The following is a 115,343-nucleotide window of genomic DNA, read 5'->3' on the forward strand; positions in this document are numbered from 1 at the left end:
GACATCTATAATTTGTTCTTCATAGGTGATGTTACCGCAATTGTCTTTTATGGTCCAATTTCTGGTAATTTTTTTAGAACAGGCATCAATTACTTGTTTGGTTTCTAAAAAAGTTACTATCGGATTGGGATCACAATTATCACTTACAGAAAGGGTCGGTGCTTTAGGGACCTCTTTATCACATTCCACTTCCAAATCATCTTGAGGATTATTAACAACGGGATCTTCCTGATCACCCGGGCATTCAAAAATATGGATGTCGTCTATCAAGGTCCCTTGATACGGGATCGGCCCCGTACTGCTAAATTCCATGGTAGCGGTAGCAGCCATTGCCATAAAGGAATAGGTTTCTTTTCGCCAGGAAATTGCTCCTGATACCGACACGATCCAACTAACATCCAGCCAGGCGCCACCAGCAATTTTCAAATTTCCAAGAGAGGAAAAACCATCTCCATTTTGTGCGGTCCAAAATTCAATTCGGTATTGATTTCCCGGGGTCAGACCATATAAATCATAAGAAATTGCTCCTAAACCCGGAGAACCGTGAAGGTCCACAAAATAGCTGGCGCCATTTGGATTACCCGCTCCTAAATTACCGACTCCGGCATCACAATGGTCAATGGTAGCTCGGGTAACCGTCCAACCGCCAAAATTCTGACCGGCACTGTATACAAAAAATGTTCCAGGAGATGGAAGGGGGCCTGTTTCAAAATCCAGGTTTGGAAAAAAAATCTCTGAAAATTGTCCACAGCAACAGCCACCGCCTCCTAAAAGACTTTTTAGTGGAATCGGCACATCCCTTGGGGATTGGCCAATTCCCATGAATTGACAAAAGAAAGCAAGAATTACGAATAGGATAAATCGCATGGAGCTCAATTGGAACGTTAAAATTGGTGAATTTTTAGAATATTCCTTGCATCATATACCTTTGCATGCTCATGAAAGGAAATTATCTTTATAAGGTTTCGGCCTTTACCATTTTGTTAATCCTTTGTCTGGACCAAATTTTGAAAATTTGGATTAAGACACATATGGAGCAAGGACAGGAATTTTTGATTTTAGGCCAATCCTGGGCTCGAATTCATTTTGTTGAGAATGAAGGCATGGCATTTGGCTTAAGTTTGGGGGCTCCAAAGGCAAACTTGCTTTAAGCTTGTTCCGAATCGTTGCCGTCAGTTTTCTGTTTTACCTATTGGCTCGGATGATTAAAGCAAAAGAATTTATTGGATTAATTATTGCTTTTTCGATGATCCTGGCCGGAGCATTGGGCAATATCGTTGATTCGATTTTCTATGGACTTATTTTTTCTGCTTCTCCTTACCACGGCGGACAAGCGGTGATGTTTCCGGAGGATGGAGGCTATGCCGATATTTTGATGGGGCGCGTGGTAGATATGTTTTATTTCCCCATGTTTAAAGGGACATTTCCAGATTGGTTTCCCTTTTGGGCCGGTGAAGACTTTGAGTTTTTCCGTCCGGTCTTTAATGTGGCTGATTCATCCATTTTTTGTGGCATCTGTCTGTTTTTTATATTTTATAAAAAACTCAAGCCGCATGATAAAGAAGAAGCACTATCGACATAATGAGTATTACTCATTGAACACCAAAAGCATGATCCGGAGAAGAAATGCTCAATATTCAATGCACAATGTTCAATGACTAATGGAATCCTCCATTGAAAATTGCTAATTGAACATTGCTAATTGAACATTAAAAAAGCGTGCCTTGAAGATTAGAAGCTTAATACTCAATGGATCTTGACTAATTAATTTCACGCAGAGCCGCAGAGAAATATAAAAGTTCTTCCTATCAACTAACAACGATCACCTAACAACTAAATAAATTCACTCAGAGACGCAGAGTCGCAAAGAAATGGAAGAGAAGAAATACTCAATATTCAATGCTCAATGTACAATGACGAATGAGTTCCTTTATTGAAAATTGTTCATTCCTCATTGTGACTTGCTCCATGGCAAATTGGATTCGCCATAAAAACAGCAAAGAATTCCAAGCAAAATAAAAACGTTCGGCTTTTTTAGCCTTTTGTTTTAATTACTTGTTGCGAGTACTGCCGTTCTCCCCAAGAAATTATTTACAGCTTTCTCAGCTTTTTCCACAGTGGGATAATTAATCGAACAATGCACGAATTTTCCAACTTTTTCTGTAGCGATAACGCCTGTAAGTCGAAGAATGCTGAGATGTTGCGAAGTGACTGATTGTTCGATATTTAAGCTCGAGTAAATTTTATTGACATTTACCGAACCATTCCTATCAATAAACTCAAGGATTTTTAGCCTCAAAGGATGGGCTAATGCTCTCATGAGCTCACAGGAATAATCGAGTTGGACAGGATTAAATGTTACCTTAATCTTCTTCATCGAAGTTTCTTATTTTGATTTTCGTAGTTGACCTTAACGGAACAAAGATGAGAAGAATTTTCGGAATTGCAAATAAATATTAAATATTTTTTTTATTTATTAATGCAGTGTAAATCAGCGAGTAACGTTGCAGTGTGTACTATTGCCTGATCAAGATACATGGAAAGTGGGATGGTTAACCCGCTAAATCTTCCACTAATTTGGAGATTTGATTTAACCTGTCTCGGTCGAGAGAGTAATAAATAAATTTACCCTGTCTCTCGGTTGCGACTACCCCGGCTCTTCTCAAAATAGCCAAATGCTGAGAGGCTACCGATTGTTCCAAACGAAGTTTAATGTAGATGTCTGTGACGGTCATCGTATCATTTTCCTCCAGTAAGTCAATCACGCGCTGGCGAAGCTTGTGGTTGACCGCACGAAGAACTAATACAGCCCTTCTTAGATCTGAATAGTCTAATTGAACTTCCTTTGGTCCTTTTTTGAGAGTAATCGTTTCGTTCTTTTTATTCCTCATGTCACAGTTTTTTAAAAATGCATTAACAGCTAAGAATTAAGCTAAAACTGTGCCGATTTTGAAAGTTGCCTTAAATATTTTCCAAATCTCATATATATTAGGTGTTCTTATATATATAAATGGATCAAATCGGACTAAAGTTCAACGACTTATGAGTTTTTCTTTTGGAACAGTTATATTTGGTTCCTTGAGATAAAAGGGTTTGGCTTCTGAAACAGAATCAAAATCTTGTTGACCCCATCGGTCAAATGCTATTTTTAGTAAATTGGACGCCGAAAGGGGTACTTCTGCTACTGAAACAGGCCAATTGCTTATAAATTGTTCCCATTTAGAGGCTCCTGTTCCAACTATAACGCATTTCCCCGCTCCAATATTGAGTCGTGTTTGTAATTCATTATTCAAAATTTGAGCTACGGGACTAACCAAGGCTCCTTCTAAATTTGAATTATAAACCGCCAGATACACTTCATCTCGTCGGGCATCAATAAGGGGCAGGTAATACAAAGCATCCGGAATTTGATCTTTTGCTGTGGTGGCCAGGGCTTTTAATCCAGGAATCAATAATAATGGTTTTTCCAAAGCATAAGCCATGCCTTTCGCAGCTACTACACCAATCCGTAAGGATGTAAAAGATCCCGGTCCTTCATTTACTGCAATTGCATCCAGCTCCTTTAAAGTAACATCAGATTGCTTTAGGACATTTCGAATCAAATCATTCAGAACACGGGTATGTTCGCCCTGATGGTCTTCTGAAAGGCTTAAAAGCTTGTTCCCTCGTGCAATTCCGACGCTACAAATTGGTCCGGAAGTTTCAATCATTAAAATCAGGGGCTCTTTCAAGGCTTGCCGAGTATCTTATTGTAACGAAGGGGATCAGATAGAATGCTTAAGGCTTCTTTTATTATAGGATCATGAACCATTTTCTTTTGAATACTGCCTTCTTCATAAAAGCTTCTTCTGACAATTTCTTCTTCTATTATATTGGAAATCAGGATTTTATGCTTTGTTAATTCAGACCATTGTTTTTGATTAAGGTGGTTTTTCATTTTTGAGACAGTCTCAGTAATCGTTTGATCGCCTTCCTTTGCAGACAGGTTTTGAATTTCATTTAATTTCACCTCCAGGGTATCCAGATCATCAAATTGTTTGGATTTTAAATAGCTTATAAAATCTTCAAAACCACCAAATTCGAAAGATTTTGGATCTGTTGGTGCCGGATTTTTAAGGCAAAATTCTGTGCAATAATTAAAGATCAAATCTTGATCAATTAATTTTTTAATAATTCTAGGATAGTCTGCATCCGGTAATTCGATATCTGGTTTTACGCCACCTCCATCATAAACGGTCCGTCCATTCCGGGTTTTGAATGCAACCCGCAAGGAATCTGGCAAATGGACTGGTTCGCCATTTTCATACTTTACACTTTGAATGCATCTACCGGAGGGAATGTAGTATTTCGCAATGGTCAATTTAACCTTCGCATTGTAACCAACGTCTTTCGTATTTTGAACGAGGCCTTTCCCATAAGATATTTGGCCAAGGATGACTCCGCGATCCAAATCCTGGATGGTTCCGCTGACAATTTCAGATGCGGACGCCGAGTGATTGTTAATTAAAACAACAAGCGGGATGGTTGGATCTGTAGGTGGATTAGCGGTCTTATAAAGTTGTTCGCGTTCTTTTAATTTACTTCTAGTACTTGCAACCAATTGACCCTGAGGGATAAACACATTTGAAACCTCTACTGCTTCACTCAGAAGTCCACCCCCATTTTCTCGAAGATCCAGAATGGCTCCCTTCATATTCGGATTTTCTGTTTTAGGTTTATTTAAGGCTTCCCGCACATTTTTACCTGCATTTTCTGTAAAAGTGCTTAGATAGATGAATCCAACATCCGCATTTACCATTCCTGAATAAGGTACATTCGGGATATTGACCTCATCCCGGATCAGCTTTAGATTTAGTTTTTCTTTAATACCGGGCCGCTTAATAGTAAATTCAACCTCGCTTTTTGGCATACCGCGGACAATCTGAAAAAGATCCTCACTTTCTTTTCCCTTGCCATCCTGACCATTTACTGCTAAAACCTGGTCACCTACTTTGATGCCAGCTTTAAAGGCCGGATAATTTTGGTATACCTCTGTTACAGTGACATAATCCCCAATTCGCTTGGCTCGAACGCCAATTCCATTGTATTTTCCTTCAAAAGCCAGGCGGTAGTTTTCAATTTGAACCTCTGAAATGTAATTTGTGAAAGGATCCAGCTGATGAAGCATGGCATCGATGCCGGTTTTCATCAGACTTGAGGGATTGGTTTCATCTACATAATTGGAATTGATTTCTTTATAGACATTTGCAAATATTTCAATGTTTTTGGCGATTTCGAACTCCTTATTATAGGTAAAAGCGGCCAGGCAAAGAATAAATGCTGTAGAGAGGATCGCAAGAATGTTTCTTTTTTTCATAGGTTTGATCGAAGCAATTTAATGCAAAGGTATCAACGTCAAACATATAATTATTGTATCCGGTTTCTGATAATTCTTTCAGGCCTATCTTTGGTTTTCAATAATTCAGATGTCTTTTCAACTTTCTATTATCCGAAAACTTAAAGCCTTGTTTATCCGTTTGAGGCTCCATGTTGTTTTTGAACCTTTTTCGAAACTCTTGTTAAACCTGGTTCATTTATCAGGGATTTCCAAATGGGTTCACAATCATCCTAAAATAGACTTTAATGATTTTTATTCGTCAGATTGGAATTACCTGAAGCGTTACGATTTATATCAAAATTTAATGGCAAACCAAGGTATGGACAAACCCTTGTTGTATTTAGAATTTGGAGTAGCGGCAGGTCACTCTTTTTCCTGGTGGGTAAAACACAACCAACATCCTGAATCCAGATTTCATGGTTTTGATACCTTTGAAGGCTTGCCGGAGGAATGGGGAATATTTAAAGCAGGGGATATGAGCACTGGTTCCAAACTTCCCGATATAAAAGACGAGCGGGTTCGGTTTTATAAAGGGCTCTTTCAAAAAACAGTTCCCTTGTTTCTTAAAGATGCAGATTGGCACCTGCCAAAATTGATTCACATGGATGCGGATCTCTATTCATCCAGCTTGTATGTACTTACCATGATTGCACCTTATCTTAAAGCAGGTGACATCGTGATGTTTGATGAATTTACAGTTCCACGACACGAATACTTGGCATTTAAAAATTTTAAAGAAAGTTATTATTTAGATTTTGAATTAATTGCAGCTGCTAATAATTACTTTTTTGTTGCTTTTAGATTGAAATAGTAAGAGGTCTGTTGGTCTGTTGGTCTGATCGTCTGAAAGACAATAGCTTGAAAATTGCCAGGAAATGCAAGTGGCTACAATGCTGCAATGCTACAATATTGCAATACTACAATGTTTAAATACGAATCTTTTCCAAACACAGGGTTTAAACCCTGTGTTTGGAAAAGGAATCGTATTTTTCCTGATAATTAATAGTCTATAGGTCTAAAGAAATCTAATCCATCTCAGCGGGAAAACTTTAATAACTGATTTTTAAATTATTTTTTTATTTATAATTATTCGACACAGTCGGATAGGAATTATAAAATTTTACCATAATAGAATTGCACCATTGCACCATTTCAACATTGTAAGATTGCACCATTGCAACATTGTAGCATTTCCTAAAGACTACCATTTCTAAAGACTTCCTCACTAAAGACTACCCTCCTAAAGACGTTCCTCCTATTCTCTTACAATCACTTTAACCAATGCCTTATTACCCGATTGCAATTTGATATAAAAAATACCTTTATGTGGAAATAAATTACCCGGTATTTCAAAAATTTGATTTGGATTTGTATTTATTTTAGTTGAATAAATTTGCCTTCCAAAAACATCCACAATCTGTAAGTTAAACATATTAGGATATTGTAGAAAACGAAGCTGCAGTTTATCTGAAAATGGATTGGGAAACAGTTCGATGTCGGAAGTTTGTATATTGGTTGCGCCATTTAAGATAGAATTCGTACAAATCGATAGTGCTTCTTTGTCTTCTTGATAAGCCACTGTTTTGCATGTCAAATCATTTGGAGCTAGGTAATCAGCAAATAGTCCGTCTTTCTTGGCAGTTATCAACAACTCAAACAATATTTCATTTGGTTCAATATTGTATAAATCTTGAGTAATAGTAACAAATGCGATATTAAAATGTGCAGAATCTAATTCAAGAGCAGACTTTTGCATGCTAAATGGTAACTTGAGTTTACCATCCAGTATTGAGTCTAATATTAAGCCAGCTTCAGTTAATTGAAATCCGGATTGAAACCCGATGATTGAATTATAATTTGAGCAAGTGATTGGGACTCTATATTGTTTTCCTTTTTCTGCTTGAAGTACTGGGTAAATTAAGTTAAGGCATCTACTTGGTTTATCATTTTTTTCACTACAAATAGTTAAGGCATCTCCGGAAAGATCTCCTAATTTAACCCCAATACATGTGAGATTGGTATCTTTCAATAAATTGGCATCAGAGATTTGTGTTGAATCTTTTGCATTGTAAAATACCCAGCAATTTTCAGGATTGATTGAATTCCCAATTATACCTAAAATGATTCGAAGCACTTGAAGAACATCCGCAGAAGTAATCACTTTATTTTTATGGAGATCTGCTGCTAAGTAATTGAATGGATTTGATAGTGTCAAATGCCCTAAATAATGTTGATAAATTAAATAGGCATCCAAGACATCAACCCCATTGGCGACGGCATCAACTTTTTGTAAACTAAGATAAAACGCAGGGTTTGCACCAAAAGTAGAAAATTCAAAGTTCGATGTGCATACTTTTTGATCAAGAATCAGGTTTTGTAAATCGGAATGGACCATAATGCTGGCCTGTTCGATTGGCTTTAAATTTTGGGTCATTAGCTGACCTATATGAACGATCTTATTTTGAGGATCACAGGCATTTAATCGAATAAAATTCACTTGAGCCGTGCAAATTTTTATATTCCCAATAGCATCTTCCACATATATTTTATATTCACGAATCAGGGTATCTGGATTTCCGGCATCTAAAAAATCATCGCATGTAATCAGGTCATGAATTTTTTCTCGTTGACCGTCCAGATAGATTTTTAATTTTGAATAGATTGTACAATTATCAACTACACTGGAAAGCAAGGTTTTAATATCCAAAACAATGGATTGTGGAAGATGCACAGGAATGTTAAATACAGCTGAAGGGCAAATTACTTCAGGAGCTTCTTGTCTTTCAACTTCAAAATAGGCGGTATCTTTTGATTCATTGTTAAGTCCATCTACAGTGACATACACAATCTTGTGTTTTCCGATAGGATACCTACCATTTGCAATTTGAGAATTGTTTGGATTTGTTGCAAATGGATTGTCATGAAACAATGGGATCTTTGCTGTTGCAATGTCTTTCAGCGTCAATGGACCTACCTTCAAATCATATCCATCATAAACACCTGTGCCATCATTATTCAAATCTATCAAGTACTGATACCTTATAAAATCAGCAGTAGTACAATTGTCTGTAGCAGCTGCAAGAATGTTGACCTGGGCAAATTTTGTTGAATCTGCCTCTGAACATTCAGTCAACTCAATTTCAGTAATTGGAGCTTGGTCATCCACTACAAAAGTGGTATCAGTAAATGTAAATTGTACTTTGGAATCCGGATCATTCGGATCAAACTGACACCAGTCCGAAATTGTCCATTGACGTAACACATAAAAATAATGTTCGGGCAATTCAACAGCGATGGAATCATAGTATGTTATTCCAATAGAATTGCATGAATCTTTCAAGCTTTTAGGAAACGAATGGGTATCTCTTGTTGGCACATTACAGCCATAAATTACCTGTTTCAAATCGCAATCTGGAATTACAACATCATCATTTGGATCGCAAAGGTCTAGGGTATTAATATAAAACGGATGACAGTTAACAACCCAAATGGTTTGAGTATCTCTTAAAAGAGTCTGATTAGGTCCTTGAGTAGAAAATATTCGAAGAATTTTACCCTGATTGCAAAATCTCAAATCTAAAACTTCCAAAGTGTAATTTAAATCCAATGGATTTGCAAGGTATCCATCAAAGCCCCATACCATTTCATACAAATTATTTTTATGAAGTGAATCAAATAAAGCTCCAAAATAGGCGCAGGCTTTCGCCGAAGCCGGAGGTTTAGATGGAGCAGGTGGTATGGGTCCCGGATAGCCGGTTTTCTTATTCGTTTCACAAAACTGCTTGCAAACTACATCCAGACTGATTAATTTTTTTCGTTGACTGGAATCCAGTTGGAGCTTGCCAAATAAGGTGTTGCTGGTATCAGACAAATCCTTAGTAGTAAATTGAAATCCGCAACTCACCACCAGGTCATCCGGTGCAACGATTCGGTTTTGTTGCCCAGTGCCAATAATTGGAAACAAAAGAACATAACTTAAAATTACTAATAAGTAAATTTTAGGATTTAATATGCAATAAGGTATAGGGCTCATAATTTTAATTTTAACAAGATCCCTTTTAGAGGCAAAAGTACCTCTAAGAATAATTTTTAAACATTCTTGGATTATAAAGATACTAATTTGAGTTTGATTTGTAAAACTTAATCCCAAAAAAATATCTGTTCCTATCTTAGCTGTGTAATTTGAATTTATGCAAAATTTGGATCCACGCATCGATGCTTACATCTCTAATTCTGCTCCGTTTGCACAAGAGATTTTGAATTTTTTAAGAAATACAGTGCATACCTATTGTCCGGAATGTGTCGAAACCATGAAATGGAATTTTCCGCATTTTCTGTATAAAGGGGATATCCTTTGCAGCATGGCTGCTTTCAAACAGCATTGTGCTTTTGGTTTTTGGAAAGAAAAGTTGATGATTAAATCCAGTAGTTTACTCACGGATAAAGGAAAAACAGCGATGGGAGATTTTGGAAAAATCAGCTGCATTCAGGACCTGCCTTCAAAAAAAGTTTTGAAAGCCTGCATCCAGGAGGCCATGGACCTTAATGAAAAAGCAATTAAGCTTCCGAAACCAGTCAAGAAGATACCGGATTCAGCTATTGTAATTCCGGATGATTTTCAACGCGCATTGAATAAGCAAGCCCGTGCAAAGAAGAATTTTAACGCGTTTTCCAATTCACATAAACGGGAATATATTAATTATATATTGGAAGCCAAACGCGATGCAACCCGATTGGCACGCATTCAAAAAAGTATTGAAATGCTTTCAGATGGAAAATCACACAATTCCAAGTACCACTGATGAATTTTAATCAGTGTCCAAACAAAAAATGCATAGCGACCCAGGGATAAAATTGGATGCGCCAGAGACTAAAACTGACAAAAGCCATAGCAACAAAAAGAATCCCTCGAATCCATTTGTTTTTTTGTGAACTGTGTTTTAAAAATGAATAACTAAACCAGATCAGGTACAATACTTTTTGAGGATCTGAATAAATCAACGGCACGGAAGACTTACTTAGACTATAATAACAAAGTGCTATAAAAATAAATCCTGTTTGAAGCATAAGAATAGTTCCAATTACATAAAGTACACTGGTTAAACTTTCAAAATAATTGTAAAAAGGTCTGGCGTATAAAAGCCAAAAATAAATGCTGAAGACTGGGAATAAAAAAGCAAGCACAAAACTTAAATGCCGGACCGCAAAATCGGTTGTTTGCCCATCCCCGAAATAATTGTTGTATCGAATCACTTGATCCTTTCCAAAGAATAATTCCAAACCGTATAAGCACAAAATTGTAATCGCTGCCCATATTAAAAAATAGGATACTGGACTTTGATAAGCTTTCCGTTTTCCATTCACAAAACTGAGAAACAAGGGACCGGGACTGGTTAACATAAGCCAACTGGTCTGAAGAAATTGTTTTTCAATGTGGGTAAAAAAATGAAAAGCTCATGGATCAGATAAGAGCTATTGATCCGATCAACCCGAGCAGATTGACTGCATTCCGGCAAAAATTTCCTATAAACTGAGTTTTACAATTTTTACACTGCATACTTTAATCATCCAAATACAAATAGAATGCTGCTAATAAAAAATTAATAGCTCAATTAATCATCCTGATTGAATTTGTTAGCGTGTTACCTGTAAATGTCTGATATTTGCAATGCATGATTTCCTTTATTTTCAAAAGAATTGGATTTGGTATTTTTAGCCTGATCCTGGTATTGTATCTGTCCTGTTGGCTGATCCGCTTAATTCCCGGATCCTACAATGAAATCATGCTTTCAGAAAATGCTGGACAACATGAAAGTCAAGCCATTGACCCGGTGCAAATTCCATTGTTTTATTTTAGCTGGATTCCTTCAAAAATGGATTCCCTGCAAACTGCATCTATTCTGCCGCAGTTTTATTGGAATGGAGTTAACAATACCTTTCACAATAAATTAACTGAGTATTTATCAGGTAATTTCGGAAGGTCCATTGTAGATCAACAAACAGTCTCTAAAAAATTTAAAGATGCGCTTCCATGGTCATTGAGTTTTCAACTGCCAGCCATTGTATTAATCCTGTGCATCAGCATTTGGTTGGGACGCAGTTCGGTAATGTATCCAAAGTCTATTGGGTTAAAAATTATTAATTCGTGTTTAATTTGGATTCATGCCATTCCAGTATTTTGGTTGGCGAGTTTATTGCTCTTGTTTTTTGCAAACCCTGATTTTTTAAGAATATTTCCTAGTGGAATGCAAAGTCTTTCCATTACAAATCCCTGGTTGATTTGGATCCAACAACCGGAATTTATGATTTTACCATTGGTTTGTTTTGTTATTCCCTCATTGGCCTATCTCAGTAGATTAATAAAAAATGGGATGGAGGAAGTAACTCATAAGTTTTATTGGGTTCGTGCATTAAGTAGCGGCATGAGTTATCGTCAAGCATTAAAGTACGAAGCATTTCCAGTAGTAATGGTTCCGCTTATTGCCTGGATTGGAAGTTTATTTCCGGCATTAATATCGGGCTCTTTAATCATCGAGCAAATATTTAGTATTCCAGGATTAGGGCGATTGATGTATCATTCTATTTCTGTTCGGGATTGGCCTCAGGTTCAATTTCTACTCTTACTTGGTTCGGCACTTACCATTTTTGGTTTTTTAGTCAGCGACATTCTTTACCGGATTTATAATCCTCAATTGGATTCCAAAGCATGAATTTGAAAAGAAACTATATACAGCTTTGGAAGAATCATTTGTGCTTGAGCCTATCCATTCACTGCATCGTATTTATTTTTTTATTTTCTGATTTTATTATTGGCAGTAAGCCTGTTTTTTGCAGTTACAAAAATGAATGGTACAGCTTTTTGTGGAATGGAAAGCCAAAAGGAAATGGTACTTTATTCTACGATTTAAATGAAATAGCAGCAGGTGACTTTCAAAAGTTGCATTATGATTTTGTCTGGTGGCCCTTACTTATCCGGAATGCCCAAAAGCTCGAACCGGAGTCGGCCTGGTTAAACCCAGGTTTGCATTCCAAAGATGGAACGCTATTTATATTAGGCTCCTATGATCTGGGAAAAGACTTACTGGTAGCCTGTATTATAGGCTTTAAAAAAAGTTTGAGCTTGGCACTTTTGACGCTATTATTTTCATTATTACCTGCTCTGAGCTTAGGATCCCTGGTTATGTTTCACAGTGTTCGTTACCAGCAAATTTCATTGGGTTCTGTTATATTATTTTCGATTTCAGGAATACTGTTGGTTTATGCTATAGCAATTTGCTTTGAATGGATGTTGATTCCAAATCAGATCTATCCCTTGCTTTTTATTGTGGTTGTTTTATTTTCTCTTGCAATAGGCATTCGAAATTCGAAGCCAATGGTTCGATATGTACTTGATGCCTGGAGTTTGAGATATTTGGAAATCATGAAATCGATTCCAGTATTGTTGATTCTATTGATTCTCCTTCAAATCCTTACTCAACCCAATCGCATTCAGTTTGCCGGTATGCTCGCATTTATATTTATTCCTTACTTGTTAAAGTATGCACGAGCATTTACATTAAAGGCAGCGAGTGAAAATTTTATTACGGCATCCATTGCAATGGGACAATCTGGGTGGCAAGTATATACAAAGCATGTGTTACCAAAAATTATGCAAGCCTTGATTCCGGTGATGGCATTTGGACTGGCCAATATCATCTTATTAGAAGCCAGTTTAAGTTTTATTGGGATTGGCTTGGGCGTGGATGAAATTAGTTTAGGAGGTTTATTGTACAGTGCCCGCAGCAACCCATCCGCATGGTGGGTTATCGTATTTCCAGGTTTATTGATATTCTGGTTAGTGATTCTATTTAATCAAATTGGAACCTTGTTTTCAAAAGAATTGATAGAACCAACAAATTGAAATTGATTTACAATCGTGGTTATTGATTAATTATAAATAAATACAATTCAAAAGATAATATAAAATGAGAAATCAGTAATTCTTTGAATAAACGAGTTTTTAGAATTTCCCTAATAGTTTTGTAAGGGCAGCAAGTACCGCTAACAAGATTAAACGTCCTGGATCAGTAATTTTTATTTCATTTTCATCATCCGGTGCAATAGAAAGATCTATAAAATCCATTACATCCTCTTCTGGGATTGCAGCAAAAAATAAATCCATGGCTGTATTGTAATCATTATTGTCGTTGATAATTTGCCAACTAAATTCTTCTGCTTTAGCAATTTCTTGTTCGGTAAATATCGGAACTTCTGCTTGTTTTTGAAAGGTGCCATAGATTCCCAAAAATAAAAACAAGAGGTAATCCATTTCTTCTTCAGTAAGCAGTTCGGCATGGGTACCTATTAAAATATCAATAAGTAAACTTTGCTTTTCCTGGACATGGTCCAGCAGTTTATCCAATTCTTTGGCATTATTTTCAAAATTGAGAATTGTTTCGTCCAATTGGTGTGCTGCAATCATTCTATTATATTTATTTTGTGTCTTTCCAGGCCCAAAGATACATACAAGCATGCGAACGGTAGGGCCTCCATTTTTCAGCTATTTGAATCATTTTTTTTTGAAGGTCTTTCCCTTCCAATTTCAAATTGTACAATTTCTTCATGGCCATTTGAATTCCATAATCTCCGGCAGAAAATACATCCGGGCGACTTAATCCAAACATGAGCACCATTTCAGTGGTCCATTGACCAACTCCTTTTATTTGAATCAGCAGTTTAATAATTTCTTCATCAGAGAGTTCACTCCAATTAATTCCATTTAATTTATTTTCTTCAAAATATGTAGCGATGTTTTTAATATAAGAAAGTTTTTGATAGGATAATCCAATGGCCCTTAATTTTTCATCATCCGTTTTCAGAATGGCCTTGTTTGTGGGAAATTTATTTTTGAATAAGGTTAAAAAGCGATCCTGAATGACTTTCGCCACTTTCGTTGAAAGTTGTTGACTGATAATTGATCCAACTAAGTATTCTCTTAAATCGGATTTCATACCTGTTTGATGCAACTGATCCGTTGGAATCGATGTAATCAGTTTATTTAGTTTTGTGTCTTTACTAAGTACCTGAAGATGAAGCATTTTTAATTAAGAATTAAAAATTAAGAATTGGGAACGCGTCTATTAATAATTTAGGATGGAAAATTACGATTTATAATTGGCTAATCATGAATTCGGTGTTTGAAAATGGAATATTTTGCAACAAATCAGTCCATTAATTTTGAACCTTTTGTGATTTGTTTTGTTTATTGCACACATAATTATTTTAGCCATGAGTTTTACCGACAAAATCAATAACGACCTGAAAGAAGCCATGAAGGCGCAAGACCAAAAAGCGTTGCGTGCAATTCGGGCTATTAAAGCAGCTATTTTATTAGCAAATACAGATGGCACAGGTAAACCGGTAGACGATGATAAATCAATCCAGATTTTGCAAAAACTGGTTAAGCAACGTCGGGAGTCCTTAGACATTTATGAAAAACAGGGTCGCGCTGATTTAGCTTCTGTTGAACGGGAAGAAATTGAAGTCATTGAACGTTACTTACCTGCACAAATGAGTCCTGAGGAGCTGCGTACAATTTTACAAGAGATCATTGCAGAAACAGGCGCAAAAGACGCCAAGGATATGGGAAAAGTAATGGGAATGGCATCTAAAAAGCTTGCCGGTGCCGCAGACGGAAAAGCAATTTCTGCAATCGTAAAGGAATTACTTGGCTAATGTCAACCGCCGGGCTAAGTTCTTCCTTACTGCCATTATCAATTTTTTTTACATCGTTATTTTTCTCAAGCGATCTGCATTAATATGGAATTGAGATCATGCGGGTTCAATATGGACCAATACATCAGAGATCTGTGGCAACTCTTCCAATAAATGTGATTTTAATCTGTGTGAAATGCTATGCCCTTCATGCACCGTAATGTCTCCATTTACAATTAAGTGGAGGTCGATTAAATAATGCATTCCAGATTTTCGAACATAACATTTTTCTGTTCCAAGTACTCCTGGTACTTGCAATGAAAGTAACCTGATTTCTTTAATTAAATCATCGTAAACATGCTCGTCCATAATTTCACCCAATGCAGGTCTAAAAATGAGGTAGGCATTGAATAATATAAACCCGATGCAACTAATGCAGCCCAATCATCAGCCGATTCAAATCCAGGTCCCAGATACAATGCAATGCTGATCCCTATAAATGCTGCAGCGGATGTGATCGCATCACTTCGATGGTGCCACGCATCTGCTGCCAGCGAACTGCTTTTAACATCTTGGTTTTTAAACTGGATCTGCCGATAAATAAATTCTTTTACCAATATAATTCCCGCTAAAAAGTAAAGCGTATACGATTCCGGAATTTGATGTGGCGTTTGAATGTTGCGAATGGAAGTGATTGCAATTAAAACGGCTGAACAAACTAAAAATGCAACGACAATAAATGTAATGAGTGGCTCAAGTCTGCCATGTCCGTAGGGATGATTTTTATCAGGAGGACGGTGTGCATACTGAATTCCAAATAATACCAGAATCGATGAAAGGATGTCCGTTGTCGATTCAATAGCATCTGCGATCAATGCGTATGAATTTCCAAAATAACCTACCAACCATTTAACGATAGCTAATATAAAGTTGGATAGGATACTAAGCCAACTCACCTGAACGGCGATAGCTTTTTTTGAACTCATCTGTAAATTGTTTAAGCTTAATCCCTAAGGCAATGCATTAAGGTATCAGCTTATTTTTGTTGAACAGGCGGTATATTTTGAAGGATCTGTTCTGTTTTTTCTTTGGTTGAATGCTTTTGTTCAGCTCCATAAATTTCACCTAAAATTGGGGCCAAAACCAAACCGACCAAGCAAGTCAATTTAATTAAAATATTCATAGATGGACCCGAAGTATCTTTAAATGGATCTCCAACCGTATCACCAATAACAGCTGCTTTATGTGGTTCTGAACCTTTGTGATAAACTACACCATCTATCGTTACTCCGGATTCAAAAGATTTTTTTGCATTATCCCAGGATCCGCCAGCGTTGTTTTGGAAGATAGCCCAAACAACTCCGCTAACACATACACCTGCCATGTAAGCACCTAAAGCTTCTGGCCCCATTCCAAAGCCAATAATAATTGGGCTTATTAAGGTAATTGCCCCTGGCAAAATCATTTGTTGTAATGCTGCTTTTGTTGAAATTTCCACACAGCGTCCATAATCTGGTTTGCCGGTTCCTTCCATGATTCCAGGAATTTCTCTGAATTGACGACGTACTTCATTTACCATGTCCATTGCTGCGGTTCCAACAGAACTCATGGCCAATGCAGAAAATACTACCGGAATCATACCCCCTACAAAAAGTGCAGCCAATACATCTGCTTTAAAAATATTGATACCGTCGATTCCAGTAAATGTAACATAAGCAGCAAACAAACCTAAAGCAGTTAATGCGGCGGAAGCAATCGCAAAACCTTTTCCTATGGCTGCAGTCGTATTTCCTACTGAATCCAGGATATCCGTTTTTTGGCGAACTTCTTTTGGCAATTCTGACATTTCAGCGATTCCACCTGCGTTGTCGGCAATCGGCCCAAAGGCATCAATCGCTAATTGCATTGCAGTAGTCGCCATCATAGCAGAAGCTGCAATGGAAACCCCATAAAAACCAGCCAATGAATAACTAATCCAAATCGCTGCAGCAAATATCAATACCGGACCAGCAGTACTTAACATCCCATTGCTCAATCCGCCAATAATATTCGTGGCGGCTCCGGTACCTGATTTATTTACAATGGCATTTACCGGTCCTTTACCCAGTGCGGTATAATATTCCGTTAAATATGAAATGGATGCCCCAACAAATAAACCGATCAGAACGACGTAAAATACATTCATCGAACTTACTTCATGGATACCCTGTCCAAAAAACATCATTTGCATTTTTTCAGGCAATAACATATCAATACAGAAGTAAGCTGCAATCGCTGTTAAAGCAAGCGAAACCCAGTTACCCATATTTAAAGCATATTGGACATCATTGGCACCTGCTTGCTCCCCTTTAATTTTTACAAAGAAGCTACCAAAAATGGAAAATATCAAGCCGATACATGCCAAAAACAAAGGCAGCAAAATCGGACCCAAACCTTTAAAAGAGTCCATGGCAGTGATATCACCTCCCATGTCACGGATTACGTAATTTCCAAGAACCATTGCTGCAAGAACGGTGGCTACATACGAACCAAACAAATCGGCTCCCATACCTGCTACGTCTCCTACATTATCACCCACGTTATCGGCAATGGTGGCAGGATTTCGAGGATCATCTTCTGGAATTCCTTTTTCAACTTTACCCACCAAATCTGCTCCTACGTCGGCTGCTTTTGTGTAAATTCCACCACCAACACGAGCAAATAAAGCGATGGATTCAGCACCTAATGAAAATCCAGCCAGGATCTCAAGGATGATGGTCATAGAATGAACCGCATCGTATTGAATTCCTTTAACCGTGGATCCGCCCCAAATTCCACCCATAAACGAATAGAAAAACAAGGCAAATAAGATGCTTAAACCTAAAACAGCCAAACTGGCGACTCCCAATCCCATCACTGTACCGCCTCTAAAGGAAACGTGTAAGGCATTAACCAAAGAGGTTCTGGCTGCCTGGGTGGTCCGAACATTGGCTTTGGTAGCGACTCGCATCCCTATAAATCCAGCAATTATTGAAAAGAGCGCCCCTAAAATAAAGGCAATGACGATCGTCCAATGAGTTGTATCTACTTTAAAGCTCAGGAAAGCCAATAAACACGCAGCAACTGCTACGTAAATGGCTAAAACACGGTACTCAGCTTTTAAAAATGCCATGGCACCTTCAGCAATATGACCTGCGATCCCTTGCATTTTTGCATCTCCTGGATCTTGTTTAGAAACCCACTTATATAAGTAAATCATATAAAGCAATCCAACAATCCCAAAAGCGGGTAAGAAGTACACTAAATTTTCCATTCTATCTGAATTTTTTAAAAAACGGCTCAAAAGTAATGCGATAAACTGATTCGTTTATGAATTTTAGTGAATTTAGACGGTACTCTACAATGAAAACTGCATAAAATGCATGTAAAGCCAAAGCTTCCAATGGTATCATGCGCTCTATGATCAAGTAAGTCGCATTCAAACCAATATGGATTGTAGATAAAAATAGGGCTTCACTGATATCGAAAATTGTCCAATGGATTGCCTATTTAAAACAACTAATTATAATAAATTTTGTAAAAAATGCTTAAATCCAAAGGAATCCAATAAACATTAAAACAAATCGAAATAAACATAAAATTAATTACTTGTTTGATTGAACTATATTTAAAAGTTTGGAGTTTATATCTGTAACATTTTAAATCCAAGAATAATTTTATGGAATGGCTGTTTAACCCGGATGTATGGATCGCCTTTTTAACCTTGTGTGCATTAGAAATTGTTTTAGGTATTGATAACCTGATTTTTATATCCATACTTGCTAATAAACTTCCAAAACACCAACAAAAGAGAGCTCGTCAAATAGGTCTAAGTTTGGCATTAGTCATTCGTATTATGCTGTTATTCTCCATATCCTGGATTATGGGTTTGAAAAATGATTTCTTTACAATAGGTTCACTTGGATTTTCTGGAAGGGACATCATTTTAATTTTAGGTGGTTTGTTTTTATTGATAAAAAGTGTACGGGAAATACATGAGAAAATTGAAAATTCAGATTCAACACTGGAAGCAAACATAAAAAATATAACATTTCACGGGGTTGTAATTCAGATTTTGCTAATAGACATTGTTTTTTCCTTGGACTCTGTAATAACTGCAGTGGGTATGGTTGACCAAATAGCCATTATGATTGCTGCTGTAATAGTTTCAATGATCATTATGATGATGGTTGCCGGAACCCTAAACAATTTTATTAATAATCATCCTGCAATTAAAATATTGGCTTTGGCATTTTTACTGATGATTGGAACGGCCTTGATTGCTGAAGGATTGGATTTTCATATTCCTAAAGGCTACATTTATTATTCAATGGCTTTTGCAGTTTTTGTTGAAATTATTAATGTAAAAATTGGAAGTAGGTCAAGTTCTAAAGCAAAATAATGAAGGGGTTGACCAGATAGTAAGATTAAGAACAATAGCCAATTCGTTATTCTATCATTTTATAACTGATCACTTCAAGATCATCAAAATAGACAACTTGATTGTCTGGATTGTATGCATAAATTTTAAGCTCCTGACCAGCCAAAGACGGACTGATTTCAAATTCCATTTTAAGTTTTACCCACCCATTGGGTTCGCGTTCAATGATTATACAATCGCCGGAATAAAACGGATTGGGTTCGCTGGAAGCGATTAAGGTTGATTTGGAATTTTCAGACGCTTTTCGCCAAACAGTAATTTCAAAAATAAAACCGCTTTTAATTTGTGGAATCTTTAAGGTCATACCATAAGGATTTAGTTCATCCAGTTTACACGCATTCATTCCGGAATGAGCCTGTTCTCTGGTTTGTGTTTGTCCAAATTCAAACAAGACACTGTCTCTAGTTGATTGATAGAAATTACCATCTGGTGTGAGTTGTTCAGCATCACAATTATATTTTTTTAATACTTCACGCGCTTCTGGATTAAAATTGTTATCTGTTGCTATCAAATCAAAAATGAAAGCATTTTGGTAGCGTCCTTTTAAATTTTTACAAAACGATTTGAGATAAGGCTTTTTGTGAATTTCAGAAATTCCATTTATAATCAAATACTTTGCACCTCTACTGATTGATAATTGGATTCCGGCACTATCCTGATTGTAGGGAATTTTTGAGCCGCTGTTAAATCGTGCATCGGTATATTCTGTCCATCCTTTTTGATTCATTAAATACAATGAAGCATGACTAAAATCAGGTATAGAAATAACCCGATCCTCAGCTTGGATTCCTAATTGTCTCAGGTAAGGAGTTATGCTGTAAATCGCAGCATTGGATTCAAAATCGTTTATGGGTTCAGAATACCTGGTATTAATTTCCTGTCTTGCGTATACCACATTGAATAGGATGAAAATGTAAATCCTATTTTAAGAACTTTGATTGAAAAATATGAGGAAATTGCGTGTGAAGCGTGTATGTAGTAAATAGTAGGATCAGCATTGGAAAGATATAGAGATCGATAACATAATAGTCATGATCAGCAAAGGTCCAAAATTGCAGCAGTATAAATACTATAATTTGAATTCCAATGATTGCCAGTAACAAATTGAATAGGCTTAGATTTTTCTTTCCATTCCAAATTAAAAAGACCAGGCAACAAAATACTAACAAGATGACTGAAGGATGAAAATACTGATCCAACCAAAGGGTTTGAATATTTTCCAATACGCCTTTGATTTCTATCGATGACAAACTCCAAATTGGGAAGGTGGTGGTTGAAAAGTAGCTGCTATCGTGTGCTGTATTGTAGGTACGTGCATAAAAAATCCAAATAGCCAAAAGTGTTAGTAGGAATGCATTAAACAATACAAACGGTTTAAATGACTTGATAAATTTCTCCGTGCGATCCAGCTGGATCAGATTGAATTGATTCGTCAGGACGACTGCAAGAATGCTTAACAAGCTCATTAAGGAAGTCAATTTAAAACAGGCTGCTATAAAAAACCATGTGCATGCTTTATAAAGTAATTTGGAATTTCGTTCAAAATAATATTTTATAAAAAAATACCAACCGATGATAGCAAATGAAAGTGCGCCGGTATTGCTGAGATAGTTATTGCCATAATAGACTAAAACAGGAGCGGTAAAAAACAACATAGAAAGCAAGAGAGACCAGAGGGTATCGTTTAATAAATACTGAAAGATTTTAAAAAGATAGCATAGTCCCAAAAAAAACAAGAGGGTATTAAAAATCCGGAATATGAAATCGTGATATCCAAACAACTTGTATAATAGGGCAGCACCAAAATATAAAATAGGCATTTCACTGGTACAAGCGGCACCCGATTGTCCCCCGTCAGAAGTGAGGTTATGGGTTTGAGGTTGAAAAAAATGCATGCCGTGTTGGTAGTAGTTAAGTGCAAGGGAAGCTCCATCAGCTTGACGCCATTTATGAATGGATTGTGGTTTTTTAAAACTGATTTCCTGATAATTATAGAATATAGCCAAAGCAAGTATTGAGAAAACGAAGTAGAAAAAGGGTTTATAATCTCGCATGGTTTCGTTTGGAAATACAATGTACAAATCAAAATGATTATAACTGGAATTGGATTAAACAATAGAATTTGAATTGCTTTTTTTCGGGTATTTGAGTTCCCAATGGGTTCGTAGAACCTAAAATCTAGTAGTTTGAACAAATAAATCAGCATTTTAAGATCAAACCCTTTGGAAAATTGTTTTAATACCTGTGTCTAAACCAGTTAGAATCGTTTTTTTTGATGGAAATTGTGGATTTTGCAATCGATGGGTCAGGCTATTGCTCAAATGGGATCAAAGTGAACAGTTTATTTACTGCAATTTAAATTTAGACGCTGAGCTGAGTAAGCAACTCAAGATCCAGGAACCCTTAAAGCAGGTGGATTCAATTATTTTGGTTCAAGAAGGAAAGGTCTTTTATCGTTCCGATGCCGTTTTCAAAATCCTGATTGCTATAGGGGGGTGGTGGACGGTTTTTAAGATTTATAGGCTGATTCCCAGGCTTTTACGAGATGCAATGTATGATCTGGTTGCAAAACACCGCTATGCTTTTAATGCCAGGAATTCCTCTTGTTCGATGGCCGACTTTGAAAAACCCCATCGAATTATTCAAAATAAATTGGCTTTAGACTTTTTAATAAGAAGCTTTTCGTAGTATCTTTACGACGATAAGTAACGGATTTCCTCATCTTTGTTAAACTTTTTATAAATCAGTTTATTCTTGATAATGAAAATGAGTTAAAATCTGTTGAATAGATTAATTGCAAAATGAAAGAAAAAATGAAATCAAAAAAAGCCTGGTTCCTTTTAGTGCCTTTGAGCATGTTACTCGTCTATTTTACTGCAAATTGCAGTCATCCACAAGGGGAACCGACTTCCAAAGAAAGTCATTTATTGAAATTGGTATATGAAAGTTCGCAAAGATTCCATTATGCACCTCCGGTAGTGGATGATGCCTTTTCACAAAAAGCTTTTGATGAGTTTTTGGTAGATATGGATCCTGGGAAGCGGTTCTATACTCAAAAAGATGTAAAACAAATGGAAAAATTTAAAAATGATCTGGATGATCATTTTAAAGCAGGTAAACTGGAATTTTTTGATTTGTCCTTAAAATTGATTGATGAAGCCATAGTCAAATCTAAAGCGTATTACGAGGAATTTATAAACTTACCTTTTGAATTTACTAAAGATGAAAAAGTTGAATTGGATGCAGATAAGCGGAAATGGCCAGCAGACGATAAGGAGATGAAGGACTATTGGCGCAAATCAATTAAGTATGAAAAATTGAATCGCTATATTGAAGATTTGCAACAATTAGAAAAAGAAAAGAAAACACGTCCGGATGATTCTATACGGATGGATATTAATAAGGAAGTTAAGGACATGATGGATGCCTGGTTTGACCGTTTATCCAAATTAAAACGAGAAGACCGATTTGAAATTTATGTAAATACATTCATCCATTTATACGATCCGCATACAGATTATTTAAACCCTAAAGAGAAGGAAGATTTCAATATTAATATGTCTGGAAAACTGGAAGGCATAGGTGCACGACTTCAAACCGAACGAGAATTTACAAAAGTGAGTTCGATCGTTCCAGGAGGACCTGCAGCTCGCCAGGGTGAATTGGAAGCAAATGACTTAATTATGGGAGTTCAGCAAGATGGGATGGAACCGGTTGACATCAAGGGCATGCGCATTGATGATGTCGTTAGTAAAATCCGTGGAAAAAAAGGAACTAAAGTCAGTTTGAAAGTTAAAAAACAGGATGGCACCATCAAAATGATTTCAATTGTTCGGGATGAAGTGATCATGGATGAAGGATTTGCGCGTTCCGCTTTATTAAAGCAAGAGGGAAAAGAGGATAAAATCGGGTATATCAAATTGCCTCGTTTTTATGCTGATTTTAATGATCCAAACAGTCCATCAGCTGCAAAAGACATTGCTGAAGAATTGCAAAAATTAAAAAAGGAAGGAGCCACCAGTTTAATACTTGATTTAAGAAATAATGGCGGAGGCAGTTTGCAAGAAGTTGTTGACATGTCTGGATTGTTTATTGATGAAGGTCCAGTTGTTCAGGTTAAAGATCGACGCGGCATCAGACCCTATAATGATCCGGATAAAAATGTGTTTTTCGACGGACCCATGGTCATTCTTGTAAACAGCAACAGTGCTTCAGCTTCTGAAATCATCAGTGCTTGTTTACAAGATTATAAACGAGCCGTGATTGTTGGAGGCGAACCCACTTTTGGAAAAGGGAGTGTGCAACAATTTCGTAATTTGGATCAGTTAACTTCAAATTCAGATATGAAACCTTTGGGTGAAATGAAAGTAACCATTCAAAAATATTACAGAGTAAGTGGTGGATCCGTTCAGTTAAAAGGTGTTGAGCCGGATATTCTTCTTCCTGATACGTATAGTTATATCGTCAATGGTGAAAAGGAATACAAACATCCATTGCCATACGATGTCATCGAAAAGCAAAATTATACTCCCAATACGTTTGTAATTGATAATTTGGAAGATGTTGCAAACAACAGCAAGCAGCGTATCAAAGCAAATCCTGTTTTTGGATTGATTGATGAAAATGCAAAACGACTTGCAAAAAGTCGCGAAGAAACAGAAGTCAATCTTGAATTAAATAAATATAAAAGTTTTATTAATCAACGTAAAGAGGAAATTAAGAAATTTGAAAAAATCGGAGATGAAGTGATCACCGCAATGAAAGTAGAAAACTTACAGGAAGATTATGCATCTATCCATACCGATTCAGCTAAAATTGCACGCAATGACGATTTCCTGAAAAGTTTGAATAAAGATTTGTATGTTTATGAATCCATGAATATCCTTCGCGATATTCGAAAGAAATAAATTCCAAAATCAGTATTTTCGAAAGGCTTGACTTTTTATTAAGTCAAGCCTTGTTTTTTGAATGCTTTATTCAAAAGGATGAACATACCTTAAAATTTAAAAATAGTTTACAATCCACTTTGCAATTCCTTGCCAAAGCGTTGTAGTTGGAAAGAACATAATTAGTATATTAGGAATAAGCCAAATGCTAAATGCAATGGTATATGGATTGATGCTGAATGATTTTTTATGAATTCGGTCGTAAATAATTAAGGAAATAAATGTAATCAACTGAAATACAAACTGGATCTGAATCGCCATGAAAATATCCATATCCATCCAGGTCATAAAAATTCTTCCTAAACCTGGTCCGCCAATCACAATTCCCGTTGTAATCATGTAACGCATGTGTTTAGGAGTCGCATGCTTGTTTAGAATGGCCAGCATATACAATATTACAAAAGGAATTGCATCAGTGGCAGGAGCGAATACAAAGGACAGCACGAAAGATTCTGATTGTCCTTCACTTATAAAGCGGAGGTATTGATTATGGTAAGCCAGCAGCATCGAAATAAATGCGACTAGCACCAAAAAATAGGATAGTTTTCCTAAAAATTTATGAATTTTAATTTTATTAGTGGCGATAAGTATTGGCTGGACAATTAATAGGCCAAGCCATGTAATCAAGAGGGCAGCGTGAAAGTGATGAATGTTTTTTAAGCCTGGAAAATCAGGTGCCAGCGAAAAATACTTTTTATAGAATCCTATAAAAGTAATTAAGGCGATTACTCCAAAGAAAAAGACTAGATTTTTATATCCTTTTTCCATCGTAATAAAATTAATAAAGTATGTACAATGAAAGCAAAATCAATTCCTCAAAAATAATAATTATTTATTTGTTGAAAAGAATGGATCTGGTTGTATTTTAGTTTGAGGTGTGCTTGTACCGAATTTTTTTCCAACTCGTTCGAAATCAAGCATAAAGACAATGCTCAATGTGTTGAAATCCCTAAAACAGACATTATCTATAATTCAGAACATGTATGTTAATTAGCCATTCTTTAGTAGCTCATTCCTGGAATTTCAATTATTAATATCGATTCAGTTTGCTTACTTTTTCTTCGATTTTTTTATAAAATTATTCTCATACATTTCAATCCATTCCTTAACACTCATTTTTTTCATTAATTCGCCAATGAGTTTATAGGGAATTTCATCCATCTTTTTAAAACGGATGCAACTTTTGCCCATATCCAGCTTTTGTTTACTATGTTTTGGATAGTCATCCACAAACCATTTTAATAAATTGGGATCTGCATAAATCCCCATATGGTAAAAATTAATTGAACCTTTTTGCGAAGCGATACCGGCAAAAGGCAATGGCTCTTCAGGCTTGCAATGGTAACCGGCTGGATAAAGTGTATGCGGCACCACATAACCTAAACCTCCATAACTCATGGCGGGTTCAAATCCTTTGGGTAAATTCTTTACAATTACATCATGCAGTTTATTAAACGGTTCAATCCGATCCTCGGGCAGATTCATTAAAATTTCCTTAACGGTTTTGCCTTGTGCTTTCATTTAAAATAGTTATAATCAAATATACAATTATTTTTTCTTTCTATACTTCGAAGAGTATGGTTTTCTAAAAAGAGAGCTTGAAATTAAAATAAATAGCTAATAGATTTCGTATTGTTTAGTTTAAAAAGGTTTCCAAAATAGCGGATCCATCTAATGGCCTTAACAATAATGACCTACTTTAATCGCATTCCATTAATTTATCAATAGAATTATCTGTTAAATTTTGAATATTTTTTGTTATCTTTTCAATGTCCCAATTCCACCATTTAATTGCTAATAATTTTTCAATAACATCTTCTGAAAATCGTTTTTTAATTTCCTTAGCTGGATTACCACCAACAATGGAATAGGGTTCAACATCGTGAATCACTGTTGAATTTGTGGCTATAATTGCACCGTCCCCGACGGTGACTCCTGCCATAATGGTTGCATTGTAACCAATCCAAACGTCATTTCCTATATTTATATCCCCTTTTTGTGGATAGGATTTATTTTCCATTGCGTGTTCCCATCCGTTTCCAAAAATAGCAAAAGGATAAGCTGACAATGCGTTCGTTAAATGATTTGCTCCATTCATAATAAATTTCACATCAGAGGCAATCATACAAAATTTTCCAATTATTAATTTATCACCAACAAAGTCAAAATGGTATTTTACATTTTTTTCAAAGTTATCAACATGTTCAAAGTCGTCGTAATAGGTATAATCGCCTACAACAATGTTAGGGTTTTTAATAATATTTTTTAAAAAGCAGAGTCTGTGATACTTGTCTAATGGGAACGTAATGTCTTTATTGGGTCCTGTCATAATTTACAATAATTTAAATTTATGAATTAAATTTAACTTGATTCTAAATGGATATTTAAACACATTAGCAACCAAATCATTTGGAAATCAAAAATAAAAAATTGGCTGAACATGGTTCAACCTGATTTGACTAATCTGTTTTATTAAATCATTTTAATTAATTCGTTTTCAAGCTTATCAAAATTTTCTTCGTTTTTATCAATTACAAAAGGCTTAATTTTTCGGCACTCCTCTGGGGTATTAAACAGCATTTTGAAAACAAGGGATGTCTTGTCTTCTGATATTTCTTCAAAGGTCGCTACGACTTGAAAAATTGGCTTTGAAATTCGTTGCCAGGCTATTCTTGAAGGTGGTTCAATTTTTATAAACTCGCATTCATTTACGTAATTTCCTTTATCGGGCCCGTGCATAATAAAACGCCATTTACCACCCACGCGAAAGTCAAATTCATTGAAGGTGTTTGTAAATCCAGCTGGACCCCACCAATTTTTCAAATGATTTGGTTCTGACCATGCCCGGAAAACCAATTCTCTATGCGCAGAAAAAATTCTTGAACTTACAATTTCGCAATCTGGTGTTGTAGTAATAATTTCTGTTATCATTCGTAACTAGTTTTTATGAAACATATTCGTTGATAAAAGTTGAATCAATCATCTTTGAATTGGTGTATTTGGAATGGAATCTAATCACGCATACCCTAATTTATATAATATTGCAAGCGTATTTATCTCGTAGAAATTTGGACATTACCAAACTGCGATAAGCTTTTTGATTTCGATTCGTTTCGCTTATTATAGATTAAACTAAAGCTAAGAATCAAATTTTGATCCGTCCCACTCAAGTCCAGGTGGAAATAGTTCTGATTTTCGTTTCTTCATTTCCTCCGCAATCCATGCTGAGTTTCCGCCTTGTTCTTCAAGTTTGGATATGATATTCAGATAACTTTTTTCATCTCTATTTTGACTTAGTTTAAATACATTGTCAATTTTAGTTGCTTTCATTTCAAAACCAGCAATCGCAGGCATCATCTTACCCAAATAATTTTCCGGGAGATTGTCGTAAATAGTTTGTGACGCTATATTCCCTTTTTCAAATTTTAAGGTGAATTTTCGCATAAACTGAATTAATTCATCTGAGCGCATAAACTTTAGTTGACCACTTATATGAACGCTCATATAATTCCAGGTAGAGCCAATATTTGAATTGCTGTACCAGGAAGCACTTACGTAAGTATTAGGACCTGTAAATACAATGAGAGCATTGGGATTTTCAACAAAAGCTTTATGATGGTCTGTGTTTCGCATGATGTGCCCCTGTAAAAATAACTCCCCATTTCGTTCCTCGAATAAAATGGGAATCTGGGTGGCTACTTGTCCTCCTGATATCGTGCTACCTGTTAAAAAAGCAAATGGATAGTTTTCAATAAGATCCAAAATTTCTTGTTTGCCCTTTTCTTTAAAATATGAGAAATTGTACATTTTATATTGCTTTCGTTATAAACCCTATTAAAATTTAATCTATTGATTATTTATTATCAAATTGAGCTTTAAACCCATATTGTAAAACCGTTTGAAGTACACTCGTATTTATATCTTTAATAGTTTTAAACTTAATGCAGTACCCAGTGACACTTGCTTTGCCAAGATCTTTTCCAAATGTTTTATTTAAATAGGTTTTGTCTTTGATACCAATAATATAAATGGATATCCCGGTTTTATTTGCACTTAAGCCAATTTGATAAAAATCTCTGGTTGTTCCATCTGCATATTTCATAGTCTGCAGTCCATAACCAATATTGGGGTTTGAAACAATTTTGTTTTCACTGTTTTTACCATCCAGGAACCATAATTTGCAGGAAGGCTGAATTTCCAGAATAAGTTGGTGTAAGGCTTGCATTTCGCTGCGTTTGGGTTCAGTATGGCTAGAAATATACTCCTGGATTTGTTCTGTTACTTCCATATAACTTTAATATTTTTATTTTATGTTACCTATCCCGGTGCTTTTAATTTAATAATCTGATCAATGTTATTTATTTTTGAATATGTGAATAGAGTATAGAATTTATTGTTGTGTCTTTTGTAGGCATCCGTTAGTAAAGAAAGCATATTAATATCCTATACTTTTGGAGCTGTTTAATTCTTTGCTGCAATACAATGGAATTAATGCTAATAGTAAAATAAGTTCAACTTATTCATCAGTCAAGTCATTAATATTAGCCGAATTGTTATATTTCGCAAAGTTCTTTTAATTTATCCAGTGCTTTTGGATACGTTTGATTCATATACTCTATAAAATCTTCTGTGGTATCCAATTCAACAATTAAGGTTGTAATTCCATTGTTTTCTTCGAAGGTATAATTTTCGAATCCGTTTGCCCATTTTTCCACTTCAGGCCCTTCTGTAATTTCCTTATCAGCTTTTAAAATACCATAATGTTGAATTGAAACAAATTGGTTGCGCATGTTTTCAGCTATTTTGGAAACCATCCCTCCCTTTTCACCTTTCTCATCTATTCCAATAAATAGAATTTTACTCCCCTTGTCCCAACTTCCTTCATAGCTTGAAGTTGGGTTAAACAAAGAAGTCCATTGTTCATAAGTTGATTTACTGGTAATGCCAAGCATAAAATCATATATCTTGGATACAGGTGCATCGATGGTTACTTTGAATTGTAGTTTTTGCATACTAAATATATTTTGTTTAGATTAATTTTTTGAGTTGTTATTTTCTGTCATACGTAGCAGTCGGTTAATACAGCCTTTACCGTTTTTCTTCTTGGTAATATCGGTGCTTAGAAGTACAAATGTATAATAAATTACAAATGTTTAATTGAATTTTAAATGCTCAATTTACATCGTAAACGTTGCTTTTATCCAACCGTTGTTAGGCGTTTGTTGTTTTTCTTCGGTTAAATTTGTCCTTTATATTTAGGGTCAAAGTCAACCATCCATTCAATACCATATTTGTCTCTAAACATTCCAAAGTATGAGCCCCAAGGACTGTTTTCAATAGGCATTTCAATTTGTCCGCCTGCGGAGAGTCCGTTAAACAATTTGTCGGCTTCTTCTTTGCTTTCTGCACTAATTGATATTTTACTTCTGTTTTCGTTTTCATTTGTTTTTCCCATACTTTCTGGAACATCATTTGCCATTAATAAGTTTTTGCCAATTGGCAGGGCAATGTGCATTATTTTATTTGCTTCTTTTTCTGCTATTGGAAACTCAGGGATTGCTAGATCTTTGAAACGCACAACCATTGCGAATTCTCCGCCAAATACAGATTTGTAAAAATTGAATGCTTCTTCAGCATTCCCGTTGAAATTAATGTGTGGATTGATAAGTGCCATAATTTTATTTTTAGATTGTTAAATTGTTTACTTTCTTAAAATATTATTTTAATTTTTGAAAACAAAAATCATTTTTCCGATAGAGTTGTAAGTAATTTTTCTAAGGTATCAATAGTCATTTTAAAGCCTTCGACAAAGCCCATTTCGATCATTTTTTCCATTCTTTCAAGTGATTCGTTATAGATAGAAATACTGATTTTTGTTATACCATTTTCTTCACTAAAATTTAAATCCCAATTAGAACCTGGCAAATGTGGATTTTCATCTTTATCGGCAAATACACTCAAAAATTTAAAATTGGTTTTAGGGGTAATGGAAGTGTACTGTTGAAGTTGCCACATTTCTTGTCCTTCAGGACTAACCATTGCATAAAATCTACGTCCGCCCACTTTGAAATCCATTACTTTAGTTTTTGATTCGTAAGGCTTAGGTGCCCACCATTGGTCAAGAATTTCTTGTTTAGTAAATGCATCCCAAACAAGTGAAAGTTCGGCATTAAATTCTCTGTCTACGAAAACAGTTTTGGTTAACTTATCTAACGTAAATTCAAATTGTAAATTATTCATTTTTTATTTTTTTTAATTGTTGATAATAAATTGTCTAATTGATTGAATCGAGTTTCCCAAATTTTTCGAAACTGTTCCATCCATATATCTATTTCTTTCATTTTGTCAATTTCAAGAGTGTAGTAAATTTCTCTGCCTTGATGTTCTTGTTTAACCAGATCGCACTCTGTCAAAATTCGAAGGTGTTTTGAAACGGCTTGTCTTGTGGTGTCAAAGTGCTCAGCTAGGGCATTGGGCGTCATAGCTTGAAGCGCAATGAGTGTTAATATTGCTCTTCGTGTAGGGTCTGCAATTGCTTGAAAAATATCTCTTCTCATTTTAGATAGGTTTGTAGATCAATGTAATTATACCGCAATCAAAATGTTTAACATTTAAAACGCTAAATTTTTGCATTGCATTTAGTTCTTTAAAGATGGGCATTCCATTACCAATGGCAGCTGGATTTATGAACAAATGCAATTCGTCAATGAGTTTGTGTTTTAGTAATGCAGAAACAAAAGTACCCCCGCCATACACAATAATATCTTTCCCCGGCTTGTTTTTTAGGTTTGTAATCTCTTCAATCAATCCACCTTTTGCTAATTCAGTATTGTTCCATATTGATTTGGTAAGTGTCTTGGAAAATACAATTTTCGGTGTTGAAGTATATTTTAAACCACCTTCATATTCAGGGTTATTCGGGTCTTTAACAACGTTTTCCCAATGCGGTATAAATCCTTCGGCAAGTTTTCTACCTAAAATTATCGTGTCAACTGGTTCAGTTATTTCCCTTACATAATTAATTATATCGTCTGTCCATGGGAAACACATCCAGTCCATTTCTCCATTTGGCCCTGAAATAAAGCCGTCTAAGGTCATTTGGACTTGTAATTTTAATTTTCTCATTTGACTATAAATTATAATTGCGAAACTAATTGGTTGCAAATATATGCAACTAATCGGTTTCGCAAATTTATTTTGAATTATTTTTTAATAATAAAGAGAATTTTGAAGTCTTTGGGTGTCGTCGTAGCTTAAAAACTAAGGGGTTGTAGCAATGGAACTTCAAGTTTGTGGGCATTAGATTTCATGATTCATGGTTTGATACCGCTAGCGTTGGCCTATCAGTATGCCATTGTCCTACATGAAAAAGCTAAGTTTCAGGTTTGTCGTTGGCAAAGAAGATTGCGTTTTCCCACCCCAATATCCCATCAACCGTAATTTGTCGGGGTACAGAATCCCAGTTGTTTTATTTTAACAGTTCTTAGCTTGAATTTACCACTTCACACTTTTAACAGCAAAAAGTTCCCGCATTTGCTAAATGGCTGTTGTCTACGGATGTTAAATCTGCTTAAGTAACCATTTTATTAATTCGTCATTATCCACAATACTCCAGGAATGGGGATGTCTTTTATCGTCAGGTTTTCTTAAGATTATAAAATTTGAGAGTGTCAGTTTCGTAAGCTGTTAAATATCCCGATTTGATAAATTGGCCACTTTCGTTTTTTAAATAAACACATACTTTATTAGTTGTAATACACACACAACTAATATAATTATAATTTATAATGATAATAATTATTAAAGATGTTAAAATAATTCCAACTATGTTATGTCTACTCATAAAATTACCGCCGTTGGATTGGCATAGATGCTGCACCGCCAAACGGATGTTAACCAAAAGTAAAAAATATTTATTAAACAACCGAAAAAAATTGGGAGTAAAATCATAAACTTAAAATGCGTTGAAGTGCTTGCTGCTTTTTATCGTCCCGTGATATTGTCCCAACAATAAAATAATTTGAAAACTACAAAATTGAAATTGATGCAATGGTATTTTCAAAGCCAATCAAGAGCGATATTTATCGAATCTTAAAAGTATTTTAAATCTCTATTGCATCATGTGCGATAACCTTTTGTAGCTCTGAATAAGTGAGATTTTCAGCATTAGACTCCTATGAATAAAATATGCAGGAGGTTGCCAATTCCCTTGTTTTCTAATAAATTCCTTTGAAAGTAGAATGGCATAAATTAACCATTCCACTTCCTTTGGATTTTTGTTGTCTCTTCAAATAATCTTTTCTTTACTCATCAAACTCCTATTAGTAGTCGAAAATCTCTCTTCGCTACAAGAATCTTAATTAGTTATGTAAAGAAATGGTAAGCCGCAATCTTCATTGCGTAGGTTAAACTACAGTCTATAGTGAGCGGTCTTACCATTTTTTAACTTTTATTCATTTCTGGGATGGTAAAGCTAAGATTTATTTTTTACTGTTTAATTTGATTGTGTTTTTTTGATTTTATTGGTGGCCACAACACCTATCTCATATGGTTTTTCGTTATTCCAAACCATTCTGATTCTGGATACTAATTTTCGTGCAATTTTTACAATAGCCCTCTTTTCTCCCAATTTAGCTTTAGTTTCACTATAATATAACAGCAGAGCGGGGTCATTACGAATGGCTATCCAGGCATTCTCAATTAGCAATGAGCGGAGTCTTTTGTGCTGTCTAAAAGACATTCTTCCTTTGCGTTCTTTGTCTCCGCTGGAATATTCATTTGGACAAAATCCTATAAAACTATTTAATTCATCAAAATTGTTAAATCGTTTCATGTCCACAATTTCAGTTAGCAAAGTAATTGCTGTCATTGGCCCTATGCCTGGAATACTCGTTAATAACTTAAATAATTTTGAATACCGATCCTTGTTCTGTAGCCTCCGAATCTGTCGCAAAGCATTTAGCTTTTCTTGTCGCAAGTTAAGTAAGGTTTGAAAGTATAGGTCTAAAGCTAGTCTGGTTGATTCATTTTCAAAGCGAAGATCCTTTAACCATGTCATAAATTTATTACTCCAGTTTCCATTATTATATTGTTGTGGTATTGATATTCCAAGTTGGTATAACATACTCTTGATGCGATGCTTACATGCTGTAACATCATTTCCCAATTTTACATTACATCGAACTAATTGACGGTCTGATTCTGCTTCTGCTTCGGGAATGTATATACCTCGCAACATACCGCTTCCCAATGCAGCTCCAATCCTTTTGGAGTCCATTTTGTCTGTTTTAAAATGCTTTCCTTTGTTCGTCTGGGGTACATCTGCTGCATGAACCACAATACACTCAATTCCTAACTGCTCCAATTGACGCTGTGCCCAAAATCCACTAAATCCGGATTCATATGCACATACATATTTCGCACCTGGATAATGCTCATTTAAATAATTTGACAACGTCTTTGGACATCCTTCTTGCCGGAAACTCTTTATAAGTTTCTGCTCATAATATAATGAAACATGCCAATTTTTTAAATGTATGTCGATACCGATAAACATAATGCGGCCAGTAAAGTCCGCTTTTACTTGTAAATTTGTCATAGGCTTGGTTTTAAGTTGATTATTAAATTGAGAATTTTCAACCCTAAACTAAGCCTTATTTTATTACATGGATTCTTCATTAGATACACAAGGCTTAAATTTAGCACTTCACTATCATGGAAGCATCCTCTCCTATTTTTGCAATTTAGCTGTTAGCAACTGATTTTATTATTCAACCCAAAGCGGAGTACCTTCGTCCCATTTGTTATGCGTCAGTCGGATTCGTTCTTTTGTTTTCAAATTATAAGCAACAATTTCACCATACATCTGAGGCGAAAATATTATTGGCTGAATTAAGGCCTGTTCATCATTTATGCCGAATTCTTCTGTGGTATAAATAACCCACTTGCCATCGGGTGAAAAATGAGCATGCGCATTTTGTCCTTTGCCATTTGAAATTATTTCCGGTTCTGACCAACTATTGTCTGATTTTAATTTTATTAAAAATATGTCCATCGTTTTATACTCGCCTTCTTTTCTTAACCTGTCGGATGAAAACACAATATTGTCGCCCTGCTTAGATATGGCTGGAAAATTATCTCTGTGATGGTCATTCGTTAGGTTTTCAATAACGTTATTTGTTTTTAGATAAATATCGAAGTTGCCATTACTTCCACTACGAAAAACCATTTTCTCATCTTCACTAAAGTCGCCAAACCCATCATTATAGGGTGAATCGGAAAGTTTAGAAACACTTTTGGTCTCAAAGTCGTACTTCCAGATATCTCCCTGTGTTGTTGCATTAGCTCTAAAACTACCCGTTGTGAAAATAAAAGATTTTCCATCATGTGTTACCTTACTATCTAATACTGAGAAGTTTGCCGGGTTCGTATTCGGTTCTTTATCGAAACTAAATAGAAGCTTCTTTTCTCCTGTTACATAATCAACCTGATAAAAGTGTAAGGTAGAATTCACCATTTGGTTGATAAAAACAGTGCAGAAAAAGGCGAAGTATGCTAAACCATAGAAAAGTAAACTGTATAATTTAGATAGACGATGTGTTGTTATTCCAATTTCTATTCGTTTAACAGTGCGTTTGTATTGCCACCATCCCAAAATAATGAATGCGATTGTAAGGAATCCCATTACCAAACGAATAGTACTTAAAGGCATTGGGTTTATGGCATCTACAAAGAAGAAAATGCCACCTGTTATAATTCCCAAAAAAAGCGTAAGAATACTGAACAGCAGGTATCTCCAAAATGAAATCTTTTTTCTATTGCGTATACCTAAAAGGATGCCTGCTATAAATAGAATGACAATAAGGATTGGAAGCCAAAAAACACTATAGCCCAATGGCTTAAGAAAATCGAAAAAACTTTGTGTATCTCCTGCATCGTAATATAAAAGCGTATTACCTATTTGAGGCGGTGCCACAAATGCTCTGCGCACGCCATAGATAGTTAACTTTTGTTCACCAAAAGAAAGCGTATCAGGTAATTTGGCCAGGACATCCCCATCAAATCCAAAATTACCCGGCACTCCTTTGTTTGGGGCATATTTTCCTCCGTGGAAAACGATCAGACCTCTTGGATGAATATCTACATTGAACATTAAATCAGGACTGTTTGAAAACATTGAGGTTATTTCATTTTTGGCTTTGTCCACCTGCATTATTTTAAAATCCTGTTCACTGTGCCACGTAGTAAAAGCAAAATTCCCATTGGATAAATATTTTGGTGAAACGGCTGGCCCCTCAAAATCAATAAGTTGTTTTTGATTCGTACCATCTGGATTCATTTCAAAAATGGTATTTTTACCGGTTCGGCCACTATAGAATATTATTTTATTGCCATCAGTCGACCATATCGGGCTGCCGTCCCAGTATTTAGAATCGGTGAGGCGATTCAAATTATTCCCGTTATTATCAATCGTGTAAATATTTCCTATTCGTTGACGGGCAAATGGAAATTGAGGATGCGGAACAATAACATGTCCCCTGTCACTGCTAAATGCAATCTGCTTACCATTTGGAGAAAAAGAAGGTCTAAAATCGCCACCGGGATGCTTGGTAAGGTTTATGGCTTTTGAAATATCCTGAATGGTATTTGGCAGAAATGGGATAATGTAAATTTCTGAATTTCCTTCATGGGAGGCTACAAATGCTAATTGACTCCCATCTGGGGAGAATGTTGCCTGATCTTGAAAGGAGTTGCTTTTAATCAATAAAGCTGGCGATTGTTCTCCTTCAATTGCCTGTACATAAAGCTGAGGTATGCCGGACCTTTCAGATGTAAACACCACCCATTTCCCATCTGGGCTTATAACGGCATCATAATCTAATGAAGGGTGGTTCGTTAACTTTTCAATGCTTTTTCCATCGTCTTTTGAAATATAAATATCCCAATCTTGTGGGCTAAATGTCGAATAAAAAATTCTTTCCACAGACTGACCAATAACAGATATTTTAAATGTCAGTATCAGAAAAATGAAAAAGTATAATCGTTGTTTCATGTCGTTCTAAATTAGTTGCTAACTTTTTTGGCAGTAAACTCTGCACCGCGAAACGGATGTTAACCAAAAGTAAAAACAATTTATTAAACAACCGAAAAAAATTGGGAGTAAAATCATAAACTTAAAATGCGTTGAAGTGCTTGCTGCTTTTTATCGTCCCGTGATATTGTCCCAACAATAAAATAATTTGAAGAATACAAAATTGAAATTGATGCAATGGTATTTTCAAAGCCAATCAAGAGCGATATTTATCGAATCTTAAAAGTATTTTAAATCTCTATTGCATCATGTGCACTCACGTTTTGTGGTTTAAGAAGGTGGCATTTGCGGAGTAATAAACTGTCCGCAACAATATAGGTGATCCGCTTGAATATATTCTAGTAACCACTGGACCACCAATTATTTTAATTCTAAGCTGTGCACTGCCCTTATAATTCCTTCCTTCATTTATTAGCCAAGAAATGCATTTGTTTTATAATTTATATCCTCAGTTGGAATCAGCCTCTGTTGAGAAAGTAATAACATCCATTAAGCACGGTTGCAAAAGTTACCCATAATAAATAGAGTATATTAATATATGAAGCTATTGGCTTGATTTTGTAAAACAAAAAAAGCATAACTACAATACCAATCCACAAGAAAATAATTTCAATCAATGCAAATCCTATCATATTGAAATAGAAAAAGATAAAACTCCATACAAAATTTAGGAGCAATTGAAGCATAAAGACTAAAATGGCCAAATTGCGTTCTTTGCTCGTATCCTGTTTCCAAATCATGAATAAGGAGATACCCATTAAAATGTAAAGCGTTGTCCAAACTGGTCCAAATATCCAGTTTGGGGGATTGAACGATGGCCTGTTTAAGGTTGCATACCATTCAGGTACTGATTGAGCTGTAAATATTCCTGCTAAACTACCGAGGCCTAAAGGAACTATTATGGATACTATTAGTTTTATTATTTGCAATTTGCTCATGCGTAAATAATTTTAATTTGATTCATTCTTGCTATTAAAAGTATACGTCAATCCAATGGAAGCATAATGGAAGAGCGCAAAATTATAAACCTCGTCATTGTCTGCACCTCCTTCGAGAATGCGGTATCCTGCCCGAATACCAAAATTTTCTGAGAGTTTATATGTTGCAGCAATCACAACATCTTCAGCTCTTCCCTGCGGAGCTGCAAGTGCATCTCCATCCAGTAACAGACCAAACTTACCATATACGTTCCATACAAGCCTGAAATTAATAATTGGAACAAATCCAACATTCGTTTTTTCAGAAGTTAATCCAGGCGTAGAAAGTGCAATTTTTGCATCTCTGATTTTTGCAGTGAATCCTAATCCGAAAACAATCTTAGATTTATTTACTATATCGTATCGGTACGTCAACCTGTAAGAATTAAATTTATATTTACCGACAAATTCAGTTTTAGCAGGAAATAAAACACCTTCAAAGAAAATATCATTTGCCACACTGCCTTTTGATTTAGTCTCAAGAGGAGCATATAATAGGGAAAGCGTGTGCCGCTTTTTTATTATGTAACCTGCTCTAAAACGATAAAATAGCTGGGTTTTAGCTTTTAAATCATCTTTAAGAGAAAAAGATGTACCCAGATCGCCCGGAATGCGAACATTATTATAACCAGTAAAAACAGCCCCAGTTTCCAAATCAATATTTATCTGCGCACTCACTGAAATATTCAAGATGAAAGTCAGTAATATAATAGCGATTGAATTAATTAAAGTTTTCATTTTGTTGTCTATTTTAATTTCTGATTGTATGTTTTATTGATGAAGATATAAGGTTTGAGTGCAAGGAAGGGGTTCGGACTTGTTGAAAAAGCGGATTCCGAAGCTTAAAACAGTCAGCCCAGCACAAAAGTTGATACAAGGTAGAATGTTTAATTAACCTCTGAATCCTCTATTTTACCAAACACCAGTTAACGGCATCTCTTCGTTCTTCTGTCATAACTTGAATTTAGTAAATGTCTTGCCATTAAAAGTATATAAGCCATCTCCTTCTGTTCCCACCCAAAGTTTACCTTGGTTGTCGGTATATACTGTCCAAATATTGTCCATAGGTAAGCCGTCTTTTGTTGTATAGTTCGTAATGGAATTATCGCTGATACTCCAAACGCCATTGTCAATTGTTGCCACCCAAAGATTACCTTGATTGTCTTCTGTAATTTTCCAAACTCTTGACATTAGTCCCGGTTTGCCAATCGGATATTTTTCGAAATCAGGGTTGTGTAAGTTCTTCTCTTTTGAAAAATTAACAAAATTCTCCCCGTCATATCGAAATAACCCATCACCATTATTACAGGACCAAAATCTACCCTTCCTATCTTCATAAATGTCCCTAGTTGCGGAGCCGAGCTCCTTATTGTCAAACCAAGTATATTTTTCACCATCGTATTTGCAAATACCTGCTGTGCAAGTGCCAAACCAAGCATTGCCACTTTTGTCTATACAGGTAGTAAAAATGTCGTAATGATGGCGTTTGTTTTCTTCATTTTTAATGGGTGAAGTATGTGGAAGTTGAATTTTTGAAAGTGATTTCCCATCGAAATAATAGTCAAACAACAATTCTCCGTTCTTAAAATCATAAGCTATCCGATTTGTGTCTGGTTGGACGGTTTTAAATTGAAAGCCGTCAAAAAAGCAAATGGCGTCTATGTCTTTTGGTCGAACATTTGTCTTGAACCAAATATTTCCGTTCTTTCCTTCCTTTGCCATCCAAACATAATTACTACTAAGGCCATGTTTTTCTGTAAAGTTGATAACCGATTTGCCATCATATTTATAAACCCCATTTCCATTTGATGCAAACCAAAGATTGTTTTTAGAGTCTTGAATGATTCCTCGAATTTCTCCGTCAACTTGATAAACTGTGTCACCAACAAGCAAACATGTAGTTGTTTCAATTTCTTTCTTTGTTGATTTTTGTCCTTGTCCGCTGCAAGAGGAGAAAATTGTCAAAGAAACTAAGACGTTAAGTGTCTTAAAGAGCATAATAAGGTGTTTTATTTTTTTTCATTTTTTGTCTTTGGAGCATAGAACCCCGCTATCGCAAACCCCTGCTAGCGGTGGCCAATCTAGTAAGTCCAGGTCAATTTGTCAATAATGAATTTTAAATCCTTTATCTCAATCTTGGCAGAATGAAGGTACAAGTTAAGTCATTTCAAATTTCTCAAGGAGTTGACCGACCACTTTTTTGTCAGGAGAACCACTGTGCATGAGGGGTCTAAGTTCTTCATAAAATTTGTGTCCGCCACTTGGAGTATAGACTACAATAATCTCGTCTGGCTCATTAGTCAAGTTGAGGAAGGCATTTGGAACTTTTGAAGGTAGATAGGCAAAGTCCCCTTCATTGCAGTAGAAAATATCATCACCAATCCTGACTTTGAATTTTCCATATAGAACATGGATTGTTACCTGTTGCTTATGATAGACATGAAGCGGAGGTCCACCATGTAGAGCGACCTCAACTATAAAATAGTCGAATGCTCCACCAGTATCTTCTCCTGTAACTTTGAAAATCAGGTCACGGACAGGACTGGATTGTAATCTCAACCCTTCCTGGGGAGCCAACACGATAAATTTAGATGATGATATAATTTTTAAATTTATTGATGTTGAAATTTTAGTAAATTTTGAGGTAAGTTGTTTTTTAAATACACTTTTCATTTGATACGATATTTTTCGTTATGTCGCTCATTTGGTTGCCACTACGGTTTTGGGCTTGGCGAAGGTGACGATTTTTACCATAAAAGTTGATACAGCGAACCAATGACAAATTAACCACAAGTGTATCTCCGGAGTACTGAACCGCTGCTTTTGACAAACCCGTATTAATACTTCGTTATTCTTCTTATCAACACGTTGTTTAATTTTCTAATGTGAATATGGGTTCATTTTATTGAAAGTCGCATTGATACTATCTGGTGTTGCTTTTGCCATAACTTCACTAAATCCAAAAGTCAATTCTGTTTTGCCTTCTTTCATTTGTAGGAAAACTGCATTAATAAAATCTGAAACAGGTGGTTGTCCATCGTGTAATCCTTTACCTCCAAGGTCTGTATTTAAAGCTGGTGGTATCATTTCAATTACTTCTATATTTTTCCCCTTTAACATGTGTCGTAATGAAAGTGTAAATGAATGAAGAGATGCTTTTGTAGCACAATAGACAGGGACTTTGGAAAGTTGAACGAATGCTAAACCAGATGTCACGTTGATAATAGTGTCCAACTTCTTTAAATTAATAAATTGAGTTGTCAAGTGAATTGGAGCTAACACATTTGTAATAATCTCATTTGCCGTTTTAGAATAAAAGTCACTGTCAGAAATGTTCATCCAATTTTGAATACCAGCGTTATTTACAAGCACATTCAGGTCAGAATGATTTTCTGATACCCAATTATAAAGTTCAACTCGGTCTGCTTCTAAAGATAAGTCGCAAACTTTAGTAATTACAGAGGGAAATTTGTCTTTTACTTCACGTAATGTAGCTTCTCGTCTGCCACAGATGATCACAGTATTGTTCTCCTGGATAAATCTCTCGGTAAGTCCTAAACCGATACCGCTTGCACCGCCTGTGACTAAAATTTTGTTGGTTGATAATTTCATAATTGTTATTGTTTAATTGAATTTGTATCTTTCAAAACGCTTGCTTATTGACAGATTCTTTTGTTTTTTTAATAACGATTTCCAACTGTTTGTGATGGCATAGAATTTTGAATTGTAGCCAAATCAGTATTTGTTAATTCCACATTCAATGCAGCTAAATTCTCTTCGAGACGATGAACTTTTCGAGTACCCGGAATCGTCACGATATCATCGTTTTGACTAAGAACCCAGGCAAGAGCGACTTGTGCTTTGGTAACTTTTTTGTTTTGTGCAATTTGCTCCACAACCTCTACAAATTTTAGATTGTCCTTTATCGCTTCGTCTGTAAAACGAGGAAGTGTAAGACGCCAATCACTGGTTTCCAAATCTGCCCGACTTTTGATTGCTCCTGTTAAGAACCCCCGTCCAAGAGGGCTATATGCAACAAAAGTGATTCCGAGTTCCTGACACACATCCAAAACCTCTTGTTCAGGTTCGCGGCTCCACAAAGAATATTCGTTTTGCACGGCGGCAAGTGGGTGAACAGCATGTGCACGACGAATCATTTCTACATTCGCTTCACAAATGCCTAAGTGTTTTACCTTTCCTTGTTTTACTAAATCACTCATTGTGCCAACAATTTCTTCAATTTCCACTTTCCGATCTTGCCGATGCATGTAATACAAATCAATTGTATCAACTCCAAAATTTTGAAGACTTTGTTCGCAAGCTTGTCTTATGTATTCTGGCTTACAGTTAAGTCCAAGATATTCGCCATTAGGTCCTCGCATCACAGCAAATTTGGTCGCTAAAATTACATCACTCCACCTTCCTTTAAATGCTTTTCCTAATAGACGTTCATTGGCCCCCCAGCCATACATGTCGGCTGTGTCAAAAAAATTTACTCCGAATTCGATGGCCTTATGCAAAGTATTAATGGATTCTTCTTCATTAAAAGAACCATAAAACTCTGACATGCCCATACAGCCAAGTCCAATTCTATTCACTTGTAGCGTACTGTGTCCTAATGTTGTTGTTTGCTTCATGGTTTTTGTTTTTTAAGGCAATGATAAACAAGTTTATTGTCTGTCATTTTAGTGTTGTTTTGGTTATGCACGGTTCTTCTTACAATGACCGCGGTTATGGGCTGTTTTTCTTTTTCTTCTATTCACTGCTCTAATTATATTTCAGCGAGTCTATTTATCATTCCTTTAAAAATCAATCCATGGAACGGCAGAACTGAATACCAATAAAATCTTCCCAATGGCTTCCTAAAAGTGTTTTTGCATCAGTCAATGTAATCACCCAATAATAAGTATCGTTTCTTTCTATATTATCATTGACCTTGTTGATAAAAATTATTGCATCTTCGACTGACTGACATGGTTGTCTGTTAAGATATTTGTTGACTCTTGGGTCTGAACGCAACGCAAAAATATCCAGTTTGTCGTCAATTGATAATTGTCTGAGCGTTAATCTTTCAGTTTTCAAGATTGGGAAAGTCGTTGAATTCATATCTGTCATTCAATTATATTTTCTGGTCTTGGGTTGTCATAGTCTGACCACTTACGTTTTGGTTGTTAGCGATGGCAGGGTGAATTAGCACTACAGTTAATACGATACACAAAATTTTGGATAAGCACAAAAGGTCAATGAAGCATTGCACCCCCACTTTCGCAAACCCCTTGTTAGTGGATGGTTTAATTATTTTCCTATCCATCCCAAATGGGTATGATTAAAATTGTCGGGAAGTTTAAGTCCGTAACCTAAAGCACGGTCAAAGGACGAATGTCCCAGAACAATTAACCCAGCTAGAACTAAGTATGGGTTTTGGGTTAAATAACCGATAGCTAAAACTACTACACCTATAAACCGGTGATGAAGAAGGTTGTAAGTAATGGCACCAATTTCAGGATTAATGAAATAACCAATTGCTCCGATGTCGGGTAATAAGAAAAGCAAAATCCAAACCCAACATGAAAATTGAAAAGGTTGTAGGTAAAGACCATAAACCGCAATGGCAAATAATCCTAATTCTTCGAGTCGAATGATGTATTTCATATCGTGGTCTGTTTATTTTTCACACTCTTTTTTCAGCAAATCCAACCAAGTTTGCAAACTCTTATCTAAACTTTTGTTGAACGCTTTTTTGAAAAGTTTTGCCAACAGCCCTTCCATGCTTTCGTCAACTGCCACTTGTGTTTGATTGTTTGCTTCTGTTAGCGTCCAGTTGTGAATAGCAAAAATACCGAAAGTTTTACCTGTCCAACCCAAACGATTAAAGGGGTCTACGCTTTGAAGGGTTGATTGAATCGTTGCGCCTCCGCTTGTCCATACGAAGCTTGTGCCGGGCAATAACGCTCCACTTATTTTTGGCTTAGTAATGTCGGTTTGCCAGGTTGACCACTGGTCAATGTTTGTGAGTGTATTCCAAACCTTTTCAGGACTTGCATTGATAGAAATTGTTTTACTGCACTTTACAGGTGCATTATTGTTGATGATTGTCATTTTGAATTGTTTTTGGTTAATGAAATCATTGTCGTCAGTTTTCAGTTCTGTCATTTCTTATCATTCGGTTTGATGGTAGCCCTGTCGTCCAAAATGATCAACCAACACAAAGGTTTGATTGAAAAATTGAACTTTATTTAAACACTGAGCTGTCAATTTATTAAACTCACTGTGATACGTTTGAGCTACTTTCATGAAGGAGATCTATATTCAATGTACGATGTCATGTCTGTTAGCATTTATGAAAATTTAATTCCTGGCTGTAGAACAAATTTAAAAATCAACGCAATTACAATCAAAATTAAAATATATTTAAAACTTAATTTCTCGATTTCTCTGCTTTCAGATAGATCAACGTCCGTAATTTTATAACCGTATTGCCACGGGCCAATAAAGACAAAACCACTCATTACAGGATAAATAATGCTAATGAGTGCAATTATAGGAAGATACAGGACAGTCATTATGAGGGAACCGAAAATCCATGGCAGAATGATAGTGTGAAACAGAAATTTTTTTCTGGATTGTCCGTCCAGTATCCATTCTTGCCGTGTAGCAAATCCAAGAAATGGTTTGCTCATCATCAGCGATAACTTTACCAAAACAACCGCTGCAAGCAATGCGAATGTTATTTGCAGATAGAGCGGAGTATCAATCAAATAATATACCCTACCTATGTCACCAACCTTGAATAACGGACCGGTTAATACATAACCAAGAAAATTGTTAAATCCAAGAACGGAACCCCATGCAATAAACATCCGAAACAAATTATTTTTTTCCATCTTAAAAAAGATGATTGCTGCAATTAGTCCCTGCATCAAACTAATAAGTGGGCCGGCAAGAGCAATTATAATTTTCTGAGTTGTGGTAAGGGTTTCTTCATTTAGGTGCTCAACGTAATTATGATGTAATACAGGATGGCTGTCGAATAAAACTCCAAATATTGTATGAAAGGATTCATGCAATATAGTAGTGAAAAGGAAAGCAGTTACATAAAGTATTGATGAGTTTATTGTTATCTTGAACATTTGTTCTATTAAGTTTGAATTGTCATTGTTTATTTCTTGCATCACAGTTCGGATTTTGTAGCTCGCCAAAGCATGTCGCATAACGATTTGGCAGTAAACACTGCACCGTCAAAACATTATTAGCCAAATCTATGAAAGAACTTTTTTATTACCAAAAAAAATTAAATTAGAATGATTTTTGTAGTAGGGTGGGGTTATAGTCTATGCTTTGTTAGCGCCAGTGCTCTTTTTATTGTTGTAACTGCATATAGATATCTTTTCTGTGAGCTATAATGATTAGTCTTGTTTTATTTTCATCAATCTTCTCGAATCCTAATCTTTATTCATTAATTATAATTCTATAGTATACTTTATATCCAACGAATTTTGAAATATTATTTAGTTTTATTAGTGAATCAGTCTTCTCTAGAGATAGAATTATTTTCTCGACTTTAGGAAGCAACGAATGGTCTTATAGTTTATCAAATGAATATTCAATTGATTTATCCTACTCAACAATCATTTACCCTTTAAAATCCATGTTATCGGCATGTGTTGCAGTCTGTATGAAGAATTGAAACTCTAAGTCCGCAGAGAAGTTTGATAGGAATCTCATTTGTTGTCGTGTCAGTTTTGTCAAATTTAGTAATAGTTATTTACTGGTGCGTTTTTCTTGTTTTCAACATAAACTCTATACAAAATGTAAATGCAAGCAGCGCAAATTATTGCTATTCCAAACTGATTATGATATGCTGGATGTTCAGGTGGTTTTACCTTACTTAAAAAGGTTTTAATAATGAAGCAACTGATATTGAGCAAATGAAGAATTATAACAAAATAGAGAAATTTGCTTAGACGCTTATAGTTCCAAATAATGAATGGAATTATAACGATAGATGAGAACGTGATGATTCCATGTATAGTGCCACCGATTTCTAATGGTCCATGAATACTAATTGAGTCGTCATGGCTTCTGAAACGAAGAATGACAAATAATAAATGGATTAGGTGATTGCAGGTAAACAGAATTATCAAAATCAGAAAAGATTCTTTAATCTTTTCATTATTATAAATATATTTCATTCCATAATAACCAACCATGAATAAGGTGATAAGGATAAGGAAGGATGAAATTCTGCCTGCTAAACGGGCACATTTGTCAAAAATAAATTCTGATTGAATTGCAAAAAAATTATTTAAATTTAAAGTGCTTGTCCAAACTGACCACAGGTAAATTGATAATTCTATGCAACAAATAATTGCAATTAAAAGTGGTAATCTTTTCTTCGTTAGTATAAGTAGTTTCATTTGATTCTCTACTGTAACGAGATTATTTATCTTTTATTTCTTTTAATCTGTATGTTATGCGTTCGTGCTACTCTGCACTTTAAGTTAATAAGTTACAAGATAAACTGTAATCAAATACAACCTCTAATGTATTGTAAAATAAATCCATGCTATCGGGAAATAGAATAATATTATCCAGCCACTGATAGCCACTAAGACTGCTGCACAAATCAATCGCAGCCAAAATAGCCGTAGTTGGATTCGTTTAAATATGTCATAAGAGAACCAGATATTATATGTGAAGGATAAAGCACCTTGCCATAAGAAAACGGGTGTAGCTAAAACGTTCACCCTAAATAAAAGTCCCAAAATTAAATCACTTGTAAACAGCATCATAAAATATGTCCCTCCTCCATACAAGGAAAGCGCTAGTATTTCAGTGAAATTATATTTCGGTTTTGCTAAAACATAATAAATTGAAAATGCAGAACATAAGACAGCCGGAATAATGAATAGCGTAAAATGTTTCTGCAATAGAATATTAGCCTGCCCGCTTGTATCCAATTGAGTAATTACTTCTCCAGTTAATTGATAATTGAAATAATTGACAATGGCATTATGAAGGATAATATACAACCCCGTCCAGATTAAAAAATAACTTGCGGGAGTTTGATATTTTTTTCTCTTACCAGAAATATAATTTATAGAGGAGATACCTGGCGCTGTCAAAAAAACCCAAGATGTAAATAAAAATCCCTTTTCAAGATGTGTAAAAAAGTGCAGGAAATCAGCCAGTAAGGTAGTTGCTGTTATTCTTTTTACAGTTGAATTCTGTCCGCAATTCGGACAGAAATTACCTTTAAAATGGTGCTCACAATTCAAACAAATAGTTGACATATTGAAGGTTGAACAAAATTATAAAATTTCATCTGTTTTATCGGTTTTAAGATGCTGTGTCCAGTTATTTTTATTTGTTCGTTACTTGCAGAATGCTTCAAGTTAGCTGTGCCGCCAAGCATGACGCATAATATTTTGCAACTACAAGAAGTTGGCGATTTCGATGTACAAAACGGTCTGCAAACACTGATTTTGATACAAAGTAAAAAGCTTCATTTAACCAAAGAACCGCCAATTGCTTGTAGGTGTTGTTATGCATTTGTACTTTCACTGTAACCTAAGAATTAATAATATCTTTACGCTAAACAAGAATTCGTCCATCTTCCATAACAATAATTCTTTGAGTATTTTCTGCAAAACTGAGGTCGTGGGTTACTACTAATATGGTTTTATTGAATGAATAAACCAGTTCATTAAAAATTTCAAACACAATCTCCGTATTTTTACTATCCAAGTTTCCTGTGGGTTCATCACAGATTAAAATCAGTGGATTATTTATCATCGCCCGGGCTATCGCCACTCTTTGCTTTTCTCCCCCTGAAATTTGGTAAGCCATTTTATTTGTCAATTTTTCTATTCCTAATATTTTTAATAGATCGAATGCTTTGTGTTCTAATTCTTCCTCCGATAGTTTATTTAATTTAAAGCCTGGAAGCATAACATTTCTCAAAACGCTAAACTCATTGAGTAAGTAATGAAATTGAAACACAAAACCTATTTTTTCATTGCGTAGTAAGGCCAATTCCTTTTCTGATTTGTTAGTAACGGATTGATTATCTATTAAAAGTTCGCCCGTGTACTCCGTATCCATTGTTGAAAGAATATAGAGTAAAGTAGATTTTCCGCAGCCAGATTTACCCGTAATAGAAACAAACTCTCCTCGATTTATGGTAAATGATATGTCTTTCAATACATCAATTTTTACAGGATCGTAAAATGATTTGAATATTGATTTCGCTTCTAAGGCAATTTTATTTTTCACATTATTTCCCTCTAATGATTTCAACCGGATCTACTGAACTTGCTTTTTTCGCAGGAAACCAACCCGCGAAATATGTGGTAGTCACTGCAAATAAAAAGGCTATAGTGTAGTACTGTATTCCATAATCTACGGGGTAAGTATCTATACCCGGTACTGCGGTCGAGTTGAAGGGTATGTGGTCAATCATTATTGAAAAAATTAAACCCATCAAAGCCCCTGCCAACGCTCCCCCAAGACCGATACTCAAAGAAATGGTGATAAATATTTTCTTTACATCTGTTCCCGAGAATCCAGTGGCTTTCAGAATGGCGATGGTATCCATTTTTTCATAAATCATCATGTTTAGGATGTTGTATATACCGAAGCCGGCCACAATCAAAAGGACTATACCAACGGCAAAGGATATGATAGTTCTTGCACTGCTGCCGGTCTCAAACTGTGCGTTTGCTGTTTGTATGTCTTCAGCACTGATCCTAAAAAGTTGTTTATATTCTTTGGCAATGGCAGGTGCCTGGCTCATTTCTTTGAGCTTGATTTGAATGTCACTAATATAATCATTTGGTTCGCCCAGCAATTTTTGACAGGTAGCCAAACTTACATAGCTCTGTACTTTATCTAATTCGACAATTCCCGATTGAAAAAAACCAATTACTTTTAAAGAAAATTGCTCTCCATTTATGGTGGTGACTTGAATAAGATCACCTGCTTTTGCAAGCATTTTGTCGGCAACACCCTGACCCAAAATTATGCTGTTCGACCTGTTTTGCAAATCCATATAGTTCCCTCGAATACATAATTCTTGAAATTGAAAAGCTTTGCCTCCTGCACTACATCTACGCCATTAATGATGCCATTTAGTTCTATATTTCCTAAATTATAAAATACCTGAGCGGTTACTTTAGGGGCCACTCCATAAACCCGATTGTCGGCATTTAGTTTTTTAACAATACTTTCTACGTTGTAAATTTTTTTTCTTGAATTGGCGGGCTTTATTGAACTTATAAAATTATGGTAACCTTTATATGCAGTATCTAAATCAATGGGTTGTATGGCCGAGGGTTGAATATCATTATACAACCTGATATGCGGTGTTCTATTCAAGACCAATCCATCTAAAAATGTGTTTAACCCCTCCATAAAACCAAGAAGCGATATAAAAAAGGCTACACTAAATGTCACACCAATGGCTGCAACAAGTGTTTGCTTCGATCTTGCCATTAACAATGCTCTTGCTATTTCGAAAATGTGCTTCGTTTTCATTTTTTTGGCATCCTGATTTTTGTGTCCTTATCAATTCCACTTACTATCTCAGTGATGCTATAATCTTTTAATCCTATTTTCAAGGCTTTCACTGTACCATCTTCCAGCATTACGGATGAGTCATTCAATAAATAAGTCGTGGGAATAGTTAAAACATTCTTCTTTTCATTGATGATGATATTGGCTTCTAGCGTTAAATTAGGATACAACATCACAGGCTTCCTGGAAAAAACTGCTTCCACTTTAAATGTTCTCGTTCGCTCGTTCATCATTGGATATATAAAATTTACCTGAGCTTCAAAAATCTGATTCTGATAACTATCCATTTTTACAATCACTTTCTGCCCTTTCCTGATTTTAACTATATCAAATTCATCCACATTCAACTCAATACTAAAGTCTTTTTGTCCGATGACAGCAAGGGGTGACATTGACGTGGCAAGTTCTCCTTTTTTCGCATTTATTTTATATACGTATCCATCCTCTTCACTTCTGATAATTAAATCATTTTCGGTAGCTTGAGCTATTTTAAGATTGTTCTTGCTTTGGTCTGAGGCTAATTTTAGTTGGCGATTGATATCTTCATAAACAACTTGCGCTTTTTTCAAATTTACCTTAGAGTTTTCAAAACTTAACTCTTTTTGCTCTAACTCAACTTTTGAACCAATATTTTGACGCCATAACTCTTGGTGTCTTATAAACAATAAGGAGTCATTTGCTAACTTTTTTTGAGCTAATTCGATGGAGATTTTGGCTTCTGAAAGTTTTTCCTTATTAAGCTTGTAATCATTTGCTAAAGAAAAAAGACGGGCATTTTCAGTGGATAGTTTTGAATTTATATTTTCTATTTGAAAGATGGGCGTACCTTTTTTTACCGGTTCGCCTTCTTTTACAAAAATAATTTCCACTACGCCATTTGAATTGGTGAATACTTCATATTGATTTTCACTTTTCACGATTCCCGAGGCATAAACACTTTCAACAACATCTGCTGTTTTTGGCGTTGTAGTCTCAGTATTATTACCACATCCAATATAGAATAATGAAGAAATTAATAAAATTAGGCGGGACGCATTATTCATATATGATTTTGAATTTTGAGATGAGAATTTTTGTATAATGCATAACGTTTGCAGTTTCCTGCAGGCAGGGGTTTAATAATTTAATTTTACATTAAAATCGAAATGCCCTATTTGTGGGCAGGTGCTATTATACCACATCAGCTGAATCATGTTGGTTTATTTTTTGGATTTTGTCGAACATCTAAATAAAGAGAATATTGCAATTTTATTATTCCTGATCCTATAAAATATTTTTTTCATTTTATGTATGACTAAACCATATAAATTGTTTGATTCTAGTTCCAAAGTACCTAGTTTGGGATGCTGAGCTAATAACTCTAATGAATGCTGTACTTTTAATTTAAATTTATCAATTGAATTAATACCAAATTCTTCTTTGATGTAGAAGCAAATTTGTTGAAAGTTTTTATAGGCATTTTTGGTAAAGTAAATTCTCATTTGTTTTTGAAAATATTTTCAACTGGGATTAAATTCTCATCATTTTTAGATTCTTCATAAGCCTTTAAAACTTCTTCTTTTTGTTCTGGTGAGATGGAGTTCCATAATTCACCTGATTTTGCTGAACTATGTCTTATATGCATATAATATAACAACTGTAGTAATTCCTGATCGTTAATGTGTTGTATAAGTTCACTAATGCTATTTATAAGTTTTGTGCGAGTCATATCTTATATTAAGATCAACAAAGTTACAATATATTTTGTCTTTCAGTTGATGTGGTATAACGGTTTGCAAGTTTGGGCTGTGCGGGTTTTCGTAGAATGATTTGTCTGCCAAGACCAATGCTCATAGAAAACATGCACGCCAAATTTGTGATTTTGCCCGCATGAAGCAAACTTGCTGTTAGCCGCTGTATAATTTTACCTGAGCTTATTAAATCGCAGATGCATGATTCTGTGACAGTTTATTTCAAAGCCGGTTACATTATTATTCTTGTCTCTAATTACCATAAGATGACTAATCCACCAGTTGTTGGTCATTAAATGTTCACTTCCTATCAAAGTTATTTTTGTATCACTATACTTTGCGTTGGTAAGCATCAATGAATGATCTTTAATTTCAATATTATATGTACAATCCAGTTCGGGGCAATAATACGTGCCGGTATATTTATTTAAATAATTATTTGTTTGTACAGTATTGGGATTGTATTTAATTAAGCGATACTCCTGTAATTTTGATTTTACGTTCAAAATTGTGTCTTTGCCATCTATTGAAAAAGCAAAACTTACATCCGGTGTCTGTGGTATGGAAAAAACATCCTTTGATTCTTCTATCAAAAAATTGCTTTGTTCGTAAATGTGGTAGTAAAATTTTCCTCTTACAATTTCAAAACTGATGGGAAGCCCATCTTCTCCGATATAGTATCCCGCATATATTTTTATTTTTGAAATATCCCTTATTTGTGCTGCAACACTATCCCGTCTAATTGTTGTCCTGGTATTTGTTTGTAATGATTTGTCCCTGACCAAAATATTTTTGATTTCGATTGCTTTTTCCTCAGGGTTAAAATCAGCCAGATTGCTAAAAATAATAAACCCCATTTTGATGTCTGGAATAACTGAAATATAAGACCTGTAACCTGCATCGCCTCCAGAGTGGGAATATTGTTGCCAGCCTTTGAATAATTCAGTAACAAGGCCAGCGGCATAAGGTATTTCCCTGCCATTATTAAGAATTGCGTTTTTTGTGAGTGTATCAATATCTTTTTGGCTTCCTATTTGTGGGGTATAGAAATTCATTACCCATTTGCTCATATCAATAACGTTGGTAAAAAGGCCGGTGGCACCGGAATTAGAATAGCTTAAAATGCTGTTTGTAAAATGACTGCTGCCTATACGATCATAAGAGTAGGATCGGCCTTTTACGATCTCCGTACATTCGTCATGTATGTGGGAGTCATACATTCCCAGGGGTTTAAATATCGTTGAGTCTGAGAATTGCCGGAGTGTCTGGCCAGTAACGGCTTTTACTATTTCAGCTAACAAACTATATCCGCTGTTAGAATACATGTATTTATCTCCTGGTTTAAAATTCAACCCTTGCTGTTTACTAAGTATTTTTATGATATGCTGCTGTGTGACTAAATCCTCAGATTCTGTTCCAGCTAATGTCAGTAACTGCCATTGATCCCTGATGCCACTGGTATGATTCAATAAGTTTCGGATTGAAATTTTCTCTTTAAGATCAGGGAACCAGATAAGATATTTACGAATATCATCATCAAGTGATATTTTTCCTTCTTCGGCAAGTCTAATGATTGCCCAGGCAGTAAATTGTTTTGAAACAGAGGCTACATGAAAAATGGTTTTAGGTTCGTTTGGAATGCTGTATTCAAGATTTGCCATCCCATAGCCTTTCGAATAAATAATAGAATCATTTCTTACTACGGCTATGGCACAGCCAGGACTAAAGGGTGTATCCCATTTTGTAAAAAGAAGATCAATTTTATGTTTTAATGAATCATTAATTGGCTGGCAAAATGAATCGAGGTAAAAGCTGAGAAAAAACAATATTATATTCGAATTTTTCATATTTCTAAAATAGTAATTTATCCTTTGTCCAATTTCAAATCAGCTGGAGGTCATATTGCAGCTAACGGATTAGGTATAGACGCATTATAGCCAAACCATTAGCAGCCAAAAGTGAAAAATTATTTTTATAATCGAAAAAAATTATAAAAGAATAATTTTAGATGCTTGGCGGTGTAGTGTCTATGCCATGTTATCAGCGGGCTTTTTAGATCTCACTCAATAGCATTGCGGAATGTTGAACTCTTGCAATATAAACCACTTCAGTATTTACACGATAAACTATTCTATAATTTCCTTCGATTAATTCTCGAAGATGCATTGATGGGCGTTTTTACTCTATAGTTTTCGTAGCCCATACGGACGGTTTTTACTTCCCAATAAACTTTGTAATTTCCTGTACCATTCCATAATTCCTTAATAACGAACCCATTTTTACTTTTTTTTACACAATAGCCAAATCCTTTTGACCCCTTCAAGATGGCAAAGTGATATCGAGTATCGATATTATGTAATCCTTTTAAAATCAGTAATTTAAGTTGGTTTGCATGATTATTTTGCGCTGATTTTAAACTTATTTTGCTGGGCAAAGTCTATCTTTTCATAAGGCCATTGTTATTCATTTTTAGTCACCGATAAGTGGTTTTGAAATTTGATTTCTGAAAACCACTCATTACTCATAAAAAAAACAGTATGCGGACATATTTCATATTATTCTTCCTCGTAAACACCTTCCTGGTATCTGGTCAATCTAACCCTGCCATTACCGCTTGGATCATTAACTCGAACGGTCAAACTGGTTTTGGTAACATCCCAACGAATGTGCAGCAGGTTCAATATTCAACCAACAATGTGTATGTCAGCACTTACAATATCCCGGACTGGATACCGGTTGGGTATGATTGGCCAAACAACCCTTGGTCGCCTGAAAATCAGAATTTTGTCTTCAAAATCACCCTGAATCCTGCCGAAAAAATAGGCGCCAAAATTCCCACACCGTACGGTCATATTGGTATTTGGACCAATGGTGTATCTATTTATAATCCCAAAGATGCTAAAAGTTGGGAGAACGAAAATGTGTGGTATCAAAATGCCTTTTATTTTGAGCATTTGTTGATGGAAACCTTTGACGATTGTCTTGGCCATCCCAATAACATGCACGAGTACCATTTGCATGTCAACCCAACCTGCCTGTATGATGATACAGATAACACGCAACATGCACCAATAGTGGGGTATGCCTTCGATGGGTTTCCCATTTATGGTGCCTACGGTTTTGAAAAGGCAGATGGTACCGGTTCGATCAAGCGAATTCGCAGCAGTTATCGCTTACGCAACATAACAGACCGCACGACGCTACCTGATGGCACTGTTTTGCCCGCCGCCAGCTACGGCCCGGCGCTGGTGGTGTATCCATTGGGGGCGTACATAGAAGACTATGAATTTGTTGCTGGGTTTGGAGACCTTGACCAGTACAATGGCCGTTTTTGTATTACGCCAGAATATCCAGGCGGTACTTATGCCTATTTTATTACCCTGGAGGCAGACTTAGAACCCGCTTTCCCGTATGTACTGGGTTCGCACTTTATTGGATTGGTGCAGCCCGGAAACACAGGGCCAAATTCAGGGAAAAACGTAATCAATGAACCTGTTGTGGTTTACACAAGTGTGAATGAGGCCGGCAATCAAATTGTTTTCAGTGCTTACCCTAATCCGGCAAGTGACCAACTGAATTTTTTCTTGGCCCCTTCGTACCACAGCAATATGACCGCATCCCTTTTCAACCAAACGGGTACGCTCATAGATCAAATGAACACGATTCAAACTGCCACCAATTACACCTTTGACCTAAGTGCTTTGCCAATCGGTGTCTATTTTCTTCAAATTAGGAATCAGGCAGCACAGTCCACCGTTAAAATTTTGGTCCAACGATGAATAAATTCTTTCTTCCAGCCCTTTTATGGATCGGTATTGTTTCATTAAGCCTGGCACAGCAAAACGTAATTCTGATCATCGCAGATGATATGGGAACTGATTATTGCGGCTTTTATGAAGATGCAAAGGATACTGCGAATATGCCCAATATCCGTGGACTACTCCCTCGGGGGGTGCGCTTTACATCCGCATGGGCCAACCCACTTTGCTCCCCCACGCGCGCCGGTATGTTGACGGGGCGGTATGCTTTTCGCACAGGTGTTGGTACTGCATTGTCTGGTAGTACCGCTGCTCAATTAGATACGGCTGAAATAAGCATCGGGAAATTGTTAAAAAATGCTGCGCCAATCCCGTATGCAACGGCCAATATTGGCAAATGGCACCTCAATGTTCAGACTACTCAATCGCTTTTTTACCCAAACCTTATGGGGTTTGACCATTATTCTGGCAACTTTCTGGGCGAAATACCCAATTATTTCGATTGGAAAAAAACTACCAATGGCTCCAGCCCCACAAACACTACTATCTACGCCACCACTGAAACCGTGAACGATGCCATTCAATGGCTCGATGGGCTAAATGGGAATCAACCCTTTTTTCTTTGGCTTGCTTTTAATGCACCACATACCCCCTTTCATCAGCCACCTGCTGCACTGCATACCGTGCCGGGACTTACGGGTACTATAATGGACATCAATCAAAATCCCAAAAAATACTTTCGGGCAATGATTGAAGCAATGGATACCGAAACCGGGCGATTGCTACAATGGCTCGACCAGAATGGCCAACTGGATAGCACCAATATCATCTTCATAGGCGACAATGGAAACGCACGAAGGGTTTCTCAAATCGTCGATACTTCGCAATACAAAGGCACGATTTATGAATATGGCATCCATGTTCCGTTTGTTATAGCTGGGCCAGCTGTGGAATCACCGGGCCGCGTCAGCGATGCTTTGGTGAACACGACGGACCTGTTCGCTACCATTCTCGAACTCGCTGGGTTTGAACTCTGGCCAACGGCCATTCCTGCTGACAAACCCGTTGACGCTAAAAGCCTGTTGCCCATTTTAAAAAACCAGAACACGGCTGTCCGGGATTGGAATTTTTCCGAGCAATTCATGCCCGTTTCCGGTCCCAATGATGGCAAAACCATCCGAGATATCCAGTATAAATTACTTCATTTTGACGACGGCCACCAGGAGTTTTACTACCTGACTGACAACCTGCTAGAGCAAAACGATCTGTTGACCCAGCCCCTCACGAGTGAAGCGACCGACCATTATGTTTACCTGTGCACAAAACTTAGCCAATTAATCGGCACAAATACTTGCAATCCGATTTTCACATCCACAGAAGATGAGCGCTTAAACAATGGGCTCAATGTGTATCCCAACCCTTCCAGTGGCATTTTTTATGTGAAAAATAGTGGTCCGAGTATGGCCCTAAGCATTCAGGTGTTCGATATGGCCGGAGTGAAAAAATCTCAGTTTGAGCGCACAAGCGATTACACAAAAATAGATATCTCCGCCTTGCCAACGGGCGTTTATATGCTGCAAGTCCAGCATGAAGCCGGTATCTATCAAAAACTGGTCGTGAAGTATTGAAGCATTTTATTTAGATTTTGACAAAAAAACATCTGGCATCATACAACGCGCCGAGCATACTACTGGACATTTTTGAAATCCGGGTGAATTTTGGGAGACAAAGACCTGAAAAGGTATTTCAAGAAATTGATGAATTGATAGCATAAAAGGGGGGGATAGGTAGAACTTATAAAGATTTTATGAATTTGTTTCAAATATTACATTTTATTGTTTCGTTCAACGGTTCAACGCTCCGCGGGCTTGCGAAGTGACGGGTTTCGGAGCACTTCGCTGTCCGCTGGAACAAAGATATTTAATGCAGTTACATTCTTTTAAGATGATAGCCCGCATTGCGCAAGCTCGCTGTTAGCGGCTGGCATTTTGGGACTTCAAACTTTCGATGAGAATTCTGACGCCATCTTTGGGTGTTGTTGCCGTAATTCCAAATCGCTTTTCAAATTTAGAACTATCGAATAAATAATCTTGTTCATATTGGTACATCATTTCCGGAAACTCTTTCATTATTGGAATAAACATTCCAAGTATTTTAATCAACCATATAGGGACAGTTTGAATTTTAGCCTCTACCTTCAATTCATTTGCAATTAACTGTATCCATTGCAGGTTTGTTAATTTTTCTTTTGTTGTCGGAACATGCCATACTTCATTGTATGCATCAATTGTATTTCCAAGTATGGCAGTTGCCTTAGCAGCATCCGGGGTATATGTATAGGTATGAATTTTGTTAATGTCACCAAATGCCTGTGCTTTTTCCCCTTTCATCAACTTATCGACAACCATCATATTTAGGGCGCTGCTTTTATTGTCAGGTCCATAAAAATCTGCTGACCTGGCAATAAGTGCTGTCAGGTTATTTTTTTTTACCTCATCCATAATCATCTCGTGCAGTTGTTGTCTTACCAATCCTTTTTTGCTTGGAGCATGAATGGGTGAAGTTTCGGTCATATGAGGTATTGCCGATTTATCATACATATACACATTATCGAAAAAAACAAGTTTGGCATGATGGACTTTACTTGCATCAATTACCGCTTTCATAAACTGTGGCCATATTTTTTGCCAAACACTTAATTTATATTCGAAACCAATAACAACATAAACCACCTTACTTCCGGCAATTGCACTTTCAATTTGGCTTAGATCATTTACATCAATTGGATAAAGCTCATCAGATTCATTTACTTTTTTTGGGTTTCTGCTTACCAGTCTAATCTTATTAGTATATTTTTTCAATTCTTTGGCTAATGGTATTCCAATAGATCCACCTGATCCTAATATTGTTTGCATATTGATTGTTTTTAAAATTATTTATTGATGATGTCTGTGCATGCTTGCCACGAACGGTTGGTAGCTACAAGAAGTTGGCAATTTTGGAGGCGAAAACTGTCTGCCACCAATGAACTTGATACGAAGCACAAAGCTTCATGTAACCACTGAACCGCCAATTTCTTTTAGGTGTTGTTAGCAGCTTGTATTTATTATCATTGAATTTTCTTTTACTTAATATCAGGCATTCGTGTTATATCTTCAATATGAACAAGCGTTAACTTCCAATCGCTATTTTGCTGTTTACTCCATACGAGGCTATAATTTCCTTTTTCTTTAAGAACAGGTCCACCTGGAGGAGTCAGGTTAAGACTGTATGAACCACCATTATAGGCTATTGATTCACTAACTCCTTTTATTAAAGAAGTTGTTTGGATGTTACTTAGCACTTTAACTCCTCCACTAATCCAATTTTCAGCAATATCCTTTTTTCCTTTATGTATTAACGAATCATTCATTACAATTGCATTGTCAGCAATCGTTTTCATAATTGCTGTAGAATCTTGTTTGTTCCAACCGGCCAAAAACATATCGGTTAATGAATCAACATTAACAGATTCGCTTTGCGGTAATGTATCAGTTGATTTTGTAGATGGTTGATCGCAACCAAAAATTGTAATACAAAAAAGAAGGATTGTTAGATTTTTCATCGTGATAAATTTTAATTTTTATTAATCATTTCTATTTCAAATTTCTTTAACATAGCTGCTGTTATAAGCAGTTAATTTCTTATGAGTTTCGTAGTGTATGATTTATTTGATTCAAGATGTTTTATATTTAGAAAATAAAGCCCTGTCAATAAATTAATTAGAATGGTTTCGTCAAATGTTTCGTCCTTAAAAATTAATTGTCCTAAAGAATTATAAATTGATATTTCTATAGTGCCTTCAACGCCTTCGATTGTAAAAGAACTTTCAAAAGGATTCGGATAGACTTTAATATTTGTACCAAAATTAAAGTCGTCAACACTTAATGGCGTAGAACAATTTGATGGAATCGAGTCTTTCGTATAAAAGTCGGAACAGGAATTACAAAAAACACTTTTAAAAAAGCAACTTGCTCTACTTGCCCTGAATACACTGCTAGCGTTTCTATAAATTCCGTGTCCTCCTGTTGTGTCTATAGTTATTTCGCTACAAATATTATTTGTAATCAAATCATAATGGATAGCCCTAGAGCCATTTAATGTATAATGCAAAAAGGAATTGTCTGCGTCAATTAAAACTGTCGGGTCAAGTTCGCCGTGGAAAGCAACAGTAGGAAGCATTTCATTAAAATCTACTTCGCTTTCAGCGACTCCTCCCCAGTTGTTAAAAATTCCTTTGAATGAATATGTATTAGTCAAATTATTACCTGAAGTATTTAAGTTTCCTAATTCTACACTTGTAGCTGTTCCGCTATACAATAGAGAAATACTGTCAAGTTCAGATTGGTCAGCATATACCATACCTAGCGCCAGCAATGAACCTGCACTTTGCCCGCCAACAAATATCCAACTTGTATCAATTCTTACTGCATTTGCATTGTTAACAGCATATCGCATTGCTGCATGACCATCTAGTATGGCTCTATATCTTGCTTTGTACTGTCCGTATTCAGTAAAGTCATAACCAAGTCGATAATTTACCGAGGCACAAACGAAACCTCTTCTAGCCAAGTGAATACATAAATCTTTTATATCACCTGATTGCTTGTCGCCAGACGAAAAGCCTCCACCGTGAAACAACATTATAAATGGACGTTTAGATGATGTATCAATTCCTAAATTGGGATAATATAAGTCCATTAATAATGTGTATGGATTACCCAGGTGGTCATTGGCAGTACCAAATTGAATATTGGCGCCAGTTGTAATTTCCGAAGAATTGAAATATTCTACTTCTGTGTATCTCGCATCACTAGTGCAATATTGTCCAAATACTTTGCCGTTTAGAACAAATAAAACTGTCATTAAGATTAAAATTTTATTTTTCATATAGTATCTGTATTAATTGCTTATAACGATTTGCGGCATGACGATGTGGCGGATTTTCAGCACTAAAGTTCATTAGAATCCCAAATGTTTGTTTTAGAGTAAATGTTTCATAGAAGCACTTCAGCCGCCATATTGCCAAACCGCTGTTAGCGGTTCGGGCTTACAAAGTATTAGCTCGTATTCTTTCATATTTCTTTTGGTTGTGACTTTTATTCTCTATCTAACAAAAGTTGAAGTTATACTTGTCATTAACCAATTATCATTAATTTTCTGAAAAGTAGCCGTCCATGCGAATGTTGTTAGTTCTTCTTTGTTTTCTTGGGTTTTTAATTTTACTCTTTTGTTTACAAACACATAAGCCAATGTCCCATCATCCGAAACTTTAATAATGGGTGGTTGTATGTCATCCCATTCGATAAATGTTACAGAATCAAAGTATCCTTGAAATCGCTTGATAAGGTCTTCTTTTTTAGGTGAATTGACTTTACCATTAATGACTTCGATATAATCATCTGCCATGATGGATACCAATAATTTGGCATCACTATTGAAATGTGCTGTTCGTTGCAACTCATGCAATTCTATTAGTTTTTTGATGGCAATGATTTTCTTTGGAATCTCAAAAACGACTTTGTCAATTTGATTGATTTTTATAGTGTGGAAATTCAAAATATAATCCCCTTGTTTATCGCTAAATGTTACTTTTGATGGAAGTAACAATTTTCCTACTTTTATCCAATCGTTTATTGACAGGCGAATCGTTTCTTGACTTTCGTTAAATGGACTGAAAATTGTAAAGCCAAGTAATAAATTTGTGTTTTTATCAAAATACAGATAGGCTGTTTTGTTTAATTCATCAGTAGCAGATAGTTTTACAGCTTGTTTTCCTGCAAAACTTTCGTGCCCTGCAAATTTTACCTCACGAAATCTTTCAGTAAGGTGAGTAGCAACCCATTGAAGTTCATGCGAACGCCAAGCAGAAGCTGAATTTTTGTCAGAAATCGCAACTTCAATACCTTTTGTCCAATAAGTGTCACCATTTACAATGCCTACGTAATCAGGTTTGTTTTCCTTTATTTGTCTAAAAATTGTCTTAGTGCCATTGGCTGATTGTATTTCGGTTTGGTAATTTCCATTCGGTCCAATGCAATTGGCTAGGGAATAAATGTTTTGCACTCGGCTGATGTAACTTTGTCCTCCAATAGCTTGAGAATATTCATCAAGCACTATTGAAGCATTTTCTTGTGCATAAAGTGTTGATGAATAAAAAATCACAATAATAAATACGTATAATTTCATTTTTTATTAAAAAATTATATTAGATTCTTGGGTCTTCCTTAGCCTAACCGCTGACGTTTTGCGGCTTGGCGAAGGTGACGATTTTACCACTGAACTTTCATAAGAAGCACGCACTTCAAATTTACGAAAAACTGTCATATGAAGCACTGAACCGCCACTTTTAACAAACCGCTGTTAGCGGTTCGTTGTTTTTAAGTCATAAGATGTTTCATCCTTTGATTAATCCAAAATATTGGGCCATTCCATTTTGTCTTTCAACAATAATTCTCTCATGATTTGAATAGGAGGCATACCGTTATCCAACATGGCATTATTGAATTTTTGTAAGCTGTAATTTTCACCTTCTTGTTTTTTATAATCTTCACGTAGTTTTAGGATTTGCAATTTTCCTAATGTGTAAAACAAATAACCCGGGTCGTAAGTACCACGCATTGCTTCTTGTCGGGACGGTTTGTCACCTTGATACCAATTGGCCATGAAGAACTGAGTTGCTTCCTCAACATTCATGCCCTGACAATGCGTTTTGATAGATACGCATAATCGACAAATCCGGAGTAAGGCTTGGCCTGATTGAGCCATGCGAAATTTTGCAGCTTTTATGAGGTCGCCTGTATTGCCATAACCAGCATCAATCAGCATTTTTTCGGTGTAGTGAGCCCAACCTTCAACAAATGCGTAACTATAGAAAATCTTTTGAATTTTGGAGGCGTCTGAAGCATTTAGATGCAGGAATTGAGTGTAGTGACCTGGGTAGGCTTCATGAATAGAAACAATATCTGTGGTGTAAAAATTAAATTGAGCCAACCAATCCTCCTTCTGTTTTGCAGTCCATCTTGGATCAACGGGAGTAATGTAATAATAAGCCTCAGTTGCTTTTGTTTCAAAAGGACCGGGTGTATCCATTGATGCAGTACTTGTTGCGCGGGCAAATGCAGGAGTTTCTGCTACTTTTACACGGACTTCGGAAGGCATAGTTACAATCTTATTATCTACTAAAAATTGACGAATGGCCTCTATGTTTTTTTTGGCATCGGGTATTAAACTTTGCGCCGTTGGGTGCTCACTTTGCAATTCATTATAAACATCAATTGGTTTTTATTTGGGTTGATAATTTTTGCTGCTGCATTAAAGGAGGCCTGTTCTTTCTTCAATTCATTCATTCCAATCGACAAAATTTCGTCTGGAGTCATATTTATGGCTTCACCATAAAGCAACATTTTTTGATAATTTTCTTTTCCGATAGCATAATCATTGTTTCCCTGTGGCAATTTTTCTTTCACTAAAAAAACAACAAAAGAGTTGAAAGCATCAATTGCTTTTTGGTTAGCAGTTGCAAATTCTTTCATAAGGGTTTCATTTTTTACTTCCTTTAACGCCACCAATAAATCGGTTTCCATAAATGAAGCAGAACCTCTTGCCATATCAATGGCTAATTGAATGTGGGGAATTGCTAAAGTATCCTGTAAATTCATCTTAGCATTTTCGAAAAATTGAGGAACCATATTTTCGATAGCAATGATCGATTTGATTTGCTGTTCAATGGGTGCAAAATTGCGTTTGATATATATGTTAACATCAATGGCCCAGAAATAAAATATTGGGTTTTTAGTATAGATATTCAAGTCTTCAATGATGAAAATTTCATTTTTGATACTTGAACGCAACATTTTCCAATCGTAATATTTCTTGTAGCTCAAGGAAGCGGAATCCATTTCGGAAAGGTTCTTGTCATATTTTTTCAAACGGGCTAATTCTGCATCAATAGAGGCTTTACTGTAGTCGGCTAGTTTTCCATCATACTCATGTAAGCCGAGCATAACGCCAGTTTGTGGTCGCCAGTCAAGATATTCTTTGATATAATCTTCAGTTACTTTGTCAAAAGCACGGTCTCCATCAGTATTGGACTTCTTTTCAGTTTCAGTGCAGCTAAAAGCAGCAAAAACTAAAAGCAATAGAATATATTTTTTCATTTTTGTCATGTTAAAATTCATTTATAGTTAAAACTTCCATTTTATAGAGATCATCAAATATTATCTTTAGCATATTATACTTTCTATTTATCTGGCTTAGGAATATTCTTACAATGACAGCTAACGTTTTGCAGCTACAAGAAGTTGGCGATTTCGAAGCACAAAACTGTCTGCCAGCACTAAACTTGAAACGAAGCACAAAGCTTCATTTAACCACTGAACCGCCAATTTCTTTTAGGTGCCGTTAGCTGCTGACATTGACTCCGTGTATTTATTATTTTCATTGTCAAACAATGTTTAACCTTATTTTTTTCGCTTCTAAATAAAGTTAGAAAAAAAATGAAATTAACGGATATGGTCAAAATGTTAACTGCCTTTCAAATGGTGAAACTCCTTCTGGCCAAATTTGTCCCAATAATACTATTGAATTAAGTATAATAAGTATGATCACAATTATTTTTCTTTGTTTTGTCATGGTGTTACGTTTTAATTTAGATTGGTATTATTTTTACTTAATTATTTAGCATTCCTTTAAAATTAGGATTTTTGTTTCTTAAGTCATGTCCACCTTCATAGATAGATTTTAAGTTTGCTAGAAAGAAAGACCAACCAGAGTCGCAACCTAGTCGGATTCCTTGTTTTGAATTGTCGTCTGTTGGAATATTTTTTTGAGTTAGTTCTACTATTACATATTCGTCTTGAATAGAAAGTTTAATGTCAACTAAACATTCACCGGCAAAAGTAAATTGTATATAGTCCTTGCCGTTAGAGTCAGTAATTTTACCCTGTTCAGTAGTGTCATATAAATACCAATTCCATTCGTAGGTAAATCCTTTTTCAATTGGCTTGTCTTTGCCTATTGGATTCTTGTTAGTGTCGATAAAAGTAGCTTTGCTTAAAAACCATTTTTCAATTTCTGATGCTTTTGTCCAAGCATCATAGATGTCGGGTAGCTTTGCCTTAATTGCTATTTTTCTTGTAAATGTTGTCCAGTCGAAATTTGTCAATATATGATTTTTTATTTTTTTTGTATTTATGTTGTGTTATTGTCTTGCAGTCTGTCTATGCTTGCCACTAACGGTATCGGCATAGACGCTGCACCGCCAAACCACTAGCAGCCAAAAATAAAAAATTAATTTAGCATTACAGGAAAAAGTTAAAAGAGAATGATTTTTGATGCCAGGCAGTCTAGTGTCTATGCCATGTTATGGGAGGTATCATTCAAAGTCCAGCTTTGAAAGTTCTGATTGTCTTATTATTGAATGCAATGTTCCAATTTTAATTTCCTTATGCATTGGTATTGGAACTGGTATGGTTGAATCCTCTGTAAGTTTTTGCATTATTACAGGACTTCCTTTTTGTCTCACTTTTATAAATCCATGCTTTGATAATATGAAACAGATGTCTTTACCAGATAATGTTCTCATTAAAAATTAGATGTTAACTGTAACTCTGGAGATTTGCAATTCGTTATGCAATCTTTTAGATATTTCAGTTTCAGATGCTGTCTCATAAAATAACTCAAGCGCTTCGACAAGATTAGATTTCGCCTCGTCAGGAGTTTCACTTTGACTGGCAATATCTAATTCAGGGCAAAGCGAAATATACATATTGTCTTCCTTTTCTATTACTGCTGTTAATTCAATTTTTCTGTTCATATAGCAAATTTAATGATTTTTTTCATATCTCCCAGAACGGTTCTCAACTACAAGAAGTTGGCGATTTCGGAGACGAAAACTGTCTGCCACCAATGAACTTGATACGAAGCACAAAGCTTCATGTAACCACTGAACCGCCACTTTTGGGTAGGTGCTGTTAGCAACAGTTATTTTTAGTTCGTCCAAGTTTCTTTGTCTTTAGCATTCATAATTATTTTTCCATCATAAATACTTAATCCTTGCCAGCTTCCAAACCAAACTTGTCCTTTGTTATCTTCGAGAATACTTTGTGTGACATTGGAGGTCAAGCCATCTTCAGTTGTGAATTGTTTAAAATTATTGCCATCATAACGGTAAACACCATAACCTTCAGCCGTAAACCAAATATTCCCTTGGCTGTCTTCATAAAAATTATAAGTTTCTAAACCTGCAATAATTCCATCCTTTGTGAAGTTGGTGTATGTTTTACCATCAAATTTGCTCACACCGCCATTAAAAGTTCCAATCCAAATATTTCCTTGTTTGTCTTCTAAAATATCTGCAACGTTATTATCGGTAAGTTCATTTTTAGCTGTTAAATGAATAAATTCTCCATTTTTATATTTAAAAATCCCATTCCCATCAGTAGCAAACCACATATTTCCATTCTTGTCTTCTATGATTTTAAAAACCAATTTGTCAGATAGCATTGTTTTTGCATTTTCGACTTTTGAAACTGGCAACGAAAAAGGTATAAACTTTTCACCGTTAAAATGACTAACTCCTCCTGTCGCCCCAACCCAAATAAGTCCGTTTTTGTCAATTGTTAAACCCCAAATTTCCGCATTCAAACCTAGCAGTCCTTCTTTGAATGAAAATGTTTTAAATTTTACACCATCGTATTTTATGAGTCCTTCGGATGTTCCAAACCAAATATTACCTACTTTATCTTCTACAATCTCTAAAACCCTAAAATGTGGACTAATTCCAGCAATGGTGATTCTTTCAAGTATTTGTCCATTATAGCGTATAATTCCATCTCCATTTGTTCCAAACCAATAGTTCCCTTTTTTGTCTTGATACATTGTCCTTACAAACTCTCTTACCATTCCATTTAAGTTGGTGTGAATTTGCGGAAAGGTCGTTCTTTGATTTAAAATGAGTGGTTGGGTGTTAACTTCATTTTCTATTGTATCATTAACAGATTTTTCTTTCACTTGTCCCCTGCAAGATGAGATTTGAAGTGACAGAAGTACCAAAAGTAAATTTCTTGCTTTGAAAATTGTCTTATAACCAATGTTTGTCATATTGTTGGTTTTATAATTGTTGCTAACGGTTTCGGGCTTTGCGAAGGTGGCGATTTTCTCCACAAATGTTGATGCGGAGAACCAAACTTTGATTAACCACAAATGTGTCTGCGGAGTACTGAACCGCCACTTTTGCCAAACCCGTGTTATAATCCGTTTTTTATTTCGTTCATAAAGCTAATCAAGTTGTCAAATGTTTGTTGTTGCTGTTCTTCTAATGAAATGTCAGCCGAACTGTCCATAAGTAGTTTGCCCAAATACCCAAATTGAGAATGATTGCCTCCTTTTATCAAAACTAATTTCGTGTCCTTGGGCAGCTTGTTTTTATTAGCCAAAACTTCATCAACATTTGCAAGCCCATCATTTTCTGCATATAGTTTTATACAAGGAATGTTTTGGGCTGATAAATCAATATCTCGTGGGTGAGAAGTACCCATTAAAAATAATCCTTTAAACACGTTTGGGTTTTCATAAACAAATTGAGCCGTCATTTTCCCGCCTTGTGAATGTCCACCAATAACAAAGTTTCCTTTTGTTAGGTCAAATAATTTAGATGCTTTATGATAGTCATATTGTGGAAGTCTCCAATCCATTTTTATTAAGTGACAGGTAAAACCGTTTTCTGCTAATTTTCTGCAAAGTGGTGCATAGGCTTTTGGGTCAGTTAAGCCACCTTGAAAGAAGATAACCTCAATTTGGTTTTTGGAAGTGTCAGATTTAAAAGTGATTTGGTCATCAGTTTCAGTTACAGAAACAATGTCTGAGTTTAAAAATGTGTCTTTGGGAAGATTGTGAGATTGGAATGTAGTCCAATTCCAAATAAAGAAAATAATTACAAGGCTAAACCAAATTATCTTAAAGATTTTCCACCATTTTTTCTTTTTCATTATGTTCAATTATTTTGAGAAAGAATTAGTCCTATTGCAATTAATAAAACGCAAAGCCCCAAAATGAACCAAAGCGTCTTACTGTTTTTTCTTTTTGATAAAAATTCTCCTAACATAATTTTTTAATTTATTGGTTAATTTGTCTTTTGGTTGCCTATACTGTGTGTCGTCTTAAAATGGCTGCTAACGGTTGGGCTTTGCGTTGGTGGGCTTTTGAAACCGAAAACTGTCTGCCAGCTCCAACGTTTATTAATTGCTCAAGTGTTTCTAATCACACTGTCAGCCTACTAACGCAAAGTCCGTTTTGGCAGTAGTAGGGCCTTTTTACTCACTTCATTCGTACTCGTTTATTAGTCCTCAGTCAATTAACACAATTTTTTTTAGTTAAATTAATTAATCCATTCTCGAAGCTACTAAAGGAGCCTTTCTCACCCAGTCATTAGAGCTAATTTGCTGCACTAAAAACAATCCTAAGTCATCAAGCATTATGGTTGCCCCAGGCATTTTTGTTTCATCGGCTAAAACTTTCCCAGAACCAGGCTTTGTCGAAAAAAAAGCTGGTCGAACAAATGTCCATTGAATACTTTTTTCTTTTAGCACTGCAGCCATAACTGCTTCGTTTACTAATTTTTTCTCCTTAAAAAATAGGTTAACAAGAACTCTTATGGCTTTTCGTTGAAAATCCAATTTTTCGTGAGGAAGTTGTATTACAGCCAAAGAAATATTGATAAGTCTTGTTATGCCATTTTGTTTCATTTTACTTACCAAGATGTCTCCAATTTTTTTAAACTTTTCAATTTGGTCGGCCTCCTTTACAGCACCTGATACGTTAATTACAGCCGTACTTCCCGCTAACGCTTTCTCTACCGCTGCCTCGTCTAATAAATTTCCCCTAATGACCTTTACTTTTTCTTTCAAGTTGGCTAATTTTTCAGGATCTCGTACTAGTACATTAACCTGATATCCTGCTTTCAGGGCTTGATTTAGTACTACTTTACCGACTTGGCCGGTTGAACCTAGAATTGTTATTTGCATGTTCAGATGTTTTTAAAGAAGAAATTAATATTTTGTTTGTCTAATGCAGTCTGTGTATTGTTGTTAAAGTTCTCAATCATTTGTTTGTTATTCAGTGGAGCAGTTATAGTAAAGCGTCTCCCGTTTTTGGTTAACTACTTTGTCTGGGCCCCTATTACTGCCAACGTTTTGGCAGTAAACGCAGCACCGCCAAAGGGATATTAACCAAAAGTAAAAAATATTTATTAAACAGCCGAAAAAATTAAGAGTAAAATATAAAGTGTCAAGCGGTGTAGCGTGTGATGCCTGTTAGTGTCCCGTGATGCTGTCCCTACAAGTAAAAGATTTAAAGCTCAAAACTTAAATTAGATACAATAGTGTTTTCAAAGCCAAGCAAGAGCGATATGAACTGAATCCAAATGTATTTTTAAATCCCTTTTGCATCATGTGCACTAACGTTTCCGGGCTTAAAGAAGTGGCGATTTAGAAGCACGAACTGTCAACCTACCACTATTGTTTACTAGATGCACAAATGTTTACATAACCACTTCACCTTCAATTTCTATTAAGCCCGTGTTATGCGAATACCCGCCTGTTAGTAAGAAGATGTGTCGTTCAATTACAGACTAATTTTATTTTTCAACGATAATTATTTTCGTTTCTATAAATTCTCCTGTTTGAATTTGCACAACATAAATTCCCTCTGCAAAATCTTTCGTATTCACTTCTATCTTTTGTGTTTCACTTTCCGTTGTTGAGTAAATTATTTTTCCTGTAATGTCAGCGATGGTTACTTCAACTTTTTTGTTGTTACTTTCTAAAGCGATTGTGAGTTTATCTGTGGCGGGGTTAGGATAAAGATTTATTGATGAGGAAGCAATGGTTTCAATTATTCTTGTTGGTCCTGTTCCTGTATCTCCTGCAAGAATAAATTGATTTGGTGTGCTGTTGTACGCATAATATTTGTAGTTATATTGACTTGCATTCGCAGCCAACCAAAATAGGTATTGGTTCCGACAATTAATTTTAGTCCCAGATAATTGTCTATTGAGTTTGTCCAATTTCCAAAAGTATCAATGGTTGTGCATATGGGTCCACTAAACTGTATATGGCGCAAATCTCCGGAAGCAGACCATGCAAGTGCTGATGAGATGGTATCATTTAAATTCATAGCAAGAGGATATGTTGAACCTGCTACAGCATTACCGTTTAAAACAGAAATTGAAACCCTCCTAGTCCCGCATGCTCCAATTGCTCCGCGACCCGAAACACGGTACGAAATCGAGTCATCGCTAGTCCCGTCATTGTTCAAATCCAGATAATAAAAACCATAATAAGGACCACTGTTTGCAATGCTTGTATCTGGGTTCACATCCGTATAAACAATTTGTGCATTTGCACTTATGGAAAAAATCATTGCTGTAACGATGAAAGCAAACAGTTTTTTTTGTAGTTGTTGTTTCATTTATTTTGCTTTTATAATTGTTTTAAAAATAATTTAAGTCAATCAAATTCTGACAAATGTAAGACATTCTTACCTTGAAGCAAGATTCAAGGTACAACAATTATCTGCATTTGCTCATTTCTTGCACACTGTTTCAAGTGGTGACGCTGCCAACGGGTTTCGTATAACGTTTTTTGGCTAAAAGAAGCAAGGGGATAGAAATCACTTCAGCTTAAATTCTTCCAAAAGATGAAAATGGAAAAAATGTTCAGCACTTTTACAAAAGCCCTTCTTTCTTTTTATCCAATGTTGGCGGTTCGTGCTTTCCGAAAGTCTTTTACTTACAGTTAATTTCAAAATTTTTGTTATCAACAATTAAAGCTTTGAAATAATCATCTTCTCCTTTTATATTAACTACGATACCTTTCATTGTATAATTTTTAAACCGATGTTCAGATTTGAGTATAAGTCCGCCTCCTGTTTTTTCACCATAAAATTTCCAATTGTACGAAAGGTGATCTTTATATGTACCTGTTGCAATTTTCAAGTCAGTTGATACATAGAAAATATTATAAAAGTACTTTCCTTGCCATTCAATGATTCTGCAATTATAGCCCATGATTTTTTCTTCCGTTTCGTAGACTTTAAATGAAATTATGCTATCAGTTTGAAATCGATAATCTTCGCATTGAAATATTTCATCATCATTTATTTGCGAAATACATTTCCCCAATTTTCCCGAGTAATAATAAGTTATAGTGTCAACCCCGAAAAAGCGACTTTGATAATTTAAATAGTCATAACGAAATTCGCTTTTGAAAGGTTTGTTTTTAGTTAGGCTATCTCTGTTCAAAATGCTACTTTCATAGTTATATTTGTATTCAATTGTACCCATGAAATAGTGAGGTTTGTTACAAGAAGAAATAAGAATTAAGCATTTAGTTAGAATTATTATAGTAATCATGTGAAAATATTCTACCATATTAAATAATTTTAGATTGTTATATTTATTTTAAACATGTAAGTTCACTTCTCAAAGATAATTTTTCTTTCAGTCTTGTAGCATGACCGCCATCGGTTTCGAGCTTACTGAAGTTAACGATTTTCACCACAATTGTTGATACTGAGAAAAAAAACATTGATTAATCACAAACTTGTCTTTGGAGCACTGAACTGCCACCTTTATCAAGCCCGTGCTAAAAGACGTTTTTCTATTTCCCATTGATAATTTTTATTGCTTTTTCCAACAATTCGTCTCTACCTTCTTTTATCCCTTGAATTGTTGGTTTAAGTTCAATATCAGGTATAATGCCGATTCTTTGAGTTTCTTTTCCATCAGGATAGTAAACACCAATTCCACTTATCATTGTATTTATTCCACCTGGCAAGTAGAATTTTGACACATTACCGTCTGCACCTGCTGTTGTCGAACCTAAAACTGTTGCGTTTGGATTAACCCGATATGCCATTGTGTGAAATTCTGCAGAACTCTGTGAAATTTCATTTATTAAAATAACGACTTTCCCTTTATAATAACTTTTGTTATTATTTCCTACGTTTAATGATTTGGTGAAAGTGAAAAGGCCCGGACTTTCAATACTACCGTTAGTGAATTTAACAAAAGGGGTGCTTTTGGGCATTAAATAACTACTCAAATCATAGATGGGAAAATCGGAAGGGTAATTTCTAATGTCGATAATTAACCCTTTTGTATTTTCTATTTTTTCCCAAATTTTAGGAAGGTATTCTCTTTTAAGAGAACCATTACTTATATAGGCGATATTTTTATTTATCAATTTGAAACAAGTGTCTTTAACTTGATATTTACTGTATATATTAATTTCTTTTCCAGAAAACGTCTTTAATGTTTTGACTTCTCTTTTATCACCCCTAATAAGTTCAATATTGATTATAGAATCATTTGTTCTTAAAAGCTTGGAGGAAATATCTCTTAATTTGGTCGGATAATTCGAAGCTGGAGAATATTTCAATCTCTCTTTTATTATTTCTTCAACTGGTCTATTATTCACAACTGAAATAATATCACCAATTTCTAACCCTGTTTCCTTTCCCAATTTTTCATCATAAAAACCTGTTACAACTGGTTTACTTTCAATAAATGTTAGTTCAACAGAGGCATAGCGAAGCCCGAAATAATTTTTTAAAACTTGGTTACTGCCCCAAATATTTGCATGGGTGTCGTGTACCCTACCAATAAGTTCCAATGTAGCAAGCGTGTATTCTGTATCATCTTTCGCTTCAATAAATTTGGGGATAAATTCTTCTAATATATTTTTCCAATCTTCTTCGATTAGATTCTTATATGGAAAGAAATATTGAATAATGTTCCAATATCTGTATATAGTCAAAAGACGAAAACCTACATCAGGGTATTTCATTGATGAATAAGAATTTTCGTTTTTAAAGTCAGGGTTACCAACTCCGGGTTGTAATCCTATATAGTAATGTTCTTGCGGTCTACTTGCATTTTTAACTTTTAATAATAAGGTAGTGAGTTCATCTGAAAAACTGGAATTTTTAATCCAAGCTAAATCAGGTTCAAATTTCAATTCTGATGATTTAATCACAGTTTCTTTGCCTTGTGAAAATTCACCAAAACTATCAATCCATTTTATCAAGACACTATCACGATTTTTGCTGTTTTCTGAATGTAGAACTTTTGGAAGAATTCTAAAAAGTTCATAATCCCAGTTGTATTCTCCTTTAGCAATATTTGGGTGATAGTATTTCAAAAAGCCCCAAATTAAACCAAGGCTTTTTAGATTTTCAATTTGGGTTTTGTCAACCGAAATGCTTGTAATTCCTGACCCTTTGTCAAATTCTTTATCTTTTTCAGCAGGAAATAATTTTCTTGCAATTGGTTTTAGGTCTTTAATGTCTTTCCCGTCAATGGATACAGTAAAATTATCTAACAACATTTTACCTTTTCCAACTAACAATCCTCCAATAACAATTTGTTTTGTTTTTTCAGGGTTCATCTCAAGAGTTATCTCATATTTTGTCCAATCAGTTGTCCCTTTTACCCCATTTTTATTCATATTGTCAAAGGCAATTGATGGGTCAATTCTCATCCAAAGGCCAGCATATCCATCTGTAACGTTCTCGGTCTTAATGTAACCTGTAAGTGTAATTTTCTTACCTGCATAGTTGTCTGGAATTGTAAATGCCCAAGCCTTATAGTCTGGATTGCCTTCTTTAAACTCAATAGAAGCAGAATATTTCCCACTTTTTATGTTGGTTGAGTCGATAGCAAGAATGTAATTTGAACTCCCGAAATTATTCCAGCCAACAGGGCTTCCCTTTTCAGCTATTTCAAAGTCGAAATTTAATTTTGAAATTGTCTCTTTAGTTTGGCAATATGTCGTTATCGAAAAGAATAAGATTAAAAATGTCAAGATTGATTTTTTCATCGTATGTCTGTATCTTAAAATGGCTTGTAACGTTTTGGCATACACGAAGGCCGCTTGAGCATAAGCCAAAATTAAAACCTTAAATTTTATTTTCCAAGCCAGCCGTGAGAAATACCATCCATGCCAAAAGAAGCAGCTGGAGTGTATGCTGTGTTATACCTTGCCGGCCATGTCACGTTGGTTTTAAATTAGGATTACGACGTACATCAAATAATGAAAGAATAATAAGTTTTTCATCTCGAATCCTATAGTATACTCTTACTTTTTTAATCAATAGTATACTGTAAATTCTATTACTCGAATTCTCTAGCACTCCAAGGTAAGGATTCAAACTTATTAATGTTAAAAGGTGCTTAAGTTTGGACTGGAATTTTAAAGCTGCTTTTTCACCCCATTCATTTGACAGATATCCTATGATGCTATTTAAATCAAGTGTAGCAGTTTTTGTAAAGTGTACTTCCATTTATCCTTTAAATACTTCATTCATTGGAATCAAATTTTCGTCATTCTCTGATTCCTCAAAAGCATTTAGTATATGGTCTTTTTGTTCCTGTGATAGGTGATTCCAGGTCCTTGTATCTTTTGTATTTCTGTAATATTCAATCAGCTCATATATGGCCTCCAATTTATCTAGGTCTTCAATGGATTCCAGAAGAGTATTAATATCCTTGATTAAATTAGTCTTTGTCATAATATTACAAAAATAGTAATTTTATTTGTATTGGCCGGTATGGTAAAACGTTTTGGCAGTACACGCTGCACCGCCGAAGAGATGCTAACCAAAAGTAAAAAAGATTTATTAAACAACCGAAAAAAATTAAGAGTAAAACATAAAATTGCAAGCGGTGTAGCTTGTGCTGCCTGTTAGAGTCGCGTGATTCTGTCCCTACAAGCGAATGATTTAAAGCTCAAAAATTAAATAAGATGCAATTGTGTTTTCAAAGCCAAGCAAGAGCGATATGAACCGAATCCAAATGTATTTTTAAATCCCTTTTGCATCATGTGCACTTACGTTTTGCAGATTTGCGATGGGCGGGCTTTTCAGTACAAATATTTATGCGGAGAACTGCACTTTCGGCAGCCACAAAACTGTCTGCGTAGCACGAAACCCCGCCTATTGCAAATGTGCTGTTATGCGTTCGTATATTTTTACCATGGCCCATTTTGTGTAATATTGATGAATCTGTCGTTTTCATAACGATATGCTCCACCATACCCTACAAACCAAAGTCGCCTTTGCCGGTCTTCGTAAATTTGAAAAGTCAGCGGACCATAATTTCCTTCTTCTATTCGATATTCAGTGAGTTTCTCACCACTTAATCTATATATACTACGACCGCAATTAAACCAAATATCACCCTTATAATCCACAATTATACTGCCTGTTCCTTTGCTTTCTTCAAAATGCATTTCTGAGACATTGGTAAGGATATTCTCTTTGAGATGAAAAAGTCCTTTTGAAGTCGAAACCCAGAATCCACCTTTTTTGTCTTCAACTATTTTGCTAACAAAATTCGTTGGCACACCTACTTCGTCAGAAATATTCTTTAACTTTTTATTTGAATATGAAAATAGACCTGCATTAGTACTTAACCAGATTGTCCCCTTACTATCTTCAAGAATACTATGAATCATTTTTGTACTTGATACACCAACAGTTGTATCTATCTTCCCTTCGGGGATGTCGAATTGAGTGAACTGTTGTCCATCAAATATACAAGTACCTTCTATTGTCCCAATCCAAACATTACCATTGACATCCGTCTCAATGCACCAAACATCGTTGCTTGTTAAGCCATCTGATTCGTAATAATTGGTCACTGATGTGCCGTTAATACTGCTAATACCATCAGTATGTCCAAACCAAATTATCCCATCTTTGTCTTCTGCAATGTCTTTAATTGTTACTCTTCCACCCAATTCGCTTCTAATGCTATCCATATGAATTAAAGAATCGCCATCATATCTAAACGCTCCCCCTTCCGCTCCAAACCAAAGATTACCTTTGCTATCCTGATACATCATTCTCACAACAGGACTTATCTGTTTTTTTGAATCCAGAGATTTTTTGGGCTTGGCGAAGGTGGGGGTTGGAAAGTACTAAAGTTCAAATTTAGCACAAAAGTTATTAGAAAGCACAAATGCTCAATTTAGCACAAAAGCCCCACTTTTGCCAAACCCATGTTAGCTGTAGTGCATTTTTCACTTGTTATTACACATTTCAATAGTTTGTTTTAATACTATGTCTTCATTGTTAAGTATCTGTTCAAGAGTCGGTTCAATTAATATGTTAGGAATAACGCCTTTTCCATAATTTAGATTGGCGTCAGTTGTAATCATTCTATGTGTAACTTTAAGTAAATTTATTTTAGTATTTGGAAAAATAAAGTAACCATCACCGCCACTTAAATAGGAACTACCCCCTGTTTCGGTACCGACTAATGCACCTCGTTTATATTTTTTAAATGTTTCACAAAAAATAGATGAATTAGAAAAACTGCCTTCATTTATGAGTACATACACCTTGCCAGTAAAGGCATTTTTATATGGATGATATAATTTAGTTAACGACCTTGCAGTATTTATTAAAATGCCTTTTTTGTTAAACGTTTTTACTTGATAAATGTAATTGAAAGGTTCATTCATTATGTGTTGCAAAAGCGCTATTCCATTTCTACCATCTCCTCCTTGATTACCCCTTAAATCAACAATAATATTTTCAATTCCTTGAAGTTTTACATCTTTAAAAAAAGTATTGAATTCTTTTTTAAAAGATAAATTGTATTCCTTTTTCATTTGTTTTGTACTCCAATGGCTAATAAACAAGTACGCCACTTTTTTTTCTTTGTCAAATTTCCATTCAATACCTTTTTCGTGGTCAATTCTGTCGTATCGCTTATTTATCATTGCCCTTCTTCTACTTTTTATAATAGAAAGTGGTAAAGCTTCAATGGTTTTATTTGTTATGAATCCATTTTGTGATTTAAGTTTAAGGTTGTAAGATTTGCAAAAACCAAACATAAAACCATAATAAGAACGAAAATAAGTTAGGGTTACATATTTGGCATACAACTTATTATCTCCGTCTCTTGGATGTCTATTTTCTATCATTTTATAAATACTATCAGCGTTTATTCCGTTAATACTTAATATCTCGTCTTTTACATTTATAGTCGAGTCGTTTGAAAAATTTTGTGTGATAAATAATCGACCATTGTATTCTGTAAAATTTATTGGAAAATATAAAGAATTGGTTGAATAGTAATTCTGTAATTCTAGACTAGGCAACATATAATTATGACCGTCTTTTACTGTAGTTTGTATGGTTGAAATGTAACAATAAAACTCTGGGGCTGTCATAGGTTTGTCTATCCGATTATATAGATCGTCAAACTTAGTGTCAAGTGTTTTTTTGTCAGTGTATAAATACAAATTAGTATTATGCTTTTCCATTTTATTTCGCATAAATTTAAAGTCCTCCTGCAATTGTTGTACGGAAAAAACTTGTTCGGGTATAATTGATTGCCCGAAAAGTTTAAAAGAAATTAGAAGTAATAATAATGTCGCTATTCTCATTTTTTTTGTAGGTCTACATTGCATTACAGCTGACGGGTTTGGGATAGACGCTGCACCGCCAAATCATTAGCAGCCAAAAATAAAGATTAAGTTTTTCATTACCGAAAAAAATTAAAAGTGAATGACTTTTGATGCTTGGCGTTGTAGAGTCTATGCCATGTTGGCAGCAGATTTTATCCGCTTTCACTGTTTGATAATCATTCCAGTTTTTCGTGTTCCATTATTGCTCCTTACCTCATAGAAGTAGATACTACGTGGCAAAAGTTCCGTATTTATTGTAGCGTAGTTTGTAAATATTTGATCTAAAACACACTTTCCCATTAAATCATAAAGAGTAATCCTTGTTTGTATGTTTTTTAAGAATTGGAATGTAAGATTATCGAAAAAAGGATTCGGAAAAACTTTCAAATTTTCAGAAGCATTCTGATCGTCAACACCTGTAATAATTAAATTGCAGTCCTGGTGCCATGCTGAATCCCTATTTCTATAGTAATATTGGTTTTTATAAAGACCAAGGATACTATCTTCATAGCATCTTAAAGGTCCAATACCTAAGGTGTGATGGACAACTGGAAACATGCCATATGTATTACCGATTCCTTCAATTACAAATCCAGAAAATCCAATAAGCAAGTCGGATACTAAATAATTAAAGCGTTTTCGCTGATGCCCATTAATTGTAATTGTGTCAACAGATAAAACTTTTACTACTGGCTGGACGAGTGCCCCATGAAAACAATTCAGTACGAATGTATCACCTTGTTGTGCATTAAAGTCATATATTAAACACCAGCTCGTGCCACTATAAAAATAAACCCGGTTGCTATCTGAATATGTGTATTGTTGTGAGGTGTCCGACCAACCAGGTCCATAGTGTTCAATTATTGTTAAGATCTTACAACTTTGTCCATCTATAACTGTATCTGCAACCGACTCAAATGTTGTGAATGTTGTATAATTGGGATTGATTGTACCTTGTGTGTAAGTCCATTTTGCACCAATTGGAGCCCATGCCTGGGTTAAGGCTAGGTTCGGTAGAATAAGAAAAAGTAGAAGCGACTTCATGGTAAATAAAATTAGTTTTATACGATGCCTGTTGTTTTAAGTTAAATTTGCTGCCTGTTATGTGCGGTTATTTCATGATATTGATTAATTCATTTTGATTCGCAGCATATATTGAATTTGATTGAAAGCAAGCTTTAATAATTTCATCTCGGTTACTTTGAATGTTAGTAGTATAGAAGCCTTCACTACATGCCCAAGTTTCAATCCACTCTATAATAATTTTATTTACAAAATTCAAATTTATGCCACCCATTTCCCTAATAAAATCGGAAATGATTGAGGCATCACTTTTGAGATAACACAAGATTAAAATCAATTCTGCATTTTTTGGAAAAATTGTAAAAACCATTGCTTTTAAGGGTTCCTCCTTCCAATTTGGAGTATTAACTTTTGCTACTTCATTAGGTGTTAAAGTTTCAATATTAAATATTGCTGATGTAACAAACTCTCTATAAGGAAGTACTTCTACAAGATAATCATAATTAGAGATTCCCTTCACCAATTCTTCTTCCGCCTTTAATTTATAATATTCTAAATCTTTAGCTCCCAACTTGTGCCCTCCCAGACTGACGTTAAAGCGTTCATCAGGAATATTTGGAAAATCATCATCTCTAATTAATGCTTCCATCCATGATATTATATCCCATTTCTTTCGAAGCTCATGGCAAATTGCTCTGTAATTAAATAGTAAAAGATGTTTCCGATCAGTTAAATCAAAACTTGATTTCTCGATTTCACTAAATATCATTTGATCATGTTTTGTGCAAAAGCCTTGAAATGTTAATATACTTGAAATTGGTTCTCTTTTAAATTTAGGTAATTTTCCTGGAAAAGTATTTTTTGAATCAATAAAGTAAAGTTCATTGCTTGCATTGGCAATTGGCATCAAAAATTGACTGCGTTGAATAATATGCGAATTAATTGCATTTTCATTGCAGTTGGGCAACATACAAAGCTTTTGACTATTGTAAGCGTTACTTCGTATGCTAATATACTTTTTTATTAGATGCTGCATTAGAATTGATTAATCGCACATAACGGTTTGCAGATTGGCGATGGGCGGGCTTTTTAGCACAAAAGTTAATTTAGAGAACTGAACTTTCGGCTTCCACAAAACTGTCAAGCGGAGACGAAACCCCGCCTATTGCCAATGTGCTGTTAGCAGTAGGCTTTTCTGTCTGTGATTGAAGTTGTTTAGGCATACTAATAGCGAGTTCCAATTGTTTCTGATGGCATAGAATTTTGTATTGTAGCCAAATCGGTTTGGGTTAATTCCACTTTAAATGCACCTAAGTTCTCTTCGAGACGGTGAATTTTTCTAGTACCTGGAATAGTCACGATTTCATCGTTTTGACTAAGAACCCAAGCAAGAGCAACTTGTGCTTTGGAAACTTTTTTGTCTTGTGCAATTTGCTCTACAACTTCTACAAATTTTAAATTTTTCTTTATCGCTTCGTCTGTAAATCGAGGAAGTGTAAGACGCCAATCACTTGCTTCTAAATCTGCTCGACTTTTGATTGCCCCTGTTAAGAACCCTCGCCCAAGAGGACTATAAGCTACAAAGGTGATTCCGAGTTCTTGACATACATCCAAAATTTCTTGCTCTGGTTCTCTGCTCCACAATGAATATTCATTTTGAACAGCAGTAATCGGGTGAACTGCATGCGCTCTTCGAATCATTTCTGCATTCGCTTCGCAAATGCCCAATTGTTTTATTTTACCTTGTTTTACCAAGTCACTCATTGCGCCAACAATTTCTTCAATTTCTACTTTCGGGTCTTGCCTATGCATGTAATACAAATCAATTGTGTCAACTCCAAAATTTTGAAGACTCTGTTCGCAAGCTTTTCTTATGTATTCTGGCTTACAGTTGAGTCCAAGATATTCACCATTTGGTCCTCGCATAACAGCAAACTTGGTCGCTAAAATTACTTCACTCCACCGTCCTTTGAACGCTTTTCCTAATAGTCGTTCATTTGCTCCCCAACCATACATGTCGGCTGTATCGAAAAAATTCATCCCTAAGTCAATGGCTTTATGCAATGTATTGATGGATTCCTGTTCATTAAAAGAACCATAGAACTCAGACATGCCCATGCAGCCAAGTCCAATTCTATTAACTGTTAGAGTACTGTGTCCTAATGTTGTTGTTTGCTTCATTGTGTCTCTTTTTTTTAATATTTAATTATGAGTTTTTGTCTGTCGTTTATATGTCTGATTGTTTTTGTTAGTCGTTGTCTAAGCTTACTGCTAACGTTCAGAGTGCAAACGCAGGCAAGGGAATAAAGGTAGAAAGTATGGATTAAGAATCCAAAGAAGAAGAAAGAAAAGAAAGAAAGAAAAGCTAGCCCGACCTTGCTTGCACTTGCACTAGGTTAGCGGCTGTTATACTCTCTCAATGAAGTCGTTAAGTCAAACTTCCACACAAATACATGTAGAAAGAGTTGCTCATATTTTGTCTTGGTTTACAAAGTCAATTACTGTTCTATTAAAGTCGTTTGGTAGGTCAAGGTGCAACCAATGAGTCGGTGAATTTATTTTCACAAGTTTTGCATTGGGCAAAGTCTGTTCAAGGTTTTTACATATGTATGCAAACCACTTTGGCGACTTATCACTTTCAAGTAACAAAGTTTTTACCTCCATTTTTCTCATTCTCTCTACTGATAACGGATATGCAAAAGCTGTTTTACTTTCTGCTGCAAAAGTTTTGATGTTATCGTCAAGCCCTTGTCGCATTGTAGGATTTAATTCTTCAAGTTTTATAGGATGTCCGACAATACCGTTTGCAAAAGAAAGTTTTGCTTTTTGCAACTCATTATTTGATAAATATTTTCGTGTCGGCTTTATGCCCTTTAATCCAGTCCGCAAAAAAGAAATCGCTACCCCAAAGTCTTTAAACATGAGAGGAATTAATTTTAAAGGATTAAATGCTTTAGTCATAAGAAATGGAAATACTGTTGGCTCCTCCAAAACTAATTTGTCAATCAGTTGAGGATATTTCTCTGCAAAAGCTAATGCAACATAGCCACCGAATGAATGTCCAATCAAAACAAATTTGTCTAATTTGAGAAAGTCAACGAGTTGTTTGATGTCGTCAATGTTTTCATCTATAGTGCTGCTTCCACCAATTTCAAACTTGTCGGGAAACTGAAATCTTCTACTTACCGAGATAGTCCTAAAATTTTTTGAAAACTCGTCAACCTGTTGAAGCCATGCTCGGTAATCGCCATTTGAACCAGGAATAAAAACCACCGCCTTGCCGTGTCCTTTGTCAAGCCAGCTAAGTTTTACTTTGTTGAATTGTCGTGTCTTGATATTTTCCATTGTCTGTTTTATTGTCAGTAATGATGTTTATTTTTTACAATTACTTTCAAGTTGGCGGGGTCGTCAAATAATAGCCGCTAACGACGGTAAAGTATAAGCGTAGTGCGGGATTAGAAGCACTTCACTTTCGGTTTAGCTATATATTCATTAATATTCAATTTGTTTAATTTTTACACTTTAGCCCGCATTACGCTTATACAATGTTGTGTGTGGTTTTTCCTATGCCATTACAGCAATCATATCAAATATTTTCTCACCAAGTCTTTTATTACCGATAATTTCCGATGATTCAATAGCTTTTTCTCTCGTCATTCCTTTGGTGAATATTTTCCAAGCATATTCATCCCTGATTCTTACTTCACTCTTTGGTTCAGCATCCACAGAGGTTAATAGTTCCCAACCATTTTCATAGTATAAAAACCAACTTTTTTCTGTTACCCCCAAGAAAGTAAATTTTACCAAATCCGTAGCTTCTCCTTCTACATCTCTATAATGATAGGGAAGTGCCCTGACTGATGTGTCCAAGTATGGACAGTACCATTCATCTTTTAACAACTCTTTATCGTCACCAACTGCAAGTCTAATTTGTTGTTGATGATGCCATTTTTCGGTGTATTCCCTTGCTATATGAAACCAATTCTTTGATTCATTTTCACCTGCCCAAGCAACAGAAAACTCGGCTTTATCATCAGGATTTAAAGTAGTTAAGAAATCGCTATATTCTTTTCCCGATGACTTTAGTAAATCTATAATAACTTTTGGGCTAAGCCTTTTAGTTGCTTTGACCCAATCAGCGTTTAACTTGTTTAAGAAGTCTAATAAATCTGCATAAGAATTTATAGTCTCCGGTTTCTCACCGTAATAATTATCTCGCAACATTGAAAGTGTTCTAAAATTACCGTCCAGCAAGTGGACAGCAACATCTTTGACCTTCCATTTAGGTGCGATGGTTTGCCTGTTCCAATCATCAGCTGACAATTCTTTCAATAACTCGATAAGCATCTTGTCAAGTTCTGGTATCAGGGCAATCACATCTATTTTCTCGGGCTTCTTCATTTTTCTTTAAATCACACACAACGTGTCGATATTGACGACGTGCCGCAATTCAGAAATGCCAAAAGAGAATACAATATTACAATTCAGACCAAAAGTGAAACATAAATGGTTTTTGCGGCATGATCGTCAATATTATGTTACTTGCAGTCCTTTTCCCTTTGTCCTTTTCCCGGTTTTATTTTTATGAACTTGGAAGCTAAGCTTAGCATCAAGTGCATCAAACACTTTAATAATCGTTCCTAAAGTTACATTTGTTGTACTGTTTTCAAGTTTTGAAACCTGAGCTCTCTGAACGCCAATGAGTTCACCGAGTTCCTCTTGAGTTAGATTTTTCTCCTCACGCAATTGCTTTATTTGCTCAGCTATTATTTCAAGTTTGAGTTCCCTCTCATATTTGTCTCGTTTTGGCGTGCCTGGTTTGCCGAGATGTTTGTCTTTTAATTCTGTTAAACTAATCATTTCATTTATTTAATTTCTTCTTAAAATATTTATCTTTAATAGATTCAGCTTTTTTTATTTCAGAAATTGGAGTCTTGTTTGTCTTCTTTAGAAAACCGTGAGTTGCTACAATTAATGTTTCAATCTCACCTTTCCTATCCCAGAATGCCAACATTCTATAAAAGTTCTTATTATATCTTAATCGAAATTCCCAAAGACCATCTGTTTCTTTTAACGGTTCAAACCAATCACCTCTTAACCCTGTTTCAGTTTTGTCAAAGATCGTTAAGAATTTATTTTTGGTTCTTTCAGAAATAGTCTCAAAGAATGATTCCGCTTCATCATCCAAAAATACCTTAATCGGTTTTGTTAATTTCGACATCCATCACAAAGATAGTCTAATGTTTCCATATATGGAACTTTTTTAATTAAATTATTGCAGGATTGCAAGTAACGTTTTGCGGGTTTAAGAAGTTGGCGATTTCGGAGCACAAAACTGTCTGCCAGCACTACACTTGATACGAAGCACAAATGTTCATTTAACCACTGAACCGCCAATTTCTTAAACCCGCTGTTAGCTGCTGCTGCACTGTCCGTCCGATGTGTAGTAACTTCTCCGTCAGAGCCACTGTCGGATGTTGGGTGTGCGGTTGCTTGCACTCTCTTTTGACTTTGCTTGCGTGGATTTGCGTGAGGCAGCAAAGGCAAATGTGAGTGCAAATGCGTGGAGATATATTGTATAATTGCTTTCATCTGATGTCAGGTAATAATTGACATGGGGGCTGAGTTGCTCAGTCCCCGTTTTCTATTTCTGTATTTTGTGTTTTTAATGTAGCTCTAAGCCATAAATATCCAAGTGTCCCTGCTACAAGTGAGGCAATGAGGATTGCAATTTTTGATTGTGTGATTAGTTCGGGATTGTCAAACGCAAGTAGCGTAATGAAGATTGACATTGTAAAGCCAATACCTGCAAGAAGTCCTACGCCAACAATTTGTTTCCATTTCAAGTCCTCTGGCAATGCACAAAGTCCAAGCGAAATAGCTATGAAGCTGAAAAGAAAAATACCAAGTGGCTTGCCGACTATAAGCCCCGCAAAAATTCCAATGCTGTTTGTCTGCGTTAAACTTGCCTGCCAACCACTGTCAATGCTGATGCAAGTGTTAGCCAATGCAAACAAAGGCAAAATAAAAAACGCAACTGGTTTGTGTAACCAATGTTGAAGTATGTAAGAAGGTGATTTTTCTCCACCGTCACCAAATGGAATTGCAAACGCTAATAAAACTCCTGTGATTGTCGGATGAACTCCCGACTGTTGCATAAAATACCACATTGCAACACCTCCAATGAGATATGGAATAAGGTTGTGAACTTTCAGTCGGTTTAAAATTAAAAGTAGTCCGAAAATACCAAGTGCTAAAAACAAGTATGTAAATGATAATGAGCTTGTGTAGAAAATTGCAATGACAATGATTGCACCTAAGTCGTCAATAACTGCTAACGCTGTCAATAAAACTTTTAGTGACGCTGGCACACGATTACCAAGAAGCGAAAGTATACCGATTGCAAAGGCAATGTCTGTAGCCATTGGAATGCCTGCTCCTGATTGAGTGTCTGTCCCGAAATTGAAAAGTAAAAACAGTCCTGCAGGAACAAGCATACCACCAAGTGCTGCAAAGATTGGAAGTGAAGCGTTCTTTAAACTTGAAAGTTCTCCAATATAAATTTCCCGTTCAAGTTCCAAACCTATGAGCAAAAAGAAAATGGTCATTAGTCCGTCATTAATCCAATGTGTGGCACTGTGTCCGCCAATTTGAAAATGCCACAACTGAATATAGTTGTCTTTGAGAAAAAAGTTTGCAAGTAAAAGTGAAATGGCTGTGCAACCAATCAGTAAAAGGCCTCCCGCCTTTTCGCTTTCAAAAAATTCAGTGAATAGTTTAGTTAGTTTCATTTTTCTTAGCTGCCATTAGTCCTAACATCATTACCAAAACAGAGAGAATTATTGCCTGTATGATAAGTGATTTATTTACGATTGAAATACTTTGTTCGGGTAGAATAGCCAAGAAAAGCAGTATGGTAATTAGTCCTCTTGGTGCAACAAATAGCAGAGGCGATGAAGGAAGTTTTGAAAATTTAAGTGCAATCCATCTAACTAAAATAATGGAGAGAACAATTCCCGCTGCCCAAGGAATTGTTTCGGGATTTAGAATTTCTTTAGCTTCCATCAGGAAACCAAATAGAAGAAAGAACAATGCCCGAATTAGAAATGTAGCTTCTGTTGTAATCTCCTTGAACTTCTTTACTTCTTTATCTAATTTTTCAGGTCTTAATTTTTCTATCCACTTAAACCGTTTCAACTCGTCAAGGTTGCCAAGGAATAAGCCAAAAACAAGAATGAAGATTAAGCCGGGTAAATGATACACCTTTGAAACCGCATAAATAAGAATGACAATTAGAATAATCGGTGTGAAGGTGATGTGGTGCCTAATGCGACTTAATAGAAATGAAAGACCTAAAACGGCAAAGAATGAAATAACGATTATGAGAAGAAATTGCAAAGCAAAGTTTCCAAATGATTGTGCGTTTATTATTTGATTGAGGGCAATGAAATTGAAGAACAGCACACCGAAAATATCAGACAAACTGCTTTCGTAAATAATAAACTCTTTGTTGAAAGCTGAAAGGTTTCGGACGCTTGGAATAGCGATGGCGCTACTGATTACACAAAATGGAATTGCATTTACCAAAGCCATTTTATAGGAAACCTGACCGATGTATTGAAAGGCAAATGCAAAAAGAAATGCCAAAGCAAACATTGGTAGGAGTGCATTGAGAGAAGATTTTTTAATTACAGAGAGTTTGGATTTATTGAGTTCAAGTTCTAATGAACCCTCCAACACGATTAAGATTAAACCAATAGTTCCGAATATTGGTAAAAGTGGATTAAGGTCAGGAATATGAATGTTGAACAAATCCACCGTTTGTTTTACAACCCAACCCAACAGCAACAAAAGTATTACCGAAGGAATTTTTGTAAGTGCCGAACTAATGTCAAAAACATATGCTAAAAGCAGAAGCACACAAATAGTGATAATGATGGTTGTGGTCATTCGTTATTTAGCAAGGGTTAATAGTTCGGAAAAACTTGGCTCGTGAATTACAATGTCGGCATGATGGTTTACCAATTCGTCTTTAGAGCAAAACGCTATTCCAAGTCCTGCCTCTTTTATCATGCAAAGGTCGTTCATGCTGTCGCCAATTGTGATTGTGTTTTCTCGTTTGATTTGGTATTTGTTTAGGACATTAAGCATAGCATTTGTTTTGCAAAGTGTGTGCTTGCACAAACTCTCTGGGTGGCTGAAAAGAAAAGATGGAATTTTTACTTCGCCTGTGCAAATGCTTTTTGAGAATTCCAGTTCATTAGATAGGGAAAAATCCATTCCCAACTTATTTTTGATATGGTTGGTGATGCAATCATAACTGTCAGAAATTATTCCGACAATGTAACCTCGCTTTTTTAGTTCTGCAATAATTTCTTTTGTGCCTTCAATAATCGGAATACTGTCAGCTATTCCAATGAGTTCACTTATCGTTTTGCCTTTTAGCAAAGTAGCTATTCGTTTAGTAAGAATGATTACATCCGTTTCGGATGAACGAATGTTCATCAATTCATTTTTGAAACTGAACTTATCGGCACAGGTATCAATAAATCTTCCTTTTAAAAGTGTGTTGTCCATGTCAAACACAACTAACTTGTCAAGAGTGTTTAATTGATTTTCTAAAGCAAATTCCATTTGCGAACGAATTTCATTCAACACTCCAAGCTCTTCAAAGTTGTAATGAGGGTTTTTAGAAGAAGCAGCTTTAAGTATAATCGTCTGCGCTACTTCCTTACTCATTTTTCCAAGGGCTTGCCAAGGTTTGCTTTTGTTTTCAAGATACCCGATTTCTATTTCTCTCATTCGTGCATTCATCAGGTACATGTCTATCAGGATACCAATGTCCACCCCGTAATCGTCTCTGAAATCCAATTGCAGAAAGAGAGATTTATTTCCTGCAATCATTCCGCTTAATGGTTGGCTAAATCGAAGCAAGTCAGGGAAGAAAATACTGAGGAGTGGTTTTGCCACAAGTTCTGTTACCCTGCCTGCATTGCGGTTGAATGAAGATTTTACAAAATCAACTTCACCTTGTAGGATGGGGTCGGTCAATAATTTAATGGTGTAGTGCGGATAGGGGTCAATGTCGCCATCAAGAAAAGCAATGATGTCATTAGTTGCACACAAGATACCATCTTTCATAGATGCACCTTTGCCTAATTTGGTGCTGGTGATAACCTTTGCTCCGTTTTCCTGTGCAATGGAAACTGTCTTGTCAAGCGACTTATCGTCCACCACAATTACCTCTGTCACATGAGGCTGACCTTTTGCAAAGTTCACAACACTGGCAATGTTTTCTTCTTCGTTAAGTGTCGGAATAATTACTGTTATCATTAGTCGTTTTTTGTTATTGTCAAAGGTAACTTATTGAGCCGTCATGCCGCTATGAAAAACGGTATTTGTGCGTGGGGCAAAAGCAAATGTGAAGCAAAAGTGCGTTGGCTTTTTGAGTGGCTTTGCTTCTCTTTTGCTTTTGCGAAGGATAGCCAAACGGCTTTGCCGAAGTTTCTACTGTCGTTATTGTCCGCCTCAAAGTTTGATAGTAGCACTGTCGCTTTGCAGTTGCAGCTAACGGACAAGTACTTGCGACGTGCCGCCCTTCACCGGAAGCCAAAAGTAAAAGCTTGTTTTCATTATTTCACAAAAGTGAAACATTTAACTTTCAGCGGCATGATCGCAAGTACTATGTTACTGCCAGTTATGTTCATTGTCCTTTGATTGGGATTTGAACTGGGTTGACTATCATTTCATTTTTCATTGTCTTAACAATTTTATCATGAGCACCAATAACTCTTGTGTAAGATTCAACATTGAAATCTCCTCCTAAGCCTGCTATAATATCTCTACTTTCCTTAGTTTTAAATCCTATAGTTTCAATTGTATATGTTGCTTCAGCTAACCCAAATTCAGCAGCAGCTGCTACTTTTGAAGGAATATTAATGCTTACTTTTTTATTTGCATTTTTTATTGTAATAACTAGTCTAACACCAGCTGCTAATCTAATACTTGTTTGCTCTTTTTTTCCATTTCCTGGAGTGCAAATTGTATCCTTAAACTCTACATAATCAACAATTGCAATTCTATCTCTCTTACTAAGGTTCAGACCTACAAGTCCAAATAAGTTACCATTAGCTTGATTATTTTTGTCCAGAACATAAACAAATCTTCTTGACCCAGAATTTAGTGTCCCTAATTTCCTTGGTTCGTTTATAGAACATGACCGCCATTCACTTTCTGTGATTACATTTTTTGAAGAGATACTCTTTAATGAGTCTTCATATTTAGTCATATTTTTATCATTTATTAATAACGGTAAGTTGTAATTTAGATAATCTGTTCCAAAATTAGTTTCTTCAATTGAGGTACTTGTTGCTTCAATATTCAATAGCCTTTTATTTAATTCCTCAATCCTTAATTTAGATTCACTAGCTTCGGCAATCCTTAATTTTTCAATTTCTGAGAGTCTGGACTTAGCTGACTCCAATTGCTCCTTCGTACTTTCATACTCAGAAGACATACTCGAATATTTCTTACTACTTACACAAGAGAAAATGATAAATATTGGAGTAATTAAAATGATGCGTAAAAATGTTTGATTTTTCATAATATTTGGATTTAATTAATGACTAAAAACTTATTATTTTCAAATTTCTAACTCTCTCCCAATTAAATAATTTATTAATTGGCAGTAACGGTCTGGCAATACACGCTGCACCGCCAAACGCAGGTTGACCAAAAGTAAAAAATAATTTTTAAAAAACAAAAAAAAATTAAGAGTAAAACATAAAGTTGATAGCGGGGTAGCGTGTAGTGCCTGTTAGGGTCGCGTGATGCTGTCCCAACAAGTGAAACGTTTTAAACTGCCAAAAAAATCCGCTGCAATTGATTTTTAAAAGCCAAGCAATAGCGACATTAATCGAACCCAAAAGCTATCTTAAAAAAATTCTTGCATCATGTGCGCTAACGTTCAAGTATAAGAGCAGTAGCGGATTTCAAGGCGATTACCTGTCCGACACCGCCAAAATTTATTAAATGCACAAACCTTCGATTTACCACTTTACCCGCTATTGCTCTTATACAATGTTGTGCCTTCGTTGTTTTTTCGTCCGTCTGTTAGCGTTGGAAAAGACACACTCTTTTGCAAACTTTGGTCTGCGCGTGGGCTTGTAGCGGTTTGCAAATGTGTGTGACTGCTGCGTTGGCTTTCAATCTTCCCAAATAATGCTCAAAATAGTTTTATATCTCCTTGTCGGAATGCAGTATTCATAAAAAACTGAATCCTCATCATTGTATTTGTTTAGATTAAACCAAGTTGATTTACTTATCTCCTGTGCCTTTTCTTCCATCTTGTAAATAAACTCATAATCTTTTTGAATGTATTCCATAGCTACTGAGTCGGCAGGTGGTGCAAGACGATTATAATCGCCAAGCCAAACTTTCAGCTCATCAGACTTTTTCCAATACTTCACTTTACCGTTTTCAATAAACACAAGGCAAATAGGATGGAGATTGTCTAATTGCAGATACTTAAAAACCGTGGCTGTTAAACTCGCCTTAAACCTTTCTGCAAGTTGCTTAATCAAAAGCGGAGAAAATTTTTTTCCTCTTGCTTCTTGCATAAATAGCTTTTCAGGCATTAAGAGTTCGCTTGCAAATTCATTGGCTTCCAATTCTTGCGTTCCATTCTTCAACATCTTTTCCATGCCAGAGATGATATTAAAGTTTGAAAATACATCGTCAGGTAACTTCATTCCCCTGTGCATTATCAAATGACCAATTTCATGTGCTGCCACAAACCTTTTTCTCTCTGGAAACTGAATGTGTGAATTAACCTTGATAACTGCTTTGCTGTTACCAAAAATTATTTTTCCGTCACAGTGTTTTAATTCTTCCTCTATGAAAACTGCATCCAGCCCAGCAACAAATAAGTCCATTGGCAGGTCTGTGATTTCATCCAGTCCGCAATCTTCTAAGAGTTTCTGTGCCTGTATTTGAGCATTAGTGCTTCTTTTCATTATTATCTAATTGCTCTAAAAGTTCTACTAGATTTTTGTCCTTGATGATTTCAATGATTTCTTCTTTAGAAAGTTTATCAAGATTTCTGTGCAATGCTAAAGAAGCATTTCCATGAATAATTTGTTTGAGAATAGCAATTGGCTTTTCAATGTTTAATAAAAGTGCTTGCTCAAATTTCTCAGCAAGTTGTAGCAGATATTCATTATGTTTCTTCTTTGCAGCAGCGTTTGCTAAAAAGATTATTCGCTTTTTCTTCTTTTCATATTCCGCCATATCTTGAATATCATCTTTCAGCGAATCTTTGATAGTGTCTTTGTCGGCTTCCAAATAGAAGTGATACAAAGCTTCACCAATTTTATTTTTGATTTCGTTACTCATATGATATTGATTGCATGTTGTTCAATTTTTTTCCTCTTGCGTTCAAGGCGTTTGATGATTACATATATATCTTTAACAGGAACTCCTAATTCTGTTGCAATTATCGCTGGCTTGTAGATTCCATCCATCCAGTATTCAAATACTATCAGTTCATCATCGTCAGCACCTTCTTGTTTTAGAAGCTCTACTATTTGATTTTTCTTCTCCTCAACGTTTATGGGATGACCATTTATCGGGATTTCAGGCAATTCGTCTGAACTTTGTCGCATTCTAGTCTTGAAAAAACTGGAAATATCGCTTTTTAAACAGCCAAACAGAAACTCTTTAAATGAACACTCAGCTTTGTCCCAATCCCGTGTTCCTTCCATTACTTTTAAAAGAAGGTCGCCAACAAAGTCAACAGGGTGCTTGCCGTTGAAGTCCTTCACTCCAACAGATTTTAAAACAGAAATGGCATAGGCATTCATACTGTCTATGATTTCATCCATGTTTTCCGACTGTATTGCTTCAGCAAGATTCATCTACTTTTCTATAATAGTATGCTAAGGTCTGAAATTTTTTTGCCACTCGGTGGCAAATTTATTTGAATTCTCAGCATACTTATTTGAAAGCCCTCTTTCTGCCAAATAGTCCGAGTTTTTACTTGGTTGTGTTTTTGGTGGATGGTGAAGGTTAGAGTTTTACAAAATATATATCAAGAATGGAGAAAGAAAGATTACAAAAAATTTATCGCAAGACAGATGGTTATTGCCATATCTGCCACAAGAAACTGAGTTTTACTAATTACGGTGTGCAAGGTGCAAGAGGAAGTTGGCACATTGAGCACTCAATAGCAAAAGCAAATGGTGGTAGCGACCACATGAACAACCTTTACCCTGCTTGCATTTCATGCAATATAGATAAAGGGACAAGCCACACTAAAACGGTACGGTCTCAACACGGCAATAGCCGTGCTCCATATTCAAAAAGCAAGAAGCAGCAAATAAAAAGCAATAATACGGCTGGCGGGGCTTTGATTGGTGGTGGAATTGGTCTTGCTATTGGCGGACCTGTCGGTGGCTTGATTGGAAGTTTTGTTGGCGGTTTAATTGGAAATGAAAATTCACCGAAAAAATAAAACAAGATGAGTTTCAAATATTATAAAATCACACCGCTTATCATTTCAATCATTGCCCTATCGGGTTTTATTGATTATTGCGTTGGCGAATGGATAAACCCGCTGCTAGTTCAATATCTGCCTAATGGAAGTCATTTAAGAGTGCCAACAACTGTGAGCATTCTAGGAATGTTTTTCCTACTCTACAATCAAATTCTTTGGAAGTTGCCTGTTTTTAACCTGCTTATGTCTGTTCCGAATATGGCTGGTAGATATGAAGGTAAAGTAAAGTTTAAATGGAACGGTGTTGACGGTGAGAAGCCCTGCTTCATTGAAGTAGTCCAGACGGCTTCCAAAATCAAAGTGCATACTTATTTCAGTGATGGGCCAAATGAGAAAACATCTTCAAAAAGTTTGGTTGAGGACATCAGGCAAGACGAAGATGGTTTTTTTGATATCTATCTGTTCTACCTGAATAGCGGCACAAAACAAAACGGGGGTTTAGATTGCCACGAAGGGGCAAATAAACTTCGGTTTCACCCAGGTAAAGATGGGGGTAGTAACTGTTTAATTGGGCATTATTTTACAAATCGACAAATACAAACACGGGGTGAAATTGAAGGCACTCTTATTTCAAAACACCTTAAAGGTAAATTTTAATTTAATAACTATGGCAAATTGTAACGAACATTTTCAAAAGTATAACGGTGAAATTAGATTGACCGATTCTAGGAGAAAAAACTTAAAAGGTTCTCGTAAAGAACTTCGTAAAAAAGTAAGGAGGTGGTTTAAAGAAAACAAACCAGATGAGCTGCAACCTAAATTTAGCGGTCAAGGGTCAATGTCAATGGACACCATCATTAATCCGCTACCACGAACAATTAAAGACGGAAATGAGGAAATTAAAGTTCTTTATTACGATGTTGATGATGGAATTTATTTTGAAGGTGATAAAGACGCAAAGGATAGAAACTCTACTGCAACCTACCACGATTGGGTTGTAAAAGCTGTAACAGGTCACACCGATAAAGACCCAATTGATAAAAACACTTGTGTAAGAACATTATTTTCAGATGGACATCATATTGATGAACCAATTTATTATAAGAAAGGTGATACGCCTGAACTTGCACATAAGAGAGATGGTTGGGTTGAGAGCGACCCGAAAGCTTTTACAGATTGGTTTAACGACCTTGCTGAAAAAAATCCACAACTAAGATTATTGGTAAGATATGGGAAAGGGTGGTTTGATTTCCGTGAATTTGAAAACGAAAGCAAACCAATGCCCAGCGGGTTGATTATTACCATCTTGATTGCAGAAAATGCAGTTTATCGCAAAGACCGTGATGATATTGCCTTGAAAGAAACTTTGCTTGCTATTCAAACAAAATTGAAAAGGTCTTTTGAATGCAACCGACCAACAACTCCAAAAGGTGAAAACCTGTTGAAGGATTATGCACATAAGGATTATTTCATAGACTGCCTTGCAAAGTTTATTGATGATGCCACAAAGGCATTGCAAGAAAAAAACTTCAAAAAGGCAACTGAATACTGGCGTAAACATTTAAGTGAAAGATTTCCATTAGGTGAGGATAAAGATGATACTTCTAATTCGTCTGCTGGATTGGGAGCAATGATACCTCCAACTACAAGACCTTATGCTGAATAATGAAGAATGAGCATTTTGAAAAGGATATTGAAGTTGTTCCAACCATTTTCAACGAGCTAACCATTGTAGAAGTTGATGGTGAAAAATTTCTAAGGGGTGAACTTCCTATTGTTGATGCTAACAATAAGGAATGGGCAAAGTATCATATAGAGATTAAGGGTAGCGATAGTTACCCATTTTCTTTTCCTAAACTTTTTGAAACTGCTGATGCTTTTCCGCACAATGCAGATTGGCATGTTTATGAAGATGATTTTTCTTGTTGTGTTGATTATCCAGCAAACGCAAAAATTATCTGTAAGAATGGTTTGCATGTATCTGATTACATTAAAAATTATGCTATTCCTTATTTTGCCAATCAAACATTCAGAATTAGAGAGGGCTATTATCGTCATGGAGAATACTCTCATGGTATTTTTGGAAAGATTGAATACTATCAGAGCAAACTAAAGGCAAAAAATCCGGCAGAACTGCTTGAGATGTTTCGTTTTATTTTGCAAGATTATAATCCGCCAAGAACTGCTGAATGTCCATTTTGCCACAAGGTCAAATTTAGGCATTGCCATAGAGATGTTTTCAAGGAATTACGGTATGCAAAAGACTATATCTTTCAAGACGGAGCACAATTGCTTGCATTTTTTAAAATATACCATGATTACAAGCTGCCCAAATAAATCAAGCGATGGCAAAAAATGGCTCTTTTGGTTTTTTAGTGTTGGCTTGTGTGTCGGAAAAAACGAAATGTGCCATATGCGGGTCGGCTTTCACAATGAGGCACAACGTTTTGCGGCTTGGCGAAGGTGGCGATTTTCACCACAAAAGTTCATACGAAGCATGCACTTCAAATTTACGAAAAACTTTCATACGAAGCTCTACACCGCCACTTTTGCTAAACCGCTGTTATAGGCTGGCGTTCCTGTCTGTCGTTGAGAAAAGGTCAAACTAACTGTTGCTATCTATTAGTGCTATTGAATAGGTTTATTTTTCAAAATAAGATTCGCTAAAAAGAGCATTCAATTGATTTTTACTAATAAGAATTTTCTTGGTTTTGCTTTTCAAATCGGCTATAATCAAATTCCCATTATCATCTAAATATATTATATTATTTGTGGAAGAGTTATATTTGAATTGGGTTGTGTTTATTCCATTAATAATTTGTTTTTGGCTTCCGTCTACTTTCATCGTCATTATGTTTTCTGGAGATTGAATGTATATAATTGTTGTCGCATCAAGCCAGTGTGGTGAGTAGTTGTGTGTCGTTGTATCATTCGAAATATTAGTATGAAAACTTCCATTTTTATCTGTTAAGTATATTTGATCATGCTTATCACCTTTTTCAGCAGTGTAAACTATTTTATCACTGTTTGGATTCCAAATTGGAGTATAACATTTAAAGGCGCTGTTTTTAGTAATATGTTTTACCTTTTGGCTTTCTATTTCATAAGTGCAAATTTCAACCTTTGCGTTTGTTCCTTTTCCAATTTGGATATTATAAATTAAATATTTGCCATTTGGTGACCAATTGATAGCATATTTCTTAAGGGTATCATTCACCAGCAGTTTATCTTCCTCACTGCTAAAGTTATAAAGATAAATTTGGTCTTTACCATTAACCTCCTTGATATAAGCAACCGAATTGCCATTTGGAGGAACGGTTAAACCGCCTCCAACAATTGGTAATAACTCAACGGTTTTAGAAGGAATGGAAAATTTGAATTTTTTTAATATGGGAGATGTTTTTCCAGTCCTATCATTTTTCATTACATTCAATATAATGGCATTGCCATCAGGCATCCAAGTAAAACCCGAAATTCGTTTTTCAAATAAGGTATCTTCTTTTTGAGTAACGAGATAATCAAGCGTCTCGGGTTTCCAGTTGTACATCATTATTTTAGCAACATCATTAGCCACTTCCATATTAAACATTTTGGACAGAAGATATAAAGAGCCATCAATCCCAGCAGAAACTCCTTCGGTAGTAATAATTCTTCCATTATCAACAAAACGTTTACCGGTAACTATATTAATTTTCGGGTAGTTTTTAATGAGGTTTTCAATCGCACCATAATGGCTGGTTGCCGTCATTCCGTCTATATAACCTGTTTTGGCAAGTAGGTTTAGTCCATTACATACCGATAAAACAAATTTTGCTTTCTCATTTACTTTTGATAACCATGCTATTAATTTTTCGTTGCTTACAAGATCTAAATTATTACCACCTGGTATTATTAATATGTCTGGCATTGGGCAATCATCAATTATAAATTGTGTGGTAATATTTAGAAAACTTTGACTGATTATTTTATTTGAGTTTATTCCACATGTATAAACATTAAAAGCGTCTTTACCATTAAAGTTGGCTTGTTGAAACACTTCTCCAGGTCCTGCGAAATCTAAAAGTTCGACACCATCATATAACAGGATAGCAACATCTAATGGTTTATAATTACTATCAGCCTTAAATTGACCATATGAATTCATTGAAGCTGTGAGGAATAAGAAAAACAATATTTTTTTCATGATTTTATTAAACTTAAGTTAGAGAATGTAAAAGGAAAATATTGTTCATAGGTTATGGTTTTATTTTCCAAATTTTATTGTGTGTATTTGAATATTCAGGTATTGCTGCAGACCCATACCATGGATAAAGGTCTGCTCTTAATAAATTTGCTTTTATTGCTGGATCTGTTTCAAGAAGTTTGTTAGCTTCGACAATGGTGGTTACATTAAGAATAAACAAACCCCTGAAATCATCATTGTTTTTTCCAAATGGCCCTGCAACAATCAGTTGTTTAGTTTCAGCCAATTTCCCAATATTGGCAAGATGACCACTAAAACAGCTGTCAACAAATTGTTTATTCGTTGTTTTATTGTCGCCTGTTTTTAGAATCACTAAAACATATTTTTTCATACCATAATCATCGGCACCCAAAGACTTAACAAGGGTAGAATCCAAATTAGGATTTGTTGTTTGTCCTATTGACGAAAATGTCAAAAGAAGCGAAATAGAAATGAAGAGAAGTGATTTCATTTGGTTGGAATTAATAGTAATTCAGTCCGTATTTGTTGATATCAAAAGATGTAATTTTCATGATTTATTATTTTTGGCCTTTAAATATTTCTCCTTTTACGATTACAAATGTTGTTGTGTTAAGATTCTCAATATTGTCAAAAGGATTTTTTTCTAAGATTAACATGTCAGCATATTTCCCAACTGCTACACAGCCGTAAAAATTTTGCTTTGACATGAAAATTGAAGGATTGATGGTTGCTGTTTTTAATGCTTCATAGTTTGACAATCCTGCCTGAACTAATAATTTCAGTTCCTGATGTAAACTTATTCCCGGATATACATATGCCATTCCTGCAAAATCGCTTCCTGCTAAAATCATTACTCCCATTTTGTGCAGGTGATTTACTAACTGCATTTGTGATTGAAATGTTTTATTCAGTCCTTCCCAATCCGCAAGTTTTGTGTGCCTTGTCATTCTTTTTCCCCAAGCTGTTTGCCATTCACTCAAAAGAGAAGCAGAAATATATTTTGAGTAAGTTCTGTTTACGATTGAGGTGTCACGAACTTTTGTTTTCAATTGATAGGTGATAAGTGTTGGACAGAGAAATGTGTGATTTGTTTTCATCAGATTGGCGATACTGTCTAATCTGTTTTTGTTGTCTTCCCAAATAATATCCAACCTGTTCAGATGTTCAATACTTTTCTGTCCTAAGGAAATCGAAATTTCAGGTTCAATGTATTCAGAAAGATGTCCGGCAAATTGAATATTATATTTTGTGCAGAAAGTTGAAATATCTCTTAGCTGTTTTTCTTTAATCAGAGAATAGGTTTTGAAAAAATCAGCACCGCTATTTTTTAAACTGTCAAGAAGTACTGTTATGTTGGTTTTATCGTCAACAGGCATTGAAAAGTCAAAGTAAACAGGAGGGTTTCCGTCAATCATTGGACCTGCTCCGTAAATATCCGGCTTGAAGCTTTGTGATTCGGCTTTGAAACTGTTCATGATCTTTAAGTCGCCTCCCATATCACGAATGCCGGTGATTCCATTTTTTAACAAAACTGGAAACAAGAGTGTGTCATTATTTTTATCCCAACACAAATGGAAGTGCATATCCCAAAGTCCGGGACATAAATATTTCCTCTTTCCGTCAATGTATTTTGGATTGGTTGAAACTGATTCTGTAAATGACTTGCCGATAAAAATAATCAACTGGTCTTTTACAACTACATCTTGTTTATGCAATATTTTTCCGGTTGTCACATCAACTATATTGATGTTTCGAATAATTAAAAGGGAAGATTCGTAATTTGGTTTTTGTGCTTTAACATTACTGCTGATGCCAATAAGAAAAATGAGTAGATGGTATTTGGTTATTTGCGCCATAAAAAATTTAGTTGAATATCAGTTCGCACCATGATATGCTTCTTTAAGCCAACCCAACAATTCTGAATTTACTTCTGCTATGGTTGTCAACACGACACGATGTGTACACATTGAACCGAAGGGTCCCGAATCCTGCAATCTTGATGTTGTTGGCTTGTCTTTAAATTTTAATCCTAAATCTATTCGGGTTTTTGTTGCAGGTTTGATAATAGCAAATTGTTTTTTTCTTATGATGCTTACGCTGTCTTTTTTTGGTGTAACAGTAAGATCACTACCGAACTTTTTAATTTCAGCAACTAACTTTTCGTAAATTGATTTTAGTTCTTCCTTTCCTTTATACTGGATGCTCAATAAATCTGTATCTGCTATTGATGCGGCATCAGTTATTTTTGCTTTCAAGGCAACAAAATTTGCGAAGCCATAAGACAAGCCATGTTCGGCTTTGAGGAAATTTATTATCTCTAAATGCTTTTCAATTTTTGATTGCTTGACTATTTTAATCCAATGGTCAAGCGACTTTCCGGTTTTCTCTAATAATCCTTTTTCCATTTTTTAATTATTTTATTTCCATACACCTAAAATTGCTCCCATCAATGTGAACGATACAATCATGTAGCCACCGTTTATTATAACATATTTCAGTGGTCTGTTTTCAAACAATGCAATAATTGCAATGCCAAGTGCCACCCAACCAAAACCTGTCAAAAATCCCGCAATAGTTCCATACGCTAAATCTTCTTTGCCAATAAACATTGCAAGGTTTAAAGACATAAGGAAAGCCAAGAAGAAAGACAGTCCGAATACAACTGGCATATTTCTTTTCTTTAAGTCTTCAAGGTTGAAATTATTAGCAGCCATCCAGGATTTTTCAAAGATAGAATACCACAACCCGCCAATCAAGAAGGTTGATAATGCTGCAACAATTATTGCAAGCCAGTTCAGGTTTTGAATTACTTCTGCAAAGTTCATTTTGTGATAGTTTAAAATTTATTTGCAAAGATGAGTACTTTCTTTTTGCCTGAATAGTAAAAAATTAACCTCTTTTGTCCAATGGAAAAAAGTTTGTTTGGTCTCTTGTAAAATCCATTTTAGGAAACTCCTGTGGATTGAAACCAGAAAACAGAAAAAACTCCTTTATAAAATGTGATTGGTCAGAATAGTCGCAACTGTATGCAATATCTGCCCATGATAGTTTTTCCTTTTGATTAATCATTTTCAGGATTTCATTGAACCGTAAAATGCGGTGATAATATTTAGGAGTAAGCCCAACATACTTTTTGAAGTGTTCAATTAACTGCTTTTGCGATGCAGGATAGCTGTCAACTATATTTTTCAAGTTGGATAAAGGTTCTTTTTGGAGTCGCTCTGTAAAAGTCAACAAATAGTCTGGGGCTTCTTTTTTGCTGTCAAATCTCTCTAATAACCAGTTTGAAACAAGTTCAAATTTTGACTGGGGAGATTCTGTCAAAAGAATATCATCTCTCAATTTCAAAATTTCTTTTCCAAATATTTCGTTTGCTGAAACTACTTTATCATTTAGTTTCTGAATAGGGTAATGTAAAAATGGAAATGCACCTGTAGGCTTGAATTGGATAACAAGCATTTCGGAATTTTGATGTGCCGATATTGAAAGGAAATTACGATGTGTACCCGAAACCCAAACTTTTGTAAATGTGCCAATCTGTGCTAATGTTTCATTGTCATATGTATTTCGTGGTATATTGTCTAATTCAAAAACTACAAAAACATGCCCTGTGGGAACAATTCTTTCTATTGAATGGTCAGGAGAGAGGCCCTTAAAATACAAGATTGATTCAAGGTGCTTTTTAAGGTTAGATGGAAGGTGATATTGTTCAAAAATCATATTGTTATAGTTGAAGAAATAACCTTTTTACAATTGGTCAAGTGTCATTTTTGTTGTAGGTTAATAGTTTAGCAAGTCGTCTGTTACGCTTGCCTATAACGTTTTGCAGCTACCCGAAGGGCGGAACTTATACCACAAAACTTGATTTGAAAAACTAATGTTTGATTAACCTCAAAACTGTCTTTGGAACACAAAACCCCGCCTTTTGGGTAGGTGCTGTTATCGGCTGCCTTTCTTCTTTTCATCTGGTTCAGTCAATGTTTCTACAATATTTTTTTAGTCATTTTGTAGTTTATGATTTCAATGTCTTGAATTATGATTGTCTGCGGTGAGATTATTTTAAAACCTTTCTTTTCAAAAAATGGTCGTGCCGTTTTACTTACGTCTGAATGAATAGAGGTCGCACCATTTTTAATTGCTTGTTTTTCAATTTCAGAATACAATTTGTCGGCAATGCCTTGTCTTTGTTGGTCTTTGTGAACATAGAGGAAGTCCAAATAGTCGTTGTTCTCTAATGAAGCGTAGCCAACTATTTTATTGTCGAACTCAGCAATACGAAAATATTGTGTAGATAATTTGTCTGTCCAGCGTTGTGTGTTTTTTATTGAAGAAGTCCAAACTTTGATTTGCTCGTGTGAATAATCGTCTTTACAAATTGTCGAAATGGTGTCCACAAACATTTTCTGCATTTCACCCAAGTCGTCCAATTTTGCATGTCGTGTCGTTATTCCTAAGATTTTCATTACTATCAATTTATTCATAGAAAGGCAGGGCAGCGAAGCTGTCCCACCTTTTTTATATTATTTCATTGAGTGAAGTGCAATTTTATTTCCTTCTGTGTCGGTAATGTGAGCCATAAAACCATTTCCACCTATTGAAGTTTTAGGCAAAAGAATTTTACCTCCAGCGGCTTCAACTTTAGAAAGTGGAACGCTTAAATCTTCGCCCCCGTTTAAATAAACTAATGCACCTTTTGTTGAAGGTTCAAAACCTTCGTATTGTGCAATTCCGCCACCAACGCCTCTTTCCATATCACAAGGTAGCATACCATATTTTCCATCAGGGAAAGGCATTTCCATAATTTCAGCACCATACAATGTTTCGTAAAACTTTTTTGCTCTTGCGAAATCTGTTACTGGGATTTCGAACCAGTTGATTGAATTTGTCATTTTGTTTGATTTTTATTGTTTATAAATGTAATTATTTTTTCTTCTTTTTTGATGAATTGGCTTTGCTGTTGAACTCTAAACAAAGATTTATCCAGTAGTCAAATTCCTTTTGGGTTTTCATCCCCGTGTCGTCCACCATTACATAACCTTTCATCGGTCTGCCTGTGAAGTCCATAATGCGACAACCTTTTTTTTCTAAAACGGTGTCTTGCATTTCGGGTGCAATGCGACACATCAGTTCATCTTTAATTATGCCAATGCACATTTTGTCGTTTACCATAAATGTCAAACCGCCCATCATTTCTTTTTCGTCAATGTTAGGAAGGTCTGCAAGTTGCTCCCGAATACGATTTGCTAATTTTTCGTTGTATGCCATTTGTCAATGTTAGTGAGTTTCATTGGTGTCGTCATAAGGTTGCCGATAACGGTCTGGCTATACACGCTGGACCGCCAAACCAACGTTAACCAAAAGTAAAAAATAAATTTTAAATACCGAAAGAATTAAAATAGAATCCGGGAGTTGAAGGCGGTATGGCGTGTGTAGCCTGTTACTGGTTCGTGATGCTGTTCCAACAAGTAAAAATTTAAGGATGTAAAATTAAGTACGACGCAAAGTTGAATATAAAGCCAAACAAGAGCGATATGAATTCAAAGTACAATCATTTTGGCGTCCCTCTTGCATCATGTGCAGTAACGGTTTGGGGCTTTGCGATGGTGGGGAATTAAAAGCACAAAAGCTCAATTCAACACTAATGCCAAATATAAGCACAAATGTTGAATTAAGCACTGAAGCCCCACTATCGCAAAACCCCTGTTAGCTGCTGCCCGTTTTCTCGGTTTATTCTTTCCAATCTTTTACTGCGTTTTTATAGTCTTTTGAAATTCCCCAATGTGAGGTCAAAATAACTTCTACGTTTGGAATATTCGTAATTTTTGAAATTGATTTAGTTGTCATATCGTGGTCAAGGTCAAAGAACTTTACGGAATGTCCAAGTTTACCATCGTGTAAACTCAAAATGTCGCCAGTAAATAAATTCTTTTCGTTTACTTGGTAGCACATTGAACCACTTGTATGTCCTTCTGTTAGTATGCAGTTGATTTTATGTTTCCCAATTTCAACAGTTTGATGGTCGTCTAACAAAATGTAGTCTTTTCTACTCAAACTGTTGTTATAGCCTGGCATTTTTTGCTTCTCTCCATTAAGCATTTTTTCTTCGTTTCTCGCCATATACAATTTGGCATTTGTAAACAAAGGAAGTCCTGCAACGTGGTCCATATCAGAGTGTGTCAAGAAAACTGCAATTACTTCTTCAGGTTTAATATTCAGTTTCTTTAATTCTGTTTCAATTACTTTTATATCTTTACCTGCGTCAATTGCAATATAACCTAAACTGTCTTTGATAAGGTACATATTTACAAATTCGTCTTTTATAGCGTATCCGTGTTCTGAAATTTGTCCTGTTTCCACAGGTGTCATTTTCCCCGTTTCGGAACTGAATTTATATAAAAAACCTACTACTACTAATGCGATTATACCTACGAGTACTCCAACTCCAATAAGTATTCTTTTAACTATTTTGTTCATTGTCTTTAATTTTTAAAATTATTTCTGCAAATCTACGATGCTGAAATTGGTTAAAACGATAACAAAAGATACAAAATTCAAGTCGCTACTTTTTAGCCAAACGATTTCTAATTCTACTTAAAGAAACTCTTGTAATGCCTAAAAACGAAGCGATTTGGTGTTGGGGAATTCGTTGCAATAATTCTGGTCTATCTTTTTGAAGCATTAAATATCTTTCTTCTGGACTGTTTAAAAGATAAGAAATAAACAAGTCGTGCAATAACACAAATCTTTGTTCAATGGCTTTTCTTATAAACTCGTTCATTTTCGGAAATATGTCATACAATTTTTCTTGGGCTTCGTGAGTAAGTACCAAAACTTCACATTCCTCTAATGTTTCAATAGCAACTTTACTTGGTCTTCGTGATAGAAAACTGTCATAAGAGCCAGCAAACATATTTTCTGTAAAAAAGTAAGTTGAAAGTTCTTCTCCGTCTTTTTCGCAATAAAGTCTTATGCAGCCTTTTATTAAATAATAAACTTCATCTGAAACCTTTCCTACATCAAGAAGATGAGTTTTTTTCTTAAATTTTTTAGCTACAAAATAAGGCATAATGATTTCTAATTCACTGTCGTTAAAGTCGGTGAATTGTCTGAAAATGTCTATTTTTTCTAGTACACTCATTTTGATTATCGTATTTTTTTGAACAACAACTATCTGCTTTTTAATATATCCAAAATGATTGGTTTTAAACCAGTAAAGAAAAACTCAACAGCAATAACCATAACTATTAGTCCCATTATTCTCATCATAACATTTATGCCTGTTTGCCCAAGTAGTTTTATCAATTTAGATGAACTATACAGGATTAAATAAGTAACAAACATTATTAGACAAATTGAAAGCATTAAAATAATTTTTTTTTGAATGTTATTGGCATCTTCCATTAAAACAATTGCGTTTGTAATAGCCCCGGGTCCACAAATCATAGGAATAGCTAAAGGTGTTATTGAAATGTCAGTTACATAACTTTTTACTTCATTGTCTTTGATTTTCACTTGTCCAAGTCTAGCTTGAAGCATATCCATTCCCATAATAAAAAATATTACACCCCCAACAACTCTAAAACTATTTACTGAAATACCAAAAAAGTTAAATAGGAGTTGTCCTGTAAAGGCAAAAGCAACTATTGTTATCAGCGATACTATAGAGGCTTTCTTTGCAGTTTTATTTCTGTCAACAACGGATAGGTCAGCAGTCATTGACATAAACACAGGCATTGTCCCTAATGGATTTATTAAGGTAAAAAATGAAGTGATACATAAAAGTCCAAATGAAATTGTTTCTGTCATATTATTTTTATATAAACTATTTATCAAGTTCATTTATCTACTGCAGACTGTTTCGGTCGGGTTGCAGCTAACGTTTGACGGCTTGGCGAAGGCGGGCAATTAAAAGCACTTCACTGTCGCACCGCACCAAAGTTAATTAAAAGCACAAACGGTTGAAGTTCCGACTGCACGCCCGCTTTCGCTAAGCCCATGTTATAGGCTGCTCTTCTTACTATCATTGTTTCTTGCTATTTAACAAGTTGTCCTTTTTTGCTTTTTCAATTAGGTAGTTTGTAAATGAAGAACAAGCAATTAAAAAGAATTTTGCATCTTCAAAGTCAACAGGTTGCTCGTCCATTAAAGCATGTCTAATACCGTTTTTGTCATTTGTATATGCGTAAAGTTTTTCAAATCCAGCCTTAAGTGTTCCACTTATTTTTTGGTGTTTATCAAGTTTATTTAATGCCTTGCCTAATGTGTTTTCAGTTGGCTCAATAATTCGTGAAATCACTTCGACCATACTAATACTTTCTTTGATAGAATTTCGATAGTCTGGTTTCGGCTTTTGCGAAAGAAGTTCAATAGCAGAATTCAAATGTTCTTGAATACCTGTTAGTCCGTGTTGTTCAGCTGAACTTTGTGTCTGTTTTAGCTCGTTAATTTCAGCTTCATTAGTTACAGGAATAAACTTGTTGCCTGTTAAAGTATAGGCTGAATTGTTCGCTCTTAGTTTTGCATTAACGTAATCTTCAAATTCTAAATATTGGTATGTGTGGCCGTCCTTAATGTTTCGAAAAACAAACTCAAAAAATTCGTAAACTTTATACCAAGTTCCTTTTTCAATGTGTTGTCGAGTAAAATTACTGAATTCATAGTCATAATCGGGGAAATCGTCCAGAGCTTTTTTGAAAAAGTGAACCCAAAGAACTTGATGCAAAGTCCGAAAAGTATCTTTTGAGTAGTTCTCTGCATTTTCAAGTCTGCGGTAGATGAAAATATAAAAAGCATTCCATAACTCTGTCCGCAAAACGTGGTCAATGTTGTCTGCCTGAAAAGGAATTTCAATTGGTTCAAATCCGTAACGTTTTGAAAATGGTAAATTGTCTTTGTCTATTCCCATATTGATAGTCTATGTTCGTTTTGTCGTCTTAGAGTAGCCTATAACGTATGAGTATACACGCGGTCACGCCGCTTGGATGCAACCAAAGAAATGCTTTTATATATTTTCACTGTAGCCAAAAGTGAAAGAGAATGTCGGATCGGTGGGATCGAGTGTATACATTGTTACCGCTAGTGCTTTAAAGCATTACTCCGCATAATCATTTCTATTAAGAACCAACACTTGGAGGATTATAATCAGAACTTTTTATAATGGCGTCAAATTCTTCTCTAGTTACATTTCTAGAGTTTAACATAGTATAAACGACACTATTATTTAGTGTCATGACTGCATTACTTGCCAAAGAATTATCAAAGAATTCTATTAAACTTTGTTCATTTAGAATATCTCCATTGAGCGAAACGAGTTTATTATCGATACAACTATTAACAAATTTTACACCGACAAACAAACTGTTACTTTGATCAAGTGTAATAATCCCATCCCATCCAAACGCTTTATGCAGCACATCCCTTTCTTTAGAACGTGAATTAATATATTTTAGAGCGCAACTCACTATTTTCTTGATAATCTGAATTTTAGATTCCATTATAATTTAATTTAAATAGATAAAAACAATACAAAGTTATCTGAATTTTATAGATGAACGGAGATTAATTACAATTATTTTCTTATTTCCTAAAGGACCGAAGTGATACTTCCTAAACTAAGATGTATTAGTGGTAACGTTTTGCAGCTACCCGAAGGGCGGGACTTTTGCCACAAAACTTGATTTGAAAAACTAAATGTTTGATTAACCACAAAACTGTCTTTGGAACACGAAACCCCGCCTTTTGGGTAGGTGCTGTTATGCCTTCGTTGTTCTTTTTCGGTCGTGGTTTGTCTGTCCATTTTGGTCTGTCTTTGTGCGTTGGCTTGGTGGCTCTTTTGGATTTTTTTGTTTGGCTTTGTGCTGTTGCAAAAAATACAAATGTGCCACCAAATGCGTTGGCTTTAGAATGGTAAAGTTAGTTCGTTGTCGATATAAATTCTTTCTTTTAAATTCAAATTGGTCTTCGTGTTCTTAAAGTCGTTACACTCGTAAAGGTCGTTAATTTTATTGTCTGCCGTGTCGAAAATAATGCTCATATAGTTATTGCTGTTGTTGCCGATGAAAGTATAACCATTCTTGGTTTTGTCACAAGAGTTGCAACTGCCCTCAACTGCAAACAAATAAGTGTCGCCAAGGTCTGCAAATGTGGCAAATGCTTGTTGAAGTTTACTAATAAACAAATACTTTTCAAAGTCCTGATAGGTTTTATCGTTGTCTAAAAATGCATCCACCATTTCAATATCCATTTTTTCGATGAAGTATTGAATAGCTTGGGTTTGGTTTGATATTTTATTTTCAGTCAGTTGCATTTATAAAATATTGATTTTGTTTGAGTTTAAACTTTTAACTAGGAAATCACAGAGTGCACCAAAAAATTTATGATAATGAGAAGATGGATTTTGATAAATTCTGTTTATAATATTCTGCTGGTAAGATGTGAATCCATTTGGTCCTCTATGAAAAGTATTTCTTATTAAGGTAATTTCATATAATGTATCAAAAAGCTCTTCAAATTTTTCTTGCAATACATTTTCTTCAAAATACAAAACGAATAAAACAGCCCTCAATTTTACTTGAAAATCATTTTTTTTGTCTTTGGAGTTGGCATTTGGGTTGTTGAAATAGGTATCATAATCTGCATCGCTAAAATAACTCGGACTTCTGTTATAATCGTTATACTTAAAAATTATGTTTTGAATTTTAAAACCAGTCGAATATGGTGTCAATACAAATTGTCTTGCAACATTGTCAAAACTTCGGTTTGCAAAAGCTTTATTTGTTCGATTTTGTAAAATGTGATTCCATAATTTGCTTTGATTATTTGTGTTTTCTATACTCCACAATTGTGTTACAATTGCTTCTATTTGTTGGTATATACATTGGCAAAATCGCTCAAAGTTATCCCTTCTTCGCTGGTGTTCCATTTGAGTATAATCTGCAAGTAATTGTTCTTTAATTATCTGTGGAAAATTTACAAAATAAGGGATTGAAGAATAAAACTCGTTTGCTTGTTTTGCAATTACACTTTCAATTGAATATTCTTGAATATCCGTAAGTCGTAACTTTTGAAATGCAAATTGGTCTTTGGCGTGTTTAATAAAAAGCCGTTCGATTTCTTGCAAGTTTGGGTTTGATGGATTTGACAGTTTTAAGTCCTGCATTTTGTCAAACACATTCATCAAAAACTTTAGCTTTTCGCTTTCTATTTCTTCATTTGTCATTTGAATATTGTTTTCAATTTGTTGTTTGCATTTGTATATCCGTTTCTATCTAATTCATTAAGTATTTCAAGAATTCCCTTTGATAAATCTGAAGACTCGTAGTTTGAATCTCTTTGAATTACTGTTCCAATTTCCGTTTTGTTATTTTTGCCGGTCACTTCACTGTACAATTCGTCAAAATTCATTTTTTGTTTCAAGAATATTTCATCTTTTGCACCTCTAACCATACCCAAGAACAAAATTTTTCCATTGAGGTAGTTGTAAAATTGAGGCGTTGTACCGTTATACCTTAAAAAGCCTTTTTTCTCTGGAAATTGAACTAAGAATTTTTGTTGTGTCGCATTAGTTCCAAATTTTTTCCAACACATTAACCAGAAACGAACATCTTTCAAATATTTTCTATCGACATTGCTCTTTCTATTTACAATTATGCCTGTTACAGATTGTCTTTCTCCTCCACCTTGAAGTCTTTCTTTTTCAAAATTAATTTTGAATTTCTCTTGAACTTCGATAAGGTCAATTAGTATTTTTTTGAATGTTTCATCAAATACTGGTTTGTTGGCCGAAAATGTAATGTCATCCGCATACCTTGAATAAGTTGCATTTATACTTTTTGCATATTTATAAAGTTTTTTGTCAAGCCGTTGGCAAATCAAATTTGTTAGCGTTGGCGATGTTGGTGCACCTTGTGGTAAGCAACCATTGTCGCAACAAAGGTTTGCTATTAGATAACCCAAATATCCTTTTCCTTTCTCGTCCGATGTTTTCTTTTTGTCTTTGTTAGAGTTTATTTCATTTGCATCAGTCAAATTAAAAGGGGCTAAGCCCAATACAGCTTTAATTCTTCTAAATTCTGTGCTTGGGAAAAAGTCTTTTAAGTCGGTGTTAAAAACAAATTGTTTTCCGATATGCACTTTAGCATTATCAACAATGCTCTTTCTAGGTACAAAACCAGTAGCGGTAAAATGAGGCGTAAAAACAGCATTCAATATTTCGTGGATGCATTTTTGAATGGTTTTCAGCTTGTAACGTGGTGCTGAAATTGTTCTTTCGCCACCACTTTTCTTTTTTATAGTAAATTGTTTGTATCTGTTGACAGGTTTAAAAGCATAATAATTTAAGTGCTTTGCCTCAATTATAATAGTTGTTTTTTCGCTACGTTTTGGAAACTTCAAGGCATACACCCAACTTAACAGTTGAGCCAACTCCTCAACGGTCTCGGTTTTCGCAAAGCGAACTTTAATTTCTTCTATATTTTCAGGCGTTAATCGCATATTATATTTTAAAAATGAAGTGCCAACTGATTTTCTTTATGGATGAATCCATCATAAATTCAATGATGGCAATATTCATTTATTCATATTTTATTATAATATATTAATTACTGATATATTCAATAACTAAATGTTCATTATAGCTCAATGCTGAACAATTAAAATAACTACCATTTAAACAGCCATTGCTGGCCGACATTGCAAATCGCAATGAACAGTTCAAAATCTTTTTGTTGGCACTTCAAGGGTCAAATTTAGTCGTTTATTTTTAACATTAATTGTTTACAATATTGTTTATTTCACCATGAGGGACATACTCTCCCTCCCAAATACCAGTTAGTAGATACAATTCGTAAAACAAAATCCATTCGTAAATCCAGGGGATTGTATATTCTGCAATGCTTGTAGTGTCTTTCCATTTCAAATCTCCAGGATAAAACAGGCAGAGTGAACCTTCTCTGTAAATATGAATGTTGGCGTTAGGTTTGATTGACGGATTGAGAACATAAACTTGTGGGAAGCATCCAGCCCTAAACTCTATACGAACATCGTATGCATTTGCATCGGGTTTAAATTCGCCCCTGCAAATCAGAGTGTCATTTTCAATTCTGCATTTGAGAAACGAAAACTTTTCTTCAATCTCTCTCTTTTGCATTATTGCTGACAAATAGGAGTTTGGCTGCTTTTGCCCATGAAACTTTGTGTGCAAACGACCGCCATAAAATTTATGTGGTTTGCTGACAACACCGCTTGTATTGCTTTGAAGCAATCCTGTTGTAGCAACAGAAACCTTTGCTGACTGCATTGCCTTTGCAGTTTCTCTGATTTTCTCTTTCTCAATTTCGGCTTTAATCAGAGCATCTCTTTCAGCAACATCTTTTGCAACAAACTTTCTTTGTTCTGCATCAAAAGCTGAAAGCAAATTTTCACGAAACTTTTCTTGCATCTCAAAACTTTGCACGACAAGTTTTTTCACAGCATCAGGATTTTCAAAATCAATTGTGTAATCTTTTGCAGTTGACCACCAGTTTTGAAACTTACTTGAAAACGATTGCACAGTTTCAGAATCATACTTTGCAAAGTTTTCATAATTGTAGTTTGCCACTTCGGTAAAATTGAACGAACCACCATACGCAAGTGTGCCGTCAACAATCAGAAACTTTGCGTGCATGAATCCCTTTACACCCGGTGCGTTAGATCCTGTTTTTAAAACGGTTGCACCTTTGCTTTGCAATTCTCTTATTGACGAGTAACGCCAAACATTCAAAGCATCACAAGAAAGAAGCAACTCCACTTTTTTCTTTTGTGCAGCTTCGCCAAGTTTGCTGATTAATACTTCATCTGTAAGCCATGACACAGCAATTTGAATTCTGTTTTCGGCTTTGTCTAAAAGGGCAATGATTTGCTCACGATTGTTGTTGCTCATATTTTCCATATTTCGTTTTTTAATATTGATTTGATGATGCAAAGATGAAACCCATGTGTTCAGTCAAACTGAACTGATAAATTTTTATTTTCTTTGCTTTTTAAATTGTTTATTTGATTACGATGCAAACAAACGCTACATTTGTTCAGTGAAACTGAACAGATATGTCAATAAATAAAAAAGCACTAACACGGTATCTTGCTTACGATAGGTGTCTACGGAATACAGGAGCCAAATACACTCGGCAACGATTAATAGATGAAGCCAATAAAGCCTTATTAGAAGAAGGTTTGGAAGGAATTGGAAAAACTCAATTTTATGCAGATATGCAGTATATGGAATTGTCGGAATGGAAAGCCCCAATTGAGAAATACAAAGATGGAAGAACAGTGTATTTCAAATATTCCGATTCGGCATATTCTATAAATAACCAACCTTTAAACGAAACAGAAGCAAAGCAATTAAAGTCTGCTTTGCAAGTATTGTCAAGGTTTAAGGGCATTCCGCAATTTGAGTTTATCAGTGAAATAATTCCTGCCATTGAATCTAAACTTGGTTTGGTAAGCCTCGAAAGAGAAGTTATGTCATTTGAAAATAATTTGGATTATGAAGGTTCAAAATTTATTACGCCTTTATTCAATGCTATTGTAAACAAACGGTCTTTGACCGTTGAATATCAAGACTTCAAAAGTCCTTTGCCTTATACAATTGCCTTTCATCCTTATTATTTGAAACAATACAATAACCGTTGGTTTGTCTTCGGTTACAATGAGTTTACAAAAAATGAATACTGGAATATGGCGTTAGATAGAATTAAAACCATTGAGGAAGCCAAAGCCAAGTATATTGAAACAGAAGTCGATTGGGAGGACTATTTTTATGATTTAATTGGCGTTACTAAAAAAGTTGATGATGAGTTACAAACTGTCAAGTTGTGGTTTTCTCCAAGTCAAGCCCCGTATGTCGTAACGAAACCAATACACCCAACACAAAGAAGTAAAAACACAGAAGATGGTCTTGAAGTTACCATTAGCGTTGTCCCCAATTATGAGTTAGAAAAGTTGATTTTGTCCTTTGGGGAAACTGTCAAAGTGTTAAGTCCAAAGTCCTTTCAGAAAACAATTTTAGGTCGGATAAGCAAGTCTGCTGGTCTGTATTAGCGGTGCGGTTGGGCAAAATTAAATGTGGTGTTTTTGGGTCGGCTTGTGTGGTGCAAAACACCTCTTTTCATTTTGCGAAGGGTTGGCTTTTGTCGTCCGTTGTCAGCACAAATGTTGATGGTTGCACATTCGTTCTACAATGAGGCATAACGGTCTGGCAATACACGCTGCACCGCCAAACGCAAGTTGACCAAAAGTAAAAAATTATTTTTATAACCGAGAAAAATTAAAAGTAAAACCAAAAGATGATAGCGGTGTAGCGTGTAGTGCCTGTTAGGGTCACGTGATGCTGTCCCAACAAGTGGAACATTTTAAACCTCAATATTAAATCTGCTGCAATTGATTTTTAAAAGCCAAGCAATAGCGACATTAATTAAACAAAAATGCTATCTTTAAAAAATTCTTGCATCATGTGCGCTAACGGTTTTGGCATAGACGCTGCACCGCCAAACATTTGCAACCAAAATTAATGAATTAAATTTTAATTACAGGAAAAAATTAAAGAGAATGATTTAAGATGCCAGGCGGTGTAGAGTCTATGCCATGTTAGGCGACGTTTTTACTAAACGTTTATGAACTTAGCTCTTTCAATTTCGTCCATCTCATTGTATTCATACTTTGATAAACAAACCAATTCCTCATCACCTATTCCTCTTATTTGTACTCTTTTTATTATAAATGTATCTTTATAACCAGTGCCCATTAAAGCTGGATTGATTCCTCTTCTTGAGAAACAAAAAGTCAATGAATTTAACTTTTGCAATCTGGCGGACATATTAATACAGGGTCCGACAAAATCATTTCCGTTTCCAACACTATAAATTGCACCCCTTGCTATTCCACATCTAAGCCTTGATGGTGCAGAAGTAATTTTGGATGATATCGAAGGTAAAAATTCACTTTTATATTCTTTGCAGACTTCATACATCATAACTACTACATTTCTTATTGCAGTATCAGACATTTTATCTGTATTCCATAAAAATAGGATTCCATCACCAAGATATTTAGATAAAAATGGTAGACTTGAATATAATTTATAACCATCCTTAAATGATTTGCTTATCGATACTTTTCTAATTTTTTCGAAAAGCCAATTTAAAAAGTCATTTAAATACTCTGGAACCGCCAATTGTGGATCTATTTGTTTACAAAAGGATGTAAACCCTTCTAAATCAAACATAACACTTAAACTATTAATTTGCGTTGATTTCACATCAATTTTACCTAAACCAAGTATATCTGGATTAAACTCATTAAAACGATCCTTTTTTAGAATTGAGATCAATTTATCCTTATGTTTAATCTTTAAATAATCAGTTGAATTAATATTAAATATAGCCATTTCATATTTTATTTTAAATGTCGCCTAACGGTCTGGCAATACACGCTGCACCGCCAAACGCAAGTTGACCAAAAGTAAAAAATAATTTTTACAAACCGAAAAAATTAAGAGTAAAACCTAAAGTTGATAGCGGGGTAGCGTGTAGTGCCTGTTAGGGTCACGTGATGCTGTCCCAACAAGTGGAACTTTTAAACTGCTAAAAAAATCCGCTGCAATTTATTTTTAAAGGCCAAGCAATAGCGACATTAAACGAACCCAAAAGCTATCTTAAAAAAATTCTTGCATCATGTGCGCTAACGGATTAGTATACACGCGGTCCCGCCTCTTGGAGGCAGCCAAAGTTACCGTTTTATTTTTATTTACCTATCACCTAAAAGTGAAAAATTAAATCCAGATCGGCGGGATCGAGTGTATACTGTGTTGGTGGCAGGCAATTTCTTATTTAAATAGTTCTCTTCTGATTTTTTCTCCTGCAGATTCTACTCCGTTTGAAATGTCAATATAAACGATACCCGAAATATCAGAAGGAATATCTAAATTGCCTTTATGAAGCAAGATTACATTTCCAGATTTTCTTCCAAAAATTCCTAAAAAATATCCGAGTTCTAAAATTACATTTTGCCTTGCGCGATATTTATTTATATTATCTTCTTTTCCGTCGGATACATAATCATCTGGAGTTAATAGTATAAATGCAATTGTTGCTTTGGAAGCATATTCTTCGAATTTTTCAATTATCGCCTTTCCGAAGTTAGGTTTTTCATGAAGGATTATGGGTTCAGGTAGATTCAAAGTATTTTGCAAATAATTTTTCAAGTCCAATTTAGCTATTTCATCATGCCCGTGAACAATAAAGACTTGATATTCCTTCGCATGACGAATGCTCTTTTCTTGTTCTAATGTAATTTCGGTTGGAAATAAATGCAATGAGTTTTCTAATGTTCTCAATGCCCTTAACAACCTTGATTTTGCATCAAAATAATCCGTATCATGAATATAGCCTTCCCATGGGACTATATCCGTCCAATTATCGCCAAATACCTGTTTAAGGGAATTCTCTGCATATGAAAACCACTTTTCGAATTTAGTCCGTACGGAAGAAGGGTCATTATAGGCTACATAGCCATTTTTTATAATTGTTTCTAAAATTAATTTCAATTCCATAGAAATGCGTAATTATATCACCTTAATATTAATTAGTTTGCTTGCCACCAACGGATTAGGCATAGACGCTGCACCGCCAACGATTAACAACCATAAGTAAGAAATTAGTTTTTTATTACTGGAAAAAATTAAAAGAGAATGATTCTAGATGCTTGGCGGTGTAGAGTCTATGCCATGTTACAAGCAGGCCTTTCTTATCGCTTCACTAATTTGTTCAATTGCTCTGGATCGCGTCGACAATCCCAAACGATTAGAACCAGAATGTGCTCACTCATTATTTCATAAAAGATGATATATTCTAGTATCACAAAACCTCTAACATTATCATTTTCAGTAGGAATTGATAATAATGGAAACTTTTCTATTAATTTAGCTGAATCACGAAATGTTTTTAATAGCTTTTTACTATAGGCTGATGATTGATTTCGAGTGTCAAAAAATTTCTTAATGTTTTTTAAGTCGTTCTTTGCGTTTTGTGACCAGACAATTGGCTTAGTCATCTAACAAATCTTTAAATGCTTCTTCTGTTGTATAATAACGGCCACTTTTATAATCATTTCTGGCTTCTTCAATCAACATTTTTTGTTCTGCATTTAAAGTAATGACTTGTTTAGTTTCCTGTATATCTAGTAAAAGAGTATAAACCTCTTGAAGTAATTCTTCATTATCTATATTTTGTATCCCGTTGATTATCTTTTCTTTAACTGTAGCCATATTCAATTAATTTATGCTAATATACAAATTTTGAAATTAATCACTACGCTTTGGCTTGCTAGTAACGGTCTGGCAATACACGCTGCACCGCCAAACGCAAGTTGACCAAAAGTAAAAAATTATTTTTATAACCGAGAAAAATTAAAAGTAAAACCAAAAGATGATAGAGGTGTAGCGTGTAGTGCCTGTTAGGGTCACGTGATGCTGTCCCAACAAGTGAAACGTTTTAAACTGCCAAAAAAATCCGCTGCAATTGATTTTTAAAAGCCAAGCAATAGCGACATTAATCGAACCCAAAAGCTATCTTAAAAAAATTCTTGCATCATGTGCGCTAACGGTCTGGCAGTAAACGCTGCACCGCCAAAGGGAAGCTAACCAAAAGTAAAAAATATTTATTAAACAACCGAAAAAAATTAAGAGTAAAACATAAAGTTGCAAGCGGTGTGGCGTGTGCTGCCTGTTAGTGTCGCGTGATGCTGTCCCAACAAGTGAAAAGTTATAAGCTGCAATATTAAATCTGCTGCAATTCATTTTTAAAGGCCAAGCAATAGCGCCATTAATTAAACAAAAATGCTATCTTTAAAAACCTCTTGCATCATGTGCGCTAACGGATTGGCTATACACGCTGCACCGCCAATGGTCTGGCAGCCAAAAGTAAAAAATAATTTCTAGTTACAGAAAAAAATTAAAAGAGAATCATTAAAGTTGGTGGCGGGGTAGTGTGTATAGCCTGTTATAGGCCGCTATATTTTATTAATGTTTGCAGTAACTTTTCTATTCCTTCAGAATTTGGTCTTGGTGCATCTCCATACTGCAATTTCTTGTATTTATCAAAAATTAAATAAGTTGGATAAGAAGAAATTTCATATATTTTTTCAAACTGTTCGGTTTGTTTTACATTCAATATGTAATGATCACCTGGAATTTCATTTTTTGTAATATAATTTTCGGCTTCTTCGCGGTCAGAGTATAGGCAAAAACTTATAAATGAAATATTCTTATTTAGGAACTTATTGTACAAAGCTTTGAAATAAGGTTCTTGATATTTACATCCGCGACATCCAACAAACCAAATAACAACATAAAAATCTTATTTTTATAAATATTTCCTAATATTTTCTGTTATCAACCCATGATTAAAAAGGTTGAATCTAATGGTAATAAATGATTCTTATTTTGCTTTAATTCACCTGGTAAATCAAGGTTGCAGCTTAAATTATAAACATTCTCCAAAGTTCCTGCACTATTTTTATCATATTTTTTATTACATGAAAGTAAACTTATAGTAATTAATATTTTGATTATAAATTTCATATTTTAAGTGGCCTATAACGTTTTGCAGATTTGCGATGGGCGGGTTTTTCAGCACAAATGCTTATTCGAAGATACAAACTTTTTGCAAACCCATAACTTTCTTCGGAGCACGAAACCCCGCCTATTGCAAATGTGCTGTTAGCAGTAGCCGTTTTCTGTCGTCCGATTAGAATACTGAATTTTCCTCTGTCCATTTGCCTTTGTCGTAACTTGAAAATATTGCAGCGTCAAGTAAGCAAGGATAAATTTTTGCTTGCTCACAAAGTTGCTGTATGCCGTCCGAAATAAATTGATAGTAATGCGGGTCAGAAAGTCCACCTGCTGTCAAATGAATAGGGAAATTGTTTTTGTTTAACCAGTCCGCAATTCTACTGTCAAGAGGAATTTCATATTTAGTTACTCCTAAAATTTGCAGAAAATTTCTTGACTGCTTTGGTCCGAAACCATTCACTTGTCTTTGGATTGTGTCTGCTAAACTTTGTTCCCAGTATTTGTCGTCAATAGTTACTTCGTAATGTGTAATCTCTTTGAGAATAAACCAGTCATTGTCAACGATGCTTTGAAGATTGTCTTTGAGTTGCTGTGCAATAATTGTAGTCCGTCTAAGTCCGCCAAAGTCAGAAAGAATTGTCTGTGCAACTTTGTCAAGTTGGGCAAAGTTGTCAAGGCAAAACTGTAAGCTAAGTGGAAACGGGTCAGTCCGACGTAACTGTGCAACCTTACTTGTCGGGCCAGATTTCTGTTGTGATGTCAGTAAGCAGGAAACAAGTGATTTCCAAACAACCTCTTTTGAGAAGTCCAGTCCGATTTTTTGAATATTTCTCCTGTCCCTTGTCCGCACAAATACATTGTCCTTATGCAAATTGTAAAAGTCAGTCGTCAACTGAAC

General features: G+C 35.3%; 120 protein-coding genes and 3 pseudogenes (2 of these 123 running past the window's edge). 18 read left to right on the forward strand and 105 right to left on the reverse strand.

From position 1 onward, the window contains the following. Positions 1-867, reverse strand: partial view of a gliding motility-associated C-terminal domain-containing protein gene (locus IPK91_12960; GenBank protein MBK8298157.1) — the start only. It extends 2,487 nt beyond the left edge of the window; the window shows 867 of its 3,354 coding nt (coding positions 1-867); its start codon is at positions 865-867; its stop codon lies beyond the left edge, outside the window. Between the two features lie 71 nt (positions 868-938). On the opposite strand from IPK91_12960, the pseudogene IPK91_12965 reads away from it, so the two are divergent. Beyond that, a pseudogene (locus IPK91_12965) lies at positions 939-1,582 on the forward strand (lipoprotein signal peptidase). 465 nt (positions 1,583-2,047) lie between these two features. Here IPK91_12965 and IPK91_12970 read toward each other — a convergent pair. The 4 genes from IPK91_12970 to IPK91_12985 all read right to left on the reverse strand — a co-directional run bounded on the left by IPK91_12970 (position 2,048) and on the right by IPK91_12985 (position 5,356). After that, the gene (locus IPK91_12970) at positions 2,048-2,377 is read right to left on the reverse strand and encodes a helix-turn-helix transcriptional regulator (protein MBK8298158.1); all 330 of its coding nucleotides are present in this window, start codon (positions 2,375-2,377) and stop codon (positions 2,048-2,050) included. A gap of 175 nt (positions 2,378-2,552) precedes the next feature. Next, on the reverse strand, positions 2,553-2,891 hold the full coding sequence (locus IPK91_12975; GenBank protein MBK8298159.1) for a helix-turn-helix transcriptional regulator: 339 nt from the start codon (positions 2,889-2,891) through the stop codon (positions 2,553-2,555). A 141-nt stretch (positions 2,892-3,032) separates the two neighbouring features. Continuing rightward, positions 3,033-3,731, reverse strand: a complete 699-nt coding sequence (tsaB, locus tag IPK91_12980; protein ID MBK8298160.1) for a tRNA (adenosine(37)-N6)-threonylcarbamoyltransferase complex dimerization subunit type 1 TsaB — start codon at positions 3,729-3,731, stop codon at positions 3,033-3,035. Next, positions 3,728-5,356: a S41 family peptidase gene (locus IPK91_12985; protein ID MBK8298161.1), complete on the reverse strand. Its 1,629-nt coding sequence runs from the start codon at positions 5,354-5,356 to the stop codon at positions 3,728-3,730. Before IPK91_12985 ends, tsaB begins: the two co-directional genes overlap by 4 nt. 109 nt (positions 5,357-5,465) lie before the next feature. On the opposite strand from IPK91_12985, the gene IPK91_12990 reads away from it, so the two are divergent. Continuing rightward, on the forward strand, positions 5,466-6,188 hold the full coding sequence (locus IPK91_12990) for a class I SAM-dependent methyltransferase (GenBank protein MBK8298162.1): 723 nt from the start codon (positions 5,466-5,468) through the stop codon (positions 6,186-6,188). 444 nt (positions 6,189-6,632) lie between these two features. Here IPK91_12990 and IPK91_12995 read toward each other — a convergent pair whose 3' ends face one another. Beyond that, positions 6,633-9,410 carry a T9SS type A sorting domain-containing protein gene (locus tag IPK91_12995; protein MBK8298163.1) on the reverse strand — a complete coding sequence of 926 codons (2,778 nt, stop codon included), beginning with the start codon at positions 9,408-9,410 and terminating at the stop codon, positions 6,633-6,635. Between the two features lie 157 nt (positions 9,411-9,567). Between IPK91_12995 and IPK91_13000 the strand changes: the two genes are divergently transcribed. Further along, a complete protein-coding gene (locus IPK91_13000; protein MBK8298164.1) occupies positions 9,568-10,179 on the forward strand; it encodes a YdeI/OmpD-associated family protein in 612 nt (203 codons plus the stop codon). Between the two features lie 10 nt (positions 10,180-10,189). Here IPK91_13000 and IPK91_13005 read toward each other — a convergent pair whose 3' ends face one another. Continuing rightward, positions 10,190-10,777: a DUF3667 domain-containing protein gene (locus IPK91_13005; GenBank protein MBK8298165.1), complete on the reverse strand. Its 588-nt coding sequence runs from the start codon at positions 10,775-10,777 to the stop codon at positions 10,190-10,192. A gap of 272 nt (positions 10,778-11,049) precedes the next feature. Between IPK91_13005 and IPK91_13010 the strand changes: the two genes are divergently transcribed. Together IPK91_13010 and IPK91_13015 are read left to right on the forward strand one after the other, a co-directional pair. Next, positions 11,050-12,087, forward strand: coding sequence for an ABC transporter permease (locus tag IPK91_13010; GenBank protein MBK8298166.1), 1,038 nt, complete (start codon positions 11,050-11,052; stop codon positions 12,085-12,087). Between the two features lie 2 nt (positions 12,088-12,089). Continuing rightward, positions 12,090-13,277: an ABC transporter permease subunit gene (locus IPK91_13015; protein MBK8298167.1), complete on the forward strand. Its 1,188-nt coding sequence runs from the start codon at positions 12,090-12,092 to the stop codon at positions 13,275-13,277. Positions 13,278-13,376: 99 nt separating this feature from the next. Here IPK91_13015 and IPK91_13020 read toward each other — a convergent pair whose 3' ends face one another. After that, positions 13,377-13,838, reverse strand: a complete 462-nt coding sequence (locus tag IPK91_13020) for a hypothetical protein (GenBank protein MBK8298168.1) — start codon at positions 13,836-13,838, stop codon at positions 13,377-13,379. 10 nt (positions 13,839-13,848) lie between these two features. Further along, complete coding sequence (locus IPK91_13025; GenBank protein ID MBK8298169.1) at positions 13,849-14,454, reverse strand: DNA-3-methyladenine glycosylase 2 family protein; 606 nt, start codon at positions 14,452-14,454, stop codon at positions 13,849-13,851. Positions 14,455-14,644: 190 nt separating this feature from the next. On the opposite strand from IPK91_13025, the gene IPK91_13030 reads away from it, so the two are divergent. After that, positions 14,645-15,091 carry a GatB/YqeY domain-containing protein gene (locus tag IPK91_13030; protein ID MBK8298170.1) on the forward strand — a complete coding sequence of 149 codons (447 nt, stop codon included), beginning with the start codon at positions 14,645-14,647 and terminating at the stop codon, positions 15,089-15,091. A 96-nt stretch (positions 15,092-15,187) separates the two neighbouring features. On the opposite strand, the pseudogene IPK91_13035 reads toward IPK91_13030, so the two are convergent. Further along, positions 15,188-16,056 (reverse strand): annotated as a pseudogene (locus IPK91_13035) (cation transporter). Positions 16,057-16,106: 50 nt separating this feature from the next. Beyond that, complete coding sequence (locus tag IPK91_13040) at positions 16,107-18,362, reverse strand: sodium-translocating pyrophosphatase (protein MBK8298171.1); 2,256 nt, start codon at positions 18,360-18,362, stop codon at positions 16,107-16,109. 405 nt (positions 18,363-18,767) lie between these two features. Here IPK91_13040 and IPK91_13045 point away from each other — a divergent pair, with 405 nt between their 5' ends. After that, a complete protein-coding gene (locus IPK91_13045; protein ID MBK8298172.1) occupies positions 18,768-19,490 on the forward strand; it encodes a TerC family protein in 723 nt (240 codons plus the stop codon). Positions 19,491-19,536: 46 nt separating this feature from the next. On the opposite strand, the gene IPK91_13050 is transcribed toward IPK91_13045, so the two are convergent. Together IPK91_13050 and IPK91_13055 are read right to left on the reverse strand one after the other, a co-directional pair. Beyond that, entirely contained in the window at positions 19,537-20,424 is an 888-nt protein-coding gene (locus tag IPK91_13050) for a hypothetical protein (GenBank protein ID MBK8298173.1), read from the reverse strand. 25 nt (positions 20,425-20,449) lie between these two features. Further along, complete coding sequence (locus IPK91_13055; protein MBK8298174.1) at positions 20,450-21,583, reverse strand: hypothetical protein; 1,134 nt, start codon at positions 21,581-21,583, stop codon at positions 20,450-20,452. Positions 21,584-21,773: 190 nt separating this feature from the next. Here IPK91_13055 and IPK91_13060 point away from each other — a divergent pair, with 190 nt between their 5' ends. Further along, positions 21,774-22,217, forward strand: coding sequence for a DUF393 domain-containing protein (locus IPK91_13060; protein ID MBK8298175.1), 444 nt, complete (start codon positions 21,774-21,776; stop codon positions 22,215-22,217). Between the two features lie 125 nt (positions 22,218-22,342). After that, positions 22,343-24,436 (forward strand): carboxy terminal-processing peptidase, encoded by a 2,094-nt coding sequence (locus tag IPK91_13065; GenBank protein ID MBK8298176.1) that lies wholly within the window; start codon positions 22,343-22,345, stop codon positions 24,434-24,436. A 96-nt stretch (positions 24,437-24,532) separates the two neighbouring features. Here the strand turns inward: IPK91_13065 and IPK91_13070 are convergent, their stop codons facing one another. The 32 genes and pseudogenes from IPK91_13070 to IPK91_13225 all read right to left on the reverse strand — a co-directional run bounded on the left by IPK91_13070 (position 24,533) and on the right by IPK91_13225 (position 53,281). Further along, on the reverse strand, positions 24,533-25,243 hold the full coding sequence (locus IPK91_13070; GenBank protein ID MBK8298177.1) for a hypothetical protein: 711 nt from the start codon (positions 25,241-25,243) through the stop codon (positions 24,533-24,535). Between the two features lie 282 nt (positions 25,244-25,525). Further along, a complete protein-coding gene (locus IPK91_13075) occupies positions 25,526-25,996 on the reverse strand; it encodes a DUF1801 domain-containing protein (GenBank protein MBK8298178.1) in 471 nt (156 codons plus the stop codon). A gap of 178 nt (positions 25,997-26,174) precedes the next feature. After that, positions 26,175-26,804, reverse strand: coding sequence for a CatB-related O-acetyltransferase (locus IPK91_13080; protein ID MBK8298179.1), 630 nt, complete (start codon positions 26,802-26,804; stop codon positions 26,175-26,177). A 143-nt stretch (positions 26,805-26,947) separates the two neighbouring features. Beyond that, positions 26,948-27,406 (reverse strand): SRPBCC family protein, encoded by a 459-nt coding sequence (locus IPK91_13085; protein MBK8298180.1) that lies wholly within the window; start codon positions 27,404-27,406, stop codon positions 26,948-26,950. A gap of 207 nt (positions 27,407-27,613) precedes the next feature. Beyond that, on the reverse strand, positions 27,614-28,282 hold the full coding sequence (locus IPK91_13090) for an FMN-binding negative transcriptional regulator (protein ID MBK8298181.1): 669 nt from the start codon (positions 28,280-28,282) through the stop codon (positions 27,614-27,616). Between the two features lie 46 nt (positions 28,283-28,328). Next, positions 28,329-28,763 carry a DUF1801 domain-containing protein gene (locus IPK91_13095; protein ID MBK8298182.1) on the reverse strand — a complete coding sequence of 145 codons (435 nt, stop codon included), beginning with the start codon at positions 28,761-28,763 and terminating at the stop codon, positions 28,329-28,331. A 265-nt stretch (positions 28,764-29,028) separates the two neighbouring features. Beyond that, positions 29,029-29,487: an SRPBCC domain-containing protein gene (locus tag IPK91_13100; GenBank protein MBK8298183.1), complete on the reverse strand. Its 459-nt coding sequence runs from the start codon at positions 29,485-29,487 to the stop codon at positions 29,029-29,031. Between the two features lie 224 nt (positions 29,488-29,711). Continuing rightward, positions 29,712-30,149, reverse strand: a complete 438-nt coding sequence (locus IPK91_13105; protein MBK8298184.1) for a VOC family protein — start codon at positions 30,147-30,149, stop codon at positions 29,712-29,714. Positions 30,150-30,217: 68 nt separating this feature from the next. Then, the gene (locus IPK91_13110) at positions 30,218-30,715 is read right to left on the reverse strand and encodes an SRPBCC domain-containing protein (GenBank protein ID MBK8298185.1); all 498 of its coding nucleotides are present in this window, start codon (positions 30,713-30,715) and stop codon (positions 30,218-30,220) included. After that, positions 30,712-31,032, reverse strand: a complete 321-nt coding sequence (locus IPK91_13115) for a winged helix-turn-helix transcriptional regulator (protein MBK8298186.1) — start codon at positions 31,030-31,032, stop codon at positions 30,712-30,714. The genes IPK91_13110 and IPK91_13115 overlap by 4 nt, the downstream gene beginning before the upstream one ends. A 1-nt stretch (position 31,033) precedes the next feature. Then, positions 31,034-31,600, reverse strand: coding sequence for a dihydrofolate reductase family protein (locus IPK91_13120; protein MBK8298187.1), 567 nt, complete (start codon positions 31,598-31,600; stop codon positions 31,034-31,036). A 1,369-nt stretch (positions 31,601-32,969) separates the two neighbouring features. After that, on the reverse strand, positions 32,970-34,073 hold the full coding sequence (locus tag IPK91_13125) for an IS110 family transposase (protein ID MBK8298188.1): 1,104 nt from the start codon (positions 34,071-34,073) through the stop codon (positions 32,970-32,972). Between the two features lie 168 nt (positions 34,074-34,241). Beyond that, entirely contained in the window at positions 34,242-36,527 is a 2,286-nt protein-coding gene (locus IPK91_13130; GenBank protein ID MBK8298189.1) for a PD40 domain-containing protein, read from the reverse strand. 497 nt (positions 36,528-37,024) lie between these two features. Continuing rightward, positions 37,025-37,504 carry a tryptophan-rich sensory protein gene (locus tag IPK91_13135; GenBank protein MBK8298190.1) on the reverse strand — a complete coding sequence of 160 codons (480 nt, stop codon included), beginning with the start codon at positions 37,502-37,504 and terminating at the stop codon, positions 37,025-37,027. 12 nt (positions 37,505-37,516) lie between these two features. Continuing rightward, positions 37,517-38,281, reverse strand: a complete 765-nt coding sequence (locus tag IPK91_13140; protein ID MBK8298191.1) for a hypothetical protein — start codon at positions 38,279-38,281, stop codon at positions 37,517-37,519. Positions 38,282-38,494: 213 nt separating this feature from the next. Then, on the reverse strand, positions 38,495-39,541 hold the full coding sequence (locus IPK91_13145; protein MBK8298192.1) for a hypothetical protein: 1,047 nt from the start codon (positions 39,539-39,541) through the stop codon (positions 38,495-38,497). Between the two features lie 159 nt (positions 39,542-39,700). Next, positions 39,701-40,216 (reverse strand): cupin domain-containing protein, encoded by a 516-nt coding sequence (locus IPK91_13150; GenBank protein ID MBK8298193.1) that lies wholly within the window; start codon positions 40,214-40,216, stop codon positions 39,701-39,703. A gap of 207 nt (positions 40,217-40,423) precedes the next feature. Beyond that, positions 40,424-41,155, reverse strand: a complete 732-nt coding sequence (locus IPK91_13155) for an SDR family NAD(P)-dependent oxidoreductase (protein ID MBK8298194.1) — start codon at positions 41,153-41,155, stop codon at positions 40,424-40,426. 68 nt (positions 41,156-41,223) lie between these two features. Further along, entirely contained in the window at positions 41,224-42,180 is a 957-nt protein-coding gene (locus IPK91_13160; protein ID MBK8298195.1) for an aldo/keto reductase, read from the reverse strand. Positions 42,181-42,352: 172 nt separating this feature from the next. Further along, a complete protein-coding gene (locus tag IPK91_13165; GenBank protein ID MBK8298196.1) occupies positions 42,353-42,658 on the reverse strand; it encodes a GNAT family N-acetyltransferase in 306 nt (101 codons plus the stop codon). Positions 42,659-42,838: 180 nt separating this feature from the next. Then, positions 42,839-43,195, reverse strand: coding sequence for a DUF4260 domain-containing protein (locus IPK91_13170; protein ID MBK8298197.1), 357 nt, complete (start codon positions 43,193-43,195; stop codon positions 42,839-42,841). 12 nt (positions 43,196-43,207) lie between these two features. Beyond that, on the reverse strand, positions 43,208-43,642 hold the full coding sequence (locus IPK91_13175; GenBank protein MBK8298198.1) for an SRPBCC family protein: 435 nt from the start codon (positions 43,640-43,642) through the stop codon (positions 43,208-43,210). 239 nt (positions 43,643-43,881) lie between these two features. Beyond that, positions 43,882-44,673: a hypothetical protein gene (locus IPK91_13180; protein ID MBK8298199.1), complete on the reverse strand. Its 792-nt coding sequence runs from the start codon at positions 44,671-44,673 to the stop codon at positions 43,882-43,884. Positions 44,674-46,083: 1,410 nt separating this feature from the next. Next, entirely contained in the window at positions 46,084-46,836 is a 753-nt protein-coding gene (locus IPK91_13185) for a DUF3667 domain-containing protein (GenBank protein ID MBK8298200.1), read from the reverse strand. A gap of 301 nt (positions 46,837-47,137) precedes the next feature. After that, the gene (locus tag IPK91_13190) at positions 47,138-47,818 is read right to left on the reverse strand and encodes an ABC transporter ATP-binding protein (GenBank protein ID MBK8298201.1); all 681 of its coding nucleotides are present in this window, start codon (positions 47,816-47,818) and stop codon (positions 47,138-47,140) included. 1 nt (position 47,819) lies between these two features. Beyond that, positions 47,820-49,078 (reverse strand): annotated as a pseudogene (locus tag IPK91_13195) (ABC transporter permease). Then, a complete protein-coding gene (locus IPK91_13200) occupies positions 49,075-50,160 on the reverse strand; it encodes an efflux RND transporter periplasmic adaptor subunit (protein MBK8298202.1) in 1,086 nt (361 codons plus the stop codon). The pseudogene IPK91_13195 and the gene IPK91_13200 overlap by 4 nt, the downstream one beginning before the upstream one ends. Before the next feature lie 156 nt (positions 50,161-50,316). Beyond that, positions 50,317-50,598, reverse strand: coding sequence for a type II toxin-antitoxin system RelE/ParE family toxin (locus IPK91_13205; protein MBK8298203.1), 282 nt, complete (start codon positions 50,596-50,598; stop codon positions 50,317-50,319). Continuing rightward, positions 50,595-50,825, reverse strand: a complete 231-nt coding sequence (locus tag IPK91_13210; GenBank protein ID MBK8298204.1) for a hypothetical protein — start codon at positions 50,823-50,825, stop codon at positions 50,595-50,597. Before IPK91_13210 ends, IPK91_13205 begins: the two co-directional genes overlap by 4 nt. A gap of 195 nt (positions 50,826-51,020) precedes the next feature. Next, on the reverse strand, positions 51,021-52,694 hold the full coding sequence (locus IPK91_13215) for a beta-lactamase family protein (GenBank protein MBK8298205.1): 1,674 nt from the start codon (positions 52,692-52,694) through the stop codon (positions 51,021-51,023). Between the two features lie 205 nt (positions 52,695-52,899). Beyond that, positions 52,900-53,013, reverse strand: coding sequence for a type II toxin-antitoxin system RelE/ParE family toxin (locus IPK91_13220; protein MBK8298206.1), 114 nt, complete (start codon positions 53,011-53,013; stop codon positions 52,900-52,902). After that, the gene (locus IPK91_13225; GenBank protein ID MBK8298207.1) at positions 52,979-53,281 is read right to left on the reverse strand and encodes a hypothetical protein; all 303 of its coding nucleotides are present in this window, start codon (positions 53,279-53,281) and stop codon (positions 52,979-52,981) included. The genes IPK91_13220 and IPK91_13225 overlap by 35 nt, the downstream gene beginning before the upstream one ends. 103 nt (positions 53,282-53,384) lie before the next feature. Here IPK91_13225 and IPK91_13230 point away from each other — a divergent pair, with 103 nt between their 5' ends. Then, entirely contained in the window at positions 53,385-54,626 is a 1,242-nt protein-coding gene (locus IPK91_13230) for a YHYH protein (GenBank protein MBK8298208.1), read from the forward strand. Then, positions 54,623-56,233 carry a sulfatase-like hydrolase/transferase gene (locus IPK91_13235; protein MBK8298209.1) on the forward strand — a complete coding sequence of 537 codons (1,611 nt, stop codon included), beginning with the start codon at positions 54,623-54,625 and terminating at the stop codon, positions 56,231-56,233. Before IPK91_13230 ends, IPK91_13235 begins: the two co-directional genes overlap by 4 nt. Before the next feature lie 345 nt (positions 56,234-56,578). Here the strand turns inward: IPK91_13235 and IPK91_13240 are convergent, their stop codons facing one another. The 31 genes from IPK91_13240 to IPK91_13390 all read right to left on the reverse strand — a co-directional run bounded on the left by IPK91_13240 (position 56,579) and on the right by IPK91_13390 (position 86,476). Continuing rightward, positions 56,579-57,520 carry an NAD-dependent epimerase/dehydratase family protein gene (locus IPK91_13240; GenBank protein ID MBK8298210.1) on the reverse strand — a complete coding sequence of 314 codons (942 nt, stop codon included), beginning with the start codon at positions 57,518-57,520 and terminating at the stop codon, positions 56,579-56,581. Positions 57,521-57,729: 209 nt separating this feature from the next. After that, on the reverse strand, positions 57,730-58,209 hold the full coding sequence (locus IPK91_13245; protein MBK8298211.1) for a DUF4440 domain-containing protein: 480 nt from the start codon (positions 58,207-58,209) through the stop codon (positions 57,730-57,732). A gap of 71 nt (positions 58,210-58,280) precedes the next feature. After that, the gene (locus tag IPK91_13250; GenBank protein MBK8298212.1) at positions 58,281-59,534 is read right to left on the reverse strand and encodes an alpha/beta hydrolase fold domain-containing protein; all 1,254 of its coding nucleotides are present in this window, start codon (positions 59,532-59,534) and stop codon (positions 58,281-58,283) included. A gap of 216 nt (positions 59,535-59,750) precedes the next feature. Next, entirely contained in the window at positions 59,751-60,833 is a 1,083-nt protein-coding gene (locus tag IPK91_13255; GenBank protein MBK8298213.1) for a nuclear transport factor 2 family protein, read from the reverse strand. A 219-nt stretch (positions 60,834-61,052) separates the two neighbouring features. Further along, a complete protein-coding gene (locus tag IPK91_13260) occupies positions 61,053-61,904 on the reverse strand; it encodes a DUF885 domain-containing protein (protein MBK8298214.1) in 852 nt (283 codons plus the stop codon). Then, complete coding sequence (locus tag IPK91_13265) at positions 61,871-62,803, reverse strand: DUF885 family protein (protein MBK8298215.1); 933 nt, start codon at positions 62,801-62,803, stop codon at positions 61,871-61,873. The genes IPK91_13260 and IPK91_13265 overlap by 34 nt, the downstream gene beginning before the upstream one ends. Before the next feature lie 512 nt (positions 62,804-63,315). After that, entirely contained in the window at positions 63,316-63,810 is a 495-nt protein-coding gene (locus IPK91_13270) for an SRPBCC domain-containing protein (protein MBK8298216.1), read from the reverse strand. A 210-nt stretch (positions 63,811-64,020) separates the two neighbouring features. Then, positions 64,021-64,230 carry a type II toxin-antitoxin system HicA family toxin gene (locus tag IPK91_13275; GenBank protein MBK8298217.1) on the reverse strand — a complete coding sequence of 70 codons (210 nt, stop codon included), beginning with the start codon at positions 64,228-64,230 and terminating at the stop codon, positions 64,021-64,023. Between the two features lie 6 nt (positions 64,231-64,236). Continuing rightward, positions 64,237-64,461 carry a type II toxin-antitoxin system HicB family antitoxin gene (locus tag IPK91_13280; protein ID MBK8298218.1) on the reverse strand — a complete coding sequence of 75 codons (225 nt, stop codon included), beginning with the start codon at positions 64,459-64,461 and terminating at the stop codon, positions 64,237-64,239. A gap of 173 nt (positions 64,462-64,634) precedes the next feature. Then, positions 64,635-65,747 (reverse strand): hypothetical protein, encoded by a 1,113-nt coding sequence (locus IPK91_13285; protein ID MBK8298219.1) that lies wholly within the window; start codon positions 65,745-65,747, stop codon positions 64,635-64,637. Between the two features lie 146 nt (positions 65,748-65,893). Continuing rightward, positions 65,894-66,634, reverse strand: coding sequence for an alpha/beta hydrolase (locus tag IPK91_13290; protein MBK8298220.1), 741 nt, complete (start codon positions 66,632-66,634; stop codon positions 65,894-65,896). 393 nt (positions 66,635-67,027) lie between these two features. Next, positions 67,028-67,669 carry an NAD(P)H-binding protein gene (locus IPK91_13295; protein ID MBK8298221.1) on the reverse strand — a complete coding sequence of 214 codons (642 nt, stop codon included), beginning with the start codon at positions 67,667-67,669 and terminating at the stop codon, positions 67,028-67,030. Between the two features lie 611 nt (positions 67,670-68,280). Continuing rightward, entirely contained in the window at positions 68,281-68,643 is a 363-nt protein-coding gene (locus IPK91_13300) for a T9SS type A sorting domain-containing protein (protein ID MBK8298222.1), read from the reverse strand. Further along, positions 68,538-69,113: a hypothetical protein gene (locus IPK91_13305; GenBank protein MBK8298223.1), complete on the reverse strand. Its 576-nt coding sequence runs from the start codon at positions 69,111-69,113 to the stop codon at positions 68,538-68,540. The genes IPK91_13300 and IPK91_13305 overlap by 106 nt, the downstream gene beginning before the upstream one ends. Before the next feature lie 316 nt (positions 69,114-69,429). Then, positions 69,430-69,987 carry a hypothetical protein gene (locus IPK91_13310; protein ID MBK8298224.1) on the reverse strand — a complete coding sequence of 186 codons (558 nt, stop codon included), beginning with the start codon at positions 69,985-69,987 and terminating at the stop codon, positions 69,430-69,432. 316 nt (positions 69,988-70,303) lie between these two features. Continuing rightward, a complete protein-coding gene (locus IPK91_13315) occupies positions 70,304-72,523 on the reverse strand; it encodes a peptidase S41 (protein MBK8298225.1) in 2,220 nt (739 codons plus the stop codon). 172 nt (positions 72,524-72,695) lie between these two features. After that, on the reverse strand, positions 72,696-72,986 hold the full coding sequence (locus tag IPK91_13320) for a type II toxin-antitoxin system RelE/ParE family toxin (GenBank protein MBK8298226.1): 291 nt from the start codon (positions 72,984-72,986) through the stop codon (positions 72,696-72,698). After that, entirely contained in the window at positions 72,987-73,214 is a 228-nt protein-coding gene (locus IPK91_13325; protein MBK8298227.1) for a hypothetical protein, read from the reverse strand. Positions 73,215-73,672: 458 nt separating this feature from the next. Beyond that, a complete protein-coding gene (locus IPK91_13330) occupies positions 73,673-74,548 on the reverse strand; it encodes a hypothetical protein (GenBank protein MBK8298228.1) in 876 nt (291 codons plus the stop codon). A gap of 177 nt (positions 74,549-74,725) precedes the next feature. Next, on the reverse strand, positions 74,726-75,976 hold the full coding sequence (locus IPK91_13335) for a hypothetical protein (GenBank protein ID MBK8298229.1): 1,251 nt from the start codon (positions 75,974-75,976) through the stop codon (positions 74,726-74,728). Positions 75,977-76,282: 306 nt separating this feature from the next. After that, positions 76,283-77,164 carry a T9SS type A sorting domain-containing protein gene (locus IPK91_13340; protein MBK8298230.1) on the reverse strand — a complete coding sequence of 294 codons (882 nt, stop codon included), beginning with the start codon at positions 77,162-77,164 and terminating at the stop codon, positions 76,283-76,285. Between the two features lie 67 nt (positions 77,165-77,231). Then, positions 77,232-78,050: a hypothetical protein gene (locus tag IPK91_13345; GenBank protein ID MBK8298231.1), complete on the reverse strand. Its 819-nt coding sequence runs from the start codon at positions 78,048-78,050 to the stop codon at positions 77,232-77,234. A 317-nt stretch (positions 78,051-78,367) separates the two neighbouring features. Beyond that, a complete protein-coding gene (locus tag IPK91_13350) occupies positions 78,368-79,324 on the reverse strand; it encodes an aldo/keto reductase (GenBank protein MBK8298232.1) in 957 nt (318 codons plus the stop codon). A gap of 288 nt (positions 79,325-79,612) precedes the next feature. Beyond that, positions 79,613-80,488, reverse strand: a complete 876-nt coding sequence (locus IPK91_13355) for an alpha/beta hydrolase (GenBank protein ID MBK8298233.1) — start codon at positions 80,486-80,488, stop codon at positions 79,613-79,615. Positions 80,489-80,707: 219 nt separating this feature from the next. Further along, entirely contained in the window at positions 80,708-81,544 is an 837-nt protein-coding gene (locus tag IPK91_13360) for a maleylpyruvate isomerase N-terminal domain-containing protein (protein ID MBK8298234.1), read from the reverse strand. Positions 81,545-81,676: 132 nt separating this feature from the next. Continuing rightward, entirely contained in the window at positions 81,677-82,003 is a 327-nt protein-coding gene (locus IPK91_13365) for a helix-turn-helix transcriptional regulator (GenBank protein MBK8298235.1), read from the reverse strand. Position 82,004: 1 nt separating this feature from the next. After that, entirely contained in the window at positions 82,005-82,364 is a 360-nt protein-coding gene (locus tag IPK91_13370) for a type II toxin-antitoxin system RelE/ParE family toxin (GenBank protein ID MBK8298236.1), read from the reverse strand. After that, the gene (locus IPK91_13375) at positions 82,352-82,735 is read right to left on the reverse strand and encodes a hypothetical protein (protein ID MBK8298237.1); all 384 of its coding nucleotides are present in this window, start codon (positions 82,733-82,735) and stop codon (positions 82,352-82,354) included. The genes IPK91_13370 and IPK91_13375 overlap by 13 nt, the downstream gene beginning before the upstream one ends. A gap of 38 nt (positions 82,736-82,773) precedes the next feature. Then, positions 82,774-83,934, reverse strand: coding sequence for a Na+/H+ antiporter NhaA (gene nhaA / locus IPK91_13380; protein MBK8298238.1), 1,161 nt, complete (start codon positions 83,932-83,934; stop codon positions 82,774-82,776). Beyond that, positions 83,921-85,093 carry a cation:proton antiporter gene (locus IPK91_13385; GenBank protein ID MBK8298239.1) on the reverse strand — a complete coding sequence of 391 codons (1,173 nt, stop codon included), beginning with the start codon at positions 85,091-85,093 and terminating at the stop codon, positions 83,921-83,923. Before IPK91_13385 ends, nhaA begins: the two co-directional genes overlap by 14 nt. Positions 85,094-85,096: 3 nt before the next feature. After that, entirely contained in the window at positions 85,097-86,476 is a 1,380-nt protein-coding gene (locus tag IPK91_13390) for an HAD-IB family phosphatase (protein MBK8298240.1), read from the reverse strand. Between the two features lie 33 nt (positions 86,477-86,509). Between IPK91_13390 and IPK91_13395 the strand changes: the two genes are divergently transcribed. Then, positions 86,510-86,860 (forward strand): hypothetical protein, encoded by a 351-nt coding sequence (locus tag IPK91_13395; protein ID MBK8298241.1) that lies wholly within the window; start codon positions 86,510-86,512, stop codon positions 86,858-86,860. On the opposite strand, the gene IPK91_13400 is transcribed toward IPK91_13395, so the two are convergent. The 4 genes from IPK91_13400 to IPK91_13415 form a co-directional block, all read right to left on the reverse strand. Further along, positions 86,847-87,746, reverse strand: coding sequence for a hypothetical protein (locus tag IPK91_13400; GenBank protein ID MBK8298242.1), 900 nt, complete (start codon positions 87,744-87,746; stop codon positions 86,847-86,849). The two genes, IPK91_13395 and IPK91_13400, sit on opposite strands and share 14 nt — an antisense overlap. A gap of 601 nt (positions 87,747-88,347) precedes the next feature. Next, entirely contained in the window at positions 88,348-89,157 is an 810-nt protein-coding gene (locus IPK91_13405) for an ImmA/IrrE family metallo-endopeptidase (protein MBK8298243.1), read from the reverse strand. Beyond that, on the reverse strand, positions 89,141-89,536 hold the full coding sequence (locus IPK91_13410; protein MBK8298244.1) for a hypothetical protein: 396 nt from the start codon (positions 89,534-89,536) through the stop codon (positions 89,141-89,143). Before IPK91_13410 ends, IPK91_13405 begins: the two co-directional genes overlap by 17 nt. Next, complete coding sequence (locus tag IPK91_13415; protein ID MBK8298245.1) at positions 89,533-90,057, reverse strand: sigma-70 family RNA polymerase sigma factor; 525 nt, start codon at positions 90,055-90,057, stop codon at positions 89,533-89,535. Before IPK91_13415 ends, IPK91_13410 begins: the two co-directional genes overlap by 4 nt. Positions 90,058-90,236: 179 nt before the next feature. Here IPK91_13415 and IPK91_13420 point away from each other — a divergent pair, with 179 nt between their 5' ends. Genes IPK91_13420 through IPK91_13435 form a run of 4 tightly spaced genes read left to right on the forward strand, consistent with a single transcriptional unit; the run spans position 90,237 to position 92,972 of the window. Beyond that, a complete protein-coding gene (locus tag IPK91_13420; GenBank protein MBK8298246.1) occupies positions 90,237-90,653 on the forward strand; it encodes an HNH endonuclease in 417 nt (138 codons plus the stop codon). A gap of 6 nt (positions 90,654-90,659) precedes the next feature. Continuing rightward, positions 90,660-91,292, forward strand: coding sequence for a hypothetical protein (locus IPK91_13425; protein ID MBK8298247.1), 633 nt, complete (start codon positions 90,660-90,662; stop codon positions 91,290-91,292). Beyond that, positions 91,249-92,301, forward strand: a complete 1,053-nt coding sequence (locus tag IPK91_13430) for a hypothetical protein (protein ID MBK8298248.1) — start codon at positions 91,249-91,251, stop codon at positions 92,299-92,301. Before IPK91_13425 ends, IPK91_13430 begins: the two co-directional genes overlap by 44 nt. Next, positions 92,301-92,972: a hypothetical protein gene (locus tag IPK91_13435; GenBank protein MBK8298249.1), complete on the forward strand. Its 672-nt coding sequence runs from the start codon at positions 92,301-92,303 to the stop codon at positions 92,970-92,972. Before IPK91_13430 ends, IPK91_13435 begins: the two co-directional genes overlap by 1 nt. A 304-nt stretch (positions 92,973-93,276) precedes the next feature. Here IPK91_13435 and IPK91_13440 read toward each other — a convergent pair whose 3' ends face one another. The 14 genes from IPK91_13440 to IPK91_13505 all read right to left on the reverse strand — a co-directional run bounded on the left by IPK91_13440 (position 93,277) and on the right by IPK91_13505 (position 104,333). After that, positions 93,277-94,818 carry a DJ-1/PfpI family protein gene (locus IPK91_13440; GenBank protein MBK8298250.1) on the reverse strand — a complete coding sequence of 514 codons (1,542 nt, stop codon included), beginning with the start codon at positions 94,816-94,818 and terminating at the stop codon, positions 93,277-93,279. A gap of 52 nt (positions 94,819-94,870) precedes the next feature. Beyond that, positions 94,871-95,329, reverse strand: coding sequence for a hypothetical protein (locus IPK91_13445; GenBank protein ID MBK8298251.1), 459 nt, complete (start codon positions 95,327-95,329; stop codon positions 94,871-94,873). A gap of 67 nt (positions 95,330-95,396) precedes the next feature. After that, positions 95,397-96,695: an amidohydrolase family protein gene (locus IPK91_13450; protein ID MBK8298252.1), complete on the reverse strand. Its 1,299-nt coding sequence runs from the start codon at positions 96,693-96,695 to the stop codon at positions 95,397-95,399. An 18-nt stretch (positions 96,696-96,713) separates the two neighbouring features. Next, positions 96,714-97,244, reverse strand: coding sequence for a DUF4287 domain-containing protein (locus IPK91_13455; GenBank protein ID MBK8298253.1), 531 nt, complete (start codon positions 97,242-97,244; stop codon positions 96,714-96,716). A 12-nt stretch (positions 97,245-97,256) separates the two neighbouring features. Beyond that, entirely contained in the window at positions 97,257-97,664 is a 408-nt protein-coding gene (locus IPK91_13460) for a DUF1761 domain-containing protein (protein ID MBK8298254.1), read from the reverse strand. A 64-nt stretch (positions 97,665-97,728) separates the two neighbouring features. After that, entirely contained in the window at positions 97,729-98,559 is an 831-nt protein-coding gene (locus tag IPK91_13465; GenBank protein ID MBK8298255.1) for an AraC family transcriptional regulator, read from the reverse strand. A 263-nt stretch (positions 98,560-98,822) separates the two neighbouring features. Continuing rightward, positions 98,823-99,302, reverse strand: coding sequence for a GNAT family N-acetyltransferase (locus IPK91_13470; protein MBK8298256.1), 480 nt, complete (start codon positions 99,300-99,302; stop codon positions 98,823-98,825). Between the two features lie 57 nt (positions 99,303-99,359). Beyond that, entirely contained in the window at positions 99,360-99,728 is a 369-nt protein-coding gene (locus tag IPK91_13475) for a VOC family protein (GenBank protein ID MBK8298257.1), read from the reverse strand. Between the two features lie 31 nt (positions 99,729-99,759). Then, positions 99,760-100,104 carry a TfoX/Sxy family protein gene (locus IPK91_13480; protein ID MBK8298258.1) on the reverse strand — a complete coding sequence of 115 codons (345 nt, stop codon included), beginning with the start codon at positions 100,102-100,104 and terminating at the stop codon, positions 99,760-99,762. A gap of 462 nt (positions 100,105-100,566) precedes the next feature. Continuing rightward, entirely contained in the window at positions 100,567-101,313 is a 747-nt protein-coding gene (locus IPK91_13485; GenBank protein MBK8298259.1) for an MBL fold metallo-hydrolase, read from the reverse strand. Positions 101,314-101,398: 85 nt separating this feature from the next. Further along, positions 101,399-101,977, reverse strand: a complete 579-nt coding sequence (locus tag IPK91_13490) for a Crp/Fnr family transcriptional regulator (protein ID MBK8298260.1) — start codon at positions 101,975-101,977, stop codon at positions 101,399-101,401. A gap of 29 nt (positions 101,978-102,006) precedes the next feature. Further along, a complete protein-coding gene (locus IPK91_13495; GenBank protein ID MBK8298261.1) occupies positions 102,007-102,645 on the reverse strand; it encodes an NAAT family transporter in 639 nt (212 codons plus the stop codon). A gap of 214 nt (positions 102,646-102,859) precedes the next feature. Then, entirely contained in the window at positions 102,860-103,744 is an 885-nt protein-coding gene (locus tag IPK91_13500) for a hypothetical protein (GenBank protein ID MBK8298262.1), read from the reverse strand. A gap of 208 nt (positions 103,745-103,952) precedes the next feature. Further along, on the reverse strand, positions 103,953-104,333 hold the full coding sequence (locus IPK91_13505; protein MBK8298263.1) for a hypothetical protein: 381 nt from the start codon (positions 104,331-104,333) through the stop codon (positions 103,953-103,955). Positions 104,334-104,533: 200 nt separating this feature from the next. Between IPK91_13505 and IPK91_13510 the strand changes: the two genes are divergently transcribed. Further along, the gene (locus IPK91_13510; GenBank protein MBK8298264.1) at positions 104,534-104,749 is read left to right on the forward strand and encodes a hypothetical protein; all 216 of its coding nucleotides are present in this window, start codon (positions 104,534-104,536) and stop codon (positions 104,747-104,749) included. Here IPK91_13510 and IPK91_13515 read toward each other — a convergent pair. The 4 genes from IPK91_13515 to IPK91_13530 all read right to left on the reverse strand — a co-directional run bounded on the left by IPK91_13515 (position 104,738) and on the right by IPK91_13530 (position 108,766). After that, entirely contained in the window at positions 104,738-105,145 is a 408-nt protein-coding gene (locus IPK91_13515; GenBank protein ID MBK8298265.1) for a hypothetical protein, read from the reverse strand. The two genes, IPK91_13510 and IPK91_13515, sit on opposite strands and share 12 nt — an antisense overlap. Further along, positions 105,146-106,057, reverse strand: coding sequence for a hypothetical protein (locus IPK91_13520; GenBank protein MBK8298266.1), 912 nt, complete (start codon positions 106,055-106,057; stop codon positions 105,146-105,148). Next, the gene (locus IPK91_13525) at positions 106,054-107,331 is read right to left on the reverse strand and encodes an RNA-directed DNA polymerase (protein ID MBK8298267.1); all 1,278 of its coding nucleotides are present in this window, start codon (positions 107,329-107,331) and stop codon (positions 106,054-106,056) included. The genes IPK91_13520 and IPK91_13525 overlap by 4 nt, the downstream gene beginning before the upstream one ends. Before the next feature lie 274 nt (positions 107,332-107,605). Next, on the reverse strand, positions 107,606-108,766 hold the full coding sequence (locus IPK91_13530; protein ID MBK8298268.1) for a DUF1669 domain-containing protein: 1,161 nt from the start codon (positions 108,764-108,766) through the stop codon (positions 107,606-107,608). Between the two features lie 155 nt (positions 108,767-108,921). Here IPK91_13530 and IPK91_13535 point away from each other — a divergent pair, with 155 nt between their 5' ends. Further along, positions 108,922-109,917, forward strand: coding sequence for a WYL domain-containing protein (locus tag IPK91_13535; GenBank protein MBK8298269.1), 996 nt, complete (start codon positions 108,922-108,924; stop codon positions 109,915-109,917). A gap of 562 nt (positions 109,918-110,479) precedes the next feature. On the opposite strand, the gene IPK91_13540 is transcribed toward IPK91_13535, so the two are convergent. The 7 genes from IPK91_13540 to IPK91_13570 all read right to left on the reverse strand — a co-directional run. Then, positions 110,480-111,262 carry a hypothetical protein gene (locus IPK91_13540; protein ID MBK8298270.1) on the reverse strand — a complete coding sequence of 261 codons (783 nt, stop codon included), beginning with the start codon at positions 111,260-111,262 and terminating at the stop codon, positions 110,480-110,482. A 438-nt stretch (positions 111,263-111,700) separates the two neighbouring features. Next, positions 111,701-112,426 (reverse strand): nucleotide-binding protein, encoded by a 726-nt coding sequence (locus IPK91_13545; protein ID MBK8298271.1) that lies wholly within the window; start codon positions 112,424-112,426, stop codon positions 111,701-111,703. A 194-nt stretch (positions 112,427-112,620) separates the two neighbouring features. Beyond that, complete coding sequence (locus IPK91_13550) at positions 112,621-112,926, reverse strand: type II toxin-antitoxin system RelE/ParE family toxin (protein MBK8298272.1); 306 nt, start codon at positions 112,924-112,926, stop codon at positions 112,621-112,623. Further along, a complete protein-coding gene (locus IPK91_13555; protein ID MBK8298273.1) occupies positions 112,919-113,140 on the reverse strand; it encodes a hypothetical protein in 222 nt (73 codons plus the stop codon). Before IPK91_13555 ends, IPK91_13550 begins: the two co-directional genes overlap by 8 nt. A 733-nt stretch (positions 113,141-113,873) precedes the next feature. Beyond that, positions 113,874-114,215: a hypothetical protein gene (locus tag IPK91_13560; protein ID MBK8298274.1), complete on the reverse strand. Its 342-nt coding sequence runs from the start codon at positions 114,213-114,215 to the stop codon at positions 113,874-113,876. A gap of 50 nt (positions 114,216-114,265) precedes the next feature. Next, positions 114,266-114,454 carry a hypothetical protein gene (locus tag IPK91_13565; protein MBK8298275.1) on the reverse strand — a complete coding sequence of 63 codons (189 nt, stop codon included), beginning with the start codon at positions 114,452-114,454 and terminating at the stop codon, positions 114,266-114,268. 166 nt (positions 114,455-114,620) lie between these two features. Beyond that, positions 114,621-115,343, reverse strand: partial view of a hypothetical protein gene (locus tag IPK91_13570; GenBank protein ID MBK8298276.1) — the 3' portion only. The gene runs 57 nt beyond the window's last position; only the last 723 of its 780 coding nucleotides appear in the window; its start codon lies off the right edge, out of view; the stop codon is at positions 114,621-114,623.

It is taken from the genome of Saprospiraceae bacterium (assembly GCA_016712145.1).
Taxonomy (GTDB): domain Bacteria; phylum Bacteroidota; class Bacteroidia; order Chitinophagales; family Saprospiraceae; genus Vicinibacter.

Excerpts from the sequence above, each read along its gene's own strand:
- IPK91_13315 (MBK8298225.1), bottom strand. The coding sequence starts at position 72,523 with ATGAAAAAATCAATCTTGACATTTTTAATCTTATTCTTTTCGATAACG.
- IPK91_13550 (MBK8298272.1), bottom strand. The coding sequence starts at position 112,926 with ATGACTAAGCCAATTGTCTGGTCACAAAACGCAAAGAACGACTTAAAA.
- IPK91_13040 (MBK8298171.1), bottom strand. The coding sequence starts at position 18,362 with ATGGAAAATTTAGTGTACTTCTTACCCGCTTTTGGGATTGTTGGATTG.
- IPK91_13565 (MBK8298275.1), bottom strand. The coding sequence starts at position 114,454 with ATGAAATTTATAATCAAAATATTAATTACTATAAGTTTACTTTCATGT.
- IPK91_13135 (MBK8298190.1), bottom strand. The coding sequence starts at position 37,504 with ATGAGCAAATTGCAAATAATAAAACTAATAGTATCCATAATAGTTCCT.
- IPK91_13115 (MBK8298186.1), bottom strand. The coding sequence starts at position 31,032 with ATGAGAAGAGATATTTTTCAAGCAATTGCAGACCCTACACGAAGAGCA.
- IPK91_13460 (MBK8298254.1), bottom strand. The coding sequence starts at position 97,664 with ATGAACTTTGCAGAAGTAATTCAAAACCTGAACTGGCTTGCAATAATT.
- IPK91_13290 (MBK8298220.1), bottom strand. The coding sequence starts at position 66,634 with ATGAAAAAGAAAAAATGGTGGAAAATCTTTAAGATAATTTGGTTTAGC.
- IPK91_13455 (MBK8298253.1), bottom strand. The coding sequence starts at position 97,244 with ATGGAAAAAGGATTATTAGAGAAAACCGGAAAGTCGCTTGACCATTGG.
- IPK91_12990 (MBK8298162.1), top strand. The coding sequence starts at position 5,466 with ATGTCTTTTCAACTTTCTATTATCCGAAAACTTAAAGCCTTGTTTATC.
- IPK91_13085 (MBK8298180.1), bottom strand. The coding sequence starts at position 27,406 with ATGATAACAGAAATTATTACTACAACACCAGATTGCGAAATTGTAAGT.
- IPK91_13030 (MBK8298170.1), top strand. The coding sequence starts at position 14,645 with ATGAGTTTTACCGACAAAATCAATAACGACCTGAAAGAAGCCATGAAG.
- IPK91_13515 (MBK8298265.1), bottom strand. The coding sequence starts at position 105,145 with ATGCAACTGACTGAAAATAAAATATCAAACCAAACCCAAGCTATTCAA.
- IPK91_13220 (MBK8298206.1), bottom strand. The coding sequence starts at position 53,013 with ATGCATCTTCGAGAATTAATCGAAGGAAATTATAGAATAGTTTATCGT.
- IPK91_13295 (MBK8298221.1), bottom strand. The coding sequence starts at position 67,669 with ATGCAAATAACAATTCTAGGTTCAACCGGCCAAGTCGGTAAAGTAGTA.
- IPK91_13235 (MBK8298209.1), top strand. The coding sequence starts at position 54,623 with ATGAATAAATTCTTTCTTCCAGCCCTTTTATGGATCGGTATTGTTTCA.
- IPK91_12975 (MBK8298159.1), bottom strand. The coding sequence starts at position 2,891 with ATGAGGAATAAAAAGAACGAAACGATTACTCTCAAAAAAGGACCAAAG.
- nhaA (MBK8298238.1), bottom strand. The coding sequence starts at position 83,934 with ATGAAACTAACTAAACTATTCACTGAATTTTTTGAAAGCGAAAAGGCG.
- IPK91_13325 (MBK8298227.1), bottom strand. The coding sequence starts at position 73,214 with ATGACAAAGACTAATTTAATCAAGGATATTAATACTCTTCTGGAATCC.
- IPK91_13205 (MBK8298203.1), bottom strand. The coding sequence starts at position 50,598 with ATGAGAATTTACTTTACCAAAAATGCCTATAAAAACTTTCAACAAATT.
- IPK91_13485 (MBK8298259.1), bottom strand. The coding sequence starts at position 101,313 with ATGAACAAAATAGTTAAAAGAATACTTATTGGAGTTGGAGTACTCGTA.
- IPK91_13125 (MBK8298188.1), bottom strand. The coding sequence starts at position 34,073 with ATGACAAATTTACAAGTAAAAGCGGACTTTACTGGCCGCATTATGTTT.
- IPK91_13420 (MBK8298246.1), top strand. The coding sequence starts at position 90,237 with ATGGAGAAAGAAAGATTACAAAAAATTTATCGCAAGACAGATGGTTAT.
- IPK91_13075 (MBK8298178.1), bottom strand. The coding sequence starts at position 25,996 with ATGAAAGCACAAGGCAAAACCGTTAAGGAAATTTTAATGAATCTGCCC.
- IPK91_13165 (MBK8298196.1), bottom strand. The coding sequence starts at position 42,658 with ATGACAGATATGAATTCAACGACTTTCCCAATCTTGAAAACTGAAAGA.
- IPK91_13020 (MBK8298168.1), bottom strand. The coding sequence starts at position 13,838 with ATGATTGCAGCACACCAATTGGACGAAACAATTCTCAATTTTGAAAAT.
- IPK91_13475 (MBK8298257.1), bottom strand. The coding sequence starts at position 99,728 with ATGACAAATTCAATCAACTGGTTCGAAATCCCAGTAACAGATTTCGCA.
- IPK91_13215 (MBK8298205.1), bottom strand. The coding sequence starts at position 52,694 with ATGAAAAATTCGAATATAATATTGTTTTTTCTCAGCTTTTACCTCGAT.
- IPK91_13150 (MBK8298193.1), bottom strand. The coding sequence starts at position 40,216 with ATGAAAAGTGTATTTAAAAAACAACTTACCTCAAAATTTACTAAAATT.
- IPK91_13100 (MBK8298183.1), bottom strand. The coding sequence starts at position 29,487 with ATGCAAAAACTACAATTCAAAGTAACCATCGATGCACCTGTATCCAAG.
- IPK91_13525 (MBK8298267.1), bottom strand. The coding sequence starts at position 107,331 with ATGCGATTAACGCCTGAAAATATAGAAGAAATTAAAGTTCGCTTTGCG.
- IPK91_13080 (MBK8298179.1), bottom strand. The coding sequence starts at position 26,804 with ATGACAGGACCCAATAAAGACATTACGTTCCCATTAGACAAGTATCAC.
- IPK91_13110 (MBK8298185.1), bottom strand. The coding sequence starts at position 30,715 with ATGAATAATTTACAATTTGAATTTACGTTAGATAAGTTAACCAAAACT.
- IPK91_13090 (MBK8298181.1), bottom strand. The coding sequence starts at position 28,282 with ATGTACAATTTCTCATATTTTAAAGAAAAGGGCAAACAAGAAATTTTG.
- IPK91_13470 (MBK8298256.1), bottom strand. The coding sequence starts at position 99,302 with ATGAAAATCTTAGGAATAACGACACGACATGCAAAATTGGACGACTTG.
- IPK91_13520 (MBK8298266.1), bottom strand. The coding sequence starts at position 106,057 with ATGACAAATGAAGAAATAGAAAGCGAAAAGCTAAAGTTTTTGATGAAT.
- IPK91_13130 (MBK8298189.1), bottom strand. The coding sequence starts at position 36,527 with ATGAAACAACGATTATACTTTTTCATTTTTCTGATACTGACATTTAAA.
- IPK91_13095 (MBK8298182.1), bottom strand. The coding sequence starts at position 28,763 with ATGGAAGTAACAGAACAAATCCAGGAGTATATTTCTAGCCATACTGAA.
- IPK91_13025 (MBK8298169.1), bottom strand. The coding sequence starts at position 14,454 with ATGCTTCATCTTCAGGTACTTAGTAAAGACACAAAACTAAATAAACTG.
- IPK91_13535 (MBK8298269.1), top strand. The coding sequence starts at position 108,922 with ATGTCAATAAATAAAAAAGCACTAACACGGTATCTTGCTTACGATAGG.
- IPK91_13385 (MBK8298239.1), bottom strand. The coding sequence starts at position 85,093 with ATGACCACAACCATCATTATCACTATTTGTGTGCTTCTGCTTTTAGCA.
- IPK91_13240 (MBK8298210.1), bottom strand. The coding sequence starts at position 57,520 with ATGCAAACAATATTAGGATCAGGTGGATCTATTGGAATACCATTAGCC.
- IPK91_13175 (MBK8298198.1), bottom strand. The coding sequence starts at position 43,642 with ATGACAATCATCAACAATAATGCACCTGTAAAGTGCAGTAAAACAATT.
- IPK91_13185 (MBK8298200.1), bottom strand. The coding sequence starts at position 46,836 with ATGTCAACTATTTGTTTGAATTGTGAGCACCATTTTAAAGGTAATTTC.
- IPK91_13010 (MBK8298166.1), top strand. The coding sequence starts at position 11,050 with ATGATTTCCTTTATTTTCAAAAGAATTGGATTTGGTATTTTTAGCCTG.
- IPK91_13160 (MBK8298195.1), bottom strand. The coding sequence starts at position 42,180 with ATGAAGCAAACAACAACATTAGGACACAGTACGCTACAAGTGAATAGA.
- IPK91_13230 (MBK8298208.1), top strand. The coding sequence starts at position 53,385 with ATGCGGACATATTTCATATTATTCTTCCTCGTAAACACCTTCCTGGTA.
- IPK91_13155 (MBK8298194.1), bottom strand. The coding sequence starts at position 41,155 with ATGAAATTATCAACCAACAAAATTTTAGTCACAGGCGGTGCAAGCGGT.
- IPK91_13425 (MBK8298247.1), top strand. The coding sequence starts at position 90,660 with ATGAGTTTCAAATATTATAAAATCACACCGCTTATCATTTCAATCATT.
- IPK91_13370 (MBK8298236.1), bottom strand. The coding sequence starts at position 82,364 with ATGTCGAAATTAACAAAACCGATTAAGGTATTTTTGGATGATGAAGCG.
- IPK91_13495 (MBK8298261.1), bottom strand. The coding sequence starts at position 102,645 with ATGACAGAAACAATTTCATTTGGACTTTTATGTATCACTTCATTTTTT.
- IPK91_13005 (MBK8298165.1), bottom strand. The coding sequence starts at position 10,777 with ATGTTAACCAGTCCCGGTCCCTTGTTTCTCAGTTTTGTGAATGGAAAA.
- IPK91_13310 (MBK8298224.1), bottom strand. The coding sequence starts at position 69,987 with ATGGGTACAATTGAATACAAATATAACTATGAAAGTAGCATTTTGAAC.
- IPK91_13170 (MBK8298197.1), bottom strand. The coding sequence starts at position 43,195 with ATGAAATACATCATTCGACTCGAAGAATTAGGATTATTTGCCATTGCG.
- IPK91_13410 (MBK8298244.1), bottom strand. The coding sequence starts at position 89,536 with ATGAGTAACGAAATCAAAAATAAAATTGGTGAAGCTTTGTATCACTTC.
- IPK91_13180 (MBK8298199.1), bottom strand. The coding sequence starts at position 44,673 with ATGTTCAAGATAACAATAAACTCATCAATACTTTATGTAACTGCTTTC.
- IPK91_13360 (MBK8298234.1), bottom strand. The coding sequence starts at position 81,544 with ATGAAGAAGCCCGAGAAAATAGATGTGATTGCCCTGATACCAGAACTT.
- IPK91_13440 (MBK8298250.1), bottom strand. The coding sequence starts at position 94,818 with ATGAAAAAAATATTGTTTTTCTTATTCCTCACAGCTTCAATGAATTCA.
- IPK91_13045 (MBK8298172.1), top strand. The coding sequence starts at position 18,768 with ATGGAATGGCTGTTTAACCCGGATGTATGGATCGCCTTTTTAACCTTG.
- IPK91_13305 (MBK8298223.1), bottom strand. The coding sequence starts at position 69,113 with ATGAAACAACAACTACAAAAAAAACTGTTTGCTTTCATCGTTACAGCA.
- IPK91_13530 (MBK8298268.1), bottom strand. The coding sequence starts at position 108,766 with ATGGAAAATATGAGCAACAACAATCGTGAGCAAATCATTGCCCTTTTA.
- IPK91_13105 (MBK8298184.1), bottom strand. The coding sequence starts at position 30,149 with ATGGCACTTATCAATCCACACATTAATTTCAACGGGAATGCTGAAGAA.
- IPK91_13490 (MBK8298260.1), bottom strand. The coding sequence starts at position 101,977 with ATGAGTGTACTAGAAAAAATAGACATTTTCAGACAATTCACCGACTTT.
- IPK91_13340 (MBK8298230.1), bottom strand. The coding sequence starts at position 77,164 with ATGAAGTCGCTTCTACTTTTTCTTATTCTACCGAACCTAGCCTTAACC.
- IPK91_13245 (MBK8298211.1), bottom strand. The coding sequence starts at position 58,209 with ATGAAAAATCTAACAATCCTTCTTTTTTGTATTACAATTTTTGGTTGC.
- IPK91_13405 (MBK8298243.1), bottom strand. The coding sequence starts at position 89,157 with ATGAAAAGAAGCACTAATGCTCAAATACAGGCACAGAAACTCTTAGAA.
- IPK91_13465 (MBK8298255.1), bottom strand. The coding sequence starts at position 98,559 with ATGATTTTTGAACAATATCACCTTCCATCTAACCTTAAAAAGCACCTT.
- IPK91_13055 (MBK8298174.1), bottom strand. The coding sequence starts at position 21,583 with ATGCGAGATTATAAACCCTTTTTCTACTTCGTTTTCTCAATACTTGCT.
- IPK91_13070 (MBK8298177.1), bottom strand. The coding sequence starts at position 25,243 with ATGGAAAAAGGATATAAAAATCTAGTCTTTTTCTTTGGAGTAATCGCC.
- IPK91_13480 (MBK8298258.1), bottom strand. The coding sequence starts at position 100,104 with ATGGCATACAACGAAAAATTAGCAAATCGTATTCGGGAGCAACTTGCA.
- IPK91_13445 (MBK8298251.1), bottom strand. The coding sequence starts at position 95,329 with ATGAAATCACTTCTCTTCATTTCTATTTCGCTTCTTTTGACATTTTCG.
- IPK91_13375 (MBK8298237.1), bottom strand. The coding sequence starts at position 82,735 with ATGAAAGCAATTATACAATATATCTCCACGCATTTGCACTCACATTTG.
- IPK91_13255 (MBK8298213.1), bottom strand. The coding sequence starts at position 60,833 with ATGAAATTATACGTATTTATTATTGTGATTTTTTATTCATCAACACTT.
- IPK91_13250 (MBK8298212.1), bottom strand. The coding sequence starts at position 59,534 with ATGAAAAATAAAATTTTAATCTTAATGACAGTTTTATTTGTTCTAAAC.
- IPK91_13435 (MBK8298249.1), top strand. The coding sequence starts at position 92,301 with ATGAAGAATGAGCATTTTGAAAAGGATATTGAAGTTGTTCCAACCATT.
- IPK91_13200 (MBK8298202.1), bottom strand. The coding sequence starts at position 50,160 with ATGAATAATGCGTCCCGCCTAATTTTATTAATTTCTTCATTATTCTAT.
- IPK91_13210 (MBK8298204.1), bottom strand. The coding sequence starts at position 50,825 with ATGACTCGCACAAAACTTATAAATAGCATTAGTGAACTTATACAACAC.
- IPK91_13065 (MBK8298176.1), top strand. The coding sequence starts at position 22,343 with ATGAAATCAAAAAAAGCCTGGTTCCTTTTAGTGCCTTTGAGCATGTTA.
- IPK91_13500 (MBK8298262.1), bottom strand. The coding sequence starts at position 103,744 with ATGGGAATAGACAAAGACAATTTACCATTTTCAAAACGTTACGGATTT.
- IPK91_13345 (MBK8298231.1), bottom strand. The coding sequence starts at position 78,050 with ATGCCAATTGCCAATGCAAGCAATGAACTTTACTTTATTGATTCAAAA.
- IPK91_13120 (MBK8298187.1), bottom strand. The coding sequence starts at position 31,600 with ATGAGAAAATTAAAATTACAAGTCCAAATGACCTTAGACGGCTTTATT.
- IPK91_13555 (MBK8298273.1), bottom strand. The coding sequence starts at position 113,140 with ATGGCTACAGTTAAAGAAAAGATAATCAACGGGATACAAAATATAGAT.
- IPK91_13265 (MBK8298215.1), bottom strand. The coding sequence starts at position 62,803 with ATGAAAAAATATATTCTATTGCTTTTAGTTTTTGCTGCTTTTAGCTGC.
- IPK91_13450 (MBK8298252.1), bottom strand. The coding sequence starts at position 96,695 with ATGGCGCAAATAACCAAATACCATCTACTCATTTTTCTTATTGGCATC.
- IPK91_13330 (MBK8298228.1), bottom strand. The coding sequence starts at position 74,548 with ATGATGTATCAGGATAGCAAAGGTAATCTTTGGTTTGGAGCGGAAGGG.
- IPK91_13505 (MBK8298263.1), bottom strand. The coding sequence starts at position 104,333 with ATGGAATCTAAAATTCAGATTATCAAGAAAATAGTGAGTTGCGCTCTA.
- IPK91_13415 (MBK8298245.1), bottom strand. The coding sequence starts at position 90,057 with ATGAATCTTGCTGAAGCAATACAGTCGGAAAACATGGATGAAATCATA.
- IPK91_13000 (MBK8298164.1), top strand. The coding sequence starts at position 9,568 with ATGCAAAATTTGGATCCACGCATCGATGCTTACATCTCTAATTCTGCT.
- IPK91_13285 (MBK8298219.1), bottom strand. The coding sequence starts at position 65,747 with ATGACAAACATTGGTTATAAGACAATTTTCAAAGCAAGAAATTTACTT.
- IPK91_13350 (MBK8298232.1), bottom strand. The coding sequence starts at position 79,324 with ATGAAGCAAACAACAACATTAGGACACAGTACTCTAACAGTTAATAGA.
- IPK91_12985 (MBK8298161.1), bottom strand. The coding sequence starts at position 5,356 with ATGAAAAAAAGAAACATTCTTGCGATCCTCTCTACAGCATTTATTCTT.
- IPK91_13400 (MBK8298242.1), bottom strand. The coding sequence starts at position 87,746 with ATGAAAAATCAAACATTTTTACGCATCATTTTAATTACTCCAATATTT.
- IPK91_13275 (MBK8298217.1), bottom strand. The coding sequence starts at position 64,230 with ATGAGAACATTATCTGGTAAAGACATCTGTTTCATATTATCAAAGCAT.
- IPK91_13280 (MBK8298218.1), bottom strand. The coding sequence starts at position 64,461 with ATGAACAGAAAAATTGAATTAACAGCAGTAATAGAAAAGGAAGACAAT.
- IPK91_12970 (MBK8298158.1), bottom strand. The coding sequence starts at position 2,377 with ATGAAGAAGATTAAGGTAACATTTAATCCTGTCCAACTCGATTATTCC.
- IPK91_13355 (MBK8298233.1), bottom strand. The coding sequence starts at position 80,488 with ATGGAAAATATCAAGACACGACAATTCAACAAAGTAAAACTTAGCTGG.
- IPK91_13365 (MBK8298235.1), bottom strand. The coding sequence starts at position 82,003 with ATGATTAGTTTAACAGAATTAAAAGACAAACATCTCGGCAAACCAGGC.
- IPK91_13320 (MBK8298226.1), bottom strand. The coding sequence starts at position 72,986 with ATGGAAGTACACTTTACAAAAACTGCTACACTTGATTTAAATAGCATC.
- IPK91_13540 (MBK8298270.1), bottom strand. The coding sequence starts at position 111,262 with ATGGCTATATTTAATATTAATTCAACTGATTATTTAAAGATTAAACAT.
- IPK91_13335 (MBK8298229.1), bottom strand. The coding sequence starts at position 75,976 with ATGGAAAAGCATAATACTAATTTGTATTTATACACTGACAAAAAAACA.
- IPK91_13140 (MBK8298191.1), bottom strand. The coding sequence starts at position 38,281 with ATGAAAACTTTAATTAATTCAATCGCTATTATATTACTGACTTTCATC.
- IPK91_13390 (MBK8298240.1), bottom strand. The coding sequence starts at position 86,476 with ATGATAACAGTAATTATTCCGACACTTAACGAAGAAGAAAACATTGCC.
- IPK91_13145 (MBK8298192.1), bottom strand. The coding sequence starts at position 39,541 with ATGCTCTTTAAGACACTTAACGTCTTAGTTTCTTTGACAATTTTCTCC.
- IPK91_12995 (MBK8298163.1), bottom strand. The coding sequence starts at position 9,410 with ATGAGCCCTATACCTTATTGCATATTAAATCCTAAAATTTACTTATTA.
- IPK91_13545 (MBK8298271.1), bottom strand. The coding sequence starts at position 112,426 with ATGGAATTGAAATTAATTTTAGAAACAATTATAAAAAATGGCTATGTA.